General features: G+C 70.1%; 97 protein-coding genes (2 of these 97 only partly in view). 37 read left to right on the top strand and 60 right to left on the bottom strand.

Features of this window, described 5'->3' with window-relative positions; genetic code table 11:
- Positions 1-1,128 carry the 5' portion of an Nramp family divalent metal transporter gene (locus O7616_RS14600; protein WP_282307283.1) on the bottom strand. The gene continues 141 nt to the left of window position 1, outside the view, so the window shows 1,128 of its 1,269 coding nt (coding positions 1-1,128); it begins with the start codon at positions 1,126-1,128; the stop codon falls past the left edge of the window.
- Positions 1,129-1,359: 231 nt separating this feature from the next.
- On the opposite strand from O7616_RS14600, the gene O7616_RS14595 reads away from it, so the two are divergent.
- Genes O7616_RS14595 through O7616_RS14585 form a run of 3 tightly spaced genes read left to right on the top strand, consistent with a single transcriptional unit; the run spans position 1,360 to position 3,664 of the window.
- Positions 1,360-1,767, top strand: coding sequence for a GntR family transcriptional regulator (locus O7616_RS14595; RefSeq protein ID WP_282307282.1), 408 nt, complete (start codon positions 1,360-1,362; stop codon positions 1,765-1,767).
- A gap of 20 nt (positions 1,768-1,787) precedes the next feature.
- Positions 1,788-2,678: an ABC transporter ATP-binding protein gene (locus O7616_RS14590; RefSeq protein WP_282307281.1), complete on the top strand. Its 891-nt coding sequence runs from the start codon at positions 1,788-1,790 to the stop codon at positions 2,676-2,678.
- Positions 2,675-3,664, top strand: coding sequence for a transporter (locus tag O7616_RS14585; protein WP_282307280.1), 990 nt, complete (start codon positions 2,675-2,677; stop codon positions 3,662-3,664). The genes O7616_RS14590 and O7616_RS14585 overlap by 4 nt, the downstream gene beginning before the upstream one ends.
- Before the next feature lie 55 nt (positions 3,665-3,719).
- Here the strand turns inward: O7616_RS14585 and O7616_RS14580 are convergent, their stop codons facing one another.
- Complete coding sequence (locus O7616_RS14580; protein ID WP_282307279.1) at positions 3,720-4,808, bottom strand: crosslink repair DNA glycosylase YcaQ family protein; 1,089 nt, start codon at positions 4,806-4,808, stop codon at positions 3,720-3,722.
- Between the two features lie 161 nt (positions 4,809-4,969).
- On the opposite strand from O7616_RS14580, the gene O7616_RS14575 reads away from it, so the two are divergent.
- Complete coding sequence (locus tag O7616_RS14575; protein ID WP_282307278.1) at positions 4,970-6,580, top strand: hypothetical protein; 1,611 nt, start codon at positions 4,970-4,972, stop codon at positions 6,578-6,580.
- Positions 6,581-6,650: 70 nt separating this feature from the next.
- The gene (locus O7616_RS14570; protein WP_282307277.1) at positions 6,651-6,989 is read left to right on the top strand and encodes a hypothetical protein; all 339 of its coding nucleotides are present in this window, start codon (positions 6,651-6,653) and stop codon (positions 6,987-6,989) included.
- Here the strand turns inward: O7616_RS14570 and O7616_RS14565 are convergent.
- The 7 genes from O7616_RS14565 to O7616_RS14535 form a co-directional block, all read right to left on the bottom strand.
- Positions 6,986-8,248: an ROK family transcriptional regulator gene (locus O7616_RS14565; protein ID WP_282307276.1), complete on the bottom strand. Its 1,263-nt coding sequence runs from the start codon at positions 8,246-8,248 to the stop codon at positions 6,986-6,988. The genes O7616_RS14570 and O7616_RS14565 overlap by 4 nt on opposite strands.
- 112 nt (positions 8,249-8,360) lie before the next feature.
- Complete coding sequence (locus O7616_RS14560; protein ID WP_282307275.1) at positions 8,361-9,464, bottom strand: sugar-binding protein; 1,104 nt, start codon at positions 9,462-9,464, stop codon at positions 8,361-8,363.
- Positions 9,465-9,516: 52 nt separating this feature from the next.
- Complete coding sequence (mmsB, locus tag O7616_RS14555; RefSeq protein WP_282261300.1) at positions 9,517-10,815, bottom strand: multiple monosaccharide ABC transporter permease; 1,299 nt, start codon at positions 10,813-10,815, stop codon at positions 9,517-9,519.
- A complete protein-coding gene (gene mmsA / locus O7616_RS14550; protein WP_282307274.1) occupies positions 10,812-12,359 on the bottom strand; it encodes a multiple monosaccharide ABC transporter ATP-binding protein in 1,548 nt (515 codons plus the stop codon). The genes mmsB (O7616_RS14555) and mmsA (O7616_RS14550) overlap by 4 nt, the downstream gene beginning before the upstream one ends.
- A 534-nt stretch (positions 12,360-12,893) precedes the next feature.
- Entirely contained in the window at positions 12,894-14,072 is a 1,179-nt protein-coding gene (locus O7616_RS14545; protein WP_282307273.1) for a glutathione-independent formaldehyde dehydrogenase, read from the bottom strand.
- 112 nt (positions 14,073-14,184) lie between these two features.
- Positions 14,185-14,415, bottom strand: coding sequence for a 4-oxalocrotonate tautomerase family protein (locus tag O7616_RS14540; RefSeq protein WP_282307272.1), 231 nt, complete (start codon positions 14,413-14,415; stop codon positions 14,185-14,187).
- Positions 14,416-14,444: 29 nt separating this feature from the next.
- Complete coding sequence (locus O7616_RS14535; RefSeq protein ID WP_282307271.1) at positions 14,445-15,161, bottom strand: SDR family oxidoreductase; 717 nt, start codon at positions 15,159-15,161, stop codon at positions 14,445-14,447.
- 116 nt (positions 15,162-15,277) lie between these two features.
- On the opposite strand from O7616_RS14535, the gene O7616_RS14530 reads away from it, so the two are divergent.
- The 3 genes from O7616_RS14530 to O7616_RS14520 all read left to right on the top strand — a co-directional run bounded on the left by O7616_RS14530 (position 15,278) and on the right by O7616_RS14520 (position 19,145).
- Positions 15,278-15,898: a TetR/AcrR family transcriptional regulator gene (locus O7616_RS14530; RefSeq protein ID WP_282261310.1), complete on the top strand. Its 621-nt coding sequence runs from the start codon at positions 15,278-15,280 to the stop codon at positions 15,896-15,898.
- 111 nt (positions 15,899-16,009) lie between these two features.
- Positions 16,010-17,689: an ATP-binding cassette domain-containing protein gene (locus O7616_RS14525; protein WP_282307270.1), complete on the top strand. Its 1,680-nt coding sequence runs from the start codon at positions 16,010-16,012 to the stop codon at positions 17,687-17,689.
- Positions 17,676-19,145: an aminotransferase class V-fold PLP-dependent enzyme gene (locus O7616_RS14520; RefSeq protein WP_282307269.1), complete on the top strand. Its 1,470-nt coding sequence runs from the start codon at positions 17,676-17,678 to the stop codon at positions 19,143-19,145. Before O7616_RS14525 ends, O7616_RS14520 begins: the two co-directional genes overlap by 14 nt.
- A 12-nt stretch (positions 19,146-19,157) precedes the next feature.
- Here the strand turns inward: O7616_RS14520 and O7616_RS14515 are convergent, their stop codons facing one another.
- Positions 19,158-19,556, bottom strand: coding sequence for a hypothetical protein (locus O7616_RS14515; RefSeq protein ID WP_282307268.1), 399 nt, complete (start codon positions 19,554-19,556; stop codon positions 19,158-19,160).
- A 380-nt stretch (positions 19,557-19,936) separates the two neighbouring features.
- Between O7616_RS14515 and O7616_RS14510 the strand changes: the two genes are divergently transcribed.
- The 4 genes from O7616_RS14510 to O7616_RS14495 all read left to right on the top strand — a co-directional run bounded on the left by O7616_RS14510 (position 19,937) and on the right by O7616_RS14495 (position 24,161).
- The gene (locus O7616_RS14510) at positions 19,937-21,181 is read left to right on the top strand and encodes a family 16 glycosylhydrolase (RefSeq protein ID WP_282261317.1); all 1,245 of its coding nucleotides are present in this window, start codon (positions 19,937-19,939) and stop codon (positions 21,179-21,181) included.
- 158 nt (positions 21,182-21,339) lie between these two features.
- Positions 21,340-22,362, top strand: a complete 1,023-nt coding sequence (locus tag O7616_RS14505; protein WP_282307267.1) for a DUF4331 family protein — start codon at positions 21,340-21,342, stop codon at positions 22,360-22,362.
- 253 nt (positions 22,363-22,615) lie between these two features.
- Positions 22,616-23,161 carry a hypothetical protein gene (locus O7616_RS14500; RefSeq protein WP_282307266.1) on the top strand — a complete coding sequence of 182 codons (546 nt, stop codon included), beginning with the start codon at positions 22,616-22,618 and terminating at the stop codon, positions 23,159-23,161.
- 76 nt (positions 23,162-23,237) lie between these two features.
- A complete protein-coding gene (locus O7616_RS14495; protein WP_282307265.1) occupies positions 23,238-24,161 on the top strand; it encodes a hypothetical protein in 924 nt (307 codons plus the stop codon).
- A 70-nt stretch (positions 24,162-24,231) separates the two neighbouring features.
- On the opposite strand, the gene O7616_RS14490 is transcribed toward O7616_RS14495, so the two are convergent.
- From O7616_RS14490 to O7616_RS14480, 3 genes are all read right to left on the bottom strand, one after another.
- Positions 24,232-27,240: a fibronectin type III domain-containing protein gene (locus O7616_RS14490; protein WP_282307264.1), complete on the bottom strand. Its 3,009-nt coding sequence runs from the start codon at positions 27,238-27,240 to the stop codon at positions 24,232-24,234.
- Between the two features lie 173 nt (positions 27,241-27,413).
- Positions 27,414-27,644, bottom strand: coding sequence for a DUF2188 domain-containing protein (locus tag O7616_RS14485; RefSeq protein ID WP_282307263.1), 231 nt, complete (start codon positions 27,642-27,644; stop codon positions 27,414-27,416).
- A 74-nt stretch (positions 27,645-27,718) separates the two neighbouring features.
- A complete protein-coding gene (locus O7616_RS14480; RefSeq protein WP_282307262.1) occupies positions 27,719-28,366 on the bottom strand; it encodes a M23 family metallopeptidase in 648 nt (215 codons plus the stop codon).
- Between the two features lie 132 nt (positions 28,367-28,498).
- Between O7616_RS14480 and O7616_RS14475 the strand changes: the two genes are divergently transcribed.
- From O7616_RS14475 to O7616_RS14460, 4 genes are read left to right on the top strand one after another with little or no spacing between them, the layout of a single operon-like run.
- Positions 28,499-30,901, top strand: a complete 2,403-nt coding sequence (locus O7616_RS14475) for a PEP/pyruvate-binding domain-containing protein (protein WP_282307261.1) — start codon at positions 28,499-28,501, stop codon at positions 30,899-30,901.
- 28 nt (positions 30,902-30,929) lie between these two features.
- Complete coding sequence (locus tag O7616_RS14470; protein WP_282307260.1) at positions 30,930-31,595, top strand: hypothetical protein; 666 nt, start codon at positions 30,930-30,932, stop codon at positions 31,593-31,595.
- A gap of 52 nt (positions 31,596-31,647) precedes the next feature.
- Complete coding sequence (locus O7616_RS14465) at positions 31,648-32,214, top strand: TetR family transcriptional regulator C-terminal domain-containing protein (RefSeq protein ID WP_282307259.1); 567 nt, start codon at positions 31,648-31,650, stop codon at positions 32,212-32,214.
- Between the two features lie 58 nt (positions 32,215-32,272).
- Positions 32,273-33,448, top strand: a complete 1,176-nt coding sequence (locus O7616_RS14460) for a low temperature requirement protein A (RefSeq protein WP_282307258.1) — start codon at positions 32,273-32,275, stop codon at positions 33,446-33,448.
- Between the two features lie 32 nt (positions 33,449-33,480).
- Here the strand turns inward: O7616_RS14460 and O7616_RS14455 are convergent, their stop codons facing one another.
- From O7616_RS14455 to O7616_RS14440, 4 genes are all read right to left on the bottom strand, one after another.
- Positions 33,481-34,791: a hypothetical protein gene (locus O7616_RS14455; RefSeq protein ID WP_282307257.1), complete on the bottom strand. Its 1,311-nt coding sequence runs from the start codon at positions 34,789-34,791 to the stop codon at positions 33,481-33,483.
- A 13-nt stretch (positions 34,792-34,804) separates the two neighbouring features.
- A complete protein-coding gene (locus tag O7616_RS14450) occupies positions 34,805-36,331 on the bottom strand; it encodes an alkaline phosphatase D family protein (RefSeq protein ID WP_282307256.1) in 1,527 nt (508 codons plus the stop codon).
- Positions 36,332-36,448: 117 nt separating this feature from the next.
- Complete coding sequence (locus O7616_RS14445; RefSeq protein ID WP_282307254.1) at positions 36,449-37,432, bottom strand: hypothetical protein; 984 nt, start codon at positions 37,430-37,432, stop codon at positions 36,449-36,451.
- A complete protein-coding gene (locus O7616_RS14440; RefSeq protein ID WP_282307253.1) occupies positions 37,429-38,712 on the bottom strand; it encodes an MFS transporter in 1,284 nt (427 codons plus the stop codon). The genes O7616_RS14445 and O7616_RS14440 overlap by 4 nt, the downstream gene beginning before the upstream one ends.
- A gap of 221 nt (positions 38,713-38,933) precedes the next feature.
- On the opposite strand from O7616_RS14440, the gene O7616_RS14435 reads away from it, so the two are divergent.
- On the top strand, positions 38,934-40,310 hold the full coding sequence (locus O7616_RS14435) for a DNRLRE domain-containing protein (RefSeq protein ID WP_282307252.1): 1,377 nt from the start codon (positions 38,934-38,936) through the stop codon (positions 40,308-40,310).
- A gap of 907 nt (positions 40,311-41,217) precedes the next feature.
- Here O7616_RS14435 and mmsB (O7616_RS14430) read toward each other — a convergent pair.
- From mmsB (O7616_RS14430) to O7616_RS14340, 19 genes are all read right to left on the bottom strand, one after another.
- Positions 41,218-42,468, bottom strand: coding sequence for a multiple monosaccharide ABC transporter permease (gene mmsB / locus O7616_RS14430; RefSeq protein ID WP_282261345.1), 1,251 nt, complete (start codon positions 42,466-42,468; stop codon positions 41,218-41,220).
- Positions 42,465-44,003, bottom strand: coding sequence for a multiple monosaccharide ABC transporter ATP-binding protein (gene mmsA / locus O7616_RS14425; protein WP_282307251.1), 1,539 nt, complete (start codon positions 44,001-44,003; stop codon positions 42,465-42,467). The genes mmsB (O7616_RS14430) and mmsA (O7616_RS14425) overlap by 4 nt, the downstream gene beginning before the upstream one ends.
- A gap of 80 nt (positions 44,004-44,083) precedes the next feature.
- A complete protein-coding gene (gene chvE / locus O7616_RS14420; RefSeq protein ID WP_282261349.1) occupies positions 44,084-45,226 on the bottom strand; it encodes a multiple monosaccharide ABC transporter substrate-binding protein in 1,143 nt (380 codons plus the stop codon).
- A 275-nt stretch (positions 45,227-45,501) separates the two neighbouring features.
- Complete coding sequence (locus O7616_RS14415) at positions 45,502-47,157, bottom strand: alpha-galactosidase (RefSeq protein ID WP_282307250.1); 1,656 nt, start codon at positions 47,155-47,157, stop codon at positions 45,502-45,504.
- A 249-nt stretch (positions 47,158-47,406) separates the two neighbouring features.
- Entirely contained in the window at positions 47,407-48,393 is a 987-nt protein-coding gene (locus O7616_RS14410) for a LacI family DNA-binding transcriptional regulator (RefSeq protein ID WP_282261352.1), read from the bottom strand.
- A gap of 411 nt (positions 48,394-48,804) precedes the next feature.
- A complete protein-coding gene (locus O7616_RS14405; protein ID WP_282307249.1) occupies positions 48,805-50,913 on the bottom strand; it encodes an RICIN domain-containing protein in 2,109 nt (702 codons plus the stop codon).
- A 590-nt stretch (positions 50,914-51,503) separates the two neighbouring features.
- A complete protein-coding gene (gene araA / locus O7616_RS14400; protein ID WP_282307248.1) occupies positions 51,504-53,006 on the bottom strand; it encodes an L-arabinose isomerase in 1,503 nt (500 codons plus the stop codon).
- Between the two features lie 26 nt (positions 53,007-53,032).
- Positions 53,033-54,022: a galactofuranose ABC transporter, permease protein YjfF gene (gene yjfF, locus O7616_RS14395; RefSeq protein WP_145784528.1), complete on the bottom strand. Its 990-nt coding sequence runs from the start codon at positions 54,020-54,022 to the stop codon at positions 53,033-53,035.
- Complete coding sequence (locus tag O7616_RS14390; RefSeq protein WP_282307247.1) at positions 54,019-55,089, bottom strand: ABC transporter permease; 1,071 nt, start codon at positions 55,087-55,089, stop codon at positions 54,019-54,021. The genes yjfF and O7616_RS14390 overlap by 4 nt, the downstream gene beginning before the upstream one ends.
- Positions 55,086-56,624: a sugar ABC transporter ATP-binding protein gene (locus O7616_RS14385; RefSeq protein ID WP_282307246.1), complete on the bottom strand. Its 1,539-nt coding sequence runs from the start codon at positions 56,622-56,624 to the stop codon at positions 55,086-55,088. The genes O7616_RS14390 and O7616_RS14385 overlap by 4 nt, the downstream gene beginning before the upstream one ends.
- A 173-nt stretch (positions 56,625-56,797) precedes the next feature.
- Entirely contained in the window at positions 56,798-57,793 is a 996-nt protein-coding gene (locus O7616_RS14380; protein WP_282307633.1) for an ABC transporter substrate-binding protein, read from the bottom strand.
- 138 nt (positions 57,794-57,931) lie between these two features.
- Entirely contained in the window at positions 57,932-58,624 is a 693-nt protein-coding gene (locus tag O7616_RS14375; RefSeq protein WP_282307245.1) for an L-ribulose-5-phosphate 4-epimerase, read from the bottom strand.
- Positions 58,621-60,303, bottom strand: coding sequence for a ribulokinase (gene araB, locus O7616_RS14370; RefSeq protein WP_282261361.1), 1,683 nt, complete (start codon positions 60,301-60,303; stop codon positions 58,621-58,623). Before araB ends, O7616_RS14375 begins: the two co-directional genes overlap by 4 nt.
- 573 nt (positions 60,304-60,876) lie before the next feature.
- Positions 60,877-61,665 carry an ABC transporter permease gene (locus O7616_RS14365; protein ID WP_282307244.1) on the bottom strand — a complete coding sequence of 263 codons (789 nt, stop codon included), beginning with the start codon at positions 61,663-61,665 and terminating at the stop codon, positions 60,877-60,879.
- Positions 61,662-62,639: an ATP-binding cassette domain-containing protein gene (locus O7616_RS14360; protein WP_282307243.1), complete on the bottom strand. Its 978-nt coding sequence runs from the start codon at positions 62,637-62,639 to the stop codon at positions 61,662-61,664. Before O7616_RS14360 ends, O7616_RS14365 begins: the two co-directional genes overlap by 4 nt.
- A gap of 33 nt (positions 62,640-62,672) precedes the next feature.
- The gene (locus O7616_RS14355) at positions 62,673-63,515 is read right to left on the bottom strand and encodes a DUF4097 family beta strand repeat-containing protein (protein ID WP_282307242.1); all 843 of its coding nucleotides are present in this window, start codon (positions 63,513-63,515) and stop codon (positions 62,673-62,675) included.
- Positions 63,516-63,589: 74 nt separating this feature from the next.
- Entirely contained in the window at positions 63,590-64,114 is a 525-nt protein-coding gene (locus tag O7616_RS14350) for a hypothetical protein (protein ID WP_282261368.1), read from the bottom strand.
- Between the two features lie 92 nt (positions 64,115-64,206).
- Positions 64,207-65,310 (bottom strand): FUSC family protein, encoded by a 1,104-nt coding sequence (locus O7616_RS14345; protein ID WP_282307632.1) that lies wholly within the window; start codon positions 65,308-65,310, stop codon positions 64,207-64,209.
- Between the two features lie 136 nt (positions 65,311-65,446).
- Entirely contained in the window at positions 65,447-66,415 is a 969-nt protein-coding gene (locus O7616_RS14340) for an SDR family NAD(P)-dependent oxidoreductase (RefSeq protein ID WP_282307241.1), read from the bottom strand.
- 82 nt (positions 66,416-66,497) lie between these two features.
- Here O7616_RS14340 and O7616_RS14335 point away from each other — a divergent pair, with 82 nt between their 5' ends.
- Positions 66,498-67,460 (top strand): AraC family transcriptional regulator, encoded by a 963-nt coding sequence (locus tag O7616_RS14335; protein WP_282307240.1) that lies wholly within the window; start codon positions 66,498-66,500, stop codon positions 67,458-67,460.
- A 170-nt stretch (positions 67,461-67,630) separates the two neighbouring features.
- Positions 67,631-69,856, top strand: a complete 2,226-nt coding sequence (locus O7616_RS14330; RefSeq protein ID WP_282307238.1) for a hypothetical protein — start codon at positions 67,631-67,633, stop codon at positions 69,854-69,856.
- A gap of 9 nt (positions 69,857-69,865) precedes the next feature.
- Here O7616_RS14330 and O7616_RS14325 read toward each other — a convergent pair whose 3' ends face one another.
- Positions 69,866-70,621, bottom strand: coding sequence for an SDR family oxidoreductase (locus O7616_RS14325; RefSeq protein WP_282307237.1), 756 nt, complete (start codon positions 70,619-70,621; stop codon positions 69,866-69,868).
- Between the two features lie 62 nt (positions 70,622-70,683).
- On the opposite strand from O7616_RS14325, the gene O7616_RS14320 reads away from it, so the two are divergent.
- On the top strand, positions 70,684-71,379 hold the full coding sequence (locus O7616_RS14320; RefSeq protein WP_282307236.1) for a class I SAM-dependent methyltransferase: 696 nt from the start codon (positions 70,684-70,686) through the stop codon (positions 71,377-71,379).
- A gap of 4 nt (positions 71,380-71,383) precedes the next feature.
- Here O7616_RS14320 and O7616_RS14315 read toward each other — a convergent pair whose 3' ends face one another.
- On the bottom strand, positions 71,384-71,914 hold the full coding sequence (locus O7616_RS14315) for an adenylate kinase (protein ID WP_282261376.1): 531 nt from the start codon (positions 71,912-71,914) through the stop codon (positions 71,384-71,386).
- 155 nt (positions 71,915-72,069) lie between these two features.
- Between O7616_RS14315 and O7616_RS14310 the strand changes: the two genes are divergently transcribed.
- Complete coding sequence (locus O7616_RS14310; protein ID WP_282307235.1) at positions 72,070-73,233, top strand: RNA ligase RtcB family protein; 1,164 nt, start codon at positions 72,070-72,072, stop codon at positions 73,231-73,233.
- Entirely contained in the window at positions 73,230-73,865 is a 636-nt protein-coding gene (gene prfH, locus O7616_RS14305) for a peptide chain release factor H (protein WP_282307234.1), read from the top strand. Before O7616_RS14310 ends, prfH begins: the two co-directional genes overlap by 4 nt.
- 9 nt (positions 73,866-73,874) lie before the next feature.
- On the opposite strand, the gene O7616_RS14300 is transcribed toward prfH, so the two are convergent.
- Complete coding sequence (locus O7616_RS14300) at positions 73,875-74,777, bottom strand: alpha/beta hydrolase (RefSeq protein ID WP_282307233.1); 903 nt, start codon at positions 74,775-74,777, stop codon at positions 73,875-73,877.
- Positions 74,778-74,976: 199 nt separating this feature from the next.
- On the opposite strand from O7616_RS14300, the gene O7616_RS14295 reads away from it, so the two are divergent.
- From O7616_RS14295 to O7616_RS14275, 5 genes are all read left to right on the top strand, one after another.
- The gene (locus O7616_RS14295) at positions 74,977-75,798 is read left to right on the top strand and encodes a PIG-L family deacetylase (RefSeq protein ID WP_282261379.1); all 822 of its coding nucleotides are present in this window, start codon (positions 74,977-74,979) and stop codon (positions 75,796-75,798) included.
- Between the two features lie 384 nt (positions 75,799-76,182).
- Positions 76,183-77,376 carry an endo-1,4-beta-xylanase gene (locus O7616_RS14290; RefSeq protein WP_282307232.1) on the top strand — a complete coding sequence of 398 codons (1,194 nt, stop codon included), beginning with the start codon at positions 76,183-76,185 and terminating at the stop codon, positions 77,374-77,376.
- A 226-nt stretch (positions 77,377-77,602) separates the two neighbouring features.
- Positions 77,603-77,944 carry a metalloregulator ArsR/SmtB family transcription factor gene (locus O7616_RS14285; RefSeq protein WP_088990648.1) on the top strand — a complete coding sequence of 114 codons (342 nt, stop codon included), beginning with the start codon at positions 77,603-77,605 and terminating at the stop codon, positions 77,942-77,944.
- 152 nt (positions 77,945-78,096) lie between these two features.
- A complete protein-coding gene (locus O7616_RS14280; protein ID WP_282307231.1) occupies positions 78,097-78,855 on the top strand; it encodes a hypothetical protein in 759 nt (252 codons plus the stop codon).
- Between the two features lie 155 nt (positions 78,856-79,010).
- Positions 79,011-79,424, top strand: coding sequence for a DUF6223 family protein (locus O7616_RS14275; RefSeq protein WP_282307230.1), 414 nt, complete (start codon positions 79,011-79,013; stop codon positions 79,422-79,424).
- A gap of 7 nt (positions 79,425-79,431) precedes the next feature.
- On the opposite strand, the gene O7616_RS14270 is transcribed toward O7616_RS14275, so the two are convergent.
- From O7616_RS14270 to O7616_RS14255, 4 genes are all read right to left on the bottom strand, one after another.
- Positions 79,432-80,094 (bottom strand): response regulator transcription factor, encoded by a 663-nt coding sequence (locus tag O7616_RS14270; RefSeq protein ID WP_282261386.1) that lies wholly within the window; start codon positions 80,092-80,094, stop codon positions 79,432-79,434.
- Positions 80,091-81,236, bottom strand: coding sequence for a sensor histidine kinase (locus tag O7616_RS14265; RefSeq protein WP_282307228.1), 1,146 nt, complete (start codon positions 81,234-81,236; stop codon positions 80,091-80,093). The genes O7616_RS14270 and O7616_RS14265 overlap by 4 nt, the downstream gene beginning before the upstream one ends.
- Positions 81,237-81,329: 93 nt before the next feature.
- Entirely contained in the window at positions 81,330-83,285 is a 1,956-nt protein-coding gene (locus O7616_RS14260) for an ABC transporter ATP-binding protein (RefSeq protein ID WP_282307227.1), read from the bottom strand.
- 136 nt (positions 83,286-83,421) lie between these two features.
- The gene (locus tag O7616_RS14255; protein WP_282307226.1) at positions 83,422-83,913 is read right to left on the bottom strand and encodes a MarR family transcriptional regulator; all 492 of its coding nucleotides are present in this window, start codon (positions 83,911-83,913) and stop codon (positions 83,422-83,424) included.
- 111 nt (positions 83,914-84,024) lie between these two features.
- Between O7616_RS14255 and O7616_RS14250 the strand changes: the two genes are divergently transcribed.
- From O7616_RS14250 to O7616_RS14240, 3 genes are read left to right on the top strand one after another with little or no spacing between them, the layout of a single operon-like run.
- On the top strand, positions 84,025-85,074 hold the full coding sequence (locus tag O7616_RS14250; protein WP_282307225.1) for an LLM class flavin-dependent oxidoreductase: 1,050 nt from the start codon (positions 84,025-84,027) through the stop codon (positions 85,072-85,074).
- Complete coding sequence (locus O7616_RS14245; RefSeq protein ID WP_282307224.1) at positions 85,067-86,095, top strand: LLM class flavin-dependent oxidoreductase; 1,029 nt, start codon at positions 85,067-85,069, stop codon at positions 86,093-86,095. Before O7616_RS14250 ends, O7616_RS14245 begins: the two co-directional genes overlap by 8 nt.
- 27 nt (positions 86,096-86,122) lie before the next feature.
- A complete protein-coding gene (locus O7616_RS14240) occupies positions 86,123-86,818 on the top strand; it encodes an NADPH-dependent F420 reductase (RefSeq protein ID WP_282307223.1) in 696 nt (231 codons plus the stop codon).
- Between the two features lie 192 nt (positions 86,819-87,010).
- On the opposite strand, the gene O7616_RS14235 is transcribed toward O7616_RS14240, so the two are convergent.
- From O7616_RS14235 to O7616_RS14225, 3 genes are all read right to left on the bottom strand, one after another.
- Positions 87,011-87,892, bottom strand: a complete 882-nt coding sequence (locus O7616_RS14235; RefSeq protein WP_282303345.1) for a transposase family protein — start codon at positions 87,890-87,892, stop codon at positions 87,011-87,013.
- A gap of 259 nt (positions 87,893-88,151) precedes the next feature.
- Complete coding sequence (locus O7616_RS14230; protein WP_282307222.1) at positions 88,152-88,880, bottom strand: tetratricopeptide repeat protein; 729 nt, start codon at positions 88,878-88,880, stop codon at positions 88,152-88,154.
- 37 nt (positions 88,881-88,917) lie between these two features.
- On the bottom strand, positions 88,918-89,679 hold the full coding sequence (locus tag O7616_RS14225; protein WP_282307221.1) for a GNAT family N-acetyltransferase: 762 nt from the start codon (positions 89,677-89,679) through the stop codon (positions 88,918-88,920).
- 207 nt (positions 89,680-89,886) lie between these two features.
- Between O7616_RS14225 and O7616_RS14220 the strand changes: the two genes are divergently transcribed.
- From O7616_RS14220 to sodN, 4 genes are all read left to right on the top strand, one after another.
- Positions 89,887-90,336, top strand: a complete 450-nt coding sequence (locus O7616_RS14220) for a hypothetical protein (RefSeq protein ID WP_282307220.1) — start codon at positions 89,887-89,889, stop codon at positions 90,334-90,336.
- A 128-nt stretch (positions 90,337-90,464) separates the two neighbouring features.
- Complete coding sequence (locus tag O7616_RS14215; RefSeq protein WP_282307219.1) at positions 90,465-90,980, top strand: hypothetical protein; 516 nt, start codon at positions 90,465-90,467, stop codon at positions 90,978-90,980.
- A gap of 3 nt (positions 90,981-90,983) precedes the next feature.
- The gene (locus O7616_RS14210) at positions 90,984-91,799 is read left to right on the top strand and encodes an inositol monophosphatase family protein (protein ID WP_282307218.1); all 816 of its coding nucleotides are present in this window, start codon (positions 90,984-90,986) and stop codon (positions 91,797-91,799) included.
- Between the two features lie 65 nt (positions 91,800-91,864).
- Positions 91,865-92,269 (top strand): superoxide dismutase, Ni, encoded by a 405-nt coding sequence (gene sodN / locus O7616_RS14205; protein WP_282261403.1) that lies wholly within the window; start codon positions 91,865-91,867, stop codon positions 92,267-92,269.
- A gap of 190 nt (positions 92,270-92,459) precedes the next feature.
- Here the strand turns inward: sodN and O7616_RS14200 are convergent, their stop codons facing one another.
- The gene (locus tag O7616_RS14200) at positions 92,460-94,013 is read right to left on the bottom strand and encodes a pectate lyase (RefSeq protein WP_282307217.1); all 1,554 of its coding nucleotides are present in this window, start codon (positions 94,011-94,013) and stop codon (positions 92,460-92,462) included.
- Positions 94,014-94,455: 442 nt separating this feature from the next.
- Between O7616_RS14200 and O7616_RS14195 the strand changes: the two genes are divergently transcribed.
- Positions 94,456-95,784, top strand: a complete 1,329-nt coding sequence (locus tag O7616_RS14195; RefSeq protein ID WP_282307216.1) for a hypothetical protein — start codon at positions 94,456-94,458, stop codon at positions 95,782-95,784.
- A 61-nt stretch (positions 95,785-95,845) separates the two neighbouring features.
- Here O7616_RS14195 and O7616_RS14190 read toward each other — a convergent pair whose 3' ends face one another.
- From O7616_RS14190 to O7616_RS14155, 8 genes are all read right to left on the bottom strand, one after another.
- Entirely contained in the window at positions 95,846-96,928 is a 1,083-nt protein-coding gene (locus O7616_RS14190) for a hypothetical protein (RefSeq protein ID WP_282307215.1), read from the bottom strand.
- A gap of 58 nt (positions 96,929-96,986) precedes the next feature.
- Positions 96,987-97,619 (bottom strand): hypothetical protein, encoded by a 633-nt coding sequence (locus tag O7616_RS14185; protein ID WP_282307214.1) that lies wholly within the window; start codon positions 97,617-97,619, stop codon positions 96,987-96,989.
- A gap of 27 nt (positions 97,620-97,646) precedes the next feature.
- Positions 97,647-100,070: a family 43 glycosylhydrolase gene (locus O7616_RS14180; RefSeq protein ID WP_282307213.1), complete on the bottom strand. Its 2,424-nt coding sequence runs from the start codon at positions 100,068-100,070 to the stop codon at positions 97,647-97,649.
- A 173-nt stretch (positions 100,071-100,243) separates the two neighbouring features.
- Positions 100,244-102,571, bottom strand: coding sequence for a family 43 glycosylhydrolase (locus O7616_RS14175; RefSeq protein ID WP_282307212.1), 2,328 nt, complete (start codon positions 102,569-102,571; stop codon positions 100,244-100,246).
- A gap of 432 nt (positions 102,572-103,003) precedes the next feature.
- Complete coding sequence (locus tag O7616_RS14170) at positions 103,004-104,155, bottom strand: serine hydrolase domain-containing protein (RefSeq protein ID WP_282307211.1); 1,152 nt, start codon at positions 104,153-104,155, stop codon at positions 103,004-103,006.
- Positions 104,156-104,158: 3 nt separating this feature from the next.
- The gene (locus tag O7616_RS14165; RefSeq protein ID WP_282261408.1) at positions 104,159-104,983 is read right to left on the bottom strand and encodes a carbohydrate ABC transporter permease; all 825 of its coding nucleotides are present in this window, start codon (positions 104,981-104,983) and stop codon (positions 104,159-104,161) included.
- Positions 104,980-105,933, bottom strand: a complete 954-nt coding sequence (locus O7616_RS14160; protein ID WP_282307210.1) for a sugar ABC transporter permease — start codon at positions 105,931-105,933, stop codon at positions 104,980-104,982. Before O7616_RS14160 ends, O7616_RS14165 begins: the two co-directional genes overlap by 4 nt.
- Entirely contained in the window at positions 105,930-107,285 is a 1,356-nt protein-coding gene (locus O7616_RS14155; protein WP_282307209.1) for an extracellular solute-binding protein, read from the bottom strand. Before O7616_RS14155 ends, O7616_RS14160 begins: the two co-directional genes overlap by 4 nt.
- A 371-nt stretch (positions 107,286-107,656) precedes the next feature.
- On the opposite strand from O7616_RS14155, the gene O7616_RS14150 reads away from it, so the two are divergent.
- Positions 107,657-108,682, top strand: a complete 1,026-nt coding sequence (locus O7616_RS14150) for a LacI family DNA-binding transcriptional regulator (protein ID WP_282261411.1) — start codon at positions 107,657-107,659, stop codon at positions 108,680-108,682.
- Positions 108,683-108,718: 36 nt separating this feature from the next.
- Positions 108,719-109,735 (top strand): family 43 glycosylhydrolase, encoded by a 1,017-nt coding sequence (locus tag O7616_RS14145; RefSeq protein WP_282307630.1) that lies wholly within the window; start codon positions 108,719-108,721, stop codon positions 109,733-109,735.
- A gap of 58 nt (positions 109,736-109,793) precedes the next feature.
- Here the strand turns inward: O7616_RS14145 and O7616_RS14140 are convergent, their stop codons facing one another.
- From O7616_RS14140 to O7616_RS14120, 5 genes are all read right to left on the bottom strand, one after another.
- Positions 109,794-112,187 carry a ricin-type beta-trefoil lectin domain protein gene (locus tag O7616_RS14140; protein ID WP_282307208.1) on the bottom strand — a complete coding sequence of 798 codons (2,394 nt, stop codon included), beginning with the start codon at positions 112,185-112,187 and terminating at the stop codon, positions 109,794-109,796.
- Positions 112,188-112,272: 85 nt separating this feature from the next.
- Positions 112,273-113,124 (bottom strand): sugar phosphate isomerase/epimerase family protein, encoded by an 852-nt coding sequence (locus tag O7616_RS14135; protein ID WP_282307207.1) that lies wholly within the window; start codon positions 113,122-113,124, stop codon positions 112,273-112,275.
- 7 nt (positions 113,125-113,131) lie between these two features.
- On the bottom strand, positions 113,132-114,313 hold the full coding sequence (locus tag O7616_RS14130; protein ID WP_282307206.1) for an ABC transporter substrate-binding protein: 1,182 nt from the start codon (positions 114,311-114,313) through the stop codon (positions 113,132-113,134).
- Positions 114,314-114,324: 11 nt separating this feature from the next.
- The gene (locus O7616_RS14125; protein WP_282307205.1) at positions 114,325-115,308 is read right to left on the bottom strand and encodes an ABC transporter permease; all 984 of its coding nucleotides are present in this window, start codon (positions 115,306-115,308) and stop codon (positions 114,325-114,327) included.
- 2 nt (positions 115,309-115,310) lie between these two features.
- Positions 115,311-115,343, bottom strand: the 3' portion of a protein-coding gene (locus O7616_RS14120) for an ABC transporter permease (RefSeq protein ID WP_282261416.1). Its footprint extends 939 nt past the window's final position; the window shows 33 of its 972 coding nt (coding positions 940-972); its start codon lies off the right edge, out of view; it ends in the stop codon at positions 115,311-115,313.

The raw sequence follows: 115,343 nt of genomic DNA, 5'->3' as shown, positions 1-115,343 counted from the left end.
GATGAGCGCGAACGGGATGCCGAAGCTGAGGACGACCTGGGACAGCACGAGCGCCCGGGTGGGGTCGAGGCCGATGGCGAGCACGGCGAGCGCGGGCACCAGGGTGACCAGTCGGCGCAGCAGCAGCGGAATCCGCCGCCGCAGGAAGCCCTCCATGATCACCTCACCGGCGTAGGTCCCGACGCTCGTGGAGGCCAGCCCGGAGACCAGCAGGGCGATGGCGAAACCGAACGCCGCCGCGGTGCCGATGGTCTGGCCGAGCCCGGCGTGCACACCCTCCAGGGTGTCCGCGCCGCCCGGCCCGCCGCCCCGGAAGCTGGCCGCGGCGATCAGCAGCATCGCGAGGTTGACCGCGCCGGCCGCGCTCAGGGCGAGCAGCACGTCGGTGCGTTGGCCACGGAACAGGATCCGACGCTCGGTGTCGTCGGTGGCGGGGATGCGGTCGCGGGTCAGCGCGGAGTGCACGTAGATGACGTGCGGCATGACCGTGGCACCGAGGATTCCGGCAGCCAGCAGCACGCTGTCGGTGCCCTGGAGCCGAGGGACCAGGCCGGCCACGGCGGAGCCCGGGTCGGAGCCGGCGGCGAGCAGGTTCGCCGCGAAGGCCAGGACGATGACGCCCAGCCCCACGGCGATGGCGACCTCGAAGGCGCGGAAGCCCCGCGAGCGCAGCGCCAGCACGGCGAACGCGGTGGTGCCGATGATGATCCCGCCGGGCAGCAGGGGGATGCCGAAGAGCAGGTACAGGGCGACCGCACCACCGATGACCTCGGCCAGGTCGGTGGCCATGGCGACCAGTTCGGCCTGCACCCACATGGCCTTGTTGAGTGGCTTCGGCAGGCGTTCCCGGCACAGCTCGGGCAGGCTGCGACCGGTGGCGAGGCCCAGCTTCGCGGTGAGCGTCTGCACCAGCATCGCCATCAGGTTGGCCACCACCACGACCCAGACGAGCAGGTAGCCGTAGCGGGCACCGGCGGCGGAGTTGGTGGCGAAGTTGCCCGGGTCGACGTACGCGACCGCGGCGACGAACGCCGGGCCGAGCAGGATCAGCCGCCCGCGTACCCGCCCGCGGGCGCGGGCCACCTGCAGTGGAGTAGCCCTCGGCGTCGTCAGTTCGTTGGCGACCATCGCACACCTCCCCTTCCACCTGGGTTGCTGCCGCTTCCCTTCCCGAGCGGTTGACCCGTCGGTGCCAACCTCTGGCCTGCCGGTGCCACCAGGTCGGACACGCCGGGCAGCCGTCCGTGACGCGCCGTCGCGGGCAGGACGGGCACCGCGCCGCCCTTGACAGCAGTCACCCCGCCGGTGAAGCTGTCTATTAGTCCTACTGTCGTAGGACAACAGGAAGGACCATCGCGAGTGATCGAGTTCGTACTGGACAGCCGGTCGAAGGTGAACACCTACATGCAGCTCGTGCAGCAGGTGAAACAGGCGCTGCGGGTCGGTCTGCTGACACCGGGCGACCAGTTGCCGAAGGTCCGGGACGTCGCGCAGTCCCTGGCGATCAACCCGAACACGGTGCTGAAGGCGTACCGGGAGCTGGAGATCGAGGGTCTGGTCGGCGGCCGACCCGGGGTGGGCACGTTCGTCCAGCGCACCCTGGCCGGCGCGTCCCTGCCCAACCAGGCCGAGCTACGCGACGACCTGGTCGCCTGGCTGCACCGGGCGCAGACCGCCGGGCTCACCGCCGAGGACGTCATCGCCCTGGTGGAGACCACGCTGCGCGCCACCCTCGCCGAGGACACCCCGCAGAAGGAACCCGCATGAGCGCAACGAGAGGACAGAGAATGGACCATGTCTTGGAGGCAGACCGGCTGGGCAAGCGCTACGGCAGCACCTGGGCGTTGCGGGACTGCTCGCTGCGCCTGCCGGCCGGCCGGATCGCCGCATTGGTCGGGCCCAACGGCGCGGGCAAGAGCACGCTGTTGCACCTGGCCGTCGGGCTGCTCAAGCCCGACGCGGGCACGGTACGGGTGTTCGATCGGTCGCCGTACGGCGACACGGACGGCCTCGCCGACATCGGCTTCGTCGCCCAGGACACCCCGCTCTACCGGGACTTCACGGCGTCCGAGCTGGTCGTGGCCGGCGGCAAGCTGAACAAGCGGTGGGACGCGCCGCTGGCCCGCACCCGGTTGGCGCAGCTCGGCATCCCACCGGACCGACCCGTCGGCAAGCTCTCCGGCGGGCAACGGGCCCAGGTGGCGCTGGCCCTGGCGCTGGCCAAGCAGCCCCGGTTGCTGTTGCTCGACGAGCCGGTCGCCAGCCTCGACCCGCTGGCCCGGCGTGAGTTCCTCCAGTCGCTGATGGGCAGCGTCGCGGATTCCGGGACCACCGTCCTGCTCTCCTCGCACCTGCTGGCCGACCTGGAGCGCGTCTGCGACTACCTGATCGTGCTGAACGCCGCCAAGGTGCAGCTCACCGGCTCGGTCGACGACCTGGTCGCCGAGCACCGCCAACTGGTCGGGCCACGGCACGACGGCGGCACGATCGGGGGCGTCGCCGCCGTCGTCCGGGCCAGCCACACCGATCGACAGTCGACACTGTTGGTCCGCACCGACGGGCCGGTCACCGATCCGGCCTGGACGATCCGCGAGGTGAGCCTGGAGGACGTCGTCCTGGCCTATCTCGCCGAGGGCACCACGCAGACCAGTCACAGCGAGTGGGGGGTGGCGGCATGATCTGGTTGACCTGGCGGCAACACCGCAAGCAGGCGTTCTTCACACTGCTGGGGTTCGCCGTGCTCGCGGCGGTGCTGGTGCCGATCGGCCTGTCGATGCGGAGCACCTTCAGCGACCTCGGGCTGGCGGAGTGCGTCAGCCAGCTCGCCCGCGCCGACGTGGCCGCGTCGACCCGCGAGACCTGTGACGCGGGCTTCCACCGCTTCAGCAACCAGTACGGCAGCCTCAACCTGCTGGCCGTCCTGCTGATCACCCTGCCGGTGCTGGTCGGCCTGTTCTGGGGCGCCCCGCTGGTCGCCCGGGAGGTGGAGCAGGGCACCCACCGGTTCGTCTGGACCCAGGGTGTCGGCCGCACCCGCTGGGCGCTGGTGAAGTTCGGGCTGGTCGGCGCCGCCGTGCTGCTCCTCGCGATCGGCTACGGGCTCGGCATGTCCTGGTGGGTGGAGCCGCTGACCCAGGCCGCCCAGGAGGGCCGCCTCGGCATGATCGTCTTCGATCTGCAGGGCATCGTCCCGATCGGCTACACGCTCTTCGCCGTGGCGCTGGGCGTCTTCGCCGGCACCGTCTGGAAGCGGATGCTGCCCGCCATGGGCATCACCCTCGCCGGGTTCATCGCTGTGCGGGCGGCGGTGGAGATCCTGGCCCGGCCGCACTACCAGCCCGCCCGTACCCAGACCTTCCCGATCGAGATGGACGGACCCCCGGAGATCAGCCGGGGGGACTGGATCCTCACCCAGGGCGTCCGCAACCCGGACGGGACGATGATCGCGGAGGACACCCGGATCCAGTGCCCACCGGGCGGGAAGGGGCCGGACGGTCGGGTCTGCGGAGCCGAACTGGGCCTCGAACCGGGCGCGTACAACTGGCAGCTCTACCAGCCGGCCGACCGGTTCTGGCTGTTCCAGGGCATCGAGACGGGCATCTTCGTCGCCCTCGCCCTGCTGCTGCTCTACCTGGCCGTGCGCCGGGTGCGCCGGATCGCCTAGCCGAGAGGTGGACGACGGGTGCTCGTCGGGGAGCCGGGGCCTCGGCGAGCACCCGTCAGCGCAGACCCTCCGGGGTCAGCGAGAGCCAGGACGCCAGCTCGCGCAGCTCGTCGTGCACGGCACGGCTCACCTGTGGCGTGAAGGGCACGTCCTCGTGCACGGCGTGCACGGTGAACGTGCCGCGCCGACGGTCGGCCGTGGCGTCCACCTTGCCGACCAGCCGGTCGCCGTGCAGGATCGGCAACGCGAAGTAGCCCCACCGCCTGTTCGCCTTCGGCTTGTACATCTCCAGCACGTACTCGTACTCGAAGATCTCTTCGAGGCGGACCCGGTCGTGCACCAGGCGGTCGAACGGCGACAACAACGCCGTACGCCCGGTGAACGGCTGCCCGAGCGCGGCCGGGTCCACCCGCCAGACCCCCGGGACTCCCTCGACCACCGCCGGTTCACCGGCGTCGCCGACCTCCGCCGGCTCGCCCGGCAGGACGGGTGTCTTCGCCCGGGCGATGCCCAGCGCGCGCAGTCGGCGCTCGTTGCGGACCCGAAGCGCCTGCTCCAGCGGCAGGACGGGGGTGCCGGCCGGATAGACGCGCTCGGCGACGTCCCACAGCCGCTGCCGGCCCTGCCGACCGGAGATCGCGACCTCGCCGCGGGCGACCAGGAACTCCAGCATCTGGGTGACGTTGCGGTTGTTGGTCCAGCCCGACGACGGCCAGGGCACCGCGCAGGTGTCCGGGATGTCGCGGGACAGCAGTGGGCCGGAGCGACCGAGCAGGTCGAGCACGTCCCGCCGGAACGCGTCGTTCGCGCGCAGCCACTCGCGCGCCCGCTCGTGGGCGGGCCAGGCGGCCATCGCCGCGAGGTAGAGCCCCAGGTCGTCCATCGGTCGCAGCATGGCCTGGTGCTCGAAGAGCGTCCGGTCCCGTTCGAGGGCGTGACGCAACTGCGCGGGCTGGTACGACGAGCCGAGCCGGCTCCAACAGACCAGGTCAGCGCTCGGCGCGACAGCAGCCGTGGGGTCGATCTGCACCAGCGTCAGCCGCCGCACCACGGTCAGCAGGTCGGTCGGGCGCGGGTCGGCCAACAGCTGGGCCCGCACGGCGATCCGTCGTGCCTGCGCGCGATCGAGCTGGCGCACACCCACGTCGGTGAGCCTAACGCCGGGCGCCGACACGCTGCTGACCAGCGCAGTCGGATTCCGGCCCGTCGCCAACGCGACTGAAAGCGTCGACACGGTCACGATCGGTGCTCCGATGTGGACCGCAGGGCCCGCGTCCGGCGGGCCGCAGCGATGGGAGCGTACGCGTGAAGTCCAGAGTCCTCCGTCGGGTCGCCGCGTCAGCCGTGGCGCTCGCCTGCGCCGTGCTGGGAGCGGTGGCACTGCCGGCCGCCCCGGCGGCCGCCAGCCCGATCCGCAACGCCACCCCGTGGTCGGTGCTGCTGTGCAAGTTCAGCGACAAGCCGGCGGAGCCCAGAACGCCGTCGCACTTCGCCAACTTCCTCACGGCGACCGGCGTCGGCACCGGCGGCGTGGCGGACTACCTGGCCGACCAGTCCGGCGGACGGGTGTCGCTGGCCGGCTCGGTGGTCCGGGGGTGGTACACGATGCCGTACACCCTGGCGCAGTTCGGTTCGATCGACCGGTGGACCCGCACCCAGCGTTGCGTGGACACCGCGGCGGCCGCCGGCTACGTGGTGCCCGCGGGCAACCGGATCGCGGTCATGCTCAACGACTGGGTGGACTCCGGTGCGGCAGGTGGCCGGGTGCTGCTCGACCCGGGCGCCTGGAACGTCGGCTTCGCCGCGCACGAGATGCTGCACGGCTACAACCTGGGCCACTCGTTCTCCAACGACACCACCTACCAGAACGCGCCGTGGTCCCAGCCGGGCGAGTACGACGACCCGTGGGACGAGATGAGCGCGATGCACATCTACGCCTTCGGCACCGCGAACTACGGCACCAGCGCGGTCGGGCTCAACGGCCCCAACCGTGACGAGTTGGGCTGGCTGCCGAAGAACCGCATCTTCACCATGGCCGCCGACGGGGTCGGCTCGCGCACCCTCACCCTGGCCCCGCTGGAGGTGCCCGCCGCCAGCGGCCCGCAGCTGATCCGGATTCCGTTCGACCCGGCCGACCTGTTCCATTACTACACGGTCGAGTTCCGCCGGAAGACCGGCTGGAGCGCCGGCATCCCGGCCGACACGGTGCTGCTGCACGAGGTCCGCAACGGCACGCCCACCCTGCTGCGTACCGGCCCCGGCGGCGGTCCGGCCCAGTCGCTCAACGCGGGCGGCGTGCAGATCGGCGTGAACTGGCTCTCCGGCAACGCCGCCTCGGTGACAGTGACCACCGACGTGGTCAACCGCTGCCTCCAGGGGTACGTCTGGCGCGAGGCCCGCGCGGGCGACCTGGTCTGCGTCACCGGCGCCACCCGCAGCCAGGTGTGGGCGGACAACGCCGCCGCACCGAGCCGCTGGGTGAACGGCCCGTACGGTCCGCACACCTGCGTCTCCGGCTACGTGTGGCGCGAGGCGTACGCCGGGGACGACGTGTGCGTCACCGGAGCGCAACGCACCCAGGCCGCCGCCGACAACGCCGCCGCCGCGTCCCGTCGCAACCCGGCCCGGCTGGTGTCCGGCCCGAACACCTGCGTCAGCGGGTACGTGTGGCGCGACGCCGACCAGTCCGACTACGTCTGTGTGACCGGCGCGACGAGATCCCAGGTGCTCGCGGACAACGCGGTCGCCGCGAGTCGCTGGGTCAGTGGCCCGTACGGCCCGCACACCTGCGTCGCCGGCTACGTGTGGCGCGAGGCGTTCATCGGGGATGACGTGTGCGTCACCGGAGCGCAACGCACCCAGGCCGCCGCCGACAACGCCGCCGGCCCCGGCCGGGTGCTGCGTCCCGGCGGCTGACCGACCGCGCCCCCGGTGGCGGAGAGCGACCGGGGGCGCCCGGCAGCAGTCGGTCGACTAGCGTCGTGGCATGACGATCTCGTTGGACGGCCGGCGGTTCGCCGCGGTGACGGACGTGGTGGCCGGCGAGGTGGGCACCGAGACGGTCTTCACGTACCACGAGCGGGCCGGTGAGGTGTGGGCCGAGTACGCCGGCGGCTCCATCCGGCGCGGCCACCTCGTCGGCACCCGGGAGGGCGACCGGTTGGACTTCCGCTACGTCCAACTCAACGCCGAGGGGCAGACGTCCTCCGGGCACTGTGTGACCGAGGTGGGGGTGGCGGCCGACGGTCGCCTGGAGCTGCGGGAGAGCTGGACCTGGGAGTCCCGGTCGGGTAGCGGCGCCAGCGTGGTGCGGGAGATCCGCTAGACCGGGTCGGCGGAGTCCACCTGACCGGCGACGCCGACGTTGAGCGGGTCGGCCAGCAGTTTGTCGAACGCCACCTCGGCCGCGCCGATCAGGACGGCGTCGCGGCCGAGGGCCGCGGCGTGCAGCCGCAGGTGCTCGCGGGAGGCAGGCAGCGGCATGGAGTCCAGTCGTTCACGCACCACGTCCGCGCCCGCGGTGAAGATGTCGCGCAGCGATCCACCGAACACCACGGCGTCCGGGTTGACCACGTTGACCAGGTTGGCCACCCCGAAGCCGAGCCAGTCGGCGACCTGCTCGACGGCGTCGCGGGCGACCCGGTCGCCGTCCGCCGCCGCGCGCAGCACCTCGGCCACCGCCGCGCGGTCGCTCGGGTCCCGGCCGGCGTGCCGCAGCAGGGCGGCCTCGGAGATCTCGGTCTCCCAGCAGCCCCGCGAACCGCAGCCGCAGGGCAGGCCGTTCGGGTTGACGACCATGTGGCCGACCTTGCCGCTGTGCCCGCGGTGGCCGATCATCAGTCGGCCGCCGACGATGATGCCGGCGCTGATGCCGAGGTCGCCGTGCAGGTAGATGACGTCGTCGTTGCCGGTCGCCACGCCCCGGACGTGTTCGGCCAGGGCGGCAATGTCGGCCAGGTCGCCGGCGACGAAGCCCGGGCCGGCGGTGAACTGCGCCTGGAGGGCGATACCCAGCGTCTCGTCGACGCCGGCGATCTGGATCCTGCCGTCCGGGTCGCGGGTGGTGTCGGTCACCGCGACCGCGCCGCCCACCAGCAGCGCGTCCGTGGCCACGGACCGTTCCATGTCGCGGACCAGGTCGGCGAGGGGTTCGACGGCGTCGATCGCCGACATGCCACCGAGGCGGGGGACCTCCCGTAGGTCGAGGATCTGCCCTCCGAGGCCGACCCGGGCGGCGCGCAGCCGGCCGGCGTCGATGCTCAGAGCGTGCGCGTACACCCGGTCGGAGCGGGGGCTGACGACCAGGGAGGGTCGACCGGCGCGGCGCACGCTCGCCGGCGCCCCCTCGGTGACCAGTCCGCCGGCCACCAGATCGGCGGCCAGGGCGCCGATGGTGCTGCGGTTGAGACCGAGTCGGCTGGTCAGCTCCGCCCGGGACGTCGGCCCGTGCAGGTGGACGTAGCGCAGGACGGCGCCGAGGTTCTGCCGCCGGATCTCCTCCTGGCTCGCGCCGGGGAGCGGCGGCAGCGGGGATTCGGTGGTACGACCGACGCCGGCCGGCCTGGACCGGACTGGTGCCGCCACGGTCAGACCTCCTTCCGGGTCGATACCGATGGGCGCGCAGGTGCGGAGACGACGATGGGTCCCGGTAGTGAAGACCCGGGACCCATCGGCGTTGCTGCCTACCGTGCGCTGATTACTTGGTGAGCGGCGCGAGCTTCGGGTCGTTGGCGTACGCCTCAGCCGCGTTCGCCTTGGTGACGGCGACCGGCGGGAGCAGGTACGTGTCGACGACCTTGCTGCCGTTGTTGTAGGACTTGGTGTCGTTCACCTGCGGGGTGTTACCGGCCTGGAGAGCCTTGACCATGTTGATGGTCTCCTTCACCAGGTTGCGGGTGTCCTTGTTGATCGTCATGTACTGCTCGCCGGCGACGATCGACTTGACCGACTCGACCTCGGAGTCCTGACCGGTGACCACCGGGGTCGGCTTGCCGGCGCCCTTGACCGAGGTCAGGATCGCGCGGGCCAGGGTGTCGTTCGGGGAGAGGACGCCGTCCAGCTCCTTGTTGCCGTAGGTCGAGGTCAGCAGCTGGTCCATGCGGGCCTGCGCACCCTCGGCCTTCCAGCCCTGGATGGCGGTCTGCTTGACGTCCTTCTGACCCGAGGCGACGACGACGTTGCCCTTGTCGATCTCCGGCTTGAGGACGTCCATCGCACCGTTGAAGAAGACACCGGCGTTGTTGTCGTCCGGCGAGCCGGAGAACAGCTCGATGTTGTACGGGCCGTTCGGCTTCTTGGCCTTCATGCCGTCCAGCAGGGCCTGGCCCTGGAGCTGGCCGACCTTGAAGTTGTCGAACGCGACGTAGTAGTCGAGGTCCGGCGTGTTGGTGATGAGCCGGTCGTACGCGATGACCTTGGCACCGGCGGCGTGCGCGGCGGCGACCTGGGTCGACAGCTGCGCGGCGTCGGTCGCGCCGATGACGATGACCTTGGCGCCCTTGGTGGTCATGGCGGTGATCTGGGCCTGCTGGTCGGCGACCGTGGTCGACGCGCCGGCGTACTGCACGTCAGCCTGGAAACCGGCCTCCTTGAGGCCGTTGGTGAACAGGTCACCGGCGAGGACCCAGTTCTCCGAGGTCTTGGCCGGCAGCGCCACGCCGATCAGCGAGTTCGCCGCGAAGCCCTTGGTGGCCTCGCCGCCGGAGTTGCTGTCGCCGTCGCGGCCGGAGCCGCAGCCCGCGAGGGCCAGCATGGCGGCGGCGCTGACCGCGACCACCGACGTGCCAAAGAATTTACGCATGGTGAGGACTTGCCTTTCTTGATGTGAGACGGGTTGGAGAGGTCGGTGGCCGTCAGCCGGACACCGCTGCCTTGGCGGGCTCGCGCTCCGCGTCCGGCGGTGAGGCGGGTGGGGCGGAGTCCTCGCGACGGAACGGTCGCATCAGGCTCCCGATGATGGAGAAGCGCCCCTGGCTCTTGTTGTAGACGTCGATCGCGACGGCCAGCAGCAGGACCAGGCCCTTGATGATCTGGACCCGGTCGGTGCCGACGCCCATCAGCTGCAGGCCGTTGTTGAGCACGGCCATGACGAGACCACCGACGATGGAGCCGCTGATGGTGCCGATACCGCCGGAGACGGCCGCGCCGCCGATGAAGACCGCGGCGATGGCGTCCAACTCCCAGCCGTTGCCGTCCTGCGGACCGGAGGCCGCCGAACGGGCCACGAAGATCATGCCGGCCAGGGCGGCCAGGACGGACATGTTCATCATGACGAAGAAGTTGACCCGCTTGAGCTTCACGCCGGACAGCTCGGCCGCCCGGGAGTTGCCGCCCACCGCGTAGATGTGCCGACCACCGGCCGTGTTGCGGGTGTAGAAGGAGTACGCGATGACCAGCAGCACCAGGATGATGCCCGAGATCGGGAAGCTGGTGCCGACGCGACCGCTGGCGAAGCGCAGCGCGGCGAAGGCGATCACGCCGACCATGACGGCCATCCGCAGGATCGAGACCCACATGGGGGCCGGGTCGGCGTCCATCGCCCGGCGGGTCTTGCGCGCCTGGAGCTCCCGCCACACCACGGCCACCGCGGCGGCGAGGCCGAGCAGCAACGTCGCGTTGTTGTAGCCGGTGTTCGGCCCGAACTCGGGCAGGAAGCCCGCGCCGATCTCCCGGAAGCCCTCCGGCACCGGGATGGTGTTGGCGTTACCGATGAACTGGTTACCGCCGCGGAACAGCAGCATGCCGGCCAGGGTCACGATGAACGCCGGCACTCCGATGTACGCGACCCAGAAGCCCTGCCAGGCGCCGATGACCGCGCCGATGGCGAGGCCGAACACGATGGCGGCGGGCCAGGGCAGGTCCCACTCGGCCATCGACTTGGCCACCAGGATGCCGGCGAACGCGGCGACGGAGCCGACCGACAGGTCGATGTGCCCCGCCACGATCACCATGAGCATGCCGATGGCCAGAATCAGAATGTACGAGTTCTGCTGGAACAGCGCGATCAGGTTGTCCGACCGCAGCGTCAGGCCGTCGGTCAGGATCTGGAACAGGACGACGATCGCCACCAGGGTGAAGATCATCCCGAACTGGCGGGCGTTGGAGGTCGTGCCTCCAAACAGGTTCTTCTGAAGGTCCTTGATACGGCTCATCGGGTGGCCAACTTCTTCGTCGAGGTCATCTGCTTCATGAGGGTCTCCGGGTCCGCGTCCGCCCGAGCGATCTCGCCCGTGATGGCGCCTTCGAACACGGTGTAGATGCGGTCGCAGAGCCCGATCAGCTCAGGCAGCTCCGAGGAGATGACGATGACGCCCTTCCCCTGGTCGGCGAGCCGCTGGATGATGCCGTAGATCTCGTACTTGGCGCCCACGTCGATGCCGCGGGTCGGCTCGTCGAGGATCAGCAGGTCCGGGTCGGTGAACATCCACTTGGCCAGGACGACCTTCTGCTGGTTGCCGCCGGAGAGCTTGGAGACGCCCTCGTCGACCGTCGGGGCCTTGGTCCGCAGCTCCTTGCGGTACGACTCGGCCGCCTGGTACTCCTCGACCTCGTTCAGCACGCCGTGGTGCGAGATCTTGGACAGCTTGGCGGCCACCGTCGACGTCTTGATGTCGTCGAGCAGGTTGAGGCCGATCGCCTTGCGGTCCTCGCTGACGTACGCGAGCCCGTTGTCGATGGCGTCCGCCACCGACTTGAGGACGATCTCCTTGCCGTCCTTGATGATCGTGCCCGACTCGTACACCCCGTAGGAGCGGCCGAACACGCTCATCGCCAGCTCCGTACGGCCCGCGCCCATGAGACCGGCGAAGCCGACGATCTCACCGCGACGCACCACGAAGCTCTCGTTCTTGCAGACCTGCCGCTCGGCGGAGATCGGGTGCCGGACGTTCCAGTTGCGGACCTCGAAGAAGACGTCACCGATCTTCGGGGTGTGGTCCGGGAACCGGCTGCTCAGCTCGCGACCGACCATGCCCCGCACGATCCGGTCCTCGTCGACCCCGTCCGCCTTGACGTCGAGGGTCTCCACCGTCCGGCCGTCGCGCAGGATGGTGATCTGGTCGGCGATCGCCTCGATCTCGTTCAGCTTGTGCGAGATCATGATCGAGGTGATGCCGCGGGAGCGGAAGCCGCGCAGCAGATCCAGCAGGTGCCGGGAGTCGGCCTCGTTCAGAGCAGCGGTCGGCTCGTCCAGGATGAGCAGCTTGACGTCCTTGGCGAACGCCTTGGCGATCTCCACGAGCTGCTGCTTGCCGACACCGATGTCCTTGACCAGGGTGTCCGGGTCTTCCTCCAGACCGACCCGGGCCATCAGGTCCAGCGCCATCCGGTTCGCGGCCTTCCAGTCGATGGCGCCCCGCTTGCGCGGTTCGTTGCCGAGGAAGATGTTCTCGGCGATCGACATGCCCGGAATGAGCGCGAGCTCCTGGTGAATGATCACGATGCCGGCGCTCTCGCTGGCCCGGATGTCGGAGAACTTGCTCTCCGACCCCTGGTAGACGATCTTGCCGTCGTAGCTGCCGTGTGGGTAGACCCCGCTGAGCACCTTCATCAGCGTGGACTTGCCCGCACCGTTCTCGCCGCAGATGGCATGGATCTCGCCGGCGCGAACCACCAGGTTGACGTCGGAGAGGGCCTTGACTCCGGGGAACTCCTTGGTGATGGAGCGCATCTCAAGGAGGATCGGCACGTCGCTCATAGCTCGTACCACCTCGCCAACGTCATCGGTTGCCTCCGGAAGGTTGAACCTTCACTTGGTTTTGTTGTTGACGGCAACGTATTGCGGCCGGAGGGTCATCCGCAAGGCGAGGGCCTGTTGAAAATGTAACAATCCGGCAATATAGACGTAGCGCAGTATTCGCCCGTCACAGCCGCATCCGCAGCCCCTCCCGGCACCTTCGCGCGCCGGTGGCAACGTTGTCAAATGCTAGCCCCGCCGAGATCAGGCCCGACGACCCCTTGACACGCGCCGCCACCAGGCATGATCCGCGGCCACCTGACGACGGTCGACGCGCTCGCGCGCCCGGCACCATCGAATGACCTTGATCAGGTCGTGAGGTCGACAGCGCCTCCGGAACACCACGCGGATCCAGCCGCAGGTGGTGTGACCCACGCCTCTCCCGAGGAGCCGGATCGACGGCTGCCGTCTCGACACGCCCGTCACCAGGAGAGGGCTCGTGGCCTAACGCCCCTTAAGGCCGATTCGGGGCGTCGTCGGCCGCGGCCCGCGCGTTCAGCTCGGACGCAGCACCGCCTTGATGACCCCGTCCTCCCGGCGGTCGAAGCGGCGGTACAACTCCGGCGCGTCGGCCAGGGTGCCGTGATGGGTCACGACGACGCTGGGCCGGGCACGACCGGCGACGACCAGGTCGCGCAGCAGCACGGTGTAGCGGCGGTCGTGGGTACGGCCGAACCGGACCGCGACACCCTTGCTGAACAGCGTCCCCCACGGCGCGACGAGGTCCTCGCGGTCGTCCGCGCCGGGGCCGGGATGCAGGTCCCGGTCCGGGTAGACGCCGGCGACCCCGATCGCGCCGACCGGGTTGATCAGCCGGGCCGCATCGACGATCACCTGGTTCGGGCGCTCCCGCTCGGGGTGCTCCCGGTCCCGGGCCTGAAACCCGACCGCGTCGATCACCTTGTCCACCCCACCCACCTTCTCCTCGCCGAGCGGCAACCCGGCCCGGGCCCGGTCGGCGCGGATCTGCTCGACCGGGTCACCACGGCGGAAGTCGATCGGCACCGCGCCGATCTCGCCCGCCTTGTCGAGCCGGGCGTCGACTCCGTCGACGCAGTAGACGACGCGGGCGCCTCTCAGCAGGGCCGAGTAGGCGCCCAACAGGCCGACGGTGCCGGCGCCGAACACGGCCACCGTGTCCCCGGCCTCGACCCCGGCCAGGGTCGCGGCGGCGTGCCAGCCGGTGACGAACGCGTCGGCGAGCAGCACGAAGTCGTCCTCGTACGCGTCCCCCGGCTCGCCGGGCACCGGCACGCAGTTGGCGTCGGCCCACGGCACGCGCAGCAGCTCGGCCTGGGCACCCCGGTACGGGCCCATCCCGGCGTAGCCGTACGCCGCGCCCGGCGCGTCGGCCCGGGCCCGCAGGCAGGCCGCCGAGAACCCCCGCGCACACATCACACACGTCCCGCAGAACAGGTGCGTGGGGATCACCACCCGACTGCCCGGCCGGACGGTCTGCACCGCGCTGCCCACCTCCTGCACCACGCCCAGCGGCTCGTGACCGAGCACCAGCCCGGGGTCCGCGCCGGTTCGTCCGTCGTACATGTGCAGGTCGGTGCCGCAGAGAGCGGTGGAGGTGATCCGCACGAGCACGTCGGTCTCCTCCTCCAGCGTCGCGTCGGGCACCTCCCGCACGGCGACGGTTCGGACGTCGGCGTAGACGACGGCTCTCATCCCGGCCCTCCTGTTCGGCGACGGCCGGTCTTCCCCCCGCCGCCCCGTTCATGCCACCGGGCCGGCCGGCCGCGATCAGGGCGGTGCCATCTCGGGATGCCTGAGTCTTTCCCTATTCGGCGCTCTGCTGTCGGCGGAACTGATCGACCGGGAGGCCGCCACGGCCCCAGTTCTCGGTCGCGACCTCGTCGATCACCACGAAGGTCGACGTCAACGGCTTGTTCAGGACGTCGCGCAGCAGCTCGCTCACGCCCTTGATCAGGGCGGCCTTCTCCTCGGCGGTCGCCGCGGACGTGCCGGGCGTGCTGCCCTCGCGGGTGATCTGGATGGTGACGATCGGCATCGCCTGCTCCTTTCCGGGATCGGGTCAGGTCAGTGACCGGCGTTCTGGCCACCGTCGACGTGCAGGATCTCGCCGGTGACGAACGGGGCGGACTCGAGGTAGACGACAGCCTCGACCACGTCACTGGTCTCGCCCATCCGGCCCACCGGGTGCAGGCCGGCGAGTGTCTCGTGCGTCTCGACCGGGTGCATCGGGGTCTTGATGACGCCGGGCGCGACGGCGTTGACCCGCACACCGCGACCCGCGTACTCGATGGCCAGGGACTTGGTGGCCGAGCTGAGGCCACCCTTGGTCAACGACGCGAGCACCGACGGGACGTTCGAGTTGGGCTGGTCGACGAAGCTGGTCGTGATGCTGACGATGTGGCCGGCGCCACTGGCCAGCAGGTGCGGCATGACGCGCCGGGTGAGGTGGAAGAACCCGGCGAGGTTGATCCCGGTCACCTGGTCGAAATCCTCGTCGGTGTAGTCGGTGAACGGCTTGGCGACGAAGACGCCCGCGTTGTTCACCAGGGTGTCGATACGCCCGAAACGGTCGAGGGCGGCGTCCACCACCCGCTGCGCCGTGTCGGCGTCGGCGATGTCGCCCCGGACGGTGACGACCTGCGGGTCGTCGGACGCGCCGATCGAGCGCGACGTGGCGACCACGCCGTAGCCGAGCTTGCGATAGGCGTCCACGAGGCCGGCGCCGATGCCCTGGGACGCGCCGGTGACCACGACGACCTTCTGTACCTGACTGGTGCTCATGGGAACCCTCTCCTGACTGGCCGAAGCCCTGACGGCCGGACCTGGTGGCCCGACCGGACGATCACTAGACGACTGGTCTACTAAAAGCTAGCCGACCGGTCGTGTATCGTCAAAGCATGGGACGGACCAGTGACGCGCGGAACAAGATCCTCGACGCGGCTGCCACGCTGATCGAGCAGCGCGGCTACTCGGCCCTGGGCGTGGCCGAGATCTGCGCCACGGCCGGCGTGCCGAAGGGCAGCTTCTACTACTTCTTCGAATCCAAGCAGGCCCTCGCCCGCGCCGTCATCGACGAGCACTGGGTCACCCAGCGCCGCCAGTGGGAGCAACTGCTCGGCACCGAGCACGACCCGCTACGGCGGCTACGGGACCTGTTCGTGGCGACCGAGGAGATCCAGCGCGTCGGCCAGCAGAAGTCCGGAGTGGTCGCCGGCTGCCTGTTCGGCAACCTCGCCCTCGAACTCAGCAACCAGGCCGAGGAGATCCGCGGTCGACTCCAGGAGATCTTCGAGGAGCAGATCGCCCTCATCGAGAAGGTCGTCGTCGAGGCGAAGGAGCGCGGCCTGGCCGGCCCGTCGGTCGACGTCCGGGAGGCCGCCCGGTCCATCGTGGCCCAGATCGAGGGACGGGTCCTGCTCGCCAAGCTGCTCAACGATCCGACCCAGTTGGAGACGCTGTGGCGCAACTGCCTGGACCTTCTCCAGGTGCCGGCGGAGGCACGGACCACGATCGACTGAGTGGGCGGGCAGCGCCGACCGATCCGGCCGGTACATCGACCGGACCACTCAGTAACATCGGCGAGGAACGATGTTCAGGCGGACCCTCACCGACCGGATCGGGCGATCGACATGACGACCGAGCAGACCACCGCTCCCCCGCGCCCCGGCGTCGGCATCGCCACCAGTGGTCTCGGGCAGCGCGTCCGGGGCGGTCGCCAGATCCTGGACGACGTCTCGCTGGCCGTCGCGCCGGGCGAGCTGGTCGCGATCATCGGCGCCAGCGGCGCCGGCAAGACCACCCTGCTGGAGCTGCTCGGGGGCGTACGGCGACCGACGGCGGGCACCGTGACGTACGACGGCACCGCCGACCCGGGCACGATCGGTTTCGTCCCGCAGGACGACATCATCCACCGGGAGCTGCCCCTGGCCCGCACCCTGCGGTACGCGGCCCGACTTCGCCTGCCCCGCTCCACCGGGCCGACCGCGGTCGACGACCGGGTCGCCGGGGTGCTCGCCGAACTGCGCCTCGACGAACGGGCCGGCACCCGGGTGGGCCTGCTCAGCGGCGGCGAGCGCAAGCGCGCCAGCATCGCTGTCGAGTTGCTCACCCGGCCCGGCGTCTTCCTCCTCGACGAACCCACGTCCGGGCTGGACCCGGCGATCGCCGTGGAGCTGCTCCAGGTGCTCCGCGCGCTCGCCGACACGGGGACCACCGTCGTGCTCACCACTCACCAGATCACCGACGTGGACCACTGCGACCGGGTGGTCGTGCTGACCCGCGACGGACGATTGGCGTTCACCGGCACCCCGGCCGCGGCCCGGGAGTTCTTCGACCTGCGGTCCCTCGCCGAGGTGCACCTGCGACTCGACCAGGCGACGGACCCCACCGAGTGGCCTGACCGTTTCACCGAGCGGCGGCGCGACGCCGATCGGCCGGCCCGCACCACCGACGCTGGCGGCGGCGCACCCGAGCACGTCGGCCGGCTGCGCCAGTGGGCAGTCCTCACCGCACGCAACGCGGAGATCGTCGCCCGCAACCGGCTGACCCTGGCGATCCTGCTCGGCTCGCCGCTGATGGTGCTCGGCATGTTCGCGCTGCTGTTCCGCCCGGGAGCGTTCGATCCGACCCGGCCGAGCCCGACGGTGACCGTGATGATCCTGTTCTGGATCGCGTTCGGCGGCTTCTTCTTCGGCCTGACCTACGGGCTGCTGCAGATCTGCACCGAGCTACCGATCCTGCGCCGGGAGCGGCTGGCGGGCGTCCGACTGGTGCCGTACCTGATGGGAAAGGTCGCGGTGCTGCTGCCGCTGCTGGCCCTGGTGGACCTGGCCCTGCTCGGGGTCCTGCGTGGCATCGACCGGCTGCCACCCGTCGACGGCCCCGACTTCGCCGCCCTGTACGCGACCCTGCTGCTCTCCTCGACCGCCGCGCTCGCCCTCGGTCTGCTGTGCTCCGCGGCCGTGTCCGACGCGGCCCAGGCGACGCTCATGCTGCCGATGCTCTGTTTCCCGCAGGTGTTGTTCGTCGGTGCGATCCTGCCGGTGCCGGCCATGGCGGTCGGCGGTCAGTGGCTCAGCTACGCCATGTCGAACCGGTGGGCGTTCGAGGCCCTGGGGCACACCGCCGGGGTGGAGCGACTCTGGCGCGACGGCGGCTCCCCGCTCGGTCCGCCGCTGCTCGCCACGTACGGCGACAGCTTCTCCCGTCCGGTGTGGGTGAACTGGTTGGTGCTCGGCGGCTTCGTGGTGCTCTTCCTGACGGCCACCTGGGCGGTGCTGGCACGAAAGGGCTCCCATGGCCACCGGTGAACCGGCGGCGCCCGCCTCGCCGACGGCGTGCCCCGGCTATGCCGCGACGAGCCGGATCGACGACCTGCGGGCCACCGAATACCACCACCTGGACTGCAACGGGCAGGTGTATCTCGACTACGCCGGGTCGGGGGTGGCCGCGCAGTCCCAGGTACGCGAGCACCACGATCGGATGCTCGCGGGCCTGTACGGCAACCCGCACTCGGAGAACCCCACCAGCGGCGCGGCGGGTTCGCTGGTGGAGTCGGCCCGACGCGCCGTGCTCGACTTCTTCCGCGCCGACCCGGCCGAGTACGCGGTCGTCTTCACCCCGAACGCCAGCGGCGCCTGCCGGTTGGTCGGCGAGGCGTACGACTTCCGCCGGGGCAGGTCGTTGGTGTTGACCTGGGACAACCACAACTCGGTCAACGGTGTCCGCGAGTACGCCCGGGCGGCGGGCGCGACCACGCGCTACGTACCGCTGAGCGGGCCGGACCTACGGGTCGCCGAGTCGGATCTGGTCGCGGTGCTGGACGCGGGCCGGGGCGGCCTGGCCGGCCGACGGGGTCGGGCCGGTGGCCGGGGCCTGTTCGCCTATCCGGCGCAGAGCAACTTCTCCGGTGTGCAGCACCCGCTGGGCTGGGTGGAGGTGGCCCACCAACGCGGGTACGACGTGCTGCTCGACGCCGCCGCCTTCACGCCGACGAACCGGTTGGACCTCGGCGTCGTGCGGCCCGATTTCGTGTGCCTGAGCTGGTACAAGCTGTTCGGTTACCCCACCGGGGTCGGCGCGCTGCTGGCCCGCCGTGAGGCACTGGCCCGGCTGCGCCGGCCGTGGTTCGCCGGCGGCACCATTCGCGCGGTCAGTGTGCAGGGCGACTGGCACCGGTCGACTGACGACGAGTCGGCGTTCGAGGACGGCACACTCAACTTCCTGAGCATCCCGGACGTGGAGTTCGGGTTGCGCTGGCTGGACTCGATCGGCGTCGAACTCGTCCACACCCGCGTCGGCCTGCTCACCGAATGGCTGTTGGAACGGCTGACCACACTGCGGCACGACTCGGGCGGGCCGCTGGTGCAGGTGTACGGGCCGACGACCGGTGCGGCGCGGGGCGGGACGGTGACGTTCAACCTCCGCCACCCGGACGGCACCCTCGTCGACGAGCGGCTCGTCGCACGGGAGTCCGCAGCGGCCGGGTTCTCCCTGCGTACCGGCTGTTTCTGCAATCCGGGCGCGGGCGAGGGCGCGTTCGGGATCAGGAGAGAGTCGGTGCGGCGGCGACTGTTGGCGCGCGTCGACACGATCGACCAGTATCTCGACGCGTTGCGCCTGCCGACCGGCGGCGCGGTCCGTGTCTCGTTCGGGTTGGCCTCCACCGCGGCCGACGCGGAACGTTTCGTCGCCTTCGTGCAGTCGACCTACCTGAACCGTGACGTCGGGGTGGCGTCACCGCTGCCGCCCCGACTGCGCTGCTGACGGCAGCGCCGATCAGCCGACCTGGGCCACCGGGGCCGGGCGGTGCTTGATCTCCTCCATGAACGGGAACCGGGCGGTGAGCTCGGCGAACGGCAGCCCGGCCTGCCAGGCGGCAGCCACCTGGGCGACCTGCAACAGGTCCATGACGTCGCCACGCGCGAGGACCTCGCCGGAGATCCGCAGGTCGATCATGAAGTATCGGGCCTGCGAGCCCAGCTTGACGCAGACCACGCCCTGGTCGGAGTGCAGTTCCGCGCAGGTGAAGCGGCTGCGCCCCTGCTCGGGGGCGGTGACCCGGCCGATGTCGAGCCCGTGGCGGGTGGCGGTCTCGATGAGCGCGGGGGCCAGACCACCGTGCTCGACCAGGTCCGGGTAGAGGCGTACACCCAGTGCCGTCGACGCGTCGCTCATGACTGACTCCCACTTCCTTGTGACAGAGACCAGCAGCGCGCAGGTTACGAGAAGGTTTCCCGCACGCCTCGCCATCCTGTCCCGGTTGGACGCCCCACGGCAATAGGAAGGGTCGATTCGACCGCCATCGAGTAACGGTCGGGGTTCCCGGCATCCGGTGACGGGTTGCCGTCGTCCACCTCGGAGGCATCGACGATCCTCGCGTCCCCGTCGCACTCCGACATCCCGCCGCTCACTGGACAGCATCGGGTGGTAACGGACGGTCGTCATATTGGAAACACTCTTGACAGAAAGGACCCGGCATCGACATGCTTCATTGTGGAGAGCGCTCTCCGCCTCTTCGTCACGACGCCTCCATCACCCCCGCTGAGGAGCCTCCCGTGTTCACAGCCCGCTTCCGACCACTCGTACTCGCGGCGGCCGCCCTGGTCACGACCACCGTGGCACTCGTCGTCCCGCCGCAGCCGGATCGAGCCGAGGCCGCCATCGGCCCGATCAGCTGGCAGGACGAGTTCAACTCCCCCGCCGGCACGCCCGTCGACCAGAACAAGTGGCGGTTCGACATCGGCGGCGGCGGCTGGGGCAACAACGAGCGGCAGTACTACACGAGCAGCACGAGCAACGCCGTCCACGACGGCCAGGGCAACCTGGTGATCACCGCCCGCCGCGACAACCCCGCCAACTACCAGTGCCACTACGGGCGCTGCGAGTACACGTCGGCCCGACTGCTGTCCGCAGCCACCTTCACCCAGACGTACGGCCGGTTCGAGGCACGGATCAAGATCCCGCGCGGCCAGGGCATCTGGCCGGCGTTCTGGATGCTCGGCACCGGTGGTGGTTGGCCCGACGCGGGCGAGATCGACATCATGGAGAACATCGGCCGGGAGCCCAACACCGTGTACGGCACCGTGCACGGGCCCGGCTACTCCGGAGGCGGCGGCATCACCGGCAGCCGCACCCTCGGCAGCCCTCTCGCCGACGGCTTCCACACCTACCGGGTCGACTGGGAGCCGAACGTCATCACCTGGTACCTCGACGGGGTGCAGTACCACCGGGTCGACCCCGCGCGACTCGGTGGCAACCGGTGGGTGTTCGACCACCCGTTCTTCATGATCCTCAACGTGGCGGTCGGCGGTAACTGGCCCGGCTACCCGGACGGGTCCACGCAGTTCCCGCAGCAGATGCTCGTCGACTACGTCCGGGTGTCCAGCTACACCTCCGGCGGAGGTGACCCGGCGCCCGGCACCAGCCGGATCCGGGGCGCGCAGAGCGGTCGCTGCATCGACATCCCCGGCGCCGACCCGGTCGAAGGCGCCAAGCTGCAGATCTGGGACTGCAACACCACCGCCGCGCAGGCGTGGACCTTCGCCTCCGACGGCACGGTCCGCGCGATGGGCAAGTGCATGGACCCGGCGTGGGCCGGCACGGCCAACGGCACCGAGGTCAACCTGGTCAGTTGCAACGGCAACACCGCCCAGCGCTTCACTCTCAACGGGGCCGGCGACCTGGTCAACCTCAACGCCAACAAGTGCGTGGACGTCCGGGAGGCCAACCCCAACAACGGCGGCAAGCTGCACCTGTGGGACTGCCTGGGCGCAGCCAACCAGAAGTGGTCGCGCATCTGAAGTACCACGAGTGGGCCGCCCGAGGACAGTCTCGGGCGGCCCGTGCGCGGCCCGCTCCGCCGCCCGGGTGAATCAGAGGCCAACCCTCGCCGCGGTCGAAGCCACGCCCGATACGTTCGGATCAATCCAGAAATCCGGCCGTTCCCGGGAGTGAGTTCATGTCGCACCACCTCGACACCCCCCTCGCCGCCCAGGGCGGTCAGCTCTACATCGACGACCTCTACGTCTTCGACGGCGACCGCGCCACGGTGTTCGTCATGGACGTCAACAGCTCGGTGACCAGGGCCGACATCAAGCGGGGTTTCCACGCCGAGGCCCGCTACGAATTCAAGATCCATATCAACGGCACGGAGCTGGAGGACCTGACCTACCGGTTCGCCTTCGGTGAAGTCGACGCCGAGGGCAAGCAGACCTTCCAGTTGTACGAGCTGACCGGATCGGACGCTCGCGACGACGCCGCGATGGGCACTCCCATCGCCGAGGGACGGACCGGTGAGGTGTCGACCGGCGGCAACGTCCGGGTCTGGGCCGGGCGGATCACCGACCCGTTCTTCGTCGACCTCGACGAACTCGCCACCATCAACGGAGCGGTCAAGGACGGATCGCCTGTGGACCGCTCAGCGTGGCGCGTCGACCAGGCCAAGAACAGCTTCGCCGGCACGACCGTCGAGTCGATCGTCCTGGAGGTGTCCCACGACGAGCCACTGCTGCGCGACGGCACCGAGATCGGCGTGTGGTGTCGCACCCTGCTGGCCACCGACGCCGGGGGCTGGCGTCAGATCAACCGCGCCGGCCACCCCATGATGTGGCCGATCTTCTGGCCGCACGACACCGACTTCTCGAACCCCGCCAACTTCCGCCACCCCAGTCGTGACCTCGCCGAGGACGGCGAGGAGATCGCCAACGCGGTCGCGGGTGTCGTCGCGGCGAACGGCACCGCACCGGACCCGCAGGCGTACGGCTGGAGCGTGGCGCGGCAGCTCTACCCCGACTTCCTGTCGTACAAGGTCGGCACGGCCGCGAACTACGGCTTCGCGGTCCGCAACGGGCGCACCATGGCCGACAACGCGCCCGAGGTGATGTTCTCCCTGATCCTCAACACCGGCACCACCTCGGGTCTCACGCCGGAGGTCACCAAGGCCGCCCGTGCGAACACCTTCCCCTACGTCGTGCCGGCCTGACGGTCCGCCCCACGGACCAGGCTCCGGTAGCCGCCGCTCGGCCGCGCGCCGAAGGCCCGGTTCGCCCGCGGGATCGGCTCGTCGACCCCATCGCGATCGCTCGCTGTCGTAACGACCGGCGGGCGATCGACTCTGTCCAGCCCACGACTGCCCAGCGACCGGGTGATCCCCGAGTCGTTCGCCGATAGTCAGGTGTTTTGCGTAGTTAGTCTTTGAGTGCGCCGTATGGGCGATTCGAGGATAAGGAGATTCGATGCGCAGGAAACTTCTCGCGGGCTTGGCCGGCGTCGCCGCCGTCGTCGCGCTCGCCGGACCGGCCGCCGCGGACACGACCGGCGACACGATCGTGACCCTGACCGTCGACGCCGCCGGCGGTCTGTCGATCACCGTACCGGCGACCGCGAACATCGGGCACGGCATCGAGGGCTCGACCGTCAGCGGGCTGCTCGGCCCGGTAACGGTGCTCGACCAGCGCGGGTCGCTCACCCCCAACTGGACCGCCAGCGTGATCTCCACCGACTTCACCACCGGCGGCGGCTCATCCGGGGAGACGATCCCCAACATCAACGTCCTCTACTGGTCGGGCCCCCCGACGGCGACCGCCGGCGGCGGCACCTTCACGCCCGGTCAGCCGACCGCCGCCCAGCAGGTGATCATCAACGTGCCCCAGACGGCGATGACCCACACCGGCGGCACCGGCAACAACTTCGCCACCTGGAACCCGACCCTGGTGGTCAACGTGCCCGTCAGCACGGTTCAGGGTGTCTACACCGGGACGGTGACACATTCGGTGGTCTGACCCGCTCGGCCGGCTGGCGCTGCTGGCCTCGGTCGCCCTCGTGGCGCTCGGGGTTTCGGCGGCGCCAGCCGTTGCCGTGCGGGAGCACCGACAGGAACCCGCCGAGGAAGCCGCGATCAGCATCCGCATGCTCGACATCCCCGCCAGCCGGGTGCAGGACCCCCGCGCCCAGGTCTACATCGTGGATCACCTGAAGCCCGGGACGACGATCAACCGCCGGGTCGAGGTGCGGAACTCCTCCGGCGAGCCGCAGGAGATCGACTTCTACTCCGGGGCGGCGTCGGTGGAGAACAACGCCTTCACCGTGCCGGAGGGGCGTACGGGAAACGAACTCAGTGGATGGATCCGGTTGAAGACCGCCACGATGGTGCTGGACCCGGGCGAGCGACGGCCGGTCGAGGTCGAGATAGCCGTGCCGAAGAAGGCCTCGAAGGGCGAGCGGTACGCGGCGATCTGGGCGCAGGTCACCAGCGCGAAGGAACGCACCGGCAACGTCACCCAGATCCACCGGGTGGGCATCCGGGTCTACCTGGACATCGGTCCGGGTGGAGAACCGCCGACCGACTTTCGCATCGACGGTCTGGCCGCCGAGCCCGGAACAGGCGAGTTCCCGGTCGTCACCGCGCAGGTCACCAACACCGGCCAGCGCGCGCTGGACATGACGGGCACCCTGTCGCTGAGTAAGGCCGCGGTCCGGGCCGGCCCGTTCAAGGTGACCAACGGTGTGACGATCCTGCCCGGCCGGAGCGGCCAGGTCCGGATCGAGGTCGACCAGGCCCTGCCCGCTGGGACCTGGGACGTGCAGGCGAAACTCGTCAGCGGCATCGTGGAACGCACCGCGACCGGGAAGATCAGCCTGCCCGTCGCGAAGCCGATGGCTGTCGCGACGTCCACCGGGCCGAGTCGGCTGGTCTACGCGGTCGGCGGGATCGCCCTGCTGGTGCTGGTCACCCTGGGCGGCTGGTACCTCGTCCGCCGACAACGACCCCGGCTCGCCTGAGCACTCGGAGTCTGCCCGGCCGTTTCCGTCGGAACGGCCGGGCAGCACCGTCCCCGACGACCTGGAGTTCTCAGATGACCGAGTGCGTCACGACGGCCACGTAGTCACCGACCACCACCCCGGACGGGATCGTCAACCACAGGGTCGGGTTCCAGGTGGCGGAGTTCGGACCGCCGCTCTGGCCGGACCACCCGGCGGCCGTACGCGGGGTGTTCAGCACCGCGCCGGGCTGCGGAATGAACGTCCCGACGCCGGTGGCGGCAGTCGCGGCACCGGAGGCGTACGTGATGCCGCTGTTGGGGATGGTCTCCCCACCCGAACCGGATCCCGTGGTGAAACTCGTGCTGGAGACGACGCTGACCCAGTTGCCGGAGAACGGCCCTCGGTCGTCGGTGACGGTCACCGGGCCGAGCTGGCCCGAGACGCCTGTCGTACCCGAGGTGACGGTGCCCAGCGCGGAGATCGCCGGGACGCTGATGGAGAGCCCACCGAGCGGGCTGATGACCAGCTCGACCGGTCGGGTCGCGGACTGGTCGTACGAGTCGGTCACCCGCACGGTGAAGGGGAACGTCCCGGACACGGTGGGTGTGCCGGAGAGCAGACCGCTGACCGGGTCGAGGGTCAATCCGGCGGGCAGGGTCCCGGCGCTGACCGACCAGGCGAAGGGAGCCGTGCCGTCGTTCACTGTGAACTGGTACTGGTACGGGTCGTACACCTTGCCGGGCGGCGGCGGTGCGAAGGTCAGGTTCGGTGCCGGGTTGACAGTCACCGACGCGGAGGCGGCCGACTGTGGACCGGTCCCGGCGGCGTTGATCGCCGCCACCCGGAAGGTGTAGGTGGCACCGCCGGTCAGCCCGGTGACGACCTGGGTCGTGGCGGTTCCGGTGAAGGTCTGCGGGGTCTGCGCCACCCCGGCGAGGTACGGCGTCACGGTGTACCCGGTGATGGCCGACCCGCCGTTGGTCGGGGTGGTCCAGCTCAGCCTGGCGGCGGTGGTACCCGCGGTGGCCGAGGTGATCGTCGGGGCGCCGGGCAGGGTGTATGGAACCACCGCCGCCGAGGCCGGGCTGGCCGCGCCGGTGCCGTACGCGTTCACCGCGGCCACCCGGAAGGCGTACGAGGAGCCGGCGGTGAGGCCGGTCAGGGTGCGGCTGGTGGTGGAGGCGTCGAACGAGAGCGTGGGTTGGGTGACGCCGTCACGGATCGGGGTGATCAGGTAGCCGGTGATCGGGCTGCCGTTGCTGGCCGGCGCGGTCCAGTTCACGGTGGCGCTGGTGAAGCCCGCGACGGCGGTGGGCGTGGCCGGAGTGCCCGGTGCGGACGCGTAGACGTAGTTCGCCGATCCGGCGGAGCCGCGGGTGACGACGCTGACGGTGACCGTCGCCGGGCTGGACCGGGCGGGCATGGAGGAGATGCCGAGCGTGCCGTTGGGGTTCGCGGTGAAGCAGCCGGGGGCCGGGCCGGAGGCGCACGGCAGCAACAGCACCGAGGTGCCGGCCTGCTGCTCGGCGGCCGTACCGATGGTGATCGCTGTCGCGCCGGTGAGGTTGCTGCCTCCGACGGTGACCGGGATGCCGCCGGAGATCGAGCTTTGGGCCGGGGTGACGGTGACGCCGGTCGGTGCGGTCGCCGGGGCGACCGGGGTGGTGCCGGTGGCGAGCCCCGGGTTCGCGTCGATCGACGACGAGGTCGCCACGGTCGCGGTCTGGATCTGCGTCGGGGTCACGCCGGTGCCGGTGACCGTGGCGACGACGGTGATGGGCGGCAGGAACGTGCCGCCGGCGAACGGGCCGTTGCTGTTGGTGCAGGTGATGGTCTGCCCGGACGGTGGGCCGCAGACCCAGCCGGACCCGTAGGCGGCGCGCGGTACGACACCGCTGGGGACGGTCTGGGTGACCGAGATCGGTGCCGTCTCGGCGGCGCCGGCGTCGACCCCCGCGGTGATCGAGTAGGTGACCGGGTCACCGGGTTGCGGGGAGGGGCCGACCGCACTGGTCTGCGACACGTTCAGGTCGGGCACCTGGTTGAAGCTGACCGCTCGGGCCTCGTCGATCTCGTGGAAGTCGGTGACCGAGCCGGTGGAGCCCACCCAGCCGAAGGCGAGCTGCCGTGGGTAGCCGTCGGCGTTCAACCAGGTGGGCGACGGGTACAGGCTGGGCGACACGACCGGGAGCATGCCCTCCAGAAGTCGCGGCTGCCCGCCGACGGGGGTGAATCTGATCCGGTACTGACCGGCGGGGGTGGTGATGCCGGTGTCGGTGGTGTACGGCGACGAGGTGGTGTTGATGACGACCTCGACCGGCACCACGGACGCGGCCCGGGTGTTGGCCCGCAACGGGATCGCCGGAGCCGAGGTGCTTCCGGCGGTGCTGTTCAGCGCGCAGTAGCCGACGCCGTTGCGGCCCGGTCCACGAACGACGACCTGGCCGGGGACCCGCCCACCGGTGGTCGAGATGTACGGCGGGTTCGTGCAGCCGGTCCCCTGGTAGGTGCTGCTGCTGAAGTTGCCGAAGACGTCCAGGCCGATGCCCAGGTATCCGTTGGACAGGCCCGCCGACACACCGTTGAACGCCGCAGAGTAGCCCAGCGAGCCGCCCGACGGGCCGAGGGTCGACGGGGACCTGGGGTTGGCCGGGTCGACGGCGGCCAGCGCGAAGGCGAGGCCGTCCGCACCCGGGTTGCTACCGCCGTACTGGTAGGTGTTGAAGGTCAGGTGCAGGCCCTGCGAAGTGGGCACGCTCACCGCGGCGAACACCCCGCCCTGCCGGTTCACGGTGGCGGGGGTGAGGCGCAGTTTGCCCGCGCCCTGCGGGTCGGTGGAGGTGGTGCAACTCAGCAACGGGCCGGTGGTGGTGTTGCCGGCGGCGCTCAGGCAGGCGGCGTTGGTGCCGCCGGCGAGGGGCACGGCGGGCACCGCAACCGCGCCGATGCCGTTCGCGGTGTTGTTGTGGAACGGCTGGTCGAACAGGACGGACCCGGCCGCCGACGCCGGGACCGGCCCGAACGCGAGAGCCCCCACGAGCACGACAAGGACCAGCGCGCCGGCACTGGTCGGACGAGGCCGGCCCCACAACGACATGCCCACTCCCAGCTTTCACTTCAGTCCCGATTCGGACTATAACTCCCTAAACCACCCATATTTCCGGTACGCGGATAACGGCCGGAGGTCGACGAGGACCTCAGCGAGAACGGACCGACCCCCGTCGGCTCCTGCCGAGGGGGTCGGTCCGCGGAGAACGAGGAACGAGGGCGTCAGCCCGCGATGTCCCGGGGATCGCGGCTTCGCGGGTAGGTGTTCTTCTCCCCGATCGTGCCGTCCTGCTTCTTGACCACGTGTTCGACACCCCGGTCGGCCGCCATCTCGCGGCCCTGGGCCTGCGCGTCGGCCTTCACGTCATGCGTGCTGCTGGCCCGCTCGTTGCCCTCCGGCTTGTTCTTCCACTGCCCGTCCTCGTGGTACGTGTCGACGTCACCCTTGGCCATGGCCGGCTCCTCCCTGCGACCGAAACTGTTGCCCGAACCAGTGCCCCGGGGCCCGGCGGGCAAACCGCCCGTCCTCAGGAGACGGCCGGGCAGTTGTTGCTCACCCGCCGCAGAATCTGTTCACGGTCGTCGGTGGTGATGCCCGACGGCGTACCGTCGAAGTGGGTCTCGACCTTCTCCCAGCCGCGACGCTGTTCGTAGTGCAGGTGCGGCGCCCCGGAGTTGCCGGTGCTGCCGAGTTTCCCGATCTGTTCGCCCTGGGCGACCTTCTGGCCGACCTCGACCAGCGGCGGTTCGAGCAGGTGCAGGTACTGCGTCTCCCACGTGCCGCCGTGGTCGATCTTCACCCAGTAACCGCCGCCACGCCCGCGTGGGCCCTCCGGGTTCTCCGGCGTACGACCGCCGAGCGACCCGTTGATGCCCGCCACGGTGACCGTTCCGGCATAGGACGCGAGCACCGGACGCCCCCACGCCTCGCCCTCGACGGGGAAGAAGTCCACGTCGTAGTCGTCGTGGCCGGGATAGGTGCTGAGCTGCCAGGTCTCGCCGCAGGCGACGGGCATCTGGAACAGCGGGCGCGGACCCGCCGGTCGCAGCATCGGCAGCACGACGACCGCGACACCGAGGACGGCCGCCGCCGCGACGAGCGCGAGGAGCACGAGGAGGGTACGGCTTCGAGGGCGGCGGTGGGTGCGGGCTCTGGCGGGGCGGCCGGTCGTCACCGGCCCGAGCATGGCAGACGCCGGCAACGTCGCGGTTCCGGGTCACCACCGAATCGGAAACATTGCAGTTGCATCGTGAACGAGCTACGGTCGTATCCGATACAGTCGTATTGCAACGAGAGTGGGCCCGCGATGCACGTGATCCCGTTGTCCGAGGTGACCACCGAGATGCTCGACCTGGTCGGCGGCAAGGCCGCCGGCCTGGGCGAGCTGATCCGGCGCGGCGAACGGGTCCCCGAGGGCTTCTGCGTCACCACCGAGGCACACCGCCTCGGCGTGATTCCCACCGCCGAGGTCACCGCCGCGTACGAGCGGCTGGGCGCGGGCCCGGTCGCGGTGCGCTCCAGCGCCACCGCCGAGGATCTGCCCGACGCGAGCTTCGCCGGACAGCAGGACACCGTGCTGGACGTCGTGGGCGCCAGCGAGGTGATCGCCGCCATCGCGAAGTGCTGGGACTCGCTGCACAACGACCGGGCGACCGCCTACCGCGACGCCCACCAGATCGACGGTCGGCAGGTGCGGATGGCCGTCGTCGTGCAACGCATGATCGCGCCCAAGGTCGCCGGGGTGCTCTTCACCGCCAACCCGCTCACCGGTCGTCGCGACGAGATGGCCGTCGACGCGGCTCCGGGTCTGGGCACGACGGTGGTGGACGGCGCGGCGACCGTGGACCACTACGTCCTCGACGGCGTCAGCCGAGACGACACCGGATGCCTGACGTCCGCGCACCTGGCCGACCTGAGAGCCACCGGCGAGCGACTTCAGGCGCACTTCGGCTGCCCCCAGGACATCGAGTGGGCGATCGACGCGCACGACGTCCGGTGGCTCCTCCAGTCCCGGCCGATCACCAGCCTGTTCCCACAGCCACCGGCCACCGACAAGCCTCTCCCCCGGGTCTACCTGGAGTTCGGTCACGTCCAGGGCATGCGGCAACCGGTCACCCCGATGGGCATGTCGACGCTGCGGACACAGATCGCCGCCATGCTGGCCTCGCTGGGTGTGCGGGTCGAGATCGTCGACATCGGCGGACGGCTCTACGGCGACCTGACCGACCTGGCTCGGGACCGGTCCTCCCGCAAGCGGCTGGTCAAGCTCATGGCTGTCGACTTCGGGCCACGCGCCCAGGCGGTGATGCAGCACGTGCTGGCCGATCCCCGCTTCGCCCCGACCAGCGGCGGTGCCCGGCGCGGCGAAACACCGACTGCGGCGTCGCTGCGCACCGCCCGGCGCGCGGTCGTGGGGATCCTGCGGGCCCTGGCTCGTCCCGACACCGCGCGGCTCCGGATGTTCGAGGCGATCGAGCAGATGAGGACACGGTCGGCCGCCCCCGCCGACCTGCGTACCACCGCCGACCGGCTGCGCTTCGTGCAGGCGCGCGACGCCGACGACAGCGCCGACGCGATCATGTGGCCGATCGTCGCGGGGATGCTCGCCGCCGCGTTGCCGACCACACTGCTCAAGGGCCTCGCCGGGCCGGACGAGATCCACACCGTGCTGGGCGGCATGCCGCACAACGTCACCATCGAGATGGACCTGGCACTGTGGCGGCTCGCCCAGAACGCGGGCGAGCACCGGCAGCTCCTCCTGGACACCCCGCCGGCCGAGTCGGCCGCGCGCTACCTGGCCGGGACCCTGCCCGACATCGGCATGGCCGCCTTCCTGGCCGCCTACGGTCACCGGGGCGTCGCCGAGGTCGACCTCGGCGTGCCGCGCTGGGAGGAAGACCCCACGCCGGTATTCGCCGCGGTCGTGAACTACCTCCGGGTCACCGATCCGCGGCAGGGCCCCGACCAGCGCTTCCGACGGGCCGCCTCCGCGGCGGAGGCAGCGCTGGAGGAGCTGACCCGGCGAGCCCGCCGTCGGCGGCCGGTGCGGGGCACCATCGCCGGTTTCCTGCTGCGCCGGGCCCGGTCGTTGGCGGGCCTGCGCGAGGCCGGCAAGTTCGCCGGGCTCTATCCACTGCGCGAGACACGCCGTCAACTGCTGCTCATCGGGGCCGACCTGCACCACTCGGGGTTGCTGGACCAGCCCGACGACATCATGTTCCTGACCCTCGACGAGGTGCACACCGCCGTACACCAGGGGGTTGATCCGCGGGCGACGGTCACCGCCCGACGGGCCGTGTACCGGCGGGAGTCGCGGCGCCGGACGGTGCCGGTGGCGCTGCTCTCCGACGGCACCGATGTCGAGGCCGTCCTGCCGGCGGTGGCCGGCGGCGACGGGACGCTGACCGGCGTGGGCGCGTCGGCGGGCCGGGTGACCGGTCCCGCCCGGGTGGTCCACGACCCGCGGACCGCCCACATCGAGCCCGGCGACGTCCTGGTGGCCGCGACCACCGACCCCGGCTGGACGCCGCTGTTCCTCACCGCCGCCGCGCTGGTCACCGAGACCGGCGCGATCATGGCGCACGGCCCGACGGTGGCCCGTGAGTACGGCATCCCCGCCGTCATCTGCGTGCCCGACGTCACCCGGACGATCCGCACGGGGCAGGTCGTCACCGTGGACGGCGCCGCCGGCACCGTCACGCTCCACTGACCGCCGACAGCTACCGAGAAGGACGACGATGAGCGACACGAACGCCCCGACCAGGGCGCGGGTGGGCCCGCTGCTGCGTCGCGCGGCGCAGGCCGAGGCCGCGACGTGGCGCAGCCTGTACGTGTGGGCGCGACGCCGCCCGCTGCCGCTGGGCCCCGGCGACGAGCCGTTCGGCTACCTCGGCGTGGTCAAGCCGATCCTGGGCATCTTCATCGGTCTGTCGGTGATCGAGATCCCGATCTTCGATGTCGTCGTCACCCACGTGGTGCCCTGGCGACCCGCCCGTTGGATCGTGCTCGGCCTGGGCATCTGGGGTCTGCTCTGGATGATCGGCCTGTACGCCAGCATGACCATCCACCCCCACGTCGTGGGCGACCGGGGCCTGCGGGTGCGGCTCAGCTCAGGCATCGACGTCTTCGTCCCGTGGACGGACGTCGAGGCGCTGCGAAAGCGGTACCGCTCGCTGCCGTCGAGCAGGTCGGTGCAGGTCGAGCAGGAGGGCGACCGGCGGGTGGTGTCCATCTCGGTCGGCAGCCAGACGAGCATCGACGTCCTGCTGCGCCGGCCGATGACCTTCGACCTGCCGAGGGGTGGATCCGTGCCGACGAACGAGCTGCGACTGTACGCCGACGACCCGGACGGCCTTTTGCACAGCGCCCGGGGCACCCCCACGAGCAACACCGTCAGCCGGTGACCACCGCCGCTGGCGGGGTGTCCGGGTCCCCCACTGTGAAACGGTCGAGGCCATGCCCAAGAAGGTCGATCACCAGGAGCGACGCACCCTCATCGCGGACGCGTTGATGCGGGTCGCCGCGGACCAGGGGCTGGAGGCCGTCAGCCTCCGACACGTGGCGGCCGCCGCCGGTGTGTCCGCCGGAATGGTCCAGCACTACTTCCGGACCAAGGACGAGATGATGGCGTTCGCGTTGAGCGTCGTACGCGAACGCAGCCAGGTCCGGGTCACCGACGCGGTCGCCCGGCTGGGCGAGAACCCGCCGCCTCGGCTGCTGCTGCGGACCCTGCTCGCCGCCCTGCTGCCCCTCGACGAGCACACCCGCGACGACGGGCGGGTGGCGCTCGCGTTCCTCGCGTACACGGCGGTGCGACCGGCCGCCGCGACCGGCCTCCGTGCGGGCACCCGGCAGCTCACCGAGTTCGTGGCCGGCGTCCTGCCTGCCGGCCGAGGCGACGCCGCCGCGGCCGGCCTGCTGGCGCTGATGGAAGGGCTGGGCGTCTACCTGCTCGGCGGGCAGTACACCGCCGAGCAGGCGCTGGACGCGCTCGACGCCCACCTGGACCTGCTCTTCGGCTGAGTCGTCGCAGCTGGGCGTTGACCCCCGGAGACGGTGGTCGACAGACCAGGATGAGCGGATGAGCCGCGGCCACCGCTCCCGGCCGGTGCTGGTCGAGGAGGCGCACCGGGCCACCACCTTCGAGATCTTCTTCGACCTGGTCCTGGTGTTCGCGCTGACCCGGCTCATCGGTTTCATGGCGGAGTCGCTGGGTCCGCTCACCCTGTACCAGGGGCTGCTGCTCCTGCTGTGGTTCTGGTACGCGTGGAGCTGCTACGCGTGGCTGGGCAACCAGCTACGTGCGGACACCGGGCTCGTGCCGGCCGGGATGCTGGCGGCGATGGCCGCCATCTTCGTGGCCGCGCTGGTGATCCCGGAGGCCTGGCAGCGCCACGACGGTGCGTTGAGCCCACCGCTCACCCTGGCCATCGCCTACCTCGTGGTCCGCGGCCTGCACCTCACCCTCATGTTCTACGCCTCGTCCGGCGACCCGCAGTACCGCCGGCAGGCCTGGCGCTTCGCCGGGTCCACCGCCCTCGCCTGGATCCCCCTGCTGGTGGGAGCCGCCCTCGGCTCGACCGCGCAGACCGTGCTGTGGACCGTCGCGTTCCTCGTCGACTACGGCGGCGGCCGGATCGCCACCTCCGCCAGCTTCGGCGAGGTCCGCAGCGGGTCGCACTTCGCCGAACGCCATGGGCTGGTGCTGATCATCGTGCTCGGTGAGTCCCTGCTGTCGGCCGGCGCGGGCGCGGGGCTCACCCCGCTCGACTGGCCGGTGCTGCTGGCCGCGGTGCTCGGCTTCACCGCGACCGTGTGCCTGTGGTGGCTCTACTTCGTGGGCGGCGCACCGGCCGCCGCCAAGGTGCTGACGGCGGCCTCGCCGCGCTCCCGACGCCGCCAGCAGTTGGCGTCGGACGCGTACACGCTGGCGCACCTGCCGATGGTCGCCGGGGTTCTCTCCTTCGCCCTCGGCATCCACCTGTTGCTCGACGATCTGGCCGACGAGGCGCGCCCCGTCTCCATGGGCTGGGCCCCGGCGACGGTGCTCTACGGCGGGGTGGCGCTCTACCTCCTCGGCCGTTTCCTGTTCCTCCGGCTGACAGTGCGTACGCGGCCGAATCGGCTCGTCGCGATCGTCATCCTGCTCCTGCTGGTGCCGGTGGCCCGACTCCTCCCCACGTTGGCCGCCCTCGGACTGCTCGCGGCGCTCCTCGCCGCCGTGGTCGTGTACGAGCGACAGACGCGGACCGACTGACGGTACCCCCGCCCGTCGACGGGGGTACCGACTCAGTGGGTCGGGGTGCCCCGCGCCTTGAGTCGGCGCAGTTCGTCGGCGGACATCAGCCAGGTGGAGTTCGTCGTACCGAGGCCGAGGAGCACCTGGTCGAAGCTGTTCCCGTCGTTGTCGTCGGTGTAGCAGACGCTCACCTCGCCCCACGGCGACGCGGCGAGCGCGAAGTGCTCCTGGCGACCGGTCGTGGTCTGGCTCAGCGCCTGGGCCGCCAGCCGGCCGTCGACAGTGCCGTCGGGGTTGAGGCCCCGGGCCCAGACGTCCGGGTTCGCGCCCGACACCGTCCAGCCCACCACGGCGTTGTCCTGGTCGTCGATGCCCACGCTGGGCGCGACGGCACCGGTGCCGGTGGAGACCTCGACCTCCCCGTGCCGGGCCGTACCGGCCGCGGTGAACGAACGCGCCCAGACACCCCGGGTGCCGGTGTGGTCGGATTCCCAGCCGACGGTGAAGTCACCGGCGAAGTTCGCCGCGACCGAGGCACGTCGCTGCTGCCCGCCGCTCTGCGCGTTGGCCGTCCGCCGGGACAGCACCACCGCGCCGGTGGACCGGGCCAGCCGGGTCAACCCGATGTTGTCCGAGCCGTTCGCGTCGGCGTCCTCGTCCCAGACCACCAGCGCCTCGCCGGACGCCGACACCGCCACGTCGGGGCGGTGGTGCGTGCCCGTCGTCTGCGAGGCCGTCACCTCGTACCCCTTGGTGGTGGGCGCGGTGAAGCCGGCGGCCTTGACGGTGGCGGGTGCGGTTCCCTGCACGTCCTCCCAAACGACGGTGAAGCCGACCGCGGCGGTGGTCGGCGCGCCGTCCGGGTCGACGCCGACCTTCGGCCAGATCTGCTGCCCGGCGTCGGAGGCGTTGGCCTGCCCCGAGCCGAGCACCGCGCCGGTCGGCGAGACGACCCGGTACTGGATGTTGTAGTAGCCGTTGCCGTCGCCGTCGGCGGCCCACACCACGACGGCGTTGCCCCTGTCGTCGAGCCCGACGTCCGGGCTGATGTGCCGCCAGGCGGCCCCACTGGTGCCGCCGTTGGAGAGCTTCAGCTCGTAGCCGGGCGTGCCGTCGCGGAACAGCCGCAGGTAGACCTCGCTGTGGGTGTCGTCCTCGGGTGCGGTGCTGTCCCGGTCGTCCTCCCACACCACGGCGACCTGACCGTTGCGGTTCATGGCGATGGAGGGCAGGTCCTGGTCGCCGGTGGCGACGCTGTTCGCGGTGGTCCAGGTGACCGCCTCGGCGGTCATCGCGGTCGGGGCCGGTGCCAGGTTCGGGACCAGCAGGGACGCGGTGAGCAGTGCGGTGATCGCGGTCATCGGGCTCTCTCCCTCAGCCGGCCTGGAGGCCGGGCCGGCCGTCGAGGATCACGAACGAACGCACCGTGGACGCCGCCGCACCGTGCTCGGTCACCGTGTTCAGCGCGCGGAAGTCCGCGCGCACCTGGCTGCGACTGATCGTGGTACGCACGTAGCCCCGCCGGTCCGAGTGGAACTTCAGGTGCGGGTTGGTCGCCGCGTTCGGGATGGTGGTGCTTCCGGTGCCGTTGCCGGCGGAGGTGATCGAGGTGCAGACCAGCTCGGTGCCGATGGTCGCGGACGACGGGTCGGCGTAGTCGGCCTTGAGTTCGTTGGCCCACGACTTGTGGACGTCGCCGGTGAGCACCAGCGGGTTGCGTACCCCGCGTTGCTGCCAGCCGGTCTGGATGCGGCTGCGGGAGGCGCGGTAGCCGTCCCAGGCGTCCATGCTGGCCGCCCCGGCGGCGTCGAACTGACGGGCGAAGAAGACCTGCTGACCGAGGATGTCCCAGGTGCCGTAGCGCTGGGCCAGGCCGTCGAGCAGCCACGCCTCCTGGGTCGCCCCGGTCAGCGACCGGGAGGTCAGGTCCGCGTCCGCGCACACCTTCCAGCCGTCACCGCACGCCTGGTCGTCGCGGAACTGCCGGGTGTCGAGCAGGTGGAAGGTGGCGAGCTGACCCCACCGGACGCGTCGGTACAGCGGGATGCTGTTGCCGTTCGCGGCGGAGGCCGGCCGCAGCGGCATGTTCTCGTAGTAGGCCCGATAGGCGGCGGTCCGCCGGGCGGTCCACTGCGCGGCGGTCAGTGTGGGGCTGCTGTCGTTGCGGACCATGTCGGCGTAGTTGTTCTCCACCTCGTGGTCGTCCGGCACCACCAACCAGGGCGCCGCCGCGTGGGCCGCCTGCAGGTCGGGGTCGGACTTGTAGAGCGCGTACCGGCGGCGGTAGTCGGCCAGCGACACGATCTCGGCGCCGACGTGCTGCCGCACGGCGGAGGTGTTGACGCCGCCCTCGTAGATGTAGTCCCCGAGGTGCAGGATCAGCCCCGGGTTGTCCTCGGCCATCCTCCGGTACGCGGTGTAGTAACCGGCCTCGTAGTGCGCACACGAGGCGAAGGACATCACCAGGTCGCGGCCGAAGGAGCTGGGCGCCGGGGCGGTCCGGGTGCGCCCGACCGGGGAGATCTGACCCTGGGCCCGGAACCGGTAGAAGTAGTCGGAGTCGGCGGCGAGCCCACCCGCTATCGCGTGCACCGAGTGCGCGTCGGCGTAGAGGGCGACCACCGAGCCGGAGGCGACCAGCGAGGTGAACCGGTCGGTGGTGGACACCTGCCACTCGACTGTCACGTCGGCGTCGGCCATACCGCCCTGCCCGTCGGCGTTGAGCGGCGACGGTGCCAGCCGGGTCCAGAGGACCACGCTGTCGGGCGCCGGGTCACCGGACGCCACACCGAGTTTGAAGGGGTACGGCACCGCGGCGCGGGCGTTCTGGCGTGGTGTCAGCGCGACACCGGCGGTCACCAGTCCACTGAGGACGAAGATGCGACGACTGAGCCTTGTCATGGTCAGCAGCCTCGGGAACGTCGATGAACGGCGATGGGTGCGGCGCGGAATCCCACATGACGGAATGCTGTCCGCACCAAGGCGGTCAGGTGTCGTGGCTGCCCGAGGGCCGATCCGTCAGGTGAGCGGGGACGGCGACTCGGCGCCGGGGATCACCAGCTTCGGCGCGCCGGACCCGTCGGCCGGGACGCTCCACACGTCCGGCCGACCGTCGTCCTGCCGCAGCGTGTAGGCCAGCGTGCCGCCGTCCAGCCAGGCGGCCTGGTCGTCGACGCTCGTCGTCTCGGCTGTCGCGGTGACCCGCATGGTCGCCAGGTCGAGGACGGAGAGCCGCCAGCCCTTCGCCGGGTCGGCGTCGACGGCCTCCTTGAACGCGAGCCGGGTGCCGTCCGGCGACAGCGACGGGCACTCGACGTTCTCCTTCACCGTCTCGACGGTGCGGGCGGCGACGTCACCCCGGACGAGGTACCTCCTGCCCCCGGTCGACATGGTCGCGTAGAAGCGGTTGTCGTCGGCGGTGAAGGTGACACCCCAGTAGTTGACGTCCGGGTGGCGGTAGCGTCGACCGTCCTTCGTGATCGCGAACTCCTCCAGCGAGGCGACGGTGACCCCGCTGTGGGTGTCGAGGATCCCGGTGCGGGTGGAGAAGCCGCTGGAGGTGTAGGAGTCACCGCCGACGAAGGTCGTCCAGGAGACCATCCGTCCGGAGGCCGAGACCCGCGCCCGGTTCGGCAGACCCGGCACGCTGACCGTCCGGGTCTCCCGCAACGCGGCGTCGAGCACGACCATCCGGTACGACCACGCGGTCTCCGGTTTCAGGCAGACGCCCGTGCCGGCGGCGGCGTACACCCGGAGGCATTCCAGGCCGGAGACGGTACGCGGCCCGGTGGGGTCGGCCGCGGCGACGGTGGAGACGTGCCGGTCGGTGATCGCCAGCAGGCGCGGGCCGGGTGTCAGGGTGACCGCCTGCTCGCCGGTGGTGGGAGGCGGCTTCGGTGCGGTCTCCGCCGCCGTGGCCACGTAACCGACCGCCACACCGGCCAGCAGCACGGCCGAGGCGGTCACCACGCCGAGTTTCGCTCGGGTCGACATCGCGGTCATCGGGGCACCTTCCGGGTGGCGAGGCGGGACGGGGGCACCAGCAGGAGCAGCGTGAGGACCAGGACCCCGGCGACCGCGACGGCCGCCGCGCGGATCGCGGTCTCCGGCCCGAACGCCTGCCAGGCGAGACCGAACAGGACCGAGGAGACGAGGTACGCCAGGGCCTGCCCGGTCTGCACGAGAGCGATCCCGGTGGTCCGCAGCCGTGCCGGCAGGACCGGCCCGGCGAGCGCGATGAGCACGCCGTCGGTGGCCGCGTAGAACGCGCCGTAGAGCGTCAGCGTCAGCACGATCAGGGGCCAGCCGTCGACCGGCCCGGCCAACAGCAGGTACGTCGCACCGAGGGCGGTGTAGCCGCCGATCACCACGGGCAGCCGCCCGATCCGGTCGGCGAGCACGCCGAGCGGGGCGGCGAGCAGCAGGTACGCGAGGCTGGTGCCCACCGCGAGCAGCGGGAACCAGCGCAGGCCGAGATCCTCCCGACGCTGCAACAACAGGTAAACGAACCCGTCGCCGACGGTGGCCAACCCGAGCATCGCGGCGGCCAGCACGAGTCGACGGGCCGGTCCGCCACGGAACAGCCCGAGAGCCTCCCGGATGGAGACCTTCGGTTCATCCTTCGCCTCGCCCCGCACCTCCCCCGGTGGCCGCTCCCGGACGAACAGCACGAGCACCACCACGGCCAGGGCTGCGACGCAGAAGCTGGTGACGAACACCGCGTCGTACGACTGCCCGACGACCAGCAGGACCGCGAACGCGGCGAGCGGCCCGAGGAACGCGCCGACGCTGTCCATCGCGCGATGCACCCCGAACGCCCGGCCCAGCGCCTCGGGCGAGGTGGAGAGTGTGATCAGGGCGTCGCGGGGTGCGCTGCGGACACCCTTGCCGAGCCGGTCCACGGCGATGACGGCACCGATCGCCGGTATCGACCGGCCGGCGAGCAGCAGCCCGAGCTTCGCGACCGCGGAGAGGGTGTAGCCGAGACCCGCGACCAGCTTGCGCCGCTGGAACCGGTCGGCGACGAAGCCACCGACGACCCGCAGCAACGCGGTGGCACCGGTGTGCACGCCGTCGAGCACCCCGAACGCCACCGGGCTGAGTTGCAGGCCCAGCACCAGATAGAGGGGGAGGACGGCGGCCACCATCTCGGCCGAGACGTCGGTGATCAGACTGACCGTGCCGAGCGCTACGACGTTGCCGCTGACCATGGCCAGTCGTCGACGCCGAGGCCCCGATTCCGGTGGGTCGGCGACCGGCCGGGAGACGGTCGACAGGTACACGAGCATCTCCTCGGGTCGGTAGCTGACGGTCAGCCATCGTGGCGACCGGACGCAGGAGCGGCAAGGGTCCGACGGGAGCCGGCAGGCGTGCGGCGGGTGAACATCCGACAAACATCGAGATGTTTCACTGGCTGAGCGTACTGTTCATTCGACTGTGGCCCTTCGGACCGTCGACTCTCCTACATTCCTTGCGCTCTTCCCACGATGCGAAGGAGTCCTGGATGGACATTCGATTCCCCCGTCCGCCGGTGACGCTGGGGGTGGTCACGGTGGTCCTCGCCGCGACCGCCGCCGTCGTCGTGACCGCTGCCGGCTCGGCGTCGGCGGCGAGCGTGACGTTCACGCCGGTCGCCGACACCTACGTCCAGAGCGACACGGCCTCCACCAACTACGGCACGTCGACGCAGATCGTCGTCGACAACTCGCCGGTGCGACACTCGTTCCTGCGCTTCACGGTGAGCGGCGTCAGCGGCACGGTGACCAGCGCGAAGCTGCGGCTGCGCACGATCAGCGGCAACAGCGGCAGCGACGCCGGTGGCACGTTCCGCCGGATGTCCAACACGACCTGGTCGGAGACCGGCACCACCTGGAACAACCAACCGGCCATCGACGGCGCCACACTCGGCACGATCGGCGCGGTCAGCGGCAACACCTGGTACGAGGTCGACGTCACGGCTGCGGTGACCGGCAACGGGACGTACAGCTTCGGCGCGACCTCCGCCAGCGGTGACGGCGCGTACTACGACACCCGCGAGAGCGGCGCGGACGCCCCGCAACTGGTGGTCACCACCGGGACCACCACGCCTCCGTCCGGTGACCCGGTGTTCGTCGGCGCGGGCGACATCGCCGACTCCGGCTCCGGCGACAGCGCCACCGCCGCGCTGCTCGACACCATCCCCGGCACGGTCTTCACCACCGGCGACAACGTCTACGACAGCGGCACCGCGTCGCAGTTCAACAGCTACTACGAGCCCACCTGGGGGCGGCACAAGAGCCGCACCCGGCCGTCGCCGGGCAACCACGACTACAACACGTCCGGCGCGACCGGCTACTACAACTACTTCGGTACGTCCGCCGGCCCGAGTGGCCGTGGCTACTACTCCTTCGACCTCGGCAACTGGCACATCGTGTCGCTGAACTCGAACATCAGCATGTCCGCCGGATCGACCCAGGAGCAGTGGCTGCGCGCCGACCTGGCCGCCACCAGCAAGCCGTGCACGCTGGCGTACTGGCACCACCCGCTGTTCACGTCCAGCTCCAACCACGCGCCGTCGACGTCCACGCGCCCGCTGTACCAGGCGCTCTACGACTACAACGCCGACGTCGTGGTGTGGGGGCACAACCACGTGTACGAGCGGTTCGCACCGATGAACCCCTCCGGTGGCGCCGACAGCAGTCGGGGTCTGCGCAGCTTCGTCGCCGGCATGGGTGGCGCGAGCCACTACGGCTTCGGCACCATCCAACCCAACAGTGAAGCCCGCAACAGTTCGGCGTGGGGCGTCCTGAAGTTCACCCTGCACTCCGGCAGCTACGACTGGCAGTTCGTGCCGGTGGCCGGGCAGACCTACAGCGACAGCGGCACCGGCAACTGCCACTGACCGCGTGATCCCGCTGCGCCGATCGCGGCGCAGCGGGATCCCCACCACCTCGGACCCCACCACCTCGGACCCGCGACCTCGCGCCCCCACCACCTCGGACCCCGAACCTCCCGCCCCACGACCTCGCGCCCCACGACCTTGGGGCCCGCGACCTTGGGGCCCGCGACCTCGCGCCCCGCGACCTCGCGCCCCACGACCTTGGGGCCCGCGCGTCGGAACCCCGCCGAGTGCCGGACCCCGCCCGCCGCACCCCACACGCCCATGTCGCACGCTGCGCGTCGCCGGGCGGTTGGTGGTGGGCGGTTCGGCCTGCCCGGCTCGCTGTGGAGCTGCCCCAGACATGGGGCGGGGCGCGGTTCGTCTGGCAGCGTCGCAGGAAAGGGGCATTCCCGACACCCGATCACCGGAACCCCTCGAGCACGGTGAACCGCGCCGCCGAACGCGAGATCTTGGACAGTTTCCGTTCTGGCGGAACGGAAACTGTCCAAGATCTACGGAAAAGCCACTTGCGGTGACGCCGTCCGCTCCCCCCACGACCGTCGGTGGGCCGTCCCCGGACGACCGGATGGTGGACCGGCCTCCCAGCGCGACCGAAGGTCATCTGCCCACAGCACAGGAACTGTCACCCACAACAAAGGCACCCGGTCGCACGCCCGCCGACCGCGACACCGCGGATGCCAGGTCGAGCCCCGCGCGAGCTAGCGGCCCGCTTCCGGGGCAGCTCTACCGCACCGTGCCAGGACACCCGCGCCCGGCGGGCCGGTCGCGGGCCGTAGGGGTGAGCGCCCGCGGTCGAGACGGAGCCGAACGACCGCCTCGGCACCACTCAGCAAACAGCATCCTGCCGAAACGACGTGCGCCCCCACCCGCAGGACGGGCAGGGGCACACGTGCGTACGGTCCAGGCGTCAGCGGGCCGTTCCGGCCCGACGCTTGTTGTAGACGTCGAAGGCGACCGCGACGAGCAGGACGAGGCCCTTCACCACCGACTGGGTCGACTGGTCGATGCCCATCAGCTGCATGCCGTTGCTCATCACCGCCATGATCAGACCACCGACCATCGCGCCCACCACGGTGCCGACACCACCGGTGACCGCCGCGCCGCCGATGAAGGCCGCGGCGATCGCGTCCAGCTCGAACATGTTGCCGGCGGCGGGTTGGGCGCCGTTGGACCGCGAGGAGTAGATGACGCCCGCCACCGCGGCCAGGAAGCCCATGTTGACGAACATCCAGAAGTTGACGGTCCGGACCTTCACCCCGGACAGCGCCGCCGCCGACAGGTTGCCACCGATCGCGTAGACCTGGCGACCGAAGACGGTACGCCGGGTGACCAGGCCGTAGACCAGCACGAGGACCGCGAGGATGATCAGCACGATCGGCAGACCGCGGGCGTGCGCCAGCTGCCAGGCGAAGTACATGATGACCGCGCCGACCAGCACGACCCGGGCGACGAACAGCGGGAACGACTCGACGTGCTGCTGGTAGCGGATGCGTGCCACGCGGGTGCGGAAGCCACTCACCGCGTAGCCGGCCACGGCGACGGCGCCGATCAGCAACGTGAAGGCGTCGAAGCCGTTCCCGCCGAGCAGCCCGTTGAGGAAGCCCGCCGCGACCTTCTGGTACTCGGCCGGGAAAGGCGACAGCGAGATGTTGTCGAGCACCCGCAGGGTGAGGCCCCGGAAGAGCAGCATGCCCGCCAGGGTCACGATGAAGGCCGGAATGCCGGCGTACGCCACCCAGAAGCCGTGCCAGGCACCGACGGCGATGCCGACGGCCAGTGCCGCCAGAACGCCGATCCACCAGGGATGCCCCTGCTGGATCACCAGGACGGCGGACACCGCTCCGGTCAGCGCGACCACCGATCCGACCGACAGGTCGATGTGACCGCCGATGATCAGGATGACCATCCCGATGGCGAGCACCAGGATGTACGAGTACTGGAGGACGATGTTGGTGATGTTTCCGGGGCTCAGCAGCACCCCGTCGGTCAGGAGCGCGAAGAGCGCGACGATGACGACCAGGGCGACGTAGATCCCGCTCTGCCGCAGGTTGTTCAACACCAACGCCCGCAGGTCGCTCGTCCCGCTGTGCAGGGCGGCGGCGGGCGCGCTGTCCGGGGGCGTCGGGCGCTCCGTCGAAGAGGTCTTGATGTCGGTCATCCGACGAGCTCCTTGTCCTTGGTCATCAGCTCCATGAGGCTCTCCTGAGTAGCCTCGGCCACCGGCATCTCACCGGTGATCCGGCCGGCGGCGAGGGTGTAGATGCGGTCGCACATCCCGAGCAGCTCCGGCAGCTCGGAGGAGATGACGATCACTGCCTTGCCGGCGGCCACCAGCCGGTTGATGATGGTGTAAATCTCGTACTTGGCCCCGACGTCGATCCCACGGGTGGGTTCGTCCAGGATCAGCACGTCCGGGTCGGTGAACAGCCACTTCGACAGCACGACCTTCTGCTGGTTGCCGCCGGAGAGCTTGCCGACCACCGCCATCACGCTCGGCGTCCGGATGTTCATCTCCTGGCGGCTCGTCTCGGCAACCTTGATCTCCTCGTTGCCGTTGACCCAGCCCAGCCGGGACAGGCGGTCCAACGCGGCGGCGGACACGTTGCGCCGCACGTCGTCGATGAGGTTGAGACCGTAGTGCTTGCGGTCCTCGGTGACGTACGCGATCCCGTTGTCGATCGCCTCGGCGACGGTACGCGCCTGCACCTCTTTCCCGCGCACGAACAGCCGGCCGCTGATGTCGCGCCCGTACGAACGACCGAACACGCTCATCGCCAGCTCGGTGCGCCCGGCGCCCATCAGGCCGGCGATGCCGACCACCTCACCGGCGCGCACGGACAGGTTGACGCCCTCGACGATCATCCGGTCCTGGACCGGGTGCCGCGCCGTCCAGTCCTCGATGCGGAGGACCTCCTCGCCGGGGGACGACTCCCGGTCGGGGTAGAAGCTGTCCAGGTCACGGCCGACCATGCCGCGGATGATCCGCTGCTGGTTCACGTCGTCGGACGTCATGTCGAGGGTCTCGACCGTGCGCCCGTCGCGGATGACCGTCGTCGAGTCGGCGATGGCCATGATCTCGTTGAGCTTGTGCGAGATCATGATGCAGGTGATGCCCTGGTCCCGCAGTGCCCGCAGCAGGTCGAGCAGGTGAGCGGAGTCGATGTCGTTGAGCGCGGCGGTGGGCTCGTCGAGGATGAGCAGCTTCACCTTCTTCGACAGGGCCTTGGCGATCTCCACCAGCTGCTGCTTGCCGACGCCGAGCTGGATGACCGGGGTGACGGGGTTCTCGTGCAGCCCGACGGACGCCAGTAGCTTCGCCGCCTCGGCGTTGGCCAGGTTCCAGTCGATGAGCCCGGTGCGGCCGCGCCGCTCGTTGCCGAGGAAGATGTTCTCCGCGATCGACAGGTACGGCACCAGGGCGAGTTCCTGGTGGATGATGACGATGCCGTTGGCCTCGCTGTCGCGGATGCCCCGGAACTGCACCGGCTTGCCGTCGAAGAGGATCTCACCGTCGTACGAGCCGGACGGGTGGACGCCGGACAGCACCTTCATCAGGGTTGACTTGCCGGCGCCGTTCTCCCCGCAGATGGCGTGGATCTCCCCGCGACGGACGGCGAGGGTGACGTCCTCCAGCGCGGTCACGCCGGGGAAGGTCTTCGTGATGCGGCGCATCTCAAGGATGGTGTCGTCCATTGTCACTGTCCTCTGTCAGGTCGGACGTGGTACGCCACGGCGTCGGGCCCGGCGGAGACCGCCGGGCCCGACGAGTGGCTTTACTTCTTGGCCTGGCCGGCGGCGACCTCTTCCGCCGTCCAGTAGCCCGAGTCGATCAGCGTGGCCTTGATGTCGTCCTTGTAGACCGTGGCGATCGGCAGCAGGTACGCCGGGACGACCTTGACCCCGTTGTTGTACGTCTGGGTGTCGTTGGCCTGCGGCTGCTTCTTCTGCAGGAACGCCTCGGACGCGTTGACGGCCTGCTCGGCCAGCAGTCGGGTGTCCTTGAAGACCGTGGAGTTCTGCACGCCGTCGTTGATCAGCTTGATCGAGGCGATCTCCGCGTCCTGACCGGTGACCACCGGGAGCTTCTTCGCGCCGCTGCCGTAGCCGGCGTTCTGCAGCGCGGTGATGATGCCCCGGGAGATGCCGTCGTACGGGGACAGCACGCCGTCGACCTTCGAGCCGTCGTTGTAGCTGGAGGTGAGCAGGTTCTCCATCCGCTTCTGCGCGGTCTCCTGCTGCCAGCGCAGGGTGGCGATCTGCTCGGGGGTGGTCTGCTTGGACTTGACGACGAGCGTGCCGTCCTCGATGAACGGCTTCAGCGTGTCCATCGCGCCGCCGTAGAAGTACTGGGTGTTGTTGTCGTCCAGCGACCCGGCGAAGAGCTCGACGTTCAGCGGGCCCTTGGCGGTGCCCTTCGAGCCGTCCTTGTTCAGCAGGCCGAGACCGACGAGCAGCGCGGTGCCCTGGGCGACGCCGACCTTGTAGTTGTCGAAGCTGACGTAGAAGTCGACGTCCTTGCTGCCACGGATCAGCCGGTCGTAGGAGATGACCGGAATCTTCGCGGCCGCGGCGGCCTGCAGCTGGCTGTTGAGCGCCGTGCCGTCGATCGCCGCGATCACCAGTACGTCCGCACCCTGGGTGATCATCTGGTCGACCTGCTGGGACTGCGTCGGGATGTCGTCGCCGGCGTACTGGAGGTCGACCTTGTAGCCCTTCGCCTCGAGCTTGGACTTCACCGCGTTGCCGTCGGCGATCCACCGCTCCGAGGTCTGGGTCGGCATCGACACACCGATGGTCAGGTCGCTGGGCTTCTCGCCGCTCTTGTCGCCGTCGCTGCCCGCTCCCTCGCCACTGCACGCCGCAAGGCTCAGCGCCAGCGCCGCGCTGCCGAGAGCTACCAGGAATCTCCTGCGCACGGGGTTCTCCTCTCTGGACTCCCCCGCCGACTGCCGGGGCCAACTGTCATCTTTCGGGTAGTGTTAGCGCTCACATAGGTTGCGTCAACACCTACTCCGAAATACCGGTGTCACGGTCTCGTAACGGAGCATCCAGGCGAGCGTAGCCATGCAGTCAATCGCCCGAGAGTGAGCGCACGGCGACTCTCCGGGGTCAGTCCGACGCCGTGACACGCCGATGCCCGCGGACGACCGTAGTCGTCCGCGGGCACCAAGAGAAGCGCCGGTTCAGGTGGCTACCGCTGCGACCACCGTTGGTTGGCCGCCGCGGTGCAGTTCCAGAGGATCACCGTGGTGCCGTTGGCCGTGCCGTTGTTGTTGACGTCCAGGCAGAGCCCGGACTGTACGCCGCTGATCGTCCCGTTGGCGTTGATGTTCCACTGCTGGTTGGTTCCGCCGTTGCAGTCCCAGATCTGCACCTTGGAGCCGGCCGCCGCGTTCGTCGGCGCGTCCAGGCACTTGCCCAGGGCCTGCAGGGTCTGACCGTTGCGCGTCCAGCGCTGGTTGGCCTGGCCGTTGCAGTCCCAGATGACCGGCTGCGTGCCGTTGGTGGTGTTGCTGTTCGGCACGTCCAGGCAGCGGTTGGAGGCCGCGCTGGCGTACGCGCTCGACGTGGTCGGCGGCGGGGTCGTCGGCGGAGTCGTGCCGCCACCGCTGACCCGGTACACGACGGTGCCGTGCGCCGGGACGCTGGCGCTGATCGTTCCGCTGCTGGAACTGGTGGCATTCGTCCACGCGTCCACCAGCGTGAACGACGAGCCGGACTTGCCGATGGCGGAGGCCGTGGTTGAGATCGTCGTGGTCGAGGAGCCCTGGTTGAACAGGGCGACGGCGACGTCACCGTTGGCGAGCCGCTTGGCCAGCACCCGACGCGTGCCGTCGAACGACACCTGCGTCCCCTGCAACCCGAGGGAGTCCTGGTTGATCGCGATCAGGTTGGCGTTCTTGAGGATGGTCTGCGTCGCGGCGTTCATGTTCCGGACGTCGTTGCCGGCGATCAGTGGCGACGCCATGATCGCCCACATCGCGAAGTGGCTGCGCATCTCCGTGTCGTTCATGCCGCCGCGACCGACCTCCATCATGTCCGGGTCGTTGAATCCACCCGGGCGCGCGTAGGAGGCCAGCGGAACCGTCACGTTGATGATGTTCTGGATGCCCATCGGGTAGCCGTTGGTCTGGCCGGTGTCCCACGCGTTGGTGATGTCCTCGGTGGTCCGCCACATGTTGGCGACGTCCCCCCAGTTGCGCTGCGGGCCGGTCTTGGCGTGGATGCTGTTCGGGTTGATGCTGTAGACGATCGGCCGGCCGGTGGCGGCCAGCGCGTCGCGCATCTTGGCGAAGGTGGCGACCTGGTCGTTGATGCTGCCCTCCGGCGAGCACCAGTCGTACTTGAGGAAGTCGACACCCCAGGCGGCGAACTGGCGTGCGTCCTGCACCTCGTGGCCGCGGCTACCGGTGGCGCCGGGGTAGGCGCCGAAGTACTGCGCGCAGGTCTTGTCGACGGGCACCTGGTAGAGACCGAACTTCAGACCCCGGGCGTGCAGGTAGTCGCCGAGCGCCTTCATTCCGCTGGGGAACCGGGTCGGGTCGCCCTGGATGTTGCCGGAGGAGTCCCGGTTCGGGTTGAACCAGCAGTCGTCGACCACGACGTACTCGTAGCCCAGGTCGCGCATCCCGCTGCTGACGATCGCGTCCGCCGTGGTCCGGATCAGCGCCTCGTTGATGTTGCAGCCGAACGAGTTCCACGAGTTCCACCCCATCGGGGGGGTACGCGCCACGCCGTTGTCGAGCGCCTGCGCCGCGGGGGCGCGGAGGCCGACCAGGGTGCCGGCGAGTAGTAGGCCGGCTGCCAGCACGCTCCCCCAGCGACGACCTCGAGTGATGCGGTTCATCGAGCCTCCTTGTCGGTGGCGCCCGCCCTGACTACGATCTCCGGTCGATGGGCCGATAGCTGGACGCCAATTCTTTGTTAGCGTTAACAGAGACGTCCATCATGTTACGGTCCCATTTCACGAGGTTCAATACCTTGCGCGTACCGCATTGCTTCTCGTCGATTGGTGAGATCGCGCAGCGATTGAGCCGGGTCTTAGCGACCGGGGCGACGCGGTGGCCCGGACGTCAGCGACGCGGTGGCCCGGACGTCAGCGACGCGGTGGGGCGACGCTCTCGCGGGCGACCAGGGTCGGGGCGACCGTCTGCCGCAGCGCGCCACCGGTGCCCGACTCGATCTGGGTCAGCAACATCTGCAGGCTCGCCCGCGCGACCGCGTCGAAGTCCGGACGGACGGTCGTCAGCGGCGGGATGAAGTACGCCGCCTCCGGCACGTCGTCGAAGCCGACGACGCTGATGTCGTCGGGCACCCGTCGGCCGTACTCGTGCAACGCCCGCAGCACTCCGAGCGCGAGGTGGTCGTTGGCGGTGAAGACCGCGGTGACCTCCGGCATCCGCGCCAGCATCTGCCCGCACCGGTAACCGGAGGACGCGGACCAGTCCCCCGGCATCAGCGGCGGTGGCACCAGGCCGGCGGCCAGCAACGCCTCCCGCCAGCCGTCGATCCGACCGACGCTGTCGAACCAGTCGGACGGCCCCGAGACGTGCCAGACGGTGCGGTGCCCCGCGTCGAGCAGATGCTGGGTCGCCGCCCGGGCGCCCGCCACCTGGTCGACGGTCACCAACGGCACCGGTCGGTTCGGGTCACCGTCGACGGTGACCAGCGGTACGTCCTTCGGTAGGCGCTCCAGCGCCTCACCGGCCGACTCGACCGGCGCGATGACCACGATGCCGGCGACCCGGTGCGACAGATGCCGTTCGACGGCCGCCGAGATGGACCGGTGGTCGAGGTTGCGGACGCTGCCGACGCTGACCGCGAAACCCTCCTCGGCGGCGGTCTGCTCCAACGCGGCGAGCAGGGACGCCGGACCGTAGAGCGTCGTGTTCTGCGCGACCACGCCGATGACCTGGGACCGACCGGTCACCAGCGCGCGTGCCGCGCCGTTCGGGCGGTAGCCGAGCTCGGCGATCGCCGCCCGCACCCGCAACCGGGTCTGCTCACGAACGTTGGGGTGCCCGTTGAGCACTCGCGACACCGTTTGATGGGAGACACCGGCGAGACGAGCAACATCCGTCATCGCGGGACCGTGGACGGCCATTTCGCTCCCCCCGCTACATCTCCGGCCCGCAGCCCGTCGACGTCGACTGGAGCGGCCCGGCCCGATCCCCCTCGCTCAGCCACCACGCCGGTGCTGAATCCCAGGTGACCAGCGCTGGATCGCCGACAGTCTACGCCAGCCACCGCCCCGAACACGGCATGCCCGTCGGTGGACTGCGCGACGCACCAGTGCCGCATAACCCAACCCCCGCCTGAGGTACGCGGTGAACAGCCGTTCTCCGTCGATGCGCGATGGCACGCCGGCCTGCCCTACGCCCTTGGACAGAGCGTGGAGCAGGCCGGCGAGGACCAGCCGTGGCGTCGACTCGACGTGCCGGCGGGCACGTGTCTGCCAGCGCCGCTGGTCAGACCATTCGTTGTGTGACTGGTGTCACGGTGTGGTCAGGTCAAACCGGCGTACGGTGACCGCGCCGCCGAGCGCCTGGGTCGCGTGGTTGAAGACGGCGAACCGGTAGCCCATGAAGAACTGCCAGTTGTTGGCCAGCGTCAGGGCGTTGCCGAACGAGGTGAAGTTGACCCCGTCCGTGCTGTACGAGAAACGGGCCTGCCGGCCGGACCCGGGTCTGATGTCGGCGTTGGCCCGCAACCAGATCCGGCCACCCGAGACACCGGTGCTCGCGACCTCGCTGCCGGTGCTGGTGGTGTTCCAACTGCCGTCCATCGTCAGGCCGTTCTGCATGACCAGTCGGGTGGACCCGTTGTCCCGCTTGATGCCGATCCAGGCCGACGAGTTGCGCAGCACCGCCAGGCCGGTGCGGTCACCGTCGCGCATCGTGGAGTAGTCCAATTCGATGGTGGCGGTCGAGGTGGGCCCCTGGATCCGGTGGGTCAGCGTGTTGCGCGCCTTGTACAGGTCGCCGGTGACGGTGGCGGTCTGCAGGTTCAGGCCGTTGTTGACCGACCACTTGCTGTTGTCCGGGTTGTGGTTCCACTCCCACTGCGGGCCGAGGGTGGTGCCGGCGAACGTGTCGGTGCCGGTCAGCGGCTTGACCGCACGCGGCGGCGCGGGCAGGTTCGGCTTCGGGTACGTGTCGCCCCACCTGCCGTTGACCGTCTGCAACACCGGCCAACCGTCGCCGGTCCAGGTGATCGGTGCCAGGGCCGGCATCCGACCACCGGGGTACGCGTCGACGAAGGACATGTAGTACCAGTCGCCGTTCTGGGTCTGCACCAGGCCGCCCTGGTGCGGCACACCACCGCCGGAGATCGGGCCGGGCAGATCCAGCAGGACCTGACGCTGCTCGTACGGGCCGAACGGGCCGTTCGTCGACTTGAGCACGTACTGGCCGTTGGCCGGTCGGGTGAGCCAGATGTAGTAGGCGCCGTTGCGCTTGTAGAACCGGGCACCTTCCAGCGTGCCGATGCTCGACGGCGTCTGGTACACCTGCTGGGCCCGGACCTGGGACTTCCCGTCGGCGGAGAGCTGGGCGACGCTGATGGTGCCGTTGCCGTACGCGATGTACGGGGTGTCGTTGTCGTCGAACAGCAGGCCGGCGTCGTAGTAGCAGTTCGGGATGGTGGCGTGCTTGCTCCAGGTGCTGTCGACGGCGGACGCGGTGTAGATGTGCGTCTGCGCGAAGTCGATGCACCCGGCCCAGTAGTATTGCCGGTTGCTCGGCCGGTAGTTCAGCGTCGATGCCCAGATCCCGTCGACGTACGCGTTACTACCACCGCTCATGTCGTACTTCGAGCCGAAGTCGAGCCGGGGCACGGCGTGACCGGCGAACTCCCAGTTCACCAGGTCGTACGAGCGCAGGACCGGCGCGCCCGGCGAGTAGTGCATGGTGGACGACGTCAGGTAGTAGACGTTGTCCACCCGGATGATGTCGACGTCGGCGAAGTCCTGCCAGATGGCCGGGTTCGAGAACGTGCCGTTCGACGGGGGCGGCGTGGTGGGGTCGGTGCCGCCGTCCATGCGGACGAGCTGCCACTGCTGGTTGGCGCCGTTCCAGTCGTCGTACTGCACGATGTTCCCACCGTCGGCGGTCGAGGCGCCCTGCACCTCCATGACCTTGTTGCTGTTCCGGTTGATCAACCGCACGTAGCCGCTGTCCGAATCGGCCAACCGGAACTGCTGGTTGGTGCCGTTGTTGTCGGACCACTGCACGACCGCCGCACCGTTGGCCGTCGAACGCTGATAGACGTCGAGCACCTTGCCCGACAGCCGCGACTTCAACCGGTAGTAACCACCACCGGAGTCCACGAACTGCCACTGCTGCTGATTACCGTTGTTCCGGGCCCACTGCGTGATCCGGGCACCGTCGTTCGTGGCCAGGTTGTAGACGTCCAGGGCCTTGCCGCTGTTGCGGTTGACCAACACGTACCACGCGTTGGTGTCGACTGTCGCCGCCGAAGCCGGCGACGGGGCGACGGCCGCGAGGGCCCCACCGAGCACCACCGCCACCACGGCCGCGCCGAGTAGTGACAGTCTCCCGCGCCGGCGCGGTGCTCCCCGGGGAACCCGTCCGATGGAAATCATGATCCTCCTTCGCTGGCCTGAGGTGCCGGACCGTCTCAGCCGGCATCCGCATCGCTGGTCGGCGCGCTGGCCGAACCATCGATGTGATCGCTAACAGCACCCCACGCCAGGTCCCGGAGATCGGTCGACCTCGACGGAGAGGCGCGGATCAGAGCCGGCGTGGCGCAGGAATCGAGTTACGTTGATGCTTACTGTTATCGATAACAAGACCGTAGTCAAGACGAAACATGAGTCGGCGGTCCGAGCGGACGGCGTCGACGCCGGAGGGCGCGACGGGAGGGCACGACGCGTGCGTACGTGCGCGCGGCGCGGCCAGCGGATGCGCGATCGGTGGCAGCTCAACGGTGCGGTGCTCGGCGTGTCTGCCACCGACCGCCAGTTCAGGACGGGGCCACGCGGCCGGCCCATCGGTGCCGGCCTACGCCCCGCTGATCAAAGGCAGGACAACATGATCCACTCGTTTTCCTTGAAGTCGGGCCTTCCGCACCTGTCGGATACCGCGCTTTCAAGGAGACCGAGTGGATCATCACCTACGCCGTGATCGGCTCGGACCCGTCGGGCCCGAGCCGATCACGCCCGGCGGCGGGGCCTCAGAAGCCGCGGGCCAGCCGGTAGTAGGCCTGGTTCCAGCGCAGCTCGTCGGCGAAGCGGCGGGTCTGGGTCTCGGCGTCGATGACGACCAGCTCGGTACGGCTCATCTCGGCCAGGTCGTGCAACTCCTCCACACCCACCGCCTGGGACAGCACCGTGTGGTGCGGCGCACCCGCGGTGATCCACGCCTCGGCCGAAACGGGCAGGTCCGGTCGCGGGCGCCAGACGGCGCGGGCCACCGGCAGGCTGCGCAGCGGCTGCGGCGGGGTGACCACGTCGATCTCGTTGGCGACGAGCCGGAACCGCTCCCCCATGTCGGCCAGGCCGAGCACGACCGCCGGGCCGGGCGCGGCGTCGAAGACCAGCCGGATTGGGTCCTCCCGACCGCCGATGCTCAGCGGGTGGATCTCCACGTTCGGCGTGTCGGAGGCGATCGTCGGGCAGACCTCCAGCATGTGCGCGCCCAGCACCAGCTCCTCGCCCGGGGTGAGGTCGTAGGTGTAGTCCTCCATGAACGACGTGCCGCCGTCCACACCCACCGACATCGCCTTGAGGGTCCGGACCAGCACCGAGGTCTTCCAGTCACCCTCGCCACCGAAGCCGTAGCCGTCGGCCATCAGTCGCTGCACGGCGATGCCGGGCAGCTGGCGCAGGCCCCCGAGGTCCTCGAAGTTCGTGGTGAAGGCCCGGAACCCGCCCTCGTCCAGGAAGGCACGCATGCCCAGCTCCAGCCGGGCCGCGTACCGCAGGGAATCGTGCCGCTCGCCCCCGGACAGCAGCTCCGGGGCGACGCGGTACGTGTCCTCGTACTCCTTGACCAGGTCGTCGACCTGCGCGTCGGCGACCTGACCGACCACCTCGACCAGGTCGTTGACGCCGTAGGTGTTGACCGACACCCCGAACCGCAGTTCCGCCTCGACCTTGTCGCCCTCGGTCACCGCGACGTCGCGCATGTTGTCGCCGAAGCGGGCCAGCCGCAGCGACCGCATCGCCGACCAGCCGAGCGCGGCACGGGCCCACGCACCGACCCGGGCACTCACCCGCGGGTCACTGACGTGCCCGGCCACCGTCTTGCGAGCCACACCGAGACGGGTCTGGATGTACCCGAACTCACGGTCGCCGTGGGCGGCCTGGTTCAGGTTCATGAAGTCCATGTCGATGTCGTTCCACGGCAGCAGGACGTTGGCCTGCGTGTGCAGGTGCAGCAGCGGCGTCTGCAACGCGTCGAGCCCGGAGATCCACATCTTCGCCGGCGAGAAGGTGTGCATCCACGCGATGACCCCGATGGCGCCCTGGGCGGCGGCGTCCCGGCAGACCTGCAGGATCTCACCGCTGTTGGTCAGGACGGGCTTCCAGACCACCCGGGCGGGAATCTGCGGCGAGTCGTCGAGCGCGGCCGCGATCTGGCGAGACTGCTCGGCGACCTGCCGGAGCGTCTCCTCGCCGTACATGCCTTGGCTGCCGGTGAGGAACCAGATCTCGGGTGCGTTGTGTGGTGCCATGGGGTTGCCTTCCGGGAGAGGAACGGTCACTTGTAACGGATGCCGATGAGGCGCTGGAGGAGGATGAACGCGAAGAGCAGGCCGCCGATCACGATCTTGGTCCACCAGGAGTTGAGGCTCCCATCGAAGGTGATGAGGGTTTGGATCACGCCCAGGACGAGCACGCCGAGCACCGTGCCGAAGGCGTAGCCACCGCCTCCGGTGAGCACCGTGCCACCGATGACGACGGCGGCGATGACGTCCAACTCCATGCCCACCGCGATCAGGGGCGCGCCGGAGAGGGTGTAGAAGGACAGCAGGATTCCGCCGATCGCCGAGCACAGGCCACTGATCGTGTAGACGGCGATCCGGGTCCGCCCCACCGGCAGGCCCATCAGCAGGGCCGACTGGGGATTGCCGCCGATGGCGTACACGTTGCGCCCGAGCCGGGTGTAGGCCAGCGTGTACGCGGCGACGGCGACCACGACGAAGGCGATCAGCACACTGATCGACACGAAATTGCCCCGGGGATCGCCGATGCGCTCCTGCGACATCCTGGTCCAGAACCCGTCGGTGATCGGGATGGACGAGTCGGAGATGAACGTGCACATGCCCCGGGCGAAGAACATCCCGGCCAGCGTGACGATGAACGGCTGAATCTCGAAGAAGTGGATGACGCAGCCCATCAGCAGGCCGAGCGTCGGCCCGATGAGCAGGGCGATGACGAGCACCAGCGCTGCGGGCAGACCCTCCTGGAGCAGCCAGGCGGACACCATCGCCGTCATCGCGACGACCGAGCCGACCGACAGGTCGATGCCCCCGGTGAGGATCACGAAGGTCATCCCGATCGCCACGACGAGCAGGAAGCTGTTGTCGATGAAGACGTTGAAGATGACCTGGACGTTCGAGAACGCCGTGTACTGGGACACGCCGATGCCGTACATGACCAGCAGGAGGGCGAGCGTGGCCAGGACCGGTATCTGCCGCCGTGGCAGCCGGAACCGGGTACGCCCAGCGGTGAGCGATCCAGTGGTCATGCCGGCACCTGCTCCTTCGGCTTGTCGGCAACGGTGGTGGGCGGCGGGAGGTCGCGCCGACGGCGGGCGAACTTGGCCCGGAAGGCCGGCGCCTGGATGAGGCAGACGGCGATGACGACGACCGCCTTGAACAGCAGCGACGTCTGCGGCGAGATGTCCATCGCGTACACCGTGGTGGTCAGGGTCTGGATGATCAGCGCGCCGAGGATCGTGCCGCTGAGGAAGAACCGGCCGCCGGCGAGGGACGTGCCGCCGATGACGACCGCGAGGATGGCGTCCAACTCCACCCAGAGACCGACCGCGTTGCCGTCGGCACTGGACACGTTGGCGGTCATCATGAAACCGGCGACCGCGGCGCAGGCGGCGCTGATCACGTACGCGAGGAAGATGACCCGGCCGGAGCGGATGCCGGCGAGTCGACTCGCCTCCGCGTTACCGCCCACCGACTCGACGATCATGCCGAGTGCGGTGCGCCGGGTGAACCCGGCGACGACGAGTGCCGCGGCGAGGGCGATGAAGATGGCCAGTGGCAGGGTCAGCAGGTGGCCCAGCCCGATCGCCCGGAACGGCCCGGAGTTGATGGTGATGATCTGACCCTGGGTGATCAACTGGGCGAGGCCGCGGCCCGCGACCATCAGGATCAGCGTGGCGATGATCGGCTGGATCCCGATCACGGCCACCAGCACCCCGTTCCAGGCACCGAGCACCAGCGAGATCGCCAACGCCAGGGCGAGCGCGGTCAGCACCGCGGTGAGGCTGTTCTGGTCGGGCTGCTTGCTGATGTACATGCAGGCGATCGCGCCGCTGATCGCGCAGAGCGAACCGACCGACAGGTCGATGCCCCCGGTCGAGATGACGAGCGTCATGCCCAGCGCGACGAGGATCAACGGCGCGCTCAGCCGCAGGATGTCGATCGGGGTGCCGTACAGGTGCCCGTCCTTGAGCTCGATGGACAGGAACCCCGGCCGGTAGATCGTGTTGGCGGCGAGCATGACGACCAGCACAGCGGCGGGCCAGAACAGCCGGTGACCGGTCAGCGCCCGGTAGCGGCCCATGGTGGCGCTCATCGGTCTGCCTCCTGGAGGGACCCACTGGCGATGGTCTGCATGATGCGGTCGGCGTCCAGGCTGTCGTCGTTGGCGAACTGCGCGACCATCTGCCGGTCCCGCATGACGGCCACCTTGTGGCTCAGGCGCAGCACCTCCTCCAGCTCGGCGGAGATGAACAGCACCGCCATGCCGCCGTCGGACAACTGGGTCACCAGCCTCTGGATCTCGGTCTTCGCGCCGATGTCGATGCCCCGGGTCGGTTCGTCGAGGATCAACAGTCGTGGCTCGGTGATCAGCCACCGGGCCAGCAGCACCTTCTGCTGGTTGCCGCCGGAGAGGTTGCGTACCGGCATCTCCGGATCCGCGGGCCGGATGCTCAGTGCCTTGACGTACTTGTCGACCAGCTCGTCCTGGCGGCGACGCGGAATCGGACGCAGCCAGCCCCGGGCGGCCTGCATGGCGAGGATCATGTTCTCGCGGACCGACAGGTCGGGGACGATGCCCTCCGCGCGGCGGTTCTCCGAACAGAAGCCGACGCCCTGGCCGATGGCGTGCGCGGGGGTGCGCAGACTGCTCGCCGTGCCGTCGACGGTGACCTGGCCGCCGTCGGTCTTGTCGGCGCCGAACAACAACCGGGCCACCTCGGTACGCCCCGAGCCGAGCAGACCGGCCAGGCCCACCACCTCACCGGCGTGGATGGTGAGGCTGAACGGCTCCACGGCCCCCTTCCGGCCGACGTCGGACACCGCCACCAGGGGGGTGCCCTCCTCCAGGGCGGCCAGGTCCCGCTTGGAGTGCTCCTCGATGCCCTCCAGGACGTCGAGTTCCTTGCCGATCATCTTCTCGACCAGAGCAAGCTGGGGCAGCTCGGCGGTCGGGTACTCGCCGACGAGCCCACCGTTGCGCAGCACCGTGATCCGGTCCGCGATCTCGTAGACCTGGTCGAGGAAGTGGGTCACGAACAGGATCGCGATGCCCTCGTCGCGCAGTTGCCGCATGATGCGGAACAGCTGCGCCACCTCGCCGGCGTCGAGGCTGGACGTCGGCTCGTCCAGGATCAGCACCCGCGCCTTGATGTCGATGGCGCGGGCTATCGCGACCATCTGCTGGATCGCCAGAGAGTACGAGCCCAGCGGCGCGCTGACGTCGAGGTCGAGGTCGAGGCGGGTCAGCAGCGCCCGGGCCTGGCGGCGGACCTCTCCCCAGCGGACGGCGCCGAGGAGCCGGGGCTCCCGGCCGATGAAGATGTTCTCCGCCACCGACAGGTTGGTGCAGAGGTTGACCTCCTGGAAGACCGTGCTCACCCCGGCGGCGGTCGCCTGCATCGGCCCGCTGAAGGACACCTGCTCGTCGGCCAGGCTGATCGTGCCGCCGTCGGTGTCGTACACACCGGTCAGCACCTTGATGAGGGTCGACTTGCCCGCGCCGTTCTCGCCCATCAGGGCGTGCACCTCGCCGGGGAAAAGCCGGAAGTTGACGTCGTGGAGTGCGCGCACCCCGGGGAAGGACTTGCTGATCCCGGTCATCGTCAGGACCGGACGGCTATCCGTCATCCCATCAGACCTCTTCTGGGTCGTCGACACGGAAGGGCCGCTGCGCCCCCGTGCGCCCGCCCGGTCATCCGGGCGGGCGTGGCACGGGGTGGTCGCGGGCCATGCCCGGTCCGTTGCGGGTAGGGGGACGACGCGGCGGGGCCGCCACGCGAGCGCGGCGACCCCGGCGTCGATCAGTACTTACGGTTGGGCAGCGCTTCCTTGGCCTGCTCCTGGGTGAAGGTGGTCTCCTCGGTCTCGATCCGAGGCGGCACCTCCTCGCCGGCGTGCACCTTCTTGGCGAGGTCCATCAGCTGCGGGCCGAGCAGCGGGCTGCACTCCGCGATGAAGTTGAACTTCCCGTCGGCGAGAGCCTGCATGCCGTCCTTGACGGCGTCGACGGTGATGATGGTGATGTCCTTGCCCGGCACCTTGCCGGCCGCGGTGATCGCCTCCAGCGCGCCCAGGCCCATGTCGTCGTTGTGCGCGAACAGCACGTCGATCTTCGGGTTGGCCTTGAGGAACTGCTCCATGACCTGCTTGCCGCCGGCGCGGGTGAAGTCGCCCGTCTGGGACGCGATGACCTTCAGGTTCGGGTTGGCGGCGATCGCCTCGGCGAAGCCCTGCTTGCGGTCGTTGGCCGGTGCCGCACCGGTGGTGCCCTGCAGCTCGACGATGTTCACCGGGCCCGAGGCGGTCTTCTTCTGCTCGACCAGCCACTCACCGGCGAGCCGGCCCTCCTTGACGAAGTCCGAGCCGAGGAAGGTCTTGTAGAGGGTCTTGTCGGCCGAGTCGACCGCGCGGTCGGTCAGGATGACCGGGATGCCGGCGTCCTTGGCCTCCTTGAGCACGGTGTCCCAACCGGACTCCACCACCGGCGAGAAGGCGATCACGTCGACCTTCTGCTGGATGTAGTTGCGGATCGCCTTGATCTGGTTCTCCTGCTTCTGCTGCGCATCGTCGAACTTCAGCTCGATGCCCGCGGCAGCGGCGGCATCCTTGATCGAGGTGGTGTTCGCGGTACGCCACCCGCTCTCCGCACCGACCTGGGAGAAGCCCATCGTGATCTTGCCGTCGTCCGTGGACCCGCCGCCGCCGGTGTCGCTGTTGCCGCAGGCCGCCACGCCGCCGACCAGCAACGCGCTGGCGAGGACCGCGACAGCGCGCCACCGAACGGACTGCGTTCGCATCTTTCCCATCGAATCTCCTTGGCTGGATGTGGTGGGTAACCGCGCCGGCCGCCGAAGAACCCGAAGAGCGGCGTACGCGGGTGGTGCGTGCTGGTGCGTGGTGGTGCAGACCGGCGGGCCCTGATGATCGGGGAAGAGTCAGGAACCCGCCGGTGCGACTGGTTGTTGACCGTAGACGTTCTGGTAGCGGTCGTAGAGGGCGTCGATGTCGGCCTGTGCCATCGGCACCGGCTGACCGAGGGTGTGGGCCAGGTGCGCGGTACGGGCCACGTCCTCGCACATGACCGCCGCCTTGACCGCCGCGCGGGCGTCCCGGCCGATGGTGAACACGCCGTGGTTGCGCATCAGCACCGCGGGCGAGCGGTGCCCGGAGAGCGTGGCCACGATGCCCTTGCCGATGTCGTCGCCACCGATCAGCGCGAACGGGCCGATTGGGATCTCCCCGCCGAACTCGTCGGCCTGCGCGGTGAGGTGACAGGGGATCGACTCCCCGCATGCGGCCCAGGCGGTGGCGTACGAGCTGTGCGTGTGCACCACACCACCCACCTCGGGCATGGCCCGATAGACGTAGGCGTGGGCGGCGGTGTCGCTGGACGGGGCGAAGTCGCCCTCGACGAGGACACCGTCGAGGTCGCACACCACCATCGTGTCCGCGGTGAGGTCGTCGTAGCTCACCCCGCTCGGCTTGATCACCAGCAGGTCCTGGCCGGGCACCCGCGCGGAGACGTTGCCGGACGTCCAGGCGACCAGGTTGTAGCGGGTCAGCTCACCGTGCAGGCGGGCGACCGTCTCCCGCAGCTCACGGATCTGTCGGGTCACCTCGGCGCTCACGCGACCACCTCCAACGCGGTCTCGGGTGTGGTCGCGGCGCTCTCGACAGCCGCGTTGCGGATCGCCCGCAGGCGCATCATGACGTCGTTGCCCCCGCGACCGAAGTGGTCGTGCAGCGCGCGGTACTCGGCGTAGAGGGCGTCGTAGGCGCGGGCCCGCTCGGGGTCCGGGCGGTAGACGGCCTCGTGCACCCGACCCATCGCCTGCGACGCCTCGTGGATCGAGGGGAACTCTCCGGCGGCGACGGCGGCGTGGATCGCCGAGCCCAGGGCCGGACCCTGCGCCGAGGCGATGATGTTCAGCGGTCGCCTCGTCACGTCGGCGTAGATCTGCATCAGCAGTTCGTTGGAGGTGAGCCCACCGGCGATCACCAGGTCGTTCACCGGCACTCCGGCGTCGACGAACGCCTCGATGATCATCCGGGTGCCGTACGCGGTCGACTCCAGCAGCGCCCGGTAGATGTCCTGCGGCCGGGTGGCCAGGGTCATTCCGACGATCACGCCGCTGAGGTCGTGGTTGACCAGCAGGGACCGGTTGCCGTTCCACCAGTCCAGTGCGATCAGGCCGTGCGCCCCGACGGGTTGGCTCGCGGCCAGCTTGGTGAGCTGTTCGTGCGAGTCGATGCCGGCCGGGGCGGCGTGCTTGACGAACCAGCCGAAGATGTCGCCGACACCGCTCTGTCCGGCCTCGTACCCCCACGCGCCGGGGCTGATCCCACCGTCGACCACCCCGCACATGCCGGCCACCTCGGCGACCTCCGCACCGTTGACCACGTGGCAGGTCGAGGTGCCCATGATGGCGACGAGCCGGCCGGGCTCCACCGCCTGCGCGGACGCCGCGGTGACGTGCGCGTCGACGTTGCCGACGGCCACCGCGATCCCCTCCGGCAGACCGGTCCACGCGGCGGCCTGGGCGGTGAGCGAGCCGGCTCGGGCCCCGAGGGGCAGCAGCGGACCGTCCAGCTTGGCCACGAAGTCGCCGAAGTCGGGGTTGAGCGCGGTCAGGAAGCTCTCGGACGGGTAGTGGCCGTCCTGCAGGATGCCCTTGTACCCGGCCGTGCAGACATTGCGGGTCTCGGCACCGCAGAGCTGCCAGACGATCCAGTCGGCCGCCTCGATGAAGCGCTCGGCCCGGTGGTAGACCTCCGGGTCCTCCTCCAGGATCTGCAGACCCTTGGCGTACTGCCACTCGGCGGAGATCTTGCCGCCGTACCGGCCGATCCACGGCTCGGCCCGCTCGTGGGCCAGCGCGTTGATCCGGTCGGCGTGCGGCTGCGCGGCGTGGTGTTTCCACAGCTTCACCCAGGCGTGCGGTCGGTCACGCAGCTCGGGCGTCTCGCACAGCGGGGTGCCGTCGGCGAGCGTCGGTAGCACCGTGCAGGCGGTGAAGTCGATGCCGATGCCGACGACCGCGGCCGGATCCACCCCGGCCGCGGACAACGCCGCCGGGACGGCGTATCGCAGCACGTCGCGGTAGTTCTCCGGGTTCTGCAGGGCCCAGTCCGGGGGTAGTTGTCGACCTCCCGGAAGCGCCGTGCTGATAACTCCGTCGCCGTACTCGTGCACCGCGGTCCCCAACTCGGCACCATCACCGACACGGACCACCAGAGCTCGCCCGGACAGGGTGCCGTAGTCGACACCGACGACGTAGCGGTCGCCTGCTCCGTCCACACGGTTCATGTTCACCTCCACCGTTAACGGGGATAGTGTTAACGCTCACATCAACCCTCGTCAAGACATCCCCCCGCAACAGCTGCGTAACGGAACAGCGAAGCCCGGTTGACTCGGGCGCGTCGATAACGGACCGGTGCAAAACGTGCAAATGTGATGTCGACCCAGCGCACTCGGGCCTCGCACGGGGTGCCGCACGGATCGGGCGGGGAGCAGAGGCGCCTCGGCAGGCCGGTCGACAGGCACAACGCATCGGACGCCGTGAGTCGATCATCCGACGGCAACCGCGTTGCCCTCGATCATGATGTCAGCGATAACATCATCGACACACCTCGCTGTGACGGTCGAACGCGCGGAAGGGCCGCCGCCCGCCGCGACTGCTCATAGGTGAGCACTCCGGCCGACCTCGCGGGCCGACGCGTCGGCCGTGTTATCGATAACATTCGACGTTTGGACACGGCCGCACACGGATCGCCCCGGGGCCGAGGCGGGCACCGCGGCGCACGCGAAACCGGCGGCCCGGCCCGGTGGGCCGAACCGCCGGCTGCCGGCGCGGTGGCGGAACGTGGAGCGTCGGTCGGATCAGGCGGCCCGGTTGCGGTTGTAGAGGGTCTTCGCCCACAGGAAGCACACCACCGTGATGACGGCACACCACACCACCGCGATGATCCCGTCGGCACCGATCCCGGTGCCGAGGAGCAGGCCGCGCAGGGTCTCCATGACCGGGGTGAAGGGCTGGTAGTCGGCGAACCACCGGACCACCGTGGGCATGGAGTCGGTCGGGACGAAACCGCTGCCCAGGAAGGGCAGGAGGATCAGCGGCATCGGCAGGTTGCTGGCCGTCTCGACGCTGTCGCTGACCAGGCCGAGGGCGACCGACAGCCAGGTGAGCGCAAGGGTGACCATGGCGAGGACACCGACGGCGGCCAGCCACTCGACCGGGTTGGCGGTGGGGCGGAACCCGACGAGCAGCGCCACCCCGGTGACCGCCGCGAGGCTGAGCAGGTTCTGCACGAGACTGCCCAGGACGTGACCGGTGAGGACCGACGGCCGGAAGATCGCCATCGTGCGGAACCGGGCGATGATGCCCTCGGTCATGTCCATGGCGACCGAGATCGCCGTGCCCTGCGCCGCGCTGACGACGGTGATGAGCAGGATGCCCGGGGTGACGTAGTTCGCGTAGTCGGAGCGACCACCGGACGGGCCGAGCCCGGCGCCGAGCGTGCCACCGAAGACGTAGACGAAGAGCAGCAGGATGATGACCGGAATGCCCATGAGCAGGAAGGTCATCGACGGGTAGCGCCGCATGTGCAGCAGGTTGCGCCGCAGCATGGTGTTCGAGTCACGGACGGCGAGGGAGAGGGTGCTCATCGCGCGGAGGCCCTTTCGGTGTCGGGTCGGCCGACGCGGGTGTCGGGCTGACCGGTGAGGGTGAGGAAGACGTCGTCGAGGTCGGGGGTGTGCACGGAGAGCCCGGCCACCGTGATCGAGGCGCGGTCGAGCTGGTCGAGCAGGGAGCGCAGCGCCCCGACTCCCCCGTCGCTCGGCACCTGGAGGGTGAGCGCGCTGTCGTCCCGGCCGGCTGTCGACAGCACACGGGCCGCCGAGTCGAGCCCCTCCTGGTCGGCGAACTGCAGCACCACGTGGCCGCCCGGGATGAGCCGCTTGAGTTCGCGCGGCGTGCCCTCGGCGATCAGCCGACCGTGGTCGAGGAACGCCACGCGGTCGGCGAGCTGGTCGGCCTCCTCCAGGTACTGGGTGGTGAGCATGATGGTGACGCCCTCGGCGACGAGGTTGCGGATGATCTCCCACATCGCCCGCCGGCTGCGCGGGTCGAGGCCGGTGGTCGGCTCGTCGAGGAAGATGACGCGGGGGTCACCGACCAGGGTCATGGCGAGGTCCAGCCGTCGGCGCATACCGCCGGAGTACGTCGACACCGGCTTGCCCGCCGCGCCGGCCAGGTCGAACTGGTCGAGCAGCTCGTCGGTCCGTCGCCGGCCCGCCGCCCGGTCCAGGTGGCACAGGTCGGCCATCAGGTTCAGGTTCTCCCGGCCGGTGAGCAGGTTGTCGACGGCGGAGAACTGACCGGTGACACCGATCAGCGCGCGTACCGCGTCGGGTTCCCGGTTCAGGTCGTGGCCGAAGACGCGGGCCTGCCCGCCGTCGGCGCCGACCAGGGTGGAGAGGATCTGCACGGTGGTGGTCTTGCCGGCGCCGTTGGGGCCGAGCAGTGCGAAGATGGTGCCCTCGGTGATCATCAGATCGATGCCGTCCAGCACGACCTTGTCGCCGTAGGACTTCCGCAGGTCGGTGGCGACGATAGCGGGCTTCGTGGAACTGGTCATGGTCTCCTCTTTCGCGGTCGGTGTGCTGGCCGGTCAGGCGCGGCGGACGGTGATGTCGCCGTACGCGGTGTTGGCCCGCACCTCGACCGTCTCGTCGGTCTGCGCCGGACCGTCGGTGCTCTCCAGGGCGTTGTGCACGCGACCGTGCTTGGAGCTGACGTCGAGCCAGGCGGCGGTCCCGCGACGGATGCCGACCTCGATGGCCCCGTACGAGGTGGTCAGGTCGATCGACCCGCGGACCGCCTCGCCGAGCCGGAGGTTGCCGTAGGCGGTGCGTGCCGTCACCGAGGCCGTGGTCGCGTCGAGGGTGATGTCGCCGTACGCGGTGTTGATCCGGACGTCGCCGCCACTGCGGCCGATCCAGCAGTCGCCGGAGGAGTTCTTGATCTCGACGGGTCCGTCGACCGCGCCGAGGCGCACCTTGCCGGACGACGCCTTCACCCGGGCGGAGCCGGCGACCCGCTCCACGGCGACCTCGCCGTGGCTGCTGTCGATGTCCAGCGGCCCGGTCCCGTCGAGCCGGATCCCGCTGCCGGTCTTGATGCGGCACTCGCCCAGTCGACCCTCGCCGCGGAACGCCGCCCACGACGACTCGGCGTGCACCCGCGACCCGGTCGGTAGCTCGATCAGGACGTCGACCGACGGGCCGGACCCGAAGCCGTACCGACGCCACGTCTTCGGCACCCTGATCAGCAGTTTTCCGGCTTCGTACTGGACGGTGGCCTGTTCGGCGGTGCTCACGTCGGCCTTGCTCGACGGGTCCCGGGGCCGCACCGTCACCACCGTGTCGGTGCGGTCGGTAGCGCTGATCCAGACGTCCCCGACGGGGAGTTCGATCTGGACGGAGATGGGCTCTGGCGTCTCGAAAACAGGCATGGTGGTCTCCCGGAAGGTGGTCGGTGACTGTCGCCGCTGGTCGTCGGCGCGGAGGAGGAAGGGGTACGGAGGGGTCAGCGCGCCCAGCCGGTGAAGTGCTGACCGGAGCGCGGTTCCGGCCGGCGGGGTGGCCGACGTTCGGTGTCGCCCGCCCCGACGGCACCGGCGACGGCGCGCACCAGCCAGGCGTTGACCGAGAGCCCGGCGCGCCCGGCGGCCTCCTCGACGCTGGCCTTGAGGTGGTCGGGAAGCCGGAGGTTGATCCGCGAGGTGCCACCGTCCTCGCCCTCGGGCGCCGGCGGCGGTGCCGGCAGCGTCGGCGGGGCGTTGACCTCGCGCACCTCGTCGACCGGCGGGCTGGCCGGCGTCACCACGAAGTCGGGCTCGCGCCCGCGGAGGCGAACGTGCACCGAGCCCGGCGCGAGGTCACGGGTGATCTCGTCGGCCGCGTCGGACAGCGCCTCCAGCAGGGTGAGGCGGGTGGCCGCCTCCAGTTGGGTGAAGAGCCGCTCGGCCAGCGCGCGGCCGTCGGCGTCGACGCCCTCCGCGGCCACGGCGAACTCGTTACGAAGGTTCTCGACGTATGACCTCAGCTCCATGGCACCATCATGGCACCACTTTGGCTCAGCATGCAACCCGTTGTGGCTCACAGCGGTGCCAAACCGCGCGGCGATTGGTCGCAGACAGCCCCTCAGAGATCACCGAAGGTGCGTCTGACCAGGCGGTTCGCCTCCTCCTGGGTCAGACCGGTGGCCACCAGAAGGTCGCTGACCGTGGTACGGATCTGCGCCACCACGACCGCGCCGGAGAAGCCGACACCCTCCCGGTAGGCCCGGCCGGCCATCTGCACGGCTCGCAGCGACTGCTCCCGCGCCCGGTCCGGCTCGGCACCGGCGGCGAACTGCCGCTTCAGCACCCGGACGGCATCGGCGAGGTCGGCCACCGCCCTGGGCAGCGGCTCCGGAACCGGTTCGCCGTCCTCGATGAGCGTCACCGCTCGACGGATCAACGTCCCGCTGTTGCGCATGGCTCGGTCGATCGGCTCCGCCGCCTGCGCGTAGCGCCCCACCGGCCCGCGCCGCTGGTGCCGATACACCGGCGAGAGGGTGCTGGCCTCCCGGGCGCCCTGCGTCGCCTCGACGAACGCCTTCAGCGGGCCCTTGTTCCGCCGCAGCTCACCCCGGGCGGTGCGAGCCCGAGCGGCGTCGCGCTCGGTCAACGCGTCGGCGGTGGCGTCGAGCTGGGTGACCAGGAGGTCCAGCGCCGGCCGGGCGGCCCGGTTGAGCACCCGCAGCGGGTTCAACGGCAGCAGCACGGCGGTGACCAGCAGGGCCACCCCGCCGCCGACGAGCGCGTCCACGAACCGGGGGATCTCCAGGTCACGGATCGACGGACTGAGCGTGGAGATGAGCACCGCCGTCGCCCCGGCCTGGATCACCACCGCGGCACTGCCGGCGAGGAACAGCGCGACCACGATCGCCAGCACGACGATCAGGGAGAGTTGCCACCAGCCGGTGCCGATCACCAGGAGGAGCAGATCGCCGATCAGCACCCCGACGGTCACCCCGACGATCAGCTCGACGGTCCGACGCAGCCGTTGACCCACGGACGCGGCGAGGGTCGAGACCGCGGAGATCGGCGCGAACACCGGCTGCGAGATGTGCAGCAACTCGTGCGCCACGAACCAGGACAGCGCCGCCGCGAGCCCCGCCTGCACCGCCAGGCCGCCCACGGCCCGTACCCGACGGGCCCGGTCGCGCACCGTGTCCATCGCACGGCTTCGCATGCGGGCCATCGCGCCCGCCGGACCACCGTGGGCGGCGTCGCCACCACGGGCCGGAGCGCCCTCGCCCGCTCCGCGCCGACCGGCAGCGACCATGGCGGCACCTACCCCGCCGCGGTCGGATCAATCCTCCCCTCGCCGGCCGGGCTCAGCGCGAGGGGAGCGTCGTCTCGGCGTAGGCCCAGAGCCGGTCGGCGGCGGCCGGGTCCACGGCGTGGGCGGCCACTCCGCCGGTGGCGTCGGGTCCGCCGGGCACGACCTCCGCCTCCTGGTTGTCCGCGAAGTACCGACCGGCGACGCCGTCGAGCAGGGGCGAGCCGGCGAGCAGCACCGTGGTCCCCGCGCCCTGGTCCGGCTTCTTGTAGTAGTCCGCCTCGATGAGGTTCCCCGCCTCGTCCATCGCACCCATCGCGCGCATCGTGTCGTCGTCGATGTGGCGCTGGAGGTTGGTGAAGATGTACCCGGGGTTGAGGGCGTTAGCGGTGATCCCGTCCTTCGCCCACCGGCGGCTGATGCCGACCGCGAGCAGGACCTCGGCGGTCTTCGACTGGCCGTACGCCGACCACGGGTCGTACGGACGCCGCTCGAACTGCGGGTCGTCGAAGTCGAACGGTGCGGCCAGGTGTGCCCCGGAGCTGACCACGACGACCCGGGCCGCCTCGGCGGCGCGCAGGTCGTCGTACAGCCCTCGGGCGAGCGCGAAGTGGCCGAGGTAGTTGGTCGCGAGCTGAAGCTCCCAACCCTGGGCGGTGAGCTGACGGGTCGGGATCGCCATGATCCCCGCGTTGGCGACCAGCACGTCGAGCGGGCCCTGCCAGCCCGCGACGAAGGCGTCGACCGACGTCAGGTCGGCGAGGTCGAGAGCGGACACGCTGACCGCGCCCCGGGTGGCACCGGTGGCGAACTCCTGGACGAGCGCGTCGGCGCGGCGCGGATCACGGGTCGCGATGGTGACCTCGGCGCCGGCCCCGGCCAGCGCCCGCACGGTCTCGACACCGATGCCGGAGGCACCTCCGGTGACGATCATCCGACGCCCCGTCAGGTCGACACCGTCGAGAATCTCGGCGGCGGTGCTGCGGGCGGTGAACGGGGTGGTGAGGCGTGGGTTCGCTGTCATGAAACCCAGGCTAGGAACATCGGACTCGGACTGCCTATAGCCTAGGATCCTTCATACTTTAGTGAGCGTCCAGGAGGCTGGGATGGATCCCCTCGAAGACGTCCTGGCGTTGCTGGGCGCGACGAGCCATCTCTCCGCCGGTCTGGTCGCGGGCGGGCGCTGGGCCGTCGCCTTCGACGCACCGGCCGGAGCCAAGTTCAACGCCGTCCGGCGCGGCCGGTGCTCCCTGCGGGTCGACGGTGCCGCCGAATCGATCGGCCTCGGCGAGGGGGACTGTTTCCTGCTGACCCGGCCGGTGGCCTACACGCTCTTCAGCGATCCCGACGTGCCCGTCGAGCCCGCGTACCCGTACTTCGCCGCCGCCGACGGCGGTGTGGCGCACGTCGGTGACGGCGACGACGTCTTCCTCATCGGCGGCGCGTTTTCCCTGGGCGAGCGGGCGCGCAGCCTCCTGCTCGACAGCCTCCCGCCGGTCATCCACGTGCCCGCCGACACCCCGGAGGCCACCACCGTCCAGTGGGCGCTCAGCGAGATCGACGCCGAACTGCGGCAGACACGACTCGGGTCCACGCTCGTCGCCGAGCACCTGGCGCTCGTCCTGCTGATCCGGGTCCTGCGGTTGCACCTGGCCCGCGACCCCGAACGCACCTCCGGCTGGTTGGCCGGCCTCGCCGACCCGGTGATCGCCCCCGCGCTGCGGGCGTTGCACGCGCGGCCCGCGCAGCCGTGGACGGTGGACGCCATCGCCCGGACCGCCGCCGTTTCCCGGTCGACACTGGCCGCGCGCTTCAAGAGGGTCGTCGGCGTGGGACCGCTGGAATACCTGACCGGCTGGCGGATCGAACTGGCGGCAGACCGTATCCGACGCGGCTCCGACACCGTCGCCGGCATCGCCCAGGCTGTCGGCTACGGCTCCGAGAGTGCCCTCAGCGTGGCATTCAAGCGCGCTACCGGTCTCTCGCCACGCGCCTACCGCACCGAGGTGGCGAGGGCGGCCCAGACCGGCGGACGCGAACCGGCGGCGACCGGCGGGGGTGTCGAGTGAGCGGTGGCTCCTCTTCGCCCGCTGCGGTTGATTCCGTCCGGATCGGGTAGACCGATCCGCCGTCGTCGGGGCGGCGACCTGGGCACCTGACCGCGAGGCTCGCTCCGGTCGGGTGGTGGGACAGGGAGCGGCCGAGCGCCTCCGGGGGGACCTCGCATGGATCAGCACGGTTGAGCGGGCCGGACGGTCCCCGCGACGTCGTGGAGCTGCGGGTGCACGGAGTCTCCGGCGCGAGCGCCGCACAGGTGCTGGACCTCCAGCAGACCACGCAGGTGGCGGGTGACCAGAGCGGTGGCTTCCACCGGCCGCGACCACAGGACCCGGACAGCACCGCCCCGCGCGGCGTGACCCTGGAGGCGTACCGCTGGGGTGATCTGCCCTCCGGGACGGTCGCCCGTACCCTCGCCGTGGTCTTCCTGCTGCCGTTCATGCTGGTCAACGTCGCGACCTGGATGCGCCCGGCGGGCCCCGGTTCCGAGGCCGTGGTCAAGTCCCTGTGCCGACTGCTGGCGCTCACCCTCACCGTGCTGTACGTGCTCGCCGTCGCCGGCGTGGCCCTGGATCTGGTGGGCTGGAAGTGCCTGCCCTCGACGCGCTGCCTCGCGGGGCGCAGCTGGTTGTCCTGGTTGGGAGGACGGCAGGTCGGGGTGCAGCTGGCGTTGCTCGCGGTGGTACCGGTCGCCGCGATCGGCCTGATCTGGCGGATCAGCAACCGCCCAGGGCGGACGTTCGAGGCGTTTCGCGCACCCGATCAGGGGATCGGCGGGTCACGGCTCGGCACGGTCGGCCAGTGGGACGCCGAGCCGCTGGTGGGCCGGTTGCGCGCCATCCACGTCGCTGCCGCGTTCGCGACACTGGACCTCACAGTGTTGCTGGCACGGGGCGCGGGCGGCGCCACCGGGGTCACAGTCGCGTTGACGGTGGCGACCGCCGTGATCCTGGCGGGCTGCGCGGGCCTGCTGTGCACGCCCCCGCTGATCGACCGGGCCGCCGACGATCACCGACTCGACCGGGTAACCCGTACGCTCCGGACCGTCGCCGTCGTCGTGACCGTCGTCGTCCTGGCTCACCTGCTGACCGGGCCACGCCGGTGGGACGACGGACACGGGCTTCCTGGGTACGAGACGACCCTGGCCGCTCTGTTCGCCGTACAGACGGCGTTGTTGGTCGTGCTGGGCGTGGTCCTGCTCTGCCACCGGCAACGCGGTGGCACCCCGCTGTTCGGGCTGGGCGCCCTCGTCATCGCGGCAACCGGGATCAGCCTGGCCGTGGCGTACTCCGCCGAGCTGGTCTACCGGGTGGCGGACTTCCTCGACCGCGACGTGCCGACCGGGGAGGGCATCGCCACCGGCCCGCCCCGGGCGTACACGTGGGCGATCTACGGCTTCCTCCGTGCGCTGCTGGCCACCCTCGTGGTCGCCGGCCTCGTCGTCCTGATCACCCGTCGCGGTCGGCGACGCGTCGCGGCGGCGATCGTGGCACACGACTACCCGCAGGCCCCCGCGGAGGCCGGACCCCGACTGCGGCAGGTCCGGGACGCGATAGCCCGGGCCCGCTTCACCGAGAAGCTGGTGCCGCTGGCCGTGTTCTACGGTTGCCTCGCCGGGCTCACCACGGCCACCACCACCGTCGGCCTGCTGGGGGAGTTTCCCAGTGACGTCCTCGAACGGAACCTCGGGCTGCCGGCGGACGCGATCACCTTCGGTATCGCGTTCGGGAGCTGGGTGATCGCGGCGGTCATCCTCGGTCTGATCATCGGGGGGATCTTCGCCTACCGGACCGTCCCGTTCCGCCGGCACATCGGCGTCCTCTGGGACCTGGGAACCTTCTGGCCTCGGGCCGCCCACCCGTTCGCTCCCCCCTGCTACTCCGAGCGGGCCGTGCCGGAGTTGGCCCGTCGCATCACGTACCTCGTCGAGCGCGGGGACGCGGTGCTGCTCACCGGGCACAGCCACGGTTCGGTCCTGCTCGCCGCGACGGTGCTCCAGTTGCCGCCGCACGTCGGCGACCGAATCGCCCTGCTCACCCACGGATCGCCGCTGCACCGCCTCTACGCGCGACTCTTCCCCGCGTACGTCGACGACGTGGCACTGCACGAGATCGGCCGCCGGGTCGGTTGGCGGTGGGTGAACCTGTGGACCGACACCGACCCCATCGGCGGCTGGATCTTCTCGGCGGACCGAACACCGGTGCCGGGCGACGTCGGCGGCCCGGCCGCTCAGGTGGATCGCCGGTACCGTGATCCCCGCGACGTGGTGACGCCGCCCAGTGACAGCGTCCCCCCACCCATCCGTGGGCACTGGCTGGGCGAATCCGAAGAGCCTTTCACCGCGGCGGCCCGGGAGTTGGTGCGGCGCCTCGGTGAGCGTGTCGACCCGCCCGGCACGACGACGTAGCGGGCCGCGTCACCGTCCGCTGTTCGCCCGCGCCCGCCAGTCGTCCAGTCGCGTACCGGCGAGGCGGCCGCCGTCGGCGGGAACGAGGGAGCGTTCGCCCAGCTTGGCGCCGAAGTAGCGGGCGTCCGGGTCGGCCACCACCGACCGAGGGTCCTGCCGGACGGCGAGGAGGTCTCGGCCCAGCTCGTCGAGTCGGAACTGCTCCGGTCCGGCGACCTCGACCACGGCGTTCGTCGGCGCGCCGACCACCACCTCGGCCACTGCGGCCGCGACGTCGTCGGCGGCCATCGGCTGGATGAGCACCGGGGCGAGGTGCACGGTGTCGCCGTCCGTGCCGGCGTCGACGATCCCCTGGAGGAACTCGAAGAACTGGGTGGCGTGCACGATCGAGTACCGGATCCCGGACGCGACGACGAGCTTCTCCTGGGCGACCTTCGCCCTCATGTAGCCGCTGTCCGGGATCCGGTCGCAACCCACGATGGAGAGCACCACGTAGTGGCCCACCCCGGCGTCCGACGCGGCGGCGAGGAGCGTCCGGGTGGACGTCTCGAAGAACTCCAGTACGGCCTCGTCCTCGAACGACGGCGAGTTCGACACGTCGACGACGGCGTCGGCACCGGTGAGCGCATCGGCCACCCCCTCACCGGTCAGGGTGTTCACGCCGGTCTTCGGTGAGGCCGGCACCGCCTCGTGGCCCTGAGCACCGAGGTCGGCCACGAGCTTGGAACCGATGAGGCCGCTGCCCCCGATGACGACGATCTTCATGCTCGCATCACGTCCTGTCTGAGCTGGGTCGGGTCGTGCTGTCACCCAGTAAGACGGAAAGCGTGCGCCGGTGCAGGACAATCGCCGGAGAACAGTTCGACGGAGACCTGGAGGTGGCCGTGGCCGAGGTGTCGCACCCGGTGTTCGCCCGGGTCTACGAACGGCTCAGCGTCGCCATGGACCGGGCGGGCACGGCGGCCTACCGGCGGGATCTGGTCGCGGGCCTGTCCGGTCGGGTGATCGAGATCGGTGCGGGCAACGGGCTGATGTTCCCCCACTATCCGCCTGCGGTGACCGAGGTCGTCGCCGTCGAACCGGAACGGCGTCTGCGGGCCGCCGCCGAACGCGCGGCGTCGACCGCACCGGTCCCGGTCAGGGTCGTGAACGGTCTGGCCGACCGGTTGCCGGGCGGGGACGGCGAGTTCGACGCCGCGGTGGTCGCCCTGGTGCTGTGCACCGTGCCCGACCAGGCGACCGCGCTGGCCGAGGTCCGCCGGGTGCTGCGCCCCGGCGGCGAGCTGCGGTTCTTCGAACACGTCGCAGCCGAGAAACCGAGCGGACTGCAACGGACCCAGCGCCTGCTCGACGCGACGGTGTGGCCGAGGTTGTTCGCCGGCTGCCACACCAGCCGGGACACCCTCGCCGCCATCACGACAGCGGGTTTCGTGGTCGAGGAGGTGCGCCGGTTCCGTTTCCCGGCCACCAGCAACGGCCCGTCCTCGCCCTGCGTCCACGGGCGCGCGACCGCACCCGCCTGATCCGTCAGCGGCCGGGCAGGGTGGCCAGCCAGTCGTCCAGCTCCGCCGGGGAGCGCAGCAACACCACGGGCGGCGCGGACGGGTCGGTCTGCCAGGCGCGCATCCGCCGTCGCGCCCGGCCGAACGCGGTGACGTGCCACAGCAGGATCGAGTCCGGGGACAGCACGCTGCCCAGCGTCTCCCGGTTGCCGTTACAGATCACCTCGCCCGTCCGGACGCGGCGGACGGTGCGCCGCACCAACCGCCGGAAGGAGCACCACCGGCTGTAGTCCAGGCCGACGACCAGGTCGGCGCGGGCCAGCGGCACGTCCCGCCACCCGTGGTACGCCCCGTCGATGATCCACCGGTCCCGTCGGCAGATCTCCTGGATCCGGCTGCGTTGCAGCGCCACGGGCACCTCGACCCAGCCCGGCTGCCAGAGCAGGTCGTCCACCGGGTACCAGGGCAGGCCGAGGTGTTCGGCCATCCGCGCGGCGAGGGTGGACTTGCCGGAGCCGTACACCCCGTAGATCAGGATGCGACGCGGTGCGCTCATCGCGGCAGCGTAAATCAGTTGTCGTACGCGGTGCGCTTCGCCAGAGTGACGTCCATGACGTACTGACGGACCCACTTCCCCTCCGCCCCCGGTGACACCTTCCCGGGCGGCGTGACTCGTCCGTTGCCACGTTCTCAGTCAGAAGTGAGCTCTCCTTGATCCAGCACCAGTCTCTGCCCTCCGCAAACCCCGCCACCGTCACGGTGTTCGCCTCCCCCACGAGCTGGATCGAATCCGACGCGCTCGCCCAGTGCCAGCAGGTGGCCGCCCTCGACGGCATGATCCACGTCGCCGGGATGCCGGACCTGCACCCGGGCAAGGGCGCTCCCATCGGTGCGGCCATGGCGTCGACGGTGCTGTACCCGTTCCTGGTGGGGTCCGACATCGGCTGCGGCATCGCCGTGTTCCCCATCAAGCTCAAGCGGGCCGTACCGGAGCGGCTGGCCGCACGGTTCCCCGACCTCGATCGGACCCTCGACGCCGACGACCCCGCCTGGGCGGTCGTCGAGGGCCACGTCCCGGCCGGTCACCTCGACGGTCTCGGGACGGTCGGCCGTGGCAACCACTTCGTCGAGCTGGCCCGGGTCGGGCCCGTCCTCGACCCGGGCCACGCTGCTCGTCTCGGGGTCGACGCGGACGACCTGGTGCTCGTCGTCCACAGCGGCTCCCGTGGTCTGGGCGAACGGATCCTGCGGACGCACACCGAGGCCCACGGCGCCGGTGCCGCTCCCGATCCCGCCGCCTACCTGGCGATGCACGACGACGCCGTGCGCTGGGGTTCGCTCAACCGCCGGGTCCTCGCCGCCCGGGTCGCGTACGCGCTGGGGGCCGAACCCTCCGATCCGATCGTCGACCAGTGCCACAACCTGGTCGAGATCCGCGACGGGGTCTACCTGCACCGCAAGGGCGCGGCGCCGGGTGACGGCCGCGACGTCCTGGTCGCCGGCACCCGGGGAACACCGTCCTACCTGGTGGCCGCCCACGCCGGACCGGCCGCCAACCACTCCGTCGCGCATGGCGCCGGCCGCAAGATGTCGCGCTCCGACGCGCTGCGGCGGGGTCGGGCCAAGCACACGGTCGAGGAGCTACGCCGCACGCCGCTGGGTTCACTTGTGGTGTGTGGTGACCGTCAACTCCTCTTCGAGGAGGCGCCCACCGCGTACAAGCGCATCGAGCAGGTGATCGCCGACCTCGTCGAGCACCACCTGGCCACGCCGGTCGCCAGCACGATTCCGCTGGTCACCTACAAGACGGCCGACCTCGGGCCCGCGCCCCGGACCGACCGGCGGGGCCACCGTGGTGGGCGGGGGCGGTCGTGAGCGTGCTCCTGCTGCTGTCCGCCGGGCGTGGCCCACGGGAATGCGCCTGGGCGCTGACCCAGCTCCTGCACCGCCTGACTGCGGAGGGCAGCCGTCGAGGAGTGACGATCGAGCAGGTGCAGGCGGTGCCCGGCGACCGGCCCGGCAGCCATCGGTCGGTGCTCATCCAGATCTCGGGTGTCGACGCGGAGGCGTTCGCCGCCTCGTGGACCGGCACGCTGTGCTGGCAGGCCCCCAGCCCCTACCGGACGAGCACCGGCCGGAAGAACTGGTACGTCACCGCCCAGCGACCCCGCCTCGACGCGGTGCCGACGACGTTCTCGGAGGCGGAGGTCGACATCGTCGGCTGCCGCACCGGAGGGCCCGGCGGTCAGCATCGGAACAAGGCCAGCACTGCAGTACGGGCGACGCACCGCCCCTCGGGCATCGTCGTGGTCGTGGACGAGGAGCGGCAGTTCAGCCTCAATCGGCGGATCGCCCTGAACCTGCTGCGGCAACGCGTCGAGCACGGCGACGAGGTGGCGCGACGTGCCGTCACCACCGCCCGCTGGCGCATCCACGACGACCTCGTCCGCGGCGATCCCGTCCGCGTGGAGCGTCCGGACCCGCAGCGGCCGGGCCGCCCAGGTTGACGGGCTCCGTCAGACCTCCAGCACCGCGTCCGCGAACGCCTGCGGCGCCTCCTGCGGCAGGTTGTGCCCGACACCGCCGCCGATGGTCCGGTGCTCGTAGCGCCCGGTGAACTGCTTGGCGTAGATGTTGGGCTCCACGTGTGGCGCGCCGTTGGCGTCCCCCTCCAGGGAGATGCTGGGTACGGTGATCTTCGGCTGCGCGGCCAGGCGCTTCTCCACCTCGTCGTACTGTGGCTCGCCGTCGGCGAGGGCGAGCCGCCACCGGTAGTTGTGGATCACGATGTCGACGTGGTCGGGGTTGTCGAACGCCGTCGCGCTGCGGTCGAACGTCGCGTCGTCGAACGTCCACTGTGGCGACGCGGTGTGCCAGATCAGTTTGTTGAAGTCGCGTCGGTTCTTCTCGTAGCCCTCCCGGCCACGCTCGGTGGCGAAGTAGTACTGGTACCACCACGCCAGCTCCGCCTTCGGCGGCAACGGGGCCTTGCCCGATTCCTGGCCGGCGATCAGGTAACCGCTCACCGAGACGAGCCCCTGGCACCGCTCCGGCCACAACGCGGCCACCACGTCCGCCGTACGCGCGCCCCAGTCGAACCCGGCCAGCTTCGCGCTGTCGATCCGCAGGGCGTCCATGAGCGCGATGAGGTCGAGCCCCATGGCCGCCGGTTCGCCGTTGCGCATCGCGTCGGCGGAGACGAACCTGGTGGAGCCGTGGCCCCGCAGGTACGGCACGACGACCCGGTAACCGGCGGCGGTGAGCAGCGGTACGACGTCGACGAAACTGTGGATGTCGTACGGCCAGCCGTGCAGCAGGATCGCGGCGGGGCCGTCGGGCGGCCCGGCGTCCACGTACCCCACGTTCAGGACCCCGGCATCGATCTGCCGCACGTCGGTGAACGATCCCGCACCGGCCACCGTCATCGACCTCTTTTCCGCGTCCCGACCTGTTGTGACCCGCTGGTCCTGCTGACTGTAGGAGCCGGTACGGCACCGGACGGCGGATCGCCCAAGCTCCGCCGGGCCGATGCCGAGCTGAGTACGATGCGGTCGCGCTTCCCGGGCGAGGTCCGCTGGGTCCCGGCGGGCCGTCGGAGCCGGACCGTAGGGTGATGGCATGGCTGAACGACCTCTGACCCTGATGGCGGTGCACGCCCACCCCGACGACGAGGCGTCGAGCACCGGTGGCGTGCTGGCCCGCTATGCCGACGAGGGGATCACGACGGTGCTCGTGACCTGCACCGACGGGCGGTGCGGCGACGGCCCGGGCGGGGTCAAGCCGGGCGACCCGGGGCACGACCCGGCCGCTGTCGTGGCGATGCGCCGGGCCGAGCTGGAGGCGAGCTGCGCGGTGTTGAAGGTCAGCCACCTGGAGACGCTCGGTTACGCCGACTCGGGGATGATGGGCTGGTCGACGAACGACCAGCCCGGCGCGTTCTGGACGACGCCGGTGGCGGAGGCGGCGGGCCGACTGGCCGAGCTGATTCGGCGATACCAACCAGATGTGATCGTCACGTACGACGAGAACGGTTTCTACGGCCACCCGGACCACATCCAGGCACACCGGATCACCATGGCGGCCGTCGAGCTGACCGACAGCCCCGCGAAGGTCTACTGGACCACCGTGCCGCGCACGGCGTTCGAGCAGTTCGGCCGGGTCATGCGGGATCTCGGCGTCGACTGGGCGGAGCCGGACGAGTCGGTGCCGCCGCTCGGCCTGCCGGACGACGAGATCACCACCTGGGTCGACGCCAACAGCTACGGCGGGCAGAAGTTCGACGCGCTGGCCGCGCACGCCAGTCAGACCGAGAACATCTTCTTCCTGCAACTGGGCCGCGACCGGTTCACCGAGCTGATGGGCGTGGAGACCTTCCTGCGGGTCCGTGACCGCACGGGCGCGCCGATCCCCGAGGACGACCTCTTCGCCGGTCTGCGCTGACCGCGCGGGCCGGCTTCCGTAGCGACGCCAGGCGTGTCGGCCACCGGCCGGCACGCCTACGGGCGCTGGTCGATCAGGTGAGCGACGGTATCGGACGGACCGGTGACGCGCCGAAAGCAGCAGGCCATCGACCTCCGGAAGTTTCGCGGCGCCGCTGAGCCTGCCTGCGCAGGTCATATGACGAATTTCCGGAAGTTTTCAGCGTTGACGCCCGGACATCGACGGCCTTAACGTTTCGAGCAGGTTTCGGTCACCGGCCGGAACTACCGGCCGCCGAGCAGGAACATGGCCGCTTCACCCCGAACCAGCTCCCCCATCCGCCAAGACCGGACCCGCACCTTCTTGATCGACAGTTGTCGATCAAGGGTCTGGAAAGGAAGGCACATGAAGCTGAGACAGTGGACCACCGTCGGAGTGGTCGCCGTCGCGACCGTCGCGGCGTTGAACACCGTGCCGGCCACCGCGAGCCGGCCGTACGACCCGACGGCGCAGAGCCTCGGCGCTCTCGGCCTCCGCCACGGCCTGCACGTCGGCACCGCGGTGAACATGGATGCCCTCAACGACGCCGGCGACCCGCAGTACCGCGCGCTGGCCTCCTCCGAGTTCGCCTCGGTCACCGCCGAGAACGTGATGAAGTGGGAGGTCCTGGAGCCCACCCGCGGCACCTACGACTGGGCGGCGGCCGACCAGTTCGTGGAGTTCGCCAAGCGCAACCGGCAGAGCGTGCGCGGTCACGTGCTGGTCTGGCACAACCAGCTGCCCGCCTGGCTGACCAGCGGCGTCGCCGACGGCTCGATCAGCAAGCAGGAGCTACGCGAGCTGCTGCGCAAACACATCACCACCGTGGTCAACCGCTACAAGGGCAAGATCTGGCAGTGGGACGTGGTCAACGAGGCCGTCAGCGACCCGTGGGACACCCCGTCGACCCTGCACTACAAGGGCTTCTGGGCGCAGAACCTCGGGCCCGGCTACATCGCCGACTCGTTCCGCTGGGCGCGGGCGGCCGACCCCAAGGCCCTGCTGTTCTACAACGACTACAACATCGAAGCCTTCGGCTCCGGCAACCCGGCGGACGACAAGACGCAGTTCGTCTACGACATGACCAAGAGCCTGCGCGCCCAGGGCGTCCCGATCGACGGCGTCGGCGCCCAGGGGCACCTGGGCACGCAGTACGGCAACTTCGACACCCTCCAGGTGACGGCCGCGTTGAAGAAGTTCAGCGGGCTCGGCGTCGCCACCGCGTTCACCGAGGTCGACGTCCGCAGCCAGATGACGGAAGCCGTCCGGGCCGGCAACTCGGAGGAGATCAACCCCCGGTTGCAGGCGTCGGCCGCCAACTTCAGCGTGCTGATGAAGGCATGCCTCGCCGTGCGGAGCTGCCTGTCGTACACGGTCTGGGGTTTCAGTGACAAGTACTCCTGGGTGCCGGACTGGTTCAACGACCCGCCGGAGGGCCTGGCCACCATCTACGACGAGAACTACCAGCCCAAGCGGGCGTACAACGAGTTGAAGTCCGACCTGATCTTTGCTGGGCCGCCGTACGTGCTGCCTCGGATCGCACCCAAGCCGCGCCGCTGACCCGACGGCCCGGCTGATCCGACGACGCGTACGTCGGCGTAGGGACCGTGTGGGGCGCGGCGGAGCCCCACACGGTCCCTACGTGACCACGGACGTCGGTCTTCGACTCACGATCGGCTGTCCCGTTCAGCCATCCGGACGCCATCGGGGTACTGGTGTCGGTTTCTACCGGTTTATTGATGGTGTTGGTGTCACTATGGCAAGCGTGGGAACTGCGAAAACTGCCATGCCTGCCATCTCGCCGCTCACCGGCGACCCAATCAAGCGGGCCGATGCCGAGCGACTCGCCGGGGTGCTGAAGGCATTCGCCGATCCGGCGCGACTGCGGCTGCTCAGCCTGATCCAGTCGGCACCGGACGGTGAGGCCTCCGTCAGCGACCTCACCGGGGCGCTCAACCTCTCCCAGCCGACAGTGAGCCATCACCTTCGGATCCTGACCGAGGCCGGCCTGTTGGAGCGCGACAAGCGCGGGGTCTGGGCGTATTACCGCCTGGTGCCCTCCGCCATCGCCCAGATCGCCGACCTGCTGACGCCGCCCCGGAAGCGGGCGACGAAGAAGGCTCGCTGACCGGGCGCTGCCTCGTCACATCCGGTCGAGGGTGCGGATGCCGAGCACCGCCGAGATTCGCTCACCATCGGGGATGGTGGTGTCTCTCGCGGCCTGTGGTCGTTTCGGCCGACTCGTCGCAGGGAACTGCCGGGGACAACCGAGGGAGGATCATGAGCCGACACCGACCGATGCCGACCGCCCGTACGCGCCGCGTCCTCGCGTTGCTTCCGCTGGTGGGAGGGGTCGCACTAGCCGCCTGCACGTCCACCGAGGACACACCGGATTCGACTCCCTCGATGGCGGCGCCGACTGTCGCCTCGACATCAGCGACCCCGACCGGCGCGCCGACGCCGAGCGCCGGCACTCCGACGACCATCCCGACGTCGGCCTTCGTCGAGTTGCCGACCGAGTTGCGGAAGTCCCCCCGGCGGGGGACGGACGTGGCGGAGGCCCTACCGAAGCTGTGCGGCAACGAGTTCGGCACCGGAGGTCGGCAGGTCACCGCGAGCGCCGCGATGACCAACACCTACCAGAAGGCCGGCGCTCCGGCCAGCAACGTGCCGCAGGGCATGATCCACCAGGTCATCTTCACCTTCGATGGCGAGGGCGCCTCGGCGTACCTGACCCGTCTGCGGACCGCCGTCCAGGCGTGCCCGTCCTACGAGCAGTCCGGAAACCCGATCACCGTCAAAAGTGAGCCCCTGCCCGGCGTCGGCGACGAGGCGCTGCTGCTGACGCGCAACTGGAAAGGGACAATGCACGGCGAGAGCACCGGCGGGAACTCGTCCAGCCAGATCGCCGTGGCCCGGGTCGACGACGTGGTGACGGTCTTCGACGACCAGGGGTGGGAGGGCACCAGCGGCAACCCCACCATCATGGACCGGGTCGTCCGCGACGGTGTGAAGACCATCGACACCTGGCGGGGGTGACCCCGCCCGGTCGAGGACAACCCCGGCGGTACGGCGGTGTGCACGCGTACCTCCCCGGTGGTAGGGCCATCGGCATCTCCGGCATGACGACTGACACGCACTCCCGTTCATACGCTGCTGCGTGTCAACCGTCCTGCCGCGCAAGGGGAAACGTGATGTCCGTTCACCATCTGCTCGCCGCCGCCGTGACCGCACCGCTCGACTCGGCCGCGCACCTCTCCGCCCAGCCCGACGCCGCCACTGCTCTCACCATGAGTTCCGGGCGGCTCGGTGCCACCGTGGCGGTTCTGCTGGGGTTGGTAGGCACTGTCGTCGGCGGACTGGCCCTGGCCCGTCCAACCAGTCGCGTCGGCACCGGTTCCGGGCGACTCGGAGGTGTGCTGGCGCTGGCGACCGGCCTGGCCGGTCTGGTGCTCGGAGCGCTGGTGGTGGCCACCTCCGACGGCGGTGTCGGCACCGGCAACGGGCGAGGCGGCGCCTTCGTGGCGCTGGTGGTCGGGCTGGGCGGCGTGGTCCTCGGCGGGCTCGCCCTGGCCCGTTCCCGCCGCACCGGCCGGCTGAGCGTGTGAGGCCGGGTCAGGAACGGGCCAGCCAGGCGGGGACGGTCAGCCCGGACTCGTAGGCGAGGATCACCAACTGGGCCCGGTCCCGCACCTGCGACTTCGTCATGATCCGGCTGACGTGGGTCTTGGCGGTGGCCGGGCTCAGCACCAACCGCGCGGCGATCTCGTCGTTGGACAGGCCCGCGGCGACCAGGGCGAGCACCTCACGTTCCCGCTCGGTGAGCACGCTCAGTCGTGGTCCGGGGTCCGGGTGTGTCGCCCGGGTGGCGAACTCGGCGATCAGTCGGCGGGTGATCGACGGCGCGATCAGCGCGTCACCCCGGGCGACCACCCGGACCCCGTGGATCAGCTCCGCCGGTTCGGTGTCCTTCACGAGGAAACCGCTCGCACCGGCCCGCAACGCACCGTAGACGTATTCGTCCAGGTCGAACGTGGTCAGGATGATCACGCGGGCGTCGGAAGCCGCGACGATCCTCCCGGTGGCGGCGAGGCCGTCCAGCACCGGCATCCGAATGTCCATGAGGACGACGTCCGGGCGCAACTGCGCGGCGAGCCGCACCGCCTCGGACCCGTCGGCGGCCTCGCCGACCACCTCGATGCCGTCCTCGCCGTCGAGGATGGAACGGAAGCCCGCGCGTACCAGGGTCTGGTCGTCGACGATCAGCAGTCGGATCATGCCGGCTCCACCGTCGGCGTCGGGCTGGGCCGCAGCGGCAGGCGGGCGCGGACCAGGAATCCACCGTCCGGCCGCGTACCCGTCGTCAGTGAACCGCCCAGCGCACGGGCCCGCTCCTGCATGCCGAGGATTCCGCTGCCCGGCGCGCCCGGTGCGCCGGTGCCGTCGTCCTCCACCTCGATCAGCACGTCGTCGGAGTCGGAGCGGACCCGGACCACCGCGCTGGCGGCCCTCGCGTGCCGGGTCACGTTGGTCAGCGCCTCCTGGACGATCCGGTACGCCGCCAGGTCGACCTCCGGCGGCAGCGAACCGATCTCCGCTAACTCGGCTCGGATGTCCACCTCGGAACGCCCGGCCGTCGTGATCAGATCGTCGAGGCGGTGCAGGCCCGGCGCGGGCACGACCGACGCCTCACCCTCCTGCCGCAGGGTGCCCAGCGTCGCCCGCAACTCACGCAGCGTCTCCTTGCTGGCCTCCTTGATCGCGGTGAGCGCCTGCTCGGAGCGGGTGGGGTCCGGCCGGTGCAGCGCGGCACTGGCCTGCACGTTGATCAACGACAGGTGGTGACCGAGGATGTCGTGCAGTTCGCGGGCGATGCGCAGTCGCTCCTCGGTGGCGCGTCGCCGCGCCTCCTCCTCCGTCCGCTGCTGGGCAGCGGCCGCCCGGGCCTGCGCCTCCGCGAGGTAGGCCCGACGGTTACGGGTCACGCCGACGATGACCGCGACGAGCCAACCGGCGTGCAGCAGCGTCGCCCCGTTCATGGTGTCCGGGGATCGGTTGTAGCTGTCCGCGACGGCGAAGGCGATCACCGAGGCGAGGCCGAGCCCGACGGCGACCCGGAGGTGGCCCTGGTCGACCACGGTGTAGAGCGCCACGACGAACACCAACATGATCGGGCCCGGCTTGTGCAGCAACACCCCGTACGCGCCGACGGCGGCGAGCGCCACGACACCGACCGGCACCGGATGACGGCGGCGGACGGACAGCGCGGCCGAGGAGAGCATTACCACCGGCAGTGCCGCCCACTCGGCGGCGGTGTCGATGCCGCGCGACTGCACCACCAGACCGACGAGGGCGACCAGACCGACGGCGAGCACCAGGGCGACGTCCGCCGACCGACCACGCCACCGCGACCCCGACATGGACCGCAGCCTAACCCTCCCCACCGTCGATGGTGAACGGCCGAACCGCCGCGTGCCGTCGATGGAGCGGCCGGTCCGTCCCGGCGTTGGTGATCAGCCCGAGGTCGAGGACGGCCGGGGTTCGTCGACCGGGCTGGTGTCGTAGCCGGCGGCCTGGAGGGCGAACAGTTCGGCGTACCGGCCGCCGGTGGCGACCAGGGCGTCGTGGGTGCCGGCCTCGACCAGCCGACCGTGGTGGAGGACGAAGATCCGGTCGGCGTGGCGGACGTTCGCGAGTCGGTGCGTGATGAGGATCGTCGTGGCTCGTCCTCTCCGGTCGCGAATGGCCTGGAACAGGGCGTCCTCCGCGCGGGGGTCGAGCGCTGAGGACGGTTCGTCCATGATCAGCAGTTCGGCGTCGCGCAGGAAACCCCGGGCGGCGGTGATCCGCTGCCACTGCCCACCGGAGAGGTCCTGGCCCCGCGCGAAGGTGCGGTCGAGCAGTGTCTCGTACCCGTGGGGTAGTTCGTTGATCATGTGGTGGGCCACCGCGCGGGCGGCGGCGGCCTCGATGCGCTCCTGCCGGGCCTCGGTCTCGACGTCGCCGATGGCGATGTTGGTGGCGGCGGTGAACGGCCACTTGTGGTATTCCTGCGTCACCACGGCGATCCGGGCGCGCAGCCCGCCGACGTCCCACTCCGACAACGGTCGGCCGTTCCACTCGACGGCACCCTCGCTGGGGGCGCGGAGCCCGGCGATCATCGCGGCGAGGGTCGTCTTGCCCGAGCCGTTCTCCCCGACGAACGCGACGGTCTGCCCAGCGGTGATCGACAACGTGACGTCGTCCACGGCCGGGGTGTCCCGGTCGGGGTAGCGAAGGCTCACCCCCCGGACGCTCAGCTCCCGCAACCGCTCGGTGTCGGCACCGGGCCGGGTGGTGCTCGGCAGGTACGCGGCAGCCCGCGCCATGAAGCCCGTGTAGTCGCCGAAGTGCTGCCCCTCGGTGTAGACGTGGTCGACCTGGAAGGTCGCGATGGCCAGGGACCGCTGGGCGGACTGCACCGCGATGACGCAGGTCGCCGCGGCGGCGAGGGGGATCTGCCCGTCCAGGAGCAGCAACCCGAGCAGGACGTACACGGTGCCCGTGGCGAGACCGCCGATGATCGCCCCGACGGTGGTGGTCGTGGTGACCCGGCGGGCGAGGGCGAGTTGGATGTCGGTCTCCACCCGCATCACCCGGTCGTACTGGTCGAGCAGGAAACCGCGCAGCCCGTACGAGCGCAGCTCCGGGGCCGAGGCGCGTTCGGCCATCAACTTGTGCAGCAACCACAGTCGGCGACGGCGCACCGAACCGGCGGTGTACGTCCGATACCGCAGGTGCCCGGACCGCAGCGACGCCCAGGCGTTGGGCACCGTGGCGACGATGAGCGCCACCAGCAGCAACGGGTGGATGATGACGACGGCGGCCGCCACGGCCAGGAGCCCGGCCAACCCGGCGAGCAGGTTCATCGACGCCTGCACCAGCCCGATCGTCGACTCGGTCCCCCGGGAGGCCCGTTCCATGTCGTCGGCGAACGCGTCGGCGTCGAACGCCTCCAGCCGGACCGCCGTCGACACCTCGAACAGGCCCCGCTCCACCTCGCGGCTCACCCGGGGCGTCAGCCCGTTCTGCGCGTACCCGGTGGCGATGCCCATGCCGGCGCGGAGCGCGACGGTCGCCGCCAACACCGCCAGGGCGGGCAGCGCGGCCCGCACCTTGTCGGCGGTCGGCCCGCCGGCGAACAGCTCCACCAGCACCCGCTGCGTGGCCAACAGGCCGAAGGCAGCCATCACCCCCGCGCCGACCGTCGCGGCGGCCACCACGCCGGTACGGAGTCGGTCCGCGCGCCAACTGATGCCCAGGGCTGTCCAGACGAGCCGGGGCAGTTCCGCGAACACGGCGAAGACCCCGGCCTCCGCCCGCGCCCGAACCCCGGTCTCCCACCACATCTCGCGTAACTCCGGCAGCACCGACTCCGCCCGCTGCTTCGGTGGAATCGGTCGGGTCCCTGCGGTGGCGGTCTCGATCATGGGCGTACCTCCCGAGCGGCGCAGCCGTCCCCAGTCCGCCGGTCGGCGGCCGGAGTGGCGGGTTCCTGGAGGATTGGACCACCCTGCTGTCGCTCTAGGCAATCAACTGATCACCACAAGTCACGATGACCCTTGGTCACCCCTTGTCGAGGGCGTCGAGATTCCTCTTCAGCGCTGCCGCGATCTCGCCCGCCGCGACGATCTGCTCCGGCGTGAGGGCGTCGACGAACAGCTCGCGGATGGCGCGTAGGTGCGGAAAGGTGGCCCCTCCGAACGCCTCGGCGCCGGCCTTGGTGAGCAGCACCTCCGCCCCGCGGGGCACTGTCGGGCACTCCTGGCGGCGGATGAGACCGCGCCGCTCCATCCGCCCCAGGTGGTGGGACAGGCGGCTGCGCTCCCAGCCGATGTGTGCGGCGAGTTCGGACGACCGCATCGACTGCCCCTCCGCCTCGCTGAGAGCGAGGAGCACGGCGTAGTCCCCGGTCGAGAGCGAGGAGTCGCCCTGGAGACGGGATTCGAGTCGGGAGCTCAGCGCCGCCGTCGTCTCGATGAAGTCCCGCCAGATCCGCAACTCTTCCGCGGTCGGGAGTTGGCGTCCGCCCCGCCGGCCGGGTGTGGTGTCCGTCATCTCGATCTCCCGGGAATTGACGCGTCAATCGCCAAGTTAGCATCATTGACACGTCAACCGGTAGGTCCGCTTCCGTGGGTCACCGGCTGCGAGAGCACCGAGGAGGAGACGATGGCAGCTGCAGACTTCGAGCTGGGGCTCAACTCGTTCGGCGAGGTGGCCACCGACGGCGACCGCGTCCTGAGCGACGCCGAGACCGTACGGCTGCTCGTGACCGAGGCACGACTCGCCGAGTCGGTCGGACTCGACGTATTCAGCCTGGGTGAGCACTACCGGGAGGGTCACAACGACTCCGCGACACCGGTGTTGCTCGCGGCAGCGGCGACGGCGACCGAGCGGATTCGCCTCGGCACGTCGGTCACGGTGCTCAGCACGAACGACCCGGTACGCCTGTACCACGAGTTCGCGACGCTGGACGCGGTCTCGAACGGCCGCGCCCAGATGGTCCTCGGGCGTGCCTCGGCGACCGAGTCGTTCCCGCTGTTCGGTTACGACCTGGCCGACTACGAGCGGCTGTTCGAGGAGAAGCTGGATCTGTTCCTGCGACTGCAGCGGGACGAACCGGTCACCTGGTCCGGGACCGTGCGGAGTGCCCTGGTCGAGCAGCGCCTGCACCCCCGGATGCAACCCGGCGGCATCCCGACCTGGATCGGCGTCGGGGGAAGCCCGAACTCGGTGATCCGCGCCGCACGCCACGGACTCCCGCTCATGCTCGCGATCATCGGCGGGCGACCCCAGCGGTTCGCCGGTCACGTGGACCTCTACGCCAAGGCGCTCGAACAGTTCGGGCATACCCCGCAGCCAATCGGGCAGCACTCTCTCGGCCTTGTCGCCGACACCGACGAGGAGGCGGTGGAGACGTGGTGGCGGTACTGGCAGCCGGTCGTGGCGGCGCTCGCGAAGGAACGTGGCTTCTACAAACCGGACCGCGCACGCTACGAGGCGGAAATCGACCACGGGGCGCTCTTCGTCGGATCGCCCGAAACGGTGGCGCAGAAGATCGCCGGAGTCGCCCGCGACCTGAGGCTGAGCCGCTTCGACCTGAAGTACGACATCATGCACCTCCCCCGCGACGCACGCGCGCGCACCATCGAACTGCTCGGCAGCGAGGTCGCGCCGCGGGTCCGCGAGTTGTTGGCAAAGGAGCCCACCAATGTCTGACCTTCTGTTCGGCCTCGACACGTTCGGCGACGTACCGCAGGACGACTCCGGCAAGCTCGTCTCCCACGCCGCGGCGATCCGGCAGGTCGTCGACGAGGCGGTGCTCGCCGACCAACTCGGCGTCGACGTCATCGCCCTGGGTGAGCACCACCGGCCGGAGTACTCGGTGTCGACGCCGGAGACGGTGCTGGCCGGCATCGCCACCCGTACCTCCCGGATCCGGCTGGCCTCCGGCGTGACAGTGCTCAGCTCGGACGACCCGGTAAGGGTGTTCCAGCGCTTCGCCACCGTCGACGCGCTGTCGAACGGTCGGGCCGAGGTCATCCTCGGTCGCGGCTCGTTCACCGAGTCGTTCCCCCTCTTCGGGTACGACCTGCGCGACTACGACACGCTGTTCGAGGAGAAGATCGAACTGTTCGTGAAGTTGCTGGACGAGAAGCCGGTCACCTGGAGCGGCACCCTGCGGGCGCCACTGGAGAACGCCGACGTCTTCCCGAAGACCGAGTCGGGTCACCTGAGCACCTGGGTCGGCGTCGGCGGCTCACCGCAGTCGGTCGTCCGCACCGCCCAGTACGGCCTTCCGCTCATGCTCGCCATCATCGGTGGCGCTCCCGAGCGGTTCGCGCCCTACATCGACCTGTACCGCCGCGCGGCCGACCAGCTCGGCACGACCGCGCACCCGGTCGGGATGCACTCGCCCGGCTTCATCGCCGACACCGACGAGGAGGCCAAGGAGATCTACTGGCCGCACTACCGGGTCATGCGGGACCGGATTGGCAGACTGCGGGGCTGGCCGCCGATCCGCCGCCAGGAGTTCGACTCCGAGGTGGAGAACGGTTCCCTCTACATCGGATCCCCGGAAACGGTGGCCCGCCGGATGGCCCAGGCGATCCGCAGCCTCGGCGTCGGCCGGTTCGATCTCATCTACTCGGCCGGAGCGCAACCGGCGAGCGCCCGGATGCGCGCCGTGGAGCTGTACGGCTCCAAGGTGATCCCCATGGTCCGCGACATCCTGGCCTGATCGACCCGTCAGCACCGAGAGGACGACATGAACGACAACGACCGGCCCACGACCCTCGGCATCCTCGGGGCCGGCAAGGTGGGAACGGTGCTGGCCCGCCTCGCCGTCGCCGCCGGCTACCGGGTGTTGGTGGCCGGCTCCGGCGACCCGGCGAAGATCGCGCTCACCGTCGAGGTCCTCGCCCCGGGGGCGGAGACCACCACGGCCCTCGACGCGGCGGCACGCGCCGACGTCGTCATCCTCGCCCTGCCACTGGGCAAGTACCGCAGCGTCCCCGCCGACGCGCTGCGCGGCAAGCTCGTCGTCGACGCCATGAACTACTGGTGGGAGATCGACGGCATCCGCGACGACCTCACCGACCCGCGTACCTCGTCGAGTGAGACCGTCCAGGCGTTCCTGCCCGACTCACGTGTCGTCAAGGCGTTCAACCACATGGGCTACCACGACCTCGAGGACGAGGCGCGGCCGGCGGGAACGACCGACCGCAAGGCCATCGTGGTCGCCGGTGACGACACCACCGACGTCAGGGCTGTCGCGTCCCTGGTGGACGCACTCGGTTTCGATCCGGTCGTCGCCGGCCCGCTGGCCGAGGGGGTACGCCTCGAACCGGGCAGCGAGTTGTTCGGCGCGAACGTGAGCGCCGACGACGCGCGAGCCATGCTCGACCGCTTCCCCGAGTCGGAACGTGGACGAATCATCGCCGCCGCCCGAGAGCAGTCCTAGCCGTCCGGCCGGGCGCCCCGCGCGCCGCACGCCCACGCGCCGCGCGCCCACGCGCCCAAGATCCGCGCAACATCAGGGGGGTAGTTCCATCCTGAGTTGGCTGGTCAGGGGGTCTTGACGGTTGGTGGTGGTGGGTGGGAGGTCCAGGTTGGTGGTGAGGTGATCTTTGGGTTGATCGTTTGCCGTGGGTGGTTAGCGGGTGGTGTGGGTTTGGGTGAGGACGGTGAGTGCGCGGATCAGGGTGGTGGCGTGGTGGTGGTTGCCGCGTAGTCGGTCGAGGATTCGCCAGTTCTTGAGGTCGTTGAAGGCGTGTTCGTTGGTTGCTCGTTCGCGGCTGATGAGGGTGTTGACGATTGTTTGGTGGCGGGTGAGGGGTTTGCCGCGGGCGGCGCGGCGGCCGGTGATGATGGTGGGTTGGTCGTGGGGGTGGCCGGGGTGAGCGCCGCGGGGGCGAGGTGTGTGGCTGATGCCGGGTTGGTCGTCGAGGCGGGTGAAGCCGAGGTCGCAGATGGCGGCGAGGTCGGCTGCGCGTAGGTGTGCGGGGATGCGGTTGCGGCGGGCGGCGGTGATTTCCGCGGTGCGTGCGGGTAGGGCTGCGGAGGTCCAGAGCAGGTTGCCGTTGAGGTCGGTGATGGCGAGGACGAGTAGGCCGAAGGTTTTGTGTTTACCGCTGTAATGGGTGCGGCGGCGGTGTCGGTCGTGGGGGCGTTGGACCGGGATGAGGGTGCCGTCGAGCAGGACTACCTCGCTGTGGTGGCGGGCGCGGCGCAGGACCCGTGACAGGCGGGGCATCTCAGCGGCCAGGACAGCGATGACTTGCGCGACCCATCGACGGACGGTGGAGGCGGATATGCCGTTGCCGGCGGCCAGGTCGTGAGGGCGTTGGTTATGGCGCAATACCGCCAGCACGATCATCGCCGCGCGGTGATCGGACAACTTGCGCCATCGGGAACGCACCCGTGAGCGGTGCTGACGGATCGCGTTGACGACCAGGGTCAGGGTCTTCGTGGACAGCGCAAGGCTCGACTGGTAGACAAGCGGCGAGCCCTCGGCCACCGGGTTTTTGTGTGTCACGACCGAACACCCTGGCCGAGGGCTCATCTATCTTCTGCACGCCACACCGTCACCACCGGCAAACGATCACCGCGAAGATCACCAGCGGTTGACCTGCTCCATCCCCGCCACCCCCGCACCGTCAAGACCCCCTGACCAGCCAACTCAGGATGGAACTACCCCAGGGATGTTGCTGTCTCACGAGCTCCGGAGGCAGCAACATCCACGAAGTTGCGCGGATCTAGGCCGCGCGGGGCGCGGGGCGCGGGGCGCGGGGCGATCAGCGGTTGTCGTAGCCGAAGGCTGTTCGCGGGTCGAGGCGCCGGCCCTCGGCGTACCCCTCGTCGAACGCGGCGGGGCCGAGCGCCTGGATCGCGGCGGCGCGCATCGTGGCGAGATCGGCCGCGTCGTCCGGGTCCGGCACCTGGCCGATCGCCGCGAACGCGGCGTCCGTGACACCGATCATCCGCGCCGCCCGCGAGTGGTCGCCCTCGGCCGACGCGAGCGCGGCGCCGGCGACGCAGACGTACGGCACGAAGTCGGCCCAGTCGTTGCGGAACACCCGTTCGCGGCTCTCGGCGAACAGCGTCCTCGCCGCGTCGAGGTTGCCCAGCCCCAGCTCGCAGAACGCCAGGTTGTGGTACTCGGAGTTGACCGTCTGGGGTCGGCCGAGCGTCTCGTTGAGCGCGATGCTCTCCCGGTACAGGTCCCGGGCGCGAGCGAGGTCGCCGGACATCCGCGCGACGGCGGCCAGGACGTGCCTCGGCCGTTCCTCGAGGCTGCGGTCGCCGGAGCGCAGCGCCACCTCCAGCGCCGCCCGCGCACGGGTCTCCCCGCCGGGCAGATCACCGCCGCGAATGGCGACCCGGGCGAGGCTGTAGCGGGCCTCCACCTCGCCTGCCGGGTCACCGGCCGCCTGCGCCCGCTCGATCTCGGCCTCACTCATGCGCACCACGGCGTCGGTCTCGCCCCGCCGGAAGGCCGAACGCACGTCCTCACTGAAGCTCACGGCCTTCTCCCCCATCACGAATGGCTCGGTGGCGGCGTCACCGCGCCGTGAACATGGTCCAGTTCTCCACGAGCGCGAACCCCATCGACTCGTAGAGCGGCCGGCCCATCGGGCTGGTGTGCAGGTATGCGGCGTTCGCGCCGGCAGCGATGCCGTCGCGCAGCACCGTTTCGGTGAGCGTCCGGCCGAGGCCACGACCCCGGGCGGACGGGACGACGCCGATGTTGAACACGCCGATCACGCCGGAGGTGAGCATCCCGAGGGCGGTGCCGACGGGCCGGTCGGACTCCTCGGCCAGGTAGCCGGTGATGCCGTCGGTGTCGAGGACCGCTCCGCCCATCAGCGGCCCGAAGCTGCCTTCGGGTGCCTCGAAGCTCTCGGTGAGAGCGTCGGTGTACGTGTCGTTCTCGGCGGCGCCGACCCGGCGTACCAGGGCCTGCTGGGTCGAGACGGGCCGGAACACGATGTCGTCGGTGGCGCAGGCCAGGAAGGGCATGACGCTACGTTCGCGCAGCCCGTGCCGGGCCGCGAGGTCGACGACCGGCTCGCCGGCCGCACCCCGAACCATGATCGACCAGTGCGGGATCTGCCTGGCCACCTCGATCGCCAACGCGTCGAGTGACTCGAGATCCGGGTCGGTGGTCAGGGCGAACACCCCGTTGAGCGACGCGAGGCCGGCGTGGGTGATCCCCGCACGAGCGGTGCCGCGTTCGGCGTACCAGCCCTTCGGGGTCACCCGGCAGAGGGCCTCGATGGCGTCGAAGTACGCCGTCGCCAACCGGTCGGCGGTGGTGCCCATTCCCTCTTCTCCCCCATGCAACGGTCGTCCTGCCGAGGCGGTAAACCTAGTCAGCGACCGGGTACGTGAGCAAACGTGACGATCCGGGCAGGTGACGGAGGCTCCGCACCGATCAGGAATCGAGAAGCCCCGGGACGTACGCCCGGCCTAGCCTTTCCCCAGACGGCCGGCAGTACGCCGAGTCGGACGACGAGAGGGAGACCGAACATGTCCGGGAAGACCACCGCCACCGAATCCGACGGCTTCACCGCCGAGGAGCGCGCCGCGATGAAGGAGCGTGCCGCCGAGCTGCGCGCCGAGGGCAAGAAGGGCGCGAAGAAGGCCGACGGGCTGCAAGCGGTGCTCGACCGGATCGCACAGATGGAGCCGAAGGATCGCGCGCTGGCCGAGCGCGTACACGTGACGGTGACCGCCGCCGCCCCGGACCTGTCGCCCAAGACCTGGTACGGGATGCCCGCGTACGCGAACGAGGACGGCAAGATCGTCGTCTTCTTCCAGGACTCCGGGAAGTTCAACTACCGGTACTCGACGCTGGGCTTCCAGGACCCCGCCAACCTCGACGACGGAGACCTGTGGCCGGTGGCGTACGCGCTGCAGAGCTGGAGCCCCGAGGTGGAGAAGAAGATCACCGCTCTGGTGCAGACGGCGGTCTCCTGATCTCCGCGGGCATCGGGGCAGCGGCCCTGGCACGACCGGCCTGAGGTGCGCGATGATCGGGATCGGAGCTGAGGGAGGCGGACAGTGCGGACGACGGGGCGCGGGCGAGCGGTGAGACGAGCCGCCCGATGACGGCGAGGGCAGGCCAGGCATTCGACACCGGTCGGGCGGTGTCCGACATCGAGTCGCTGCTCGCCGCCGAGTTGCCCACGGACGGCGACCCGGTCAGCGAGGGAGACCCGGCCACCGGGGAGTGGACCGGCACCCGCGGGGCGGGCTTCCGGATCGTTCCGATCTGGGAGGGCGACGACCTCACGGGTGTGTACGGCACCGACTGGACCGAGGCGGAGGATGCCGCCATGGCGAACCTGGCCCTCGTCGAGGGTGAGCTGGACCGTCGGTGGGGCCCGCACCGGAGGGTCTCCATGCGCGTGCCGCTGTTCCGGAAGCAGGCCGGCACACCGATGCCGGCGCTGTTCCAGTCTCTGTCCGACATGGACTGCTACGGCGACCTGACGGTGTGGGGCCCCACGGCGACCGAGGGTCGGTGGGTGGCGGTCTCGGTCAACCAGTGCGACGGCGACGCTCCGATGATCATGACGGCGATGGTCAGTCGGTTCGCGATCACCGAACTGCCGGAGTGACGGGTGACGACCACTGATCACGCCTTGGCCATCGCTGCGGCGGAGGCCGGAGCCGCAGTCGTCCGCGCTCGATACGGGTCGTCGCTGACCCGCTTCAGGAAGGTCGGAGACGACTTCGCCACCGCCGCCGACATCGACGCGGAGAAGGCCGTCCTCGCCGTCCTACGCGACGCGCGTCCGCAGGACGCCGTGGTGGGTGAGGAGAGCGGCCGTACGGGCACGGGCGGAAACGGACGCACCTGGCTGGTCGACCCGCTCTGCGGCACGGTGAACTACGCGGCCCGCACCACGTTGGTCTCGGTCAACGTCGCGCTGCACACCGGGACGGGCAGCGCCGTGGCCGCGTCGGCGGACCCGTTCAGCGGTGAGGTGTTCTGGACCGACGGCAGCGCCGCGTACGTCCGCTGCGCCGGCACGGACGAGCAAGTCGTCCCATCGGCCGAGTCGAAGCTGGTCGACGTCAATCTCGACCCGCCGTTTCCCAGCCGGGACGTCTTCCTGGCCGCCCGGATGCTCGCCGACGACGACTTCATCGACCGGTTCCACCCACGGGTGGTCTCCACCAGCCTGGCCGTGGCGTGGGTCGCCGCCGGCCGCCGCGCCGCCTACCTGACGGACCGCCGCGACCTGAGCCGCAGCGTCCACTTCGCGGCCGGAATCGCCCTCTGCCAGGCGGCCGGTTGTGTGGTCACCGGGCTCGACGGCCGACCGCTGCACACCGGTGGGAACGGTCTCGTCGTCGCGGCCGACGAGCCGACCCACGCCGCCCTGCTGACCCTCGTCAGGAGACAGCGGACCGCGACGGCGCGCGACAGTTGACATGAAGTGGGGTTGAGGTCTTAGCCTCCCGTCCGTCACCTCAGCCTGTCGTCGGAGGGAATCTGATGCACCTGCCACGCCTTCTCCGCCCGCGTACCGTCGCGAGCGCACACTGCGACCTGCCCTGCGGCGTCTACGACCCGGCCCAGGCCCGGATCGAGGCCGAGTCGGTCAAGGCGATCTCCGAGAAGTACCAGGCCAGCGACGATCCGGAGTTCCGTACCCGCGCGTTGCTCATCAAGGAGCAGCGCGCCGAGTTGGTCAAGCACCACCTCTGGGTCCTCTGGACCGACTACTTCAAGGCGCCCCACTTCGAGAAGTACCCCCAGCTGCACGACCTCTTCAACGAGGCCACCAAACTGGCCGGCGCCGGGGGCGCGAAGGGCGCCGCCGACCCGGAGGTAGCCGAGCGGCTCCTCGGCAAGATCGAGGAGATCTCGAAGATCTTCTGGGAGACCAAGCAGGGCTGACGGCGCGGAACCGGATGGCGCCGGCCACCCGGTTCGACGCCCCGGCAGGCGGGCGTTAGCGGGCCGCAACCGACAGACGGCAACCGCCGCGGGTGCGGCAGTGAGCGGTATACCGCAGAGTCATATTCATACCTCTGCGGTATACCGCTCACCAGCACGTCGGCCCGAGCCCGGTCCGTTCGACTCGGGATCAACTGGCGTACGTCTCGAATTCGGCCACTCTGGGCGTACCACCGGAGCTGTTGATCTTGAAATTGATCTTGTTCAACGAGGTCGCGGAGAAGGTGATCGACCCGGCCCCGCTACCGGAGGCCAGAACGGCCCCGTTGTCGTTGTTGACCAGTTGCCACGACCCGATCGAGCCCTGCGTGCCGGACGGCTCTCGGATGATCACCCGGGACACCCGGGTGGCGGTGCCCCACTTGATCGAGATGGTGCCGGTCGACCCGGCCGGTGACCAGTAGGTGTTGATGTCGCCGTCGCGCACGTTGCCGTAGCTCGTCCCACTGGCCTTGCTGGAGCCGTCGGCACCGGCGCCGATGCTGAGGTTGGTTCCGCCGGACGGCGGTGGGGTGGTCGGCGGCGGCGTCGTGGGCGGAGGCGTGGTCGGCGGCGGGGTGGTGGGCGGCGGGGTCTGCGGGGAGCAACCGCCGTCCGACACCCGCAGGCCGGTGTTGGCGCCCACGGTCTGCCGGACGACGTCCGGCACACAACTCGCTGCGTCGAGGCGGTACGGGTACGGGATGCTCACGGTGGTGGTGGACGTCAGGTTGGGGCCCGCGGGGTAGGTCTCGCTGCCGGCGCCGGACCAGGTCACGTTGTCGAGGATGTTGCCGCTGACCTGCCAGTAGCCGCGCTCGCTGGTGTAGAAGGTGCCCAGGACGTCCTTGGAGTCACGGAAGTAGTTGTTCTCCACCTTGGCCTTGGCGCCGGCCCGGGAGTTGATGCCCGACTCGTGCAGGCTCACATAGTGGTTGTTGTAGATGTGGGCCGTGCCGCCGCGCAGCAGCGGCGTACGGGAGTCGATGTTCTCGTACAGGTTGTGGTGGTAGGTGATGAAGCCGTTCGACAGGTCGCTCTCACTGGACCCGACGAGGCCGCCCCGACCGGAGTTACGCAGGATGCTGTAGGACAACGTCACGTACTGGGTGTTGTCCTTCATGTCGAAGAGCCCGTCGTACCCCTCCGACTCCCCACCCGACGCTTCCAGGGTCACGTGGTCGACCCAGACGTTGCGGACCGTGCTCTCCATGCCGATGGCGTCCCCACCGTTGGAGGTGGGTGAGCCCGACTTCTTGACGTTCCGGATGGTGACGTTCTGGATGATGATGTTGCTGGAGTCACGGATGTGGATGCCGAGCTGGTCGAAGAGGGCTCCGCTGCCGACCCCGATGATGGTGACGTTGCTGATCTGCTTGAGCTCGATCACGCCCGCCGCGGTGTTGCAGCTCGACCCGGACACCTTGCTGGTGTTGCCGTGGTTGATCGTCCCGGTCACCTCGATGACGATCGGGGTGCTGCTGCTGGCCCGTCCACACAGGGCGGCGTGGATCGCCGTCCCCGTGGTGGCCCGCACCGTCTGCCCGCCCGCGCCGCCGGTGGTCCCGCCGTTCTGGGTGGCGTAACCGGTGGCGCTGCCGACCGCGGCCGACGCCTGGGGGGTGGGCAGCGCCACCCCGACCGCGATCCCCACGGCCGCCGTGGCCAGCGCCGCCTGAAGTCGCCACGCAACGTGTCGTCTCATCTCGCCTCACCTTCGCATTCGTCCCGCCCAAGGCGTCACCCCGACGGTCACCACGACCACACCGCCACGGCATTAGGAATAGGCGGATGTGAATCACAGAAGAATTCATCGAAGTCGCATCAGCCCTGGTGGATGCAGGGTTTGACCAGGCGGTCGCAGCGCCACTGTCGACACTGATCGCCCGGCCTTTAACGGAAACATCGATGTAACGCAATCGTAGGAAAGCGGTTTCCGGAAAGGCAAGGGTTCACGCTTGCAGGTTTGTTGCAGTGCCGGAGGGCCCGGCCCGGCCCAAACCCCGGCGGCAACCCCGCGCCTCCGGTATTGACACCGCACGGCGCGCCATCGATGCTCTGCTAAATCAGTTTAGCGGCGGTCCCGAACCCGTCTGCCCAGCGCGACCGCCGTCGGCTGAGCGCACCACCACCGAGAAAGGACTCGCATGAGACTCCGAAACGGACTCATCCCGCTCGCCGCCACCCTCGTGCTGGCCGCCGCCTCCGGCACGGCGTACGGCAGCCCTGGCGACAAGCCCGGCACCGAGGACGCAATCCGCAGCATCACCCCGATCACCACCGTCTACACGTACGGCCAGAAGGTCTCGGCGGTCGCGATCGAGTACGGGGCGACGGTCAATCCCCGCACCCTCGACACCGGCACGTTCTCGGTGCGCGACACCGTCTACAACTTCCGCTTCAACCCGGTCGAGGACCTGCCGAAGCTGGCCGACCGGACCGTCACCCACACCTACACCAACGGAGTCGCGGACACGCGTAGCGACCACCGGTCGACGCCGGGCAGGTACGTCATCGTCGAACTCGACCCCGCCGACACCGGCGGCAACACGGTCATCGTCTCCAAGTGCCCGACGTTCCTCTGCACCGTGAAGGTCAACCCCGAGCTGCCCACCCGGGTCGTGCAACGCAAGGACGTGCACGCCCAGCCCGGCCGAGGAGCCGGCAAGGGCCCGGTCCTCGCCCGGGCCACCCCGCGCGAGTCCCGGCCGGTCACCGAGAAACCGGTGAACCACCTCGTCGACGAGTTCACCTACGGCTCGTACCTCAGCGGCGGCATGGTGCTGCCGTACCACTACCGCCTGCCGAAGAACTACCAGCCCGGCCGCACGTACCCGCTGATGGTCGTCCTGCCCGGTCACGGGATGGGCTGGGACGGCGACAACCTCGGCGTCCAGCTCGCCGCCGACATCCCGGCGACCGCCTGGCTGCAGCCGCAGTGGACCGGCAGCTCCGAGGACGTCATCGTCCTGGCACCCCAGCACCAGCGGGTCGGCGGTGCCGCCGAGGCGGACCTGCTGATCAAGCTGCTCGACCAGTTCGTCGGCGAGTTCGCCGTGGACACCCGCCGGGTGTACGCGACCACCGTCTCGTACGGTTCCCAACTGCTCTGGGCGGCGTTCGCCAAGCGGCCGGACCTGTTCGCCGGTGGTCTGGTGACCGGCGGCTTCCCGGTCAACGCCGCGCAGGCGACGGCCATCGCCACGGCCGAGGTGCCGGTGTGGATCACGCACGGCGAGCACGACCACCTGCTCAACGTGTCGGGCGCGCGCAACTCCACGACGCTGCTGCGGCAGGCGTACGAGGCCCGGGGTAAGAGCCCCGAGCAGGCCGCCGACCTCGTGCGCTACACCGAGTACGCCGACAGCGCGTTCACGTCGCCGGACTACCACGCGGCGTTCGGCCCGACCTACGAGGACAGCGGCATCCTGCGGTGGCTCCTCGCGCAGGCCAAGCCCGCCACCGCCGGCAACTGACGGCGCGGTCCGGGCGACGTCTCACCGTTGATCGGGCAGCGCTGCTCCAGCGCGCGGTCGGTCATCGGGAGGCGTCGCCCGGGTCGGGTTCGGCATCAGCCGGCGCACCGCCGACGAGCACGGAATCCTGGGCCTCCCGCCGACCCTCCTGCCGGGCGCGGTCGAGCAGTGCGGCCAGCCGACGCCGCCGGTGCCGGGCCACCGCCCGCAGGCCCAGGAGCACAGCGGCGAGCAGGCCCAGGAGCGCGAGTTGTGCCCAGGGCACGGCCCAGGTGGTGACGGTGGCGGACGTCTGTCGCAACTCGGCGCCGGCCTGAGCGTCACCGAGCAGTGTCGGTGAGGTGCTGACCGTCGTCCGGACGCGGCCCAGCGCCCAGACACCGGCGGCGCGGGTCTCGAACTGTCGTCGGCCGCCGGGAAGCAGCTCCTCGACCTCAGCGGTGGCGTCGTGGTCGGTCCGGCCGAGGAGGTCGGACACGGTCACCCGGCTCGTCCCGCCGACCCAGACGTTGCCGTCGTTCTCGACCGTGTAACGGACCCGGACCGTGCCGCCGGCGAAGGGATTCCACGACGGGGTGTAGGCGGCGCGCAGGTCCCGGACGGGCAGCGCGGCCTGGGCGGTTCCGTTGACCCGCACCATGACCCGGAAACCGACCCGGCTCTCGACGTTGACGGTGCCTCCGGTGCTGGTGACCGTCGCGGCGATGCCGGCCGGGTGATCGCCCGGCGTGGCGTCGATCGGCACCGAGATCGTGAACGGCACCACAGTCGTCTCCTCGGGGCCGACGGTGACCCTCTCCTGGACGTCGATCCAGGTGCCACCGTCGACCGACGGGCGGTCCGACGACAGCATGTTGAAGCGGCCCTTGTCGGTGAGGTAGCCGTCGGCGGCCTTCAGCGAGAACGCGACAGCGGAGCGGCTGAAGTTGCGGACCGCCAGGTGCTCGGTCACGGTCTGCCCCGGGTCGAGGCTGGCGTTGACCCACCGGCGTTGGTCCGGCCCGGTCGGGGTGGCCGGCTGGACCGTCCAGGTCAGGGCCTTCGGGTCCGGCTCCGCCACGGCCGGCGCGGCCGGGGCGACCGCCACCGTGAGGGTCGCGACGGCGAGGACGGTGAGCGCCCGGCGCAGCGGGGTGACGGTCATGGCGACAGTCCTTCGGCCCGGGGTCGGCGGGGGCCTGGTCCAGGCCCCCGCCACACCACTATTCGAACAGGGAGAGCGTGAGCGTGGAGCTGTACTCGCCGGCGGCGACCTCCGCGGGCGTCCGCAGGTACAGGTCGGCGTTGACGGAGTACGAGTCGCCGGCGACCGCCTCGGAGTCGAAGGCCGAGACCAGCAGTTCCTGGTCGACGAGGCCGACGTTGTTGCCCGGCACCGTCTCCTCGTCCAGGGTGGTCACCACCTCCTCGCCCTCGGTGACCAGGCCGGTCTCTCCGCCGTCGATCAGCCGGGGCTTCCAGCCGAGGTGGTCGGCGGTGATCGGCGTCTGACCGGCGTCACCGGTGAAGGCGGTCGCGTTGCCGAGCACCGCCCAACCGGCGCCGTCGGGCACCTCGTCGGCGACGCGGGTGTCGGTGACCGTCACCGTCGGCAGCGTACCGACGAACTGGCGGACCAGCAGGGTCGAGCCGTCCTCGGACAGCGCGACGGCGTCCCCGGCGATCGAGAGGGCGAGGACGCCCGGCTCCCGGATCTCGTCGATGTCGACGGTGACCCGCACGCTGGCGTCGTCGCCGGGCTCGGCCACGGCGGGCGACGGCAACACCGCGGCCCCGCCCAGGACGGCGCCGACGGCACCGGCCGCGAGCATCTGCCGCCGCTTGGATGTGTTCATCTGATCTCCGTTCTCCTCGGTGTGGGGTCATCCACCGCAGGTGCCGGCGGGGTGTTGCACGGTGCGTACCGTCGTCACGTCCTGTCCACCGACCGTCCCGGTCACCCGGACCGTCGCCGAACCCGCCGGGACCGACGCGGCGCGCGTGTTGAACGACTGGTAGGCGTTAGCCCCGGGCGCGACGGTCGCGAACGACCGCTGGCCGTACGAGGTCTCCAGCGCGATGCCCACCGGCGCGTCGTGGTCGTTGCGCGCCTGCACGGCCACGTACGCCCGGCCGGCCACGCACCGGGTCGACGCGGTGACCGTGGCGGGCAGTCCGGGCTGGGTGGCCGCTGCGAAGGCCCAGTTGTCGATCTCGAGGAGGTCGACGCCGGCCGGGCCGCTGTAGGTGAAGTAGACGTCGTGCACACCGCTGACGCCGTCGAGCTGCGCGGTCACCTCCGCCCACTGGCCGACGGGGGTGTCGACGGCGATCGTGCCGACGACGGGACCGGCGACGTCGTCCAGCCGGACCTGGACCTGACCGCCGGCGGCGAGGGCCCGCACCCGTGCCGTCACGCTCTGCGCGCCCTCGTCACCGAAGTCCACCGACGACAACGCCGTCCAGTCGCCGTCGTCGACGTCGCGGACCGCCAGGTTCGGCGCGGTGCCGCCGAACTGGGCGGAGCCGCCGTCGACCGGCACGGTCGCGACACCCTTGCTCCAGCCGAAGGTCTCGGCCTCGAAGACGCGGTACGGGTCGAAGTCGCGGACCTGGTCCACACCGGCGTACGTGCCGACGACCTGCTGGATCGTGCCGTCCGGGTTGAAGGCCAGCTCCTGGATGTGCGGGCTGCGGTATCCCTGGGTGGTGTTGCCGTTGATGCGCTTGTTCAGCGTCGGCGCGTGGTAGGTGAAGTAGTACCTACCCTCGAACTCGAACACCGACTGGTGGTTGTTGCCACCGGTGCCGCTACCGAAGAACTGCGACTGGTTGGGGAAGAGCACCCCGGCGTAGGTCTCCTTCGGCCACGACATCGGGTCGTCCGAGATCATGTAGCCGATCTGGCCGCCTCCGGGGTAGCCGGGAAGTGGTTGCTGACTGCCACCGAAGTCGTTGCCGCCGAAGTGCGACGAGTACGAGAAGTAGTACCTGCCCGCGCGCTTGAAGACGTGACCGGCCTCGAACGCGACGGGCGCGTCCACGACCGCGGCCCTCCCCTCGGTCGCGACCATGGAGTCGGCGAGTTCGATCGCCCGCAGGTTCTTCGGGTTGTTGAAGCGTTCGGCCGGCGGCATGTTCGTCGACGCGGGGCCACCACCGAAGTAGAGGTACGGCTGACCGTCGTCGTCCACGAACGGCGCCGGGTCGAACTTCCAGGCGACGTCCTCGGCACCGGGGGTGCTGCCGTTGATCAGCGTGCTCGTACGCTCGCTGGTCCACGGGCCAAGCGGTGACGCACCGGTGATCACGTTGCTGGAGCCACCGCCGTTGGCGTAGTAGAGGAAGAACTTCTCCACACCGTCGACCACCTTCTTGGCGATGCCCGGCGCCCACGAGTTGGCGGTGAACGGCGCCACCCCGTTCGGGCCGGCGACCTGGATCTCGCCGTGGTCCGTCCAGTTCACGAGGTCCTCGGACGAGATGACCGTGATCTGGTTGATGTCGCCGTAGTTGATTCCCGGCGACACCCCCGTGCTCGGGTTCGGGGCGTACCCCTGGGTGTCGTTGGTCAGGTACATGTAGACCCGGCCGTCGTGCACGAAGCCGAAGCCGTCGGCGCCGAACTTGTGCCCGATCAACGGGTTGTGCTCGCCGGGCAGCTTCCCGACGACCTCGATTGTCTTGGAGGCCGGCGCGGGCGGGGCGGCGCCGACCACCGACACGTCGTCGAGCGTGAAGTCCATGAGGTGCAGGGCCGGGTCGGTGGACGGGGTGCTCGTCCACGGCGTCTCGAAGAACAGGCGGGCCGTCGAGACGTTCTGCCCCGCCGGGATGGTGAACGTCCCGTTGAACTGCGCCCACTGGCCCTTCGTCGCCGTCACGCTGACGAGGTTGGTGTAGGTGCCCCCGCCGTAGTGCATGGTGGCGAAGAACTGTTTCGTCGCCGGTCCGCTCTCGTTCTCGTACTTGATCCGGGCGGTCAGGGTGTACGCCTGACCGGCCTGCACCTTGCCGCTGAGGTCCTGCATCGGACCGGACCCGGTGGTGGTCCGGCTGGTGACGAGCACGGCGCTCGCTCCGGAGTAGGCGTCCGACGTCGCCGTGAGCTGGGCGCTGTCGGTGGCGTTCCCGTTGTTGACGAACCAGTTGGTCAGGCCGTTCTCGAACCCGCCGTTGACGATGAGATCGGTGTCGGCGGCCTGGACCGGCGCCGACGTGGTGACGAGCCCGGCGGCCAGCATCAGGCCCACCGTCGCGATCGCCGCGACCCTCCCTCGGGTCGCTCGTCGCAGTCGTTGTTCCACGAAACGTCCTCCTTCATCTCTGACATGCGGTCATCGGTGTACGGGGGATCGGTGGTCGTGCGTCCTCGGGTGGTCCGGACATCGGGGGTCGCTGCCGCATCGGCTCGCACCGGAACGGAGCTGTCGTACGCCGCCCACCGGTGGCCGGTGGGTGGTGGGTGGTGGGTGGTGGGTTATCCGCCGCAGGTGGCGGCGGGATGCGACGCGGTGCGCACCGTGGTCACGTCCCGGCCGCCGACGGCACCGGTGACCTGGACCGTCACCGAACCGGCCGCCACCGACGTCGCACGTGTGTGGAAGGACTGGTAGACGTGGGAGCCGGGTGCCACAGCGGCGAAGGACCGGTCTCCGTACGGCGTCCGCACGGTGATCCCGACCGGCTCGTCGTTGTCGTTACGGGCCTGCACCGCGACGTACGCCTTGCCGCCCAGGCACCGCACCTGGGCGCTGACCGTCACCGGCAGCGCCGCGAGCACGCCGAGGCGGGCCAGTTGGTAGCTGAGAGCCCGCTCCGGCGCGTCGATCTCGTTCTGGGTGCCGAACCCGCCGGCCCGTGCCGACGTCGCCGCCGCGAGGGCCGACCGCGTCGCCGCCCACGCGTCGGCCGGGTAGTGGCGCGCGTCGAGCGTCTGCGCGTGGGCGATGGCCGCGTCGAGAGCGGTGGTGTCCAGCGGACGACCCTGCGCGGTCAGCGTGTCGCTGAGCAGGTAGTCGTCGAAGTCGACCCGTCCGCCGGTCTCCTGCGTCGCGTAGGTGAACAGGCCGACCCGGTGACCCATGAAGTGCGCGAGACTGCCGTCCAACGTCTGCGGACCGACGCGGTCGCCCAACCGGGTCCACTGCACGCCGTCCAGGCTGTAGTAGAACGTCGTCCACAACTGCCCGACCGGCGAGGCGAAGTCCAGGTCCGCCTTCACCTGCACCTCTGTCGCGTCGCCGAGCGCCACGGTCGTGCCCGGGAGGAACGCCTCCAGGGTCGACTGGTCGAGGTCGACCGCGAAGGGCTGCGACCTGTTCACGACGCCGAGAGTGTTCACGCCGCCGACACGCTTGACCGCCACGTACGAGAACCCCCGGTTGTACGCCGCCAGGCCCGCCACGTCGCCGTCGCGCATCCCGGAGATGTCCATCCGCGTCTGCACCGACTGCCGTGGCCCGAACGTCCGCTGCGAGAGCGTGTTGCGGGCCTCCTCGAACCAGGCCAACTCGGCCCGGTTGGACAGCTTCGTGTAGACGTACCGGCCGGTGACCACCGTGCCGGTCGTCAACCTCAGCCAACCCTCGCGGTCGGTGAGCGACCAGTGCCTGTTGTCCGGGGCATGGTTCCACTCCCACGCCAGGTCCAGCCGCGAGCCGTTCGGCGCGACCTCCGCCGGGTCGAGCGGCGCCGGGACGGTCCACTGCTCGTCCTGGTATGCCTTGTGGGGCGCGTCGTTGGCGAAGTCGTCCGAGGCGACGATGCTCTTCTGCCGCTCGAACACCTCCTCCGCCGGGCTCAGTCGGATCGGCTTGTCGAACAGGCCGTTGACCGGCACGACCCCGTTGGTGCCGAAGGTCGGCCAGCCGTCCTGCCAGGTGGCGGGGATGAGCGCCGGGATCCGGCCGATCGGGAACGTGTCGCGGAAGAACATGCCGTGCCAGTCGGTCCGCCCGCCCTCGCGACCGATCGGCACCAGGCTGCCCTGGGCGAAACCGTTCGAGTTGAGCACACCGCGCGCCTCGTAGGTGTTCACCCCACCGGCTGACGTGTAACGCCCGAGCAGGTCCTTCGAGCGGAACATGACGACCTGGCGGCCCTGCCCGGACGGCCAGGTGATGATGACGGCGTAGTACCAGCCGTCGATGTGGTAGAACTGCGCGCCCTCGAACAGGCCACCGATGAACGGCTGCCCGGCGTAGTTGCTCGCCGTGAAGATGTTCGGGAAGTCCTGCTCGATGGCCGTCAGGCCGGCGTTGAGGCGTACGGCGCTGGTGCCACCCGAGCCGTAGAAGATGTACGGCGTGCCGTCGACGTCGAAGAACAGCGACGGGTCGTGCAGGCCACGGCCGAGGGAGGTGCGCTGCCACGCGCCGTTCTCGATGTCGTCGGTGCGGTAGAGGTAGGCCCCGTTGAGGTTGTTGGTGTTGAAGGCGACGTAGAACATGCCGTCGTGGTAGCGCAGCGACGACGCCCACTGGCCCTGGCCGTACGAGTTCTGGCCGTTGCGCAGCGAGAAGGAGTCACCGACGCTCGCCCGGTCGAAGACGTAGTTGACGATCTCCCAGTTGACCAGGTCGTACGACTTCATGATCGGCGCGCCCGGGCTCAGATGCATCGTCGTGCTGATCATGTAGTAGACGTCCCGGCCCTCGTCGTTCTCGGCGGCCGGCACGCGCTCGACGCTGATGTCCGGCACGTCGGCGTTGAGCAGCGGCACCGAGTACGTGCCGGCGCCGGTGTCGGTCGAGGTGTACGACGATCGGGGCGACCACGCGTCCGCGGCCTGCGCGGCGGTGGGCACGGTCAGCAGGCTCAGGCCGAGTAAGAGGGTTGATGCGAACGCACACAGTGGAAGGAGGCGACGCGGCGACCCTGAGGGCACGACACGCGCCGACGCCCTCGTGACGCGGCGGGCGATGTCGTTCAGGCTGTTCACAGCGAGCCTTCGGGCGGAGTTCAGGACACGTGAGCGGACCAGCACGGCCAAGACGAGCTCCAAACACGAGAGCGGCGTGAAAGCCATCGTGTTATCGCTAACAAAGCCTGTCAAGAGCATCGATGAAACGTGCCCGAAGTGTCCCCGTAACAGCCCCGTCCCTCCACTGTGGACAACCTGCCCGCGCCACCACCCCGGCGATCATGACGTTGTCGTCATCGACCCCGGCGTGTCGGGCGATAACTTCATGATCACCGGGGTGGGCCCGGCCTGGGGGGCGGTCCGGGAGGGGGTGGGTCAGGTCAGGCAGGCTTTGAGGGCTTCGGTCAGTCGGTTGGCGCGTTCGTCGCCCATCCCGCGCATCTGGTTGACCACGTACCCGAACCCGACCTGGTGCTGGGCGTCGGCGAAGGCCAGGTTCCCGCCCGCGCCGTCGTGGCCGAAACTGCGCTCGCCCAGGAGCGGCCGGGCCGGTGGTGAGTGCAGCAGGAAACCGCTCCCCCAGCGTTGCCCGGTGTCCGGCGGGCCGTGCCGCTGCTGACCCCGAGACCGGACGACCACCGCGTCGTCCACCGACGCGGTCGTCAGCAGGGGACCACGCTGGATGTCCGACACGCACGCCGCGTAGAGACGCGCGAGACCGTCCGCGGTGCTCACCGCGCCCGCGCCGGGGACACCGGCGGCCCGGATGGCCGGGTCGTTGAAGCTGACCAGACCGTCGTCGTCGGCGGGGAAGGCGAAGGCGCCCCCCATGGTGATCCCGCGTTCGGCGACCGGATCCACGAACGGGTCGGCGTCCGGCGGTGGCGCGAGCCCCCAGGCGACCGTGTCGTTCTCGGCGGCGGGGAGCCCGAGCCAGGTGCGCAGGCCGAGCGGCTCCGCGACGGTCTCGGCGAAGTACACGCCCGGCAGTCGGCCGGTGATGCGGTGGATGACCTCGCCGACCAGCCAGCCGTAGGTCATCGAGTGGTAGCCGTGCGCGCTGCCCGGCTGCCACAGCGGGGTCTGCGCCTCGATCGCCTTGATCACCGGATCCCAGGCCAGCACCTCGTCGAGGGTCAGGTGCCGGTCCAGCGCGGGCAGACCGGCCTGGTGGGTGAGCAGCCAGCGCACCGGGATGCCCGCCTTGCCGTGCTGCCCGAACTCCGGCCAGTAGCGCGTCACCGGGGCGTCGAGGTCGAGCCGGCCCTGCTGAACCAGGAGGTAGGCGCAGATCGCCAGGATTCCCTTGGTGCAGGAGAAGACGACCACCGGTGTGTGCGCGTCCCACTGTCGCCCGGTGCGCGTGTCGGCCACCCCTCCGTACAGGTCGACGACCCGGCGACCACGGACGTAGACGGTGACCGCGGCGCCGACCTCCCCCCGGGAGGCGAAGTTGTCGCGGAACACGTCGGCGACGCGGCCGTAGCCCTCGTCGGCGTGACCGTGGATCTGCGGCTGTGTGACCACTGCCTACCCCTTCACTGATCCCTGGATCAGGGCCTTGATGAACTGTCGCTGGAAGATCAGGAACACGATCAGGGTGGGCGTGAGGATCAGCAGCGATCCGGCGCACAGCAGCACCAGGTCGGTGCCCCACTGCCCCTGGAACGCGCCGAGCGCCCCGGCCATGGTGCGTTTGGTGGCGTCGTCGACCAGGACGATGGCGAGGAGGAACTGGTTCCAGGTCCAGAGGAACATCAGAATCGTCAGCGAGGCGATGGCCGGTCGGGCCAGCGGCACCTGGACCCGCCAGAACATCTGCCACGTGCTGCTGCCGTCCACCCGGGCCGCCTCGGACAACTCGACCGGCACGTTGGTGAAGTGCGCCCGCATCCAGAACACCGCGAACGGCATGTAGAGGCCGATCAGCGGCAGGATGATCGCCCAACGCGTGTTGAGCAGGCCGAAGTCCTGCATCTGGTAATAGAGCGGGGTGACCACGGCCTCGAACGGCAACGTCAGCCCGAGCAGGAGCAGACCGAAGACGAGTCGGCCGCCGGGCACCCGGAGCTGACCGAGCCCGAACCCGGCCATGGTGGCGATGAGCACGGACACCGGCACGACGCCGGCCACGATGAGCAGGCTGGAGCGCAGCAGAGCGCCCATGTTGGCGGCGGTGAAGGCGTCGGCGAAGTTTCCCCACTGCGGGTCGGAAGGCCAGGCCAGACCCGTGGGTACGGTGCCGCGCGGCTGCAACGCCGCCGAGAGCATGCTCACGAACGGCAGCAGGGTGACGATGATCAGGGCGATCAGGAAGACACGACCGGTCACCTGTTCACGGCGGCTCAGGTTCACCGCTTCTCCCCTCGGGTCAGTCGCTGGATCGGCAGCACACAGACCAGCACCAGCGCCATGAGGACGACGGCGAGCGCGGAGGCGAGCCCGACCTGACGCTGTGAGAAGGCCAGTCGGTAGATCTCCAGGCCCGGGACGGTGGTCTGGAGGCCGGGGCCGCCGCTGGTGGAGATGTAGACGATGTCGAAGCTGGCCAGGGCTGCGATGATCGTCACGGTGAGGCAGACGCCGATCTCCTGGCGCAGGCTGGGCAGGGTCACGGCGAGGAACTCACGGACCGGACCCGCGCCGTCCAGGCGGGCGGCTTCGTAGAGCGCGGGATCGATCTTGCTCATGCCGGTGACCAGCAGGATCGTGCAGAGCCCGAGCAGCACCCAGGCCCCGATCACGCCCACGGCGGGCAGCGCCGTGTCGAAGTCGCCGAGCCACGCGCGGGCGACGCCACCCAGGCCGACCGCGCGCAGCGCCTGGTTGACCAGACCGTTCGACGAGAGCAGCCAGCTCCACGCGATGCCCGCCGCCACCAGCGGGATGACCTGGGGCAGGAACAGGATCGTCCGCACGACCGTCCCGAACGCGCCGGTGGTGATCCGCCGGACCATGCTCGCCACCAACAGACCGAGCGCGACGGGGATGAAGCTGAAGAAGACGATCAGGACGACCGCGTTGCCGATGATTTTGAGCAGGTCGCTGTCGGTGAACACGGTGACGTAGTTGTCCAGCCCCGCCCAGCGGGCCACCCCGATCCCGTTCCAGTCGTAGAGCGAGTACTGGAACGTCAGGACGAGCGGGCGGAGGACGAACACCGCGTACATCACCAGGGCGGGCAGGACGTACAACCAGCCGGTCCCGGCCGCGCGGGCCCACCGAAGTCGGTGAGCCCGCGTGGGGGTGGGACGGGCGGCACGACTGTCCCGCCCGGTCGGTGCGCTGCCGAGGGCAGACGTCATCGGGACAGTTCCTTCGCGTACTCGGCCTGGACGGCCTTCACGTACCCCTCGGGAGTCTGCTGCCCGGCGACCAGCTTCTGCATCTCCGGAGTGATCGCGGCGGCGAAGATGCCACCGGTGGCGTTCGCGGTGAAGTCCACCGCGCCGTTCTCCGCGCCGAGCTGCTGCGACGCCTTCAGGGTCTCGGCGAGGACGGTGTTCGGGGCGGCGGCCGGCACCGGAAGGTCACTCGGGCCGCCGGGGCTGGAGCCTCCGACGGTGACCGCGATCTCGCGCGCCTTCGGGTTGGTGTGAGCCCAGTTCAGGAAGAACGCGGCGGCGTCGGGGTTCTTGGCCTTGGCGGAGACGCCGAAGGTGTTCGGGGCGGACATCGCGACGTGCTTGCCGCCGGCCGACTCGGTGGGGAACAGGAAGAAGCCCACGTTGCCGGGCATCCCCTTGTCCAGGTTGGCCGACTCCCAGTCGCCGTTGAACATGAACAGGCCGTTGCCCTTCTGGAACTCCCCCACCATCCCCGCGTAGTCGATGGCGTTGGCGTCCTTGGGGAAGTAGCCGGCCTGCGCCCACTTCTGGATGGTCTGGGTGGCCTTCAGGGCGGCCGGAGTGTCGAACGTGGCCCCCGGCTTCTGGAAGATCCAGTCGGCGACCTGGGTCGGGTCCCCGAACTGGTTCTGCAACGCCTGGTGCGGGAAGTTGATGCCCGCCGTGTTCTTGTTGAACTGCATGATCGGCTGGACCCCGGCGGTCTTCGCCTTCGCCAACAGCTGCTCGAAGTCGGCGACGGTGGCCGGCGGCTGGGTCATGCCGACCTGGGCGGCCAGCTTCTTGTTGTAGAAGACGCCGGTGACGCTGTAGCCGAGCCCCATGCCGTACAGCGACCCGGTGCCCCGGGTGTTCTCACCGACGCGCAACTGCACGAGCTGCGAGGCCGGGAACTTGTCCCAGCCGTACGCGGTGAAGTACGGGTCGAGGTTCTTGAGCAGGTCGTCCTTGACCAGGTCGACCATCGTGGGAAGCCGGATGATGTCGGGTGAGTTGTCCGACGCCATCACCCGCGGCGCGTTCTCCACGATCACCGTGAACTGGTCCTCACGGATGTTGAACTTCACGTTCGAGTGTTGCTTGGAGAACTCGTCGGCCAGTGCCTTGGCGAGCGGGAAGCCGGTCTCCGCGTACATCTCCAGGGTGATCGGGGCGGTCCCGAGGTCGGTGGTGACGGCGGCGTCGGACTTCGGGGCCGCCGACCGGTCCTCCCCGGGCGCGCTGCACGCCGTCGCGGCCACTCCGACCGACAGGAGCGACGCGAGGAGCACGGTTCTCCGTCGCGTGAGGTTCGTCAGCAATTCTGCCATTTCATGACTCCTCGACTATTCATCCCGCCCCGCGGCCCACGACCGCGCGACAGGCTCCACCGGAACCACCGCGCCGGAGTGACGGCGACGACGTGCCCGTCGCGACCCGTGGATCGAGCACGACACAGCACCCGCCACCACGAGCCCTGGCACGGCCACCGAAGGCGCCTCTGGATGCACCAGAAGTGGTCGCTAAACTGATTTAGCAGAGCATGCGCGTGGCACGGGGAGCTGTCAAGGACAACCTGGCAACAGGGCGGAAACGTCGGGTTCACACCACTCTCGGCGTGACCGACGCGAGATCTCGGGCGGGGACGCATCATGATGGGCAGGAGCAGCGCCTACGGCACCGCGCCTGATTCGGAGGACTGATGGGCAGCAACAGAGCAACACTCGCCGACGTCGCGCGGAGAGCCGGGCTGTCCAAGACCGCCGCGTCGATGGTGCTCAACGGCCGGGAGGGCACCCGACTCTCGGCCGAGGCGCACCAGCGCGTGTTCGCCGCCGCGGAGGAGCTCGGCTACCGGCCCAACCTCGCCGCGCGCAGCCTGCGTACCCGCAAGACCGCCACCATCGCGTTCGTCTCCGACATCGTCGCCACCACCCGGTTCGCCGGCGACCTCATCCGCGGTGCTCTCGACGCGGCCCGCGAGCGGGACCACGTGCTGCTCATCACCGAGACGCAGGGCGACGCCACGTTCGAGCAGTACGCCATCGAGGCGATGCTCGACCGGCAGGTCGACGGGGTGATCTACGCGGCGATGGCCACCCGACGGCTGACGGTGCCTCCGGCCATCCTCGGCGGTCCGGTGGTGCTGCTCAACGCCACCAGCTCCGACGGCCTGCCCAGCGTGCTTCCGGACGACGACCGGGCCGGCCGCACCGCCGCCACCACACTGCTCGAACTCGGCCACCGCGACGCGATCGCGCTCATCGGCCGCAACCGACTCAAGGAGGAGGACCCCGAGGTCTCGCTCGCCGCCCGGGCCCGTCTGCACGGTATCCGGCAGGCGCTGGGCGACGCCGACGTCTCCCTGCTGGCCGAGTGCTTCTGCACCGAGTGGCTACCCGAGCACGGGTACGCCGCCATGCGCGGCCTCCTGAGCCGGTCCCCGCGACCCAGCGCGGTGATCTGCATGAACGACCGCCTGGCCTTCGGCGCCTACCAGGCACTCGGCGAGGCGGGGCTGACGGTGCCCGAGGACATCTCGGTGATCTCGTTCGACGACGACCCGATCGCCGCCTGGCTGCGTCCCGGCCTGGCCACCACGGCACTGCCGCACGAGCAGATGGGGCGACGCGCGGTCGAGCTGCTCCTCGACGGCGGTGTCAGCGAACCCTCACTCGTGCCGATGCCCCTGCGTCGCCGGAAGTCCCTCGCCCCTCCGGCGAAGTGACCGCGAGGCCACCGCGAATCCGGGCGGACTGGCCGTCTGAGCACCGAACCGACCCCGCCGAGACCGACGCTAAAACGGTTTAGTGCTAGGTTTCCGGCCATGCTTCGTCTACCCGACCACTGGGTGTGGGACAGCTGGTACGCACGCGACGACAACGGCCTCTGGCACGTGTTCTTCCTCCGCGCGTCCCGTGCCCTGCACGACCCGCACCGCCGCCACCACCGCGCCACGATCGGCCACGCCGTCTCGGCGGACCTGCACTCGTGGCGTCTGGTCGCCGACGCCGTGGTCCCCGCCGACAGTCCCGGCTGGGACGACCTGGCGACCTGGACCGGCTGCACGGTCCGCGGCCCGGATGGACGCTGGTACCTGTTCTACACCGGGGTCGGCCGCGCCGAGGACGGGCTCGTCCAACGCATCGGTCTGGCCGTCTCCGACGACCTGACCACCTGGCACCGGCACGGCACCGAGCCGATCGTCGAGGCCGACCCGACCTGGTACGAGCTGCTCGACAAGGACCTGTGGTACGAGCAGGCCTGGCGGGATCCGTGGGTGTTCCCCGACCCGGACGGCGACGGGTGGCACATGCTCGTCACCGCCCGCGCCAACACGGGACCGTCGAACAGCCGTGGCGTCGTCGGCCACGCCACGTCCGCCGACCTCCTCACCTGGACCGTCCAACCGCCGCTGTCGACACCGGCCGGCTTCGGCCACCTGGAGGTACCCCAGGTCGCCGTCATCGACGGGCAACCCCTGCTGTTGTTCTCCACCGACGCCACCAGCAGCGCTCGACGCGACGACCACCGGATCTGGGTGACGACCGGCGACACCGTGCGCGGCCCGTGGGACATCGCGTCCGCCCGCCCGTTCACGCACCCGCACCTGTACGCGCCGCGGCTGGTCCCCGGACCCGCCGACGACTGGTCACTCATCGGTTTCCTCGACCACGTCGACGGGACGTTCGTCGGGGAACTCACCGACCCCATCCCGGTACGTCTCGACGCGTCGGCCGGGCTGGTGCCGGACCCGGCGCGCGCGCTCGCCGCGACCTGACGGCGACGGTCCGGGCTGCGGCGCTCGCCCCAGCCCGGACCGTTCAGCTCGACTCAGCTCAGCTACGCACCTGCCACTGCTGGTTGGTCCCGCCGTTGCAGGACCAGAGGATCAACTTCGTGCCGTTCGCCGTGGCGGCGCCGTTGGCGTCCAGGCACAGACCCGACTGCACACCGGTGATCGTGCCGTTGGCGTTGATGTTCCACTGCTGGTTCGCCTGACCGTTGCAGTCCCAGATGACCACCTGGGTGCCGTTGCCGGTGCCCTGGCCGGAGGCGTCCAGGCACTTGCTGCCGTACACCATGAGTTGCCGGCCGGCGGTGTGGGTCCACCGCTGGTTGGTGGCGCCGCTGATGCAGTCCCAGAGCTGGGCCTGGGTGCCGTTGGTCGTGCTCGACCCGCCGATCTCGGCACAGCGGCCCGACTGGACGCCCACGAGCTGCACGTTCTGCGGGTTGGTGCCGCCGCCGCTCTGCACACCGGCGGCGTTGATCACCGTCTGCGCGCCGGACGGCCAGTTGCCGCCGGAGACCGTGACGTTGCCGTTGACCACGTTGCCGCGATCCCCGTTGGTCACGTTGGTGCTGTTGTTCGTCGACCAGTTGTTGGTGACGGTGAAGTTGCCCATGTTCTCGGCGTACCAGTAGTTGGCGGTGGCCCACGTGCCGGTGTTGGAGAAGACGTTGTTGCGGGCGGTGTAGTAGCGCGAGCCCTCGTCGAAGTAGAGCCCGAACCACCCGTTGGTCCGCAGGCAGTAGTTCTGGTTGATGGTGCCGCCCGGGTTCGCCGACAGGGTGTAGATGCACCCACCGTCGGTCATCTGCTGCATGACGTCGTGCACGTAGTTGCCGATGACCTGGTTGTTGGCCGCCGTGGTCGCCGTCGTGTAGCGCGGCTGGTAGTTGTAGAGGCCCCGGTTGGCGTAGTGCTGGCTGCCACCGGCGTCGTTGGCGCCCCAGCCGTAGCCGACCGACAGCCCGGTGTACGGCATGTTGTAGACCTCGTTGTGCGAGATCAACGCCCCGTTCACGTAGGTGGTCAGGATCGAGACCACCCCCCGGTACTCCAGACCCAGATCGTGGACGCGGTTGTTGCTGATGGTGATGTTGCGGTTGACCATCCGCTGGTCACTGGGGTGGTGGGCGTCGGCGCGTACGCCGCCGACCACGATGCCCCCGGCGGAGTTGCGGGCGATCTCGGAGCGGGTCACGGTGATGTTGCTGGCGCCCAGGCCGACGCCGCTGGCGTGGGCGTTGGCGTCGTTGCCGATTCCGATGGCCGTCTGTCCGAGGTTGACGAACTGGGAGTCGCTGAAGGTGATCGTGTTCGCGGCCGAGACCTGCACGGCGGCGGGCATCTGGTTCCAGTTCGGCCGGGTGGCCTCGAACTGCGGGCAGCCGGCCTGGCAGGAGGTCAACGCATCCGACGGACGCGACCACGTGCCGGTGATGTGCGCGCCGGTCTGCTGGTCGGCGAAGCCGTTGCTGCTGCTCGGGCCGAGCCAGCTGGTGCCGGTGAAGGTGATCCCGCTGAACGAGATGTGGTGCGCCGGCGCGTCGTAGGTGCCACCGACGTTGACCAGCGACTGCAACTGCGGCAGCTCCACGCTGACGGAGCTCATGGACTGCCCCGCGAGCGGGATGTAGTTGAGCTGGCCGTTGCTCGGGTTGAGGTACCACTCCCCCGGTGAGTCCAGGAACTCGTACGCGTTGGTCAGGTAGAAGGGGCCCGCGCGGTGCGGGCTGGAGAGGGTGTCGAACCCGAAGGTGTTGTTGTTCCACGCGGGCTGCTGCATGGTCAGGAAGTTGCCGCTGATGCTCTGCACCGGCGAGTACCGGTCGGTGAACGAGCCGACGCTCTCCACCTCGACCCGGTTCTGGTTGCCGAGGTTGTTGAGGTAGCTGAGCGCGCTGTTGCTGAACCGCATGCCGCTCGTGGTGAAGGTGAAGTCGGCACGGTTCACGGCGGTGCGCGCCCGGGTGGCGACGGCCCCGTTGACGTAGAGCTGACGCGAGTCGAGACCGGCGCCGACGTTGGCCCGCCAGATGTTCTTCCCGGAGTCCACCAGCGACCACCCGGTGACCGCCCGGGCGCCGGTGATCGTCGGCCGGGCGGAGGCGGCGGCCCGCCAGATCACCTGGTAGCCGTTGGTGCCCGAGTCGGCTGCGGTCAGCCGCATCGGCGACGTGAGCCGGTAGGTGCCGTTGGCCAGCTCCACGACGATGTCACCGGACATGGAGCTGTTCTGCGACCGCACCGCGGCCTGGGCGGCGGTCAGCGAACACGGCTGGCTGACCGTACAGCTGCTGCCGGTGCCCGAGGGCGACGCGTAGAGGGTGGTGGTGGCCGCGGCGGCCGGGGAGGCCGCGACGGTCACGGCGACCGCTGCGGTCACCGCCGTCGTGGCGGCGCCGGCCAGCAGTCGGCGCAGCGGCGGAGGGGATGAGGACACGGGACGGTACTCCTGACGTGTGGAGGGCATGGGGACGGAACGCCTCGGCGGGCGGGCGGGAGGCGTGGCGGACGGACGGGCGGGGCTAGCCGAGGATCTCCCGGAGGTAGCGCAGGCCGTCCGTGGCGAGGCGGTCCTGCGAGGGGGCCAGCGGACGCCAGATCGCTGCGGCGGTGGCGATCGTCTCGTTCTCCGCCGTGAACGACTCGATGCAGATCGCGCCCTGGTAACCGGTGTCGCGCAGGACCGTGAAGAACCGGGGCCAGTCGAAGTGGTCGGCACCGGGTGCGCCCCGGTTGGTGCCGCTGACCTGGACGTGCTTGATGTGCCGCCCGGCGACGGCGAGGGCCGCGTAGGGGTCGGCCTCCTCGATGTTCATGTGGTACGTGTCGATCATGATGCCGACGCTCGACGGCAGGCCGTCGATCAGCTCGACCGTCTGCTCGATCGTGTTGACGACGCTCGTCTCGTAGCGGTTCAACGCCTCGACACCGATGCTCACCCCGCACTCGGCCGCCTGCTCCGCGACCGGCGTCAGGGCGCGCCGGAAGTCCGCGTAGCAGGCGGCGCGAGCCGTCGGCGACATCCGCCAGGTCCGACCGACCGAGGCGTACACGGGGCCGCCGACGCATCCAGCGCCGACGGCCGCCGCGTTCGCCACGCACTCCTTGAGGTACGCCACCGTCGACTCGACGACCGCTGCCGGTGCGTCGACCAGGTCCCGACCGGGCGGGGTGACCGCGCAGACGCCGGCGGCGGCGAGGCCGTGCTCCGCCAGCAGGTCCCGGGTGCGGACCGGGTCCCAGTCACCCGGTTGCTCGATCGGCAACTCGACCGCGTCGAAGCCGAACGCCGCGATCCGTGGGATCAGCTCGGCCAGGGCCTTGTCGTCGACCGGCGAGGCCCACACCCACGGGTTGACGCCGATGGCGTACATCGGGAACCTACTTCCAGCGCTGCGGGTAGCCGGGCAGGTCGGTGCAGCCGCACATCGCGTAGTGCAGGGGCGGCATGCTCGCGTCGAGGTACGTGTCCAGGTTCTCCTGGGTGACGGTCGGCTGCGGCAGCTTCCACGGGTTGGACACCTGCTCGCCGTCGAGGATCCGCAGCGCCGCGATGATCGGCGTACGCCACTGGTAGGTCGGGTAGGTCGGCGCGATGGCGGTGAGGTTCTTGTCCTTCCAGATCTTCAGGAAGTCGAGCTGGTCCTCGCCGTTCATCGGCGGGACGGGCTTGCCCGCGTCCTGGAACGCCTCGACCGCCGCGACGGCCGTCGCTCCGGCGTCCATCCAGACCCCGTCGATCGTGCCGTACCGCTGGATGTAGTCGTCGACGATCTTCTTGGTCTTGGCCGGGTCACCGTCGGTGAACTCGACGCCGACGACGTCGACCTTCGCCTTGTCGAACGCCACCTTCGCCGCCGACCAGCGGGTCTCCAGGACGTCGACGCCGGGCAGGATCCGCAGGGCCAGGACCTTGCCGCCGGGCTTCATCTTCTGGCTGACGAACTCGGCGCCGACGTGGCCGAACCCGTAACCGCCGATGGGGTTGATGAACGTCACCGGGCACTTCGTGTTGACGCCGCGGTCGAAGACGACCACCGGCAGGCCCGCCTGGCAGGCCGCCTCGACGGCCGGGGTGAGCGTCGCGGTGGTGTTCGGCGAGACGATGAGCGCGTCGCAGCCCTTGCCGAGCAGGTCGTTGATGTCCGCGATCTGCTTCTGGTCCTTGCCCTCGGCGTCGACGTGCACGAACTCCTTGATGCGGCTCTTCTGCGCCTCGACCTCGGCCTGCATGGTCTTGAACCCGACCTGCCGCCACGGGTTGTTCAGGGCCGCGTTGGAGAAGCAGATCTTGTGCGGCCCGTTCTTCTTGAACTTGGCGGTGTCCACCATCTTCGGGTTGAGCGCCTGCTCCCACGGCTTGTCGGCCGGCCCGGTGGCGGTGGCGGTCAGCAGTGCCAGCTCGGCGTCGTAGTCGGCCTGCACGAAGAACTTCGACTGCTCCCCGGTGCCCGAGCCGGCGGCCGGAGCGCTGCCGGACGGGCTCGCGGCCGGCTCGTCGGTGGCGCAGGCGGTGAGGGACAGCAGGGTGACAGCGGCCAGCGCCGCTAGGGAACGTCGCACTATGGCTCCTCTTATCTCGACGAAGAACGCGTTGCGGAGACCGCCACGGCGAGCAGGATGATCCCGCCCTGGACGGCCGACCTGAGGGCGCCGGAGACGCCGTAGAAATTCATCAGGGCGAACAGCAGTTCGAGGGTCAGCGCGCCGAGCATCGCGCCGACGACCGCGCCGCGACCCCCACCCAGCGCGACGCCACCGAGGACGACAGCGGTGATGGCGCCGAACTCCAGACCGGCCCCGGCCTGGAACGACACCCCGCTGTAGCCGCCCAGCAGGATCGCCGCCACCGCCGCCGCGAGGCCGCTGAGGACGAAGGCGGCGGTTCGGGTACGCCAGACGCGTACGCCGCTCAACTCGGCGGTGCGCGGGTTGTCACCGACGGCGACCAGGGTGCGCCCGAAGTCGGAGCGCATCAGTAGCACGGCCAGCACCGCGAGGACCAGCAGGACCAGCAGCGCGTACGGCACCCGGCCGAGCAGCGGCACGTCCTCGAAGGCCCGTCGACCGAACCGACGGAACTCCTCGGAGAGGGCGCCCTTCGGGGCGCCGTCGGACCACAGGTAGACCGCGCCGAAGAGGATCAGGAACATGCCGAGGGTGGTGATGAACGACGGCACCCGCAGCCGTGTCGTGACGAGGCCGTTGACCACGCCGACGAACGCCCCGAAGGCGAGCAGGAGCAGCACCACCGGCCAGGTTCGGCTCGGGTCGCCGTCGATCAGCCGGGCGGCGACCACCACCTGCGCGGTGACCAGGGAGCCGACGGAGAGGTCGAACTCGCCGGAGACGATCACGAAGTACTGGCCGGCGGCGAGCAGGATGATCGGCGCCGAACGGCCGAGGAAGGACATCAGCGAGGGCGGTGCCAGGAAGTCGGGCTGTCGGATGCCGACGAGCACCAACAGCACCGCGAGGATCACGAGGATCGGCAGGACACCACCGGGACGCACCCGGGGGAGCCGCAGCGGCAGTGAACGGGAGTGGACGGTCTGCATGGCTAGGACGCCTTTCGCAGGGCCCTGCGGGCGTA

Origin of the sequence: Micromonospora sp. WMMD964 (assembly GCF_029581455.1) — a bacterium.
Taxonomy (GTDB): Bacteria; Actinomycetota; Actinomycetes; order Mycobacteriales; family Micromonosporaceae; genus Micromonospora.
The sequence above is the reverse complement of the archived record's forward strand: the minus strand, read 5'-3'. Positions and strand labels throughout refer to the sequence as shown.

Bases quoted from the DNA above. Each gene is read 5' to 3' on its own strand.
- araA (WP_282307248.1), bottom strand. From the start codon at position 53,006: ATGGCACCACACAACGCACCCGAGATCTGGTTCCTCACCGGCAGCCAA.
- O7616_RS14590 (WP_282307281.1), top strand. From the start codon at position 1,788: ATGGACCATGTCTTGGAGGCAGACCGGCTGGGCAAGCGCTACGGCAGC.
- O7616_RS14385 (WP_282307246.1), bottom strand. From the start codon at position 56,624: ATGACGGATAGCCGTCCGGTCCTGACGATGACCGGGATCAGCAAGTCC.
- O7616_RS14240 (WP_282307223.1), top strand. From the start codon at position 86,123: ATGAACGACAACGACCGGCCCACGACCCTCGGCATCCTCGGGGCCGGC.
- O7616_RS14335 (WP_282307240.1), top strand. From the start codon at position 66,498: ATGGATCCCCTCGAAGACGTCCTGGCGTTGCTGGGCGCGACGAGCCAT.
- O7616_RS14360 (WP_282307243.1), bottom strand. From the start codon at position 62,639: ATGACCAGTTCCACGAAGCCCGCTATCGTCGCCACCGACCTGCGGAAG.
- O7616_RS14585 (WP_282307280.1), top strand. From the start codon at position 2,675: ATGATCTGGTTGACCTGGCGGCAACACCGCAAGCAGGCGTTCTTCACA.
- O7616_RS14255 (WP_282307226.1), bottom strand. From the start codon at position 83,913: ATGACGGACACCACACCCGGCCGGCGGGGCGGACGCCAACTCCCGACC.
- O7616_RS14295 (WP_282261379.1), top strand. From the start codon at position 74,977: ATGGCTGAACGACCTCTGACCCTGATGGCGGTGCACGCCCACCCCGAC.
- O7616_RS14355 (WP_282307242.1), bottom strand. From the start codon at position 63,515: ATGCCTGTTTTCGAGACGCCAGAGCCCATCTCCGTCCAGATCGAACTC.
- araB (WP_282261361.1), bottom strand. From the start codon at position 60,303: ATGAACCGTGTGGACGGAGCAGGCGACCGCTACGTCGTCGGTGTCGAC.
- O7616_RS14245 (WP_282307224.1), top strand. From the start codon at position 85,067: ATGTCTGACCTTCTGTTCGGCCTCGACACGTTCGGCGACGTACCGCAG.
- mmsB (WP_282261300.1), bottom strand. From the start codon at position 10,815: ATGAGCCGTATCAAGGACCTTCAGAAGAACCTGTTTGGAGGCACGACC.
- O7616_RS14455 (WP_282307257.1), bottom strand. From the start codon at position 34,791: ATGACCGCGATCACCGCACTGCTCACCGCGTCCCTGCTGGTCCCGAAC.
- O7616_RS14340 (WP_282307241.1), bottom strand. From the start codon at position 66,415: ATGACAGCGAACCCACGCCTCACCACCCCGTTCACCGCCCGCAGCACC.
- O7616_RS14490 (WP_282307264.1), bottom strand. From the start codon at position 27,240: ATGTCGTTGTGGGGCCGGCCTCGTCCGACCAGTGCCGGCGCGCTGGTC.
- O7616_RS14290 (WP_282307232.1), top strand. From the start codon at position 76,183: ATGAAGCTGAGACAGTGGACCACCGTCGGAGTGGTCGCCGTCGCGACC.
- O7616_RS14485 (WP_282307263.1), bottom strand. From the start codon at position 27,644: ATGGCCAAGGGTGACGTCGACACGTACCACGAGGACGGGCAGTGGAAG.
- O7616_RS14505 (WP_282307267.1), top strand. From the start codon at position 21,340: ATGTCGCACCACCTCGACACCCCCCTCGCCGCCCAGGGCGGTCAGCTC.
- O7616_RS14200 (WP_282307217.1), bottom strand. From the start codon at position 94,013: ATGAGACGACACGTTGCGTGGCGACTTCAGGCGGCGCTGGCCACGGCG.
- O7616_RS14185 (WP_282307214.1), bottom strand. From the start codon at position 97,619: ATGAACACATCCAAGCGGCGGCAGATGCTCGCGGCCGGTGCCGTCGGC.
- yjfF (WP_145784528.1), bottom strand. From the start codon at position 54,022: ATGACCACTGGATCGCTCACCGCTGGGCGTACCCGGTTCCGGCTGCCA.
- O7616_RS14190 (WP_282307215.1), bottom strand. From the start codon at position 96,928: ATGACCGTCACCCCGCTGCGCCGGGCGCTCACCGTCCTCGCCGTCGCG.
- O7616_RS14275 (WP_282307230.1), top strand. From the start codon at position 79,011: ATGTCCGTTCACCATCTGCTCGCCGCCGCCGTGACCGCACCGCTCGAC.
- O7616_RS14365 (WP_282307244.1), bottom strand. From the start codon at position 61,665: ATGAGCACCCTCTCCCTCGCCGTCCGTGACTCGAACACCATGCTGCGG.
- O7616_RS14325 (WP_282307237.1), bottom strand. From the start codon at position 70,621: ATGAAGATCGTCGTCATCGGGGGCAGCGGCCTCATCGGTTCCAAGCTC.
- O7616_RS14270 (WP_282261386.1), bottom strand. From the start codon at position 80,094: ATGATCCGACTGCTGATCGTCGACGACCAGACCCTGGTACGCGCGGGC.
- O7616_RS14435 (WP_282307252.1), top strand. From the start codon at position 38,934: ATGGACATTCGATTCCCCCGTCCGCCGGTGACGCTGGGGGTGGTCACG.
- O7616_RS14450 (WP_282307256.1), bottom strand. From the start codon at position 36,331: ATGACAAGGCTCAGTCGTCGCATCTTCGTCCTCAGTGGACTGGTGACC.
- O7616_RS14225 (WP_282307221.1), bottom strand. From the start codon at position 89,679: ATGGGCACCACCGCCGACCGGTTGGCGACGGCGTACTTCGACGCCATC.
- O7616_RS14350 (WP_282261368.1), bottom strand. From the start codon at position 64,114: ATGGAGCTGAGGTCATACGTCGAGAACCTTCGTAACGAGTTCGCCGTG.
- sodN (WP_282261403.1), top strand. From the start codon at position 91,865: ATGCACCTGCCACGCCTTCTCCGCCCGCGTACCGTCGCGAGCGCACAC.
- O7616_RS14465 (WP_282307259.1), top strand. From the start codon at position 31,648: ATGCCCAAGAAGGTCGATCACCAGGAGCGACGCACCCTCATCGCGGAC.
- O7616_RS14460 (WP_282307258.1), top strand. From the start codon at position 32,273: ATGAGCCGCGGCCACCGCTCCCGGCCGGTGCTGGTCGAGGAGGCGCAC.
- O7616_RS14500 (WP_282307266.1), top strand. From the start codon at position 22,616: ATGCGCAGGAAACTTCTCGCGGGCTTGGCCGGCGTCGCCGCCGTCGTC.
- O7616_RS14260 (WP_282307227.1), bottom strand. From the start codon at position 83,285: ATGATCGAGACCGCCACCGCAGGGACCCGACCGATTCCACCGAAGCAG.
- O7616_RS14525 (WP_282307270.1), top strand. From the start codon at position 16,010: ATGACGACCGAGCAGACCACCGCTCCCCCGCGCCCCGGCGTCGGCATC.
- mmsA (WP_282307251.1), bottom strand. From the start codon at position 44,003: ATGGACGACACCATCCTTGAGATGCGCCGCATCACGAAGACCTTCCCC.
- O7616_RS14250 (WP_282307225.1), top strand. From the start codon at position 84,025: ATGGCAGCTGCAGACTTCGAGCTGGGGCTCAACTCGTTCGGCGAGGTG.
- O7616_RS14125 (WP_282307205.1), bottom strand. From the start codon at position 115,308: ATGCAGACCGTCCACTCCCGTTCACTGCCGCTGCGGCTCCCCCGGGTG.
- O7616_RS14285 (WP_088990648.1), top strand. From the start codon at position 77,603: ATGCCTGCCATCTCGCCGCTCACCGGCGACCCAATCAAGCGGGCCGAT.
- O7616_RS14515 (WP_282307268.1), bottom strand. From the start codon at position 19,556: ATGAGCGACGCGTCGACGGCACTGGGTGTACGCCTCTACCCGGACCTG.
- O7616_RS14570 (WP_282307277.1), top strand. From the start codon at position 6,651: ATGACGATCTCGTTGGACGGCCGGCGGTTCGCCGCGGTGACGGACGTG.
- O7616_RS14390 (WP_282307247.1), bottom strand. From the start codon at position 55,089: ATGAGCGCCACCATGGGCCGCTACCGGGCGCTGACCGGTCACCGGCTG.
- mmsA (WP_282307274.1), bottom strand. From the start codon at position 12,359: ATGAGCGACGTGCCGATCCTCCTTGAGATGCGCTCCATCACCAAGGAG.
- mmsB (WP_282261345.1), bottom strand. From the start codon at position 42,468: ATGACCGACATCAAGACCTCTTCGACGGAGCGCCCGACGCCCCCGGAC.
- O7616_RS14540 (WP_282307272.1), bottom strand. From the start codon at position 14,415: ATGCCGATCGTCACCATCCAGATCACCCGCGAGGGCAGCACGCCCGGC.
- O7616_RS14280 (WP_282307231.1), top strand. From the start codon at position 78,097: ATGAGCCGACACCGACCGATGCCGACCGCCCGTACGCGCCGCGTCCTC.
- O7616_RS14405 (WP_282307249.1), bottom strand. From the start codon at position 50,913: ATGATTTCCATCGGACGGGTTCCCCGGGGAGCACCGCGCCGGCGCGGG.
- O7616_RS14560 (WP_282307275.1), bottom strand. From the start codon at position 9,464: ATGCGTAAATTCTTTGGCACGTCGGTGGTCGCGGTCAGCGCCGCCGCC.
- O7616_RS14470 (WP_282307260.1), top strand. From the start codon at position 30,930: ATGAGCGACACGAACGCCCCGACCAGGGCGCGGGTGGGCCCGCTGCTG.
- O7616_RS14155 (WP_282307209.1), bottom strand. From the start codon at position 107,285: ATGGCAGAATTGCTGACGAACCTCACGCGACGGAGAACCGTGCTCCTC.
- O7616_RS14265 (WP_282307228.1), bottom strand. From the start codon at position 81,236: ATGTCGGGGTCGCGGTGGCGTGGTCGGTCGGCGGACGTCGCCCTGGTG.
- O7616_RS14345 (WP_282307632.1), bottom strand. From the start codon at position 65,310: ATGGCCCGCATGCGAAGCCGTGCGATGGACACGGTGCGCGACCGGGCC.
- O7616_RS14315 (WP_282261376.1), bottom strand. From the start codon at position 71,914: ATGAGCGCACCGCGTCGCATCCTGATCTACGGGGTGTACGGCTCCGGC.
- O7616_RS14150 (WP_282261411.1), top strand. From the start codon at position 107,657: ATGGGCAGCAACAGAGCAACACTCGCCGACGTCGCGCGGAGAGCCGGG.
- O7616_RS14545 (WP_282307273.1), bottom strand. From the start codon at position 14,072: ATGAGAGCCGTCGTCTACGCCGACGTCCGAACCGTCGCCGTGCGGGAG.
- O7616_RS14535 (WP_282307271.1), bottom strand. From the start codon at position 15,161: ATGAGCACCAGTCAGGTACAGAAGGTCGTCGTGGTCACCGGCGCGTCC.
- O7616_RS14380 (WP_282307633.1), bottom strand. From the start codon at position 57,793: ATGCGAACGCAGTCCGTTCGGTGGCGCGCTGTCGCGGTCCTCGCCAGC.
- O7616_RS14220 (WP_282307220.1), top strand. From the start codon at position 89,887: ATGTCCGGGAAGACCACCGCCACCGAATCCGACGGCTTCACCGCCGAG.
- O7616_RS14160 (WP_282307210.1), bottom strand. From the start codon at position 105,933: ATGACGTCTGCCCTCGGCAGCGCACCGACCGGGCGGGACAGTCGTGCC.
- O7616_RS14215 (WP_282307219.1), top strand. From the start codon at position 90,465: ATGACGGCGAGGGCAGGCCAGGCATTCGACACCGGTCGGGCGGTGTCC.
- O7616_RS14410 (WP_282261352.1), bottom strand. From the start codon at position 48,393: ATGACGGATGTTGCTCGTCTCGCCGGTGTCTCCCATCAAACGGTGTCG.
- O7616_RS14520 (WP_282307269.1), top strand. From the start codon at position 17,676: ATGGCCACCGGTGAACCGGCGGCGCCCGCCTCGCCGACGGCGTGCCCC.
- O7616_RS14135 (WP_282307207.1), bottom strand. From the start codon at position 113,124: ATGTACGCCATCGGCGTCAACCCGTGGGTGTGGGCCTCGCCGGTCGAC.
- O7616_RS14445 (WP_282307254.1), bottom strand. From the start codon at position 37,432: ATGACCGCGATGTCGACCCGAGCGAAACTCGGCGTGGTGACCGCCTCG.
- O7616_RS14415 (WP_282307250.1), bottom strand. From the start codon at position 47,157: ATGAACCGCATCACTCGAGGTCGTCGCTGGGGGAGCGTGCTGGCAGCC.
- O7616_RS14195 (WP_282307216.1), top strand. From the start codon at position 94,456: ATGAGACTCCGAAACGGACTCATCCCGCTCGCCGCCACCCTCGTGCTG.
- O7616_RS14475 (WP_282307261.1), top strand. From the start codon at position 28,499: ATGCACGTGATCCCGTTGTCCGAGGTGACCACCGAGATGCTCGACCTG.
- O7616_RS14530 (WP_282261310.1), top strand. From the start codon at position 15,278: ATGGGACGGACCAGTGACGCGCGGAACAAGATCCTCGACGCGGCTGCC.